This window comes from Labilithrix sp., assembly GCA_019637155.1.
In the GTDB taxonomy this organism is placed as follows: Bacteria; Myxococcota_A; Polyangia; order Polyangiales; family Polyangiaceae; genus Labilithrix.
This window is the reverse complement of sequence record JAHBWE010000001.1, coordinates 1-114,762: the sequence shown is the minus strand read 5'-3', so window position 1 is coordinate 114,762 and position 114,762 is coordinate 1. Positions and strand designations below refer to the sequence as shown.

Genomic DNA, 114,762 nt, shown 5'->3' with positions numbered 1-114,762 from the left:
GGCCGATCCCGCGTCGGCGGACCGCCGTTCAGGAGGTCGACCTTCGCGCCGCTCTCGAGCTGGGCCTCCGCCACGATCCAGCCGTCGTCGCGCGCCGGATCGGGAGAGAACATCGACCACCGCTGCGTGAGGCCGAGCGGGCGGAGCACCGCGCCGAGCGCAGGCGACGGCGCGCCGGAGAGCTCGCCCGCGTTCCAGGCGACGATCGCCGCGAGCGCGTCCCAGAACGGCGGCGGCAGGAAGAGCGCCCAGCACGCGAACATGATCCACGGGAAGAGATCGAGCCGCATCGTGAGGAGCATCCCGGCGTGGAGCGACGGCGGCCCCGGCAGGCTCGAGAGATCGAGCCCCGCGAGCGCGGCGCGCGGCAGACCGCGAGCGCGCGGACGTCGAGGGTGAACGTCCGCGCGAAGAGGCCGCTCAGGCGGCGCTACCGTTGGGATGGACGTAGTAGAAGACGGGCGGGAGGATGTCCTTGCTCGTGTGAGAGATCGGCTTCGGCTGGGCGACGCCGTACTGCATGTCCGTATGGTTGTAGTTGGCTTGGCGGTGGACGAGCTCGACCAAGATCGACTTCGGTGAGGTCTCGTTGAAGGTCATACGGAAGACGACCGGCTCTCCGTCGAGGACGTAGCTGACGGAGGCCACGCGGACCGAGGCGTACATCGAAGCGCTCGCGCTCACCCTCCTGAATCCGGCAGGGATCGTCCTGTCGACGAGCGCCCACCTGGACCCGGAGGGGGACGGCACGAGCGCCTTGTACGAGAAGGACGGGACGAAGAGCTCGCCGCTCACCTTCACGTTGATGAGGGTGGGCTGGCTCTGGTCACGCGTCAGGGTGACCCTGAAGCCGGGCGAGGTCATGCTCTGGGGGATGCCGCGGCTCGGCACCACGTGCTTCGCGACGCCGCCGTTGAACGCGAGGATGTCGGCGTCGGTGATGGGCGTGGGCACAGCCGATGCGTCCGACGCGACGGCCATCAGGGCCGCGACGCCGAGGCCGGCGAGGAGCGTACGGCGGGAGCAGGAGGTGCTGGTCTTCGTGGTCATGGTGTCGGTCCTTCCTCTACGTGCAATCGTCTTCGACGACGCGGGGAACGCTCGAGTCATCGCGCAAGGAAAGACGCCATCCATCGGCCGGCGGCGCGATGGCGCCTTTCCTTGCGCGATGGCGTGCGCGCGCTCACCCGCGGTAGACCTCGTCCTGCTCGATGCGGGAGAGGACCCAGTCGAAGTCGGCGGTCGTGACCTTGGCCTTGCAGAAGCCGCAGTGACCGCCCATCCCAACGTCGAGCGGAGCGCCGCAGCGCGGGCACTCCTTCGATCCCGCCGTCGCGGCGCGGCCGCGGATGACGGTCCAGTATTCGGTGTAGCGGCGAGGCACGGCGCGGTCGCCGCTCACGAGCGCGCCCGTCGCGTCGGACAGGGTGTAATCGAGGCTCGACGCGTGGACGCGGACCGTCACCGCGTCGTAGTACGCGTCCTCCGTCACGTCGCAGAGCTCGAGCTTCGAGATGCGCGCGCCCTCCGTGACGTTGCGGAGCCCCTGGCGACGGTACTCCTCGACCCAGAACGTCTGCGCCGCGAAGAGCGCGTCGCTCATGAGCGGGCGCATGCTCGCGAGATCGCGCGCCGCCCACGCCGTCTGGAACGTCGTGAAGATGGCGTGCACGCGCTGCGAGACGGCGTCCCAGCCCGCGGCGGGATCCGACGCCGACATCGCGGCGAGGCGATCGGCGGCGCCGTCCGCGACGACGGTCGCGAGATCGGTGCCTTGCTCGACGACGTCGCTCGTCAACATGGGGCCGCGCGCGCTCGTCTCGTGGACGACGACCTCCTCGACCGACCAGTCGAGCTCGCCCGACGTCACGTGGCTCCCGCAGTGCCCGCAGACGCCGGCCACGACGACGTCGAGCGGAGCGCCGCAGCTCGGGCAGCCGATGACGCGCGCCTTCGCCGGCGCACGGGAGCGCGCGTCGCGGCGTCGCCGGAGCGTCCACACCTCGCGCGCGTAGACGCCCTTCCCACCGGCGGTGTAGTTCGACTCGAAGCCCACCTTCACGCGGACGTGCGGCGACGACGGCTCGAGGCCCTCCACGTCGACGACGGACACCGCGCCGACGAGCACCGTCGCGATCGTGCCCTCGCTCGACGCGAGCGCCGCGCGCGCCGCCTCGCCGAGGTACGGCGCGTAGCGCGCGAGGGCGCCGCTCCCCTGCGCCATCTTGATCTCGGTGTAGAGCAGCACGAGGAAGTCGTCGAAGAGGACGAGCGAGAACGCCGGATCGCCCTCCCGCAGCCGGAGGAGCTCGCGGCGCGCGCCGGCCCTCGGCGCGACGGGCGGCGGCGCGCCGGCGCGCATCTGCTTCTCGAGCGCACGCCTCCGGTCCTCACGCCGCCCCATGAGGGTGCCGATGACGAAGAGCGAGACGAGCACGACGGCGAGGCCGGCGACGAGGATGGTCCCGTGCTCCTTGCTCACCGAGGCCGTGGGCCGATCGTCGTCCGCCGGCGCGGCAGGCTTCGGCGAAGGCGAAGGCGAAGGCGAGCGCGAGGGGCTTCTTGGCGACGCGGGCTCCGGCTTCGTCGGCTCGGGCGCCGAGCGCGGCGGCGGTCCCGAGAACGCGCCGCCTCCCCCCGGGCGCGCGTCGGCGCCGCCGGCCGCGGCGACGAAGACGAGCACGGTGAGCACGCGGAGGAGCTTCGCCGACGACATCACGAACGACGACGGTACGCGTCGCGATCGAGGCGCTCGAAGCGCGAAGTCATCGTGCAAGGAATTCCGCTACGAGGCCCTTCGCTCGCGATATACTGCCGGTGTTTGCGCGCACGCCGAGTCGCTCAGGTCATCGACGCCGTCGAGCGGATCTACGCCGGCGTCGAGACCGCGGCGCCCCACGTCTGGCTCGGCGACGCGCTGGAGGCGCTGGAGGCGCTCGGCGTCGAGAGCCGCGGCGGGTTCGCCTACGCCTACGACATCAGCGGCCCGGTGTCGTCGTGGCGCATCTCGCGCCCGATCGTGAAGGGAATGCCAGAGGCGATGGGCGACGCGATCCAGGCGAGCTTCGCCGCCGCGCCGCCGGAGTATCGCTCCACGCTCATGCGCCTCGGGCCGACCGGGACGCTCGCCGCCAGCGTCGGCGTGCGACTGAACGAGTCCCCGGGCCCTGGCCCGCAGGTCGCGCGGGCGCTCGAGGCGGCCGACGCGCTCTACGTCAACGCCGTCGATCCCGATCGACGCGGCATCTTCATCGGGTTCACGATCCAGGGTGAGCGGCGCCTCCACGTCGCCGAGCGGCGGCGGCTCGCGATGATCGCCGCGCACCTCGCGAGCGCGCGGCGGCTCCTCGTGTCGGGGCGGAGCGAGCCGGTCGCCGTCTTCGAGCGATCCGGAGCGGTGGCGCACGTGGGCCGCGATCACGTCGGGGCGCTCGACGCGCTGAAGACGCGGATGGACGAGATGAAGGGCCTCGACCGCCGGACGAGCGATCCCGACGAGGTCCTCGCGCGCTGGACGGCGCTCGTCTCCGGGCGCTACTCGATCGTCCGCCGCTTCGACTCGGACGGCCGCCGCTACGTCTTCGCCTACGAGAACCCGCCGAACGTGTCGGATCCGCGCGGGCTCGCGCCGCAAGAGGCCGCGATCGCGAACCTCCTCCTCTGCGGTCATTCGCAGAAGCTGATCGCCTACGAGCTCGGCCTCTCCGTCGGCACCATCGGTGGCCTCCTCGCGCGCATCTTCGAGAAGGTCCGCGTGCGCTCGACCGCGGCGCTCATCGAGCGGCTCGCGATCCCGACCCAGGTCGCGACGTCGACCGAGGCGGGGCGCGAGCTCCTCCTCTTCTCGGCGCCGACGGAGCCGTCCAGCGCGCCCCTCCCGCTCACCGGCGCGGAGCGTGAAGTCGCCCTCGCCGCCGCGCGCGGAGCGACGAACCACGAGATCGCGCGATCGCGCGCGACGAGCGCGAGCACGGTGCAGCACCAGCTCACGAGCGCCTATCGAAAGCTCGGCGTCGCCTCGCGGAGCGAGCTCGTCGCGCATCTCCTCTCCGCGCGCGCCGACGAATAGGAGCGCGCATCGTGCAAGGAAAGCCGCCATCGACGCGCGCGGCGCGCTCGATCGACGATGCGCGCCATGCGTTCCATCGCCATCTTGTTCGCCACCACCGTCCTCGCCACGAGCGCGTGCTCGAAGAAGGACGAAGGCACGGCCGGCGCAGCGGGCTCGGCGTCGGCGGCCTCGTCGACGACGGCGGCCGCGCCGGCGCAGCTCGACCCCACGCTCGTCGAGCACGTCAAGGCGCACGTCGAGAAGTGCACCGTGAACGTGGAGCAGGGGCAGGCCTACTCGTGCAAGGACAAGGTGACCGAGGCGATGGCGGCCTACGTCCGCGAGAAGAAGCCGGAGGGCTTCGCGTCGACGCTCATCGCGCTCGTCCAGAAGAAGGACGACGAGAAGACCTCCGCCGCCGCGGTCGCGCTCCTGTCGGAGCAGTTCGACAACCTCGGCGAAGAGGGCAAGCGAAAGAACGCGTCGGCCGCGGTGACGACGAGCGCGCTCGCGATGCTGAAGGAGAACGCCGGCAACCGCGCGACGCGCCTCGCGCCCGCCGTCGCGCAGCTCGCGACCTTGAGCGGCTCGTTCGACGACCTCTACGCCGCCGTCGACGCGCACCCGGTGAAGGAGGCGCGCGACAACGCCTACCGCAACCTCCTCGTCTTCGGGCGCCTCAAGACGCTCCCGAAGCTGAAGGAGGTGGCGGAGAAGAAGAGCGAGCACGCCGCCGCCGCGCTCGACGCACCCCGCAAGCCGATGACGAAGTGGACCGACGAGGAGCGCGGCGCGATCTGCGCGTGGGCGAAGGGCTACCTCGCCGACAAGAGCCTGACGACGGCGTCCGTCGCCGCCAACGACATGATCCTCTGCAAGGGCGAGTACATCGACGCGCTCCTCGCCGAGGCCGAGACGCGCCTCAAGAACAAGGAGTTCAAGGACCCCTTCGCGATCGTGATGCGCGAGCCGTGCTTCCAGATCGTCCAGGACCTCACCGCGAAGGCGGCGGGAGAGGCGCAGTGCGAGGCGGTCTACACCTTCCTCGAGAAGGTCGCGAACGACGCGTCGGCCGAAGACTCGGTGCGCGGGCTCGCGCTCTGGAACATCTACTACCAGCGGCGTGACGAGAAGACGCTGAAGCTGATGAGGAAATACGAGAAGCACCCGAACGCCGAGGTCGCGAAGCGCGCGAAGGAGGCGATCGCGTCGCTGACGACGACCTACAAGCTGAAGGGCTGATGGCGCGTTTCCTTGCACGATGACTCGATGCGACGCCCGCATCGTCGAAGACGACTGCACGAAGTGGGAAGGGAACAACGACCATGAACACGAACACGAACATCGCCTCCTGCACCCGTCGTACGGTCCTCGCCTGCCTCGGCGTCGCCGCGCTGATGGCCGTCGCGTCGGACGCCTCGGCCGCGCCGCTCACCGACGCCGAGCTCGGGGCGTTCAGCGCCGGAACGGCGAAGCACATACCGAACCACGCGCTCAACACCCGCATCCCGCAGAACGCGACCTCGCCCGGCTTCAAGCTCACGATGACGCGGCAGCAGGCGCTCATCCAGGTGCGGACGAACGGCCAGGTCTTCATCCCGCCGTTCTCGTACAAGGCGCTCGGGGGTTCGGCCGGCAAGTGGACGCTCGTCGACAAGCAGTACCCCGGCGGCTTCGTGAACGTGAACCAGACGGACTCGATGGTCCGCGACGCGACGACCATCGTGTATCGAAACGTCAACACTGGGACCGGACCGTTGGTCGATTTCTCGCTGACCTTCAACTCGGCGAGCACTCCGAAGACGGTGCTCGTCACGGTGACCTACCAGCAGCGCGAGTACGACTACTATGACCTGCATAAGGTCGTTACTCCGTTGCCGCGCAGCTACACCGCCAAGCAGCTCGGCGGCGCGTTCATCTACGCGATCCAGCCTCCCGCGGCCTCCGGCGGCGCCGCCTGAGCGGAACGCCGATCCAGCCCCGCTGCCTGAAGCCCTCAAACGTCATCCGTTGTCATCGGCGATTGGCGGCAGGAGCAAAACCGATCTCAAGAAGCAGGGGCGTCACGTTCACGCTCACGATCCCGCTCACCGCCCGCTCCGAGACGGTCTCGCGGGTCACGGCGGCGTGAGGACCCGGCCGCCGCCGCCGACCGTTGACCGATCGCGCGAAGCCGCGAATGCTCGTGCGGATGGCCGACGATGCACTCCTCTCGCGCGACGAGCTCGTCGCGCAGGTCGCCAAGGCACACCACGGCGCGTCGTACGCGGAGGCGTCCGCGACGGGCAAGGCGCTCGCGGCGTGCTCCAAGCTCCCGCGCGTCGTCGCGGAGAACGTCGGCGCGGGCTTCGGGCAATGGGACTTCTTTCCGGAGGCGACGGAGATCGTCGACTTTGCGCTCGCCTACGTCCCTCCCGCCGACGAGGCGGCGGCGATGGCGATGGCGAGGACCTGGGCGGCGGACGACGCGGGCGGCAAGCGGACGATGCTCGCGCTGATCGGGCGCGACGTCCTGAAGCACGAGGCGCGCCGTCTCGGTCTCACGACGCTCGTCGAGCTGTGCGAGGAGACGCGCGCGACGCGCGCGAACGAGCTGCGGAGGAGCCTCGGCCTCGAAGCAGCGGCGGTCGCGAAGCCGAAGCCGGGGCCGGACGCGCCGGCCAAGCCCGCCCGCAAGCGGGAGCGCGCCGCGCCGAAGGCGGAGTTCCAGGTGCCGGCGCGGATGCCGAAGCCGGCGTTCGTGCCGCCGAAGAAGGCCGCGCCGCCGCCGCCCGCGCGTCGCTTCAGCCATCCGAAGTTCGGCGAGGGCGTCCTCGAGCGAACGGAGGGCAACGGCGACGACGCGAAGCACACGGTCAAGTTCGCGAGCGGCACGAAGACCCTGCTCGCGCGTTTCCTCACCGAGATCGCGACGACCTCGGAGAGCGCGGCGTCCCAAGAGCAGGGCTGATCGCGTACGCTCGATCGATGCGCACCGCGCTCGTCCTGCTCTTCGGCGCCCTCGCCGCTTGCTCGTTCAGCACGAGCTCCAACGCTCCCGCGCCGGCGGCGCCTCCGCCGAACGGCGCGTGCATGAACGGACCGCCGATGTGCAGCCCCGATCGCCGCGCCGTCATCCAGTGCCAAGGCGGCGCGTGGCGGATGCTCCAGGCGTGCGGCGGCGCGCAAGGCTGCGCCGTCGTCGCGAACATGATCCGCTGCGATTCGAACGCCGCGCCGCCGGCAGCGGGACCGTGCGCGGAGGGCGGCTACGACTGCGCGCCGGATCGACGTTCGCTCCTCGTCTGCCGCGGCGGGCGTCAGGTCATCGCCTCGACCTGCCGCGGCGCGCGCGGCTGCACCGTCGCGAGCGCCGTCGACTGCGACCACTCCATCGCCGCGCTCGGCGACCCATGCGAGAGCACGACCGAGATCGCCTGCGCGACGGACGGCAAGCAGCTCCTCCGCTGCGCCGGCGGCACGTACCAGCTCGGCGAGCTGTGCCCGAACGCCTGCCTCTCCACGAGCGGCCGCGTCCTCTGCCAGTGAGCACGCGACGAGGTCATCAAGAAGATCGCGCCGGGTCTCGGGGCGGGCGGGCGCGCGCGGTCTTGGCCTGGCAGTCCGGGCACGAGCCGTACATCTCGTGCTTGTGGGACTTCAGGACGAAGCCGTAGCGGGCGGCGATGCGCTCCTGGAGCTCCTCGATCTTCGGCTCCTCGAACTCGACGATCTTTCCGCAGTCGACGCAGATGAGGTGATCGTGGTGGCTCGACTCGTCCGCGAGCTCGTAGCGCGTGAGGCCGTCGCCGAACTTGCGCTCGAAGGCGACGCCGCACTCCGTGAGGAGCTTGAGCGTGCGGTACACCGTCGCGTAGCCGACCCTCTTGTCGTGCTGGCGCACCTCCGCGAGCAGCTCCTCGATCGAAATGTGGTTCGGGACCTTGAAGAAGGTCTCCACGATCAGGCGCCGCTGATCGGTCGAGCGGAGGCCCCGCTTCTCCATGTGCTCGTGGAGGAGCGCGCGGAAATGCTCGAGGTTCGGCGGGGCGTGCCCGTCGTGCGTGACTGACTTCGCCGCCTTCGCGCCGCCACCCATCCGTCCTTGAGATGTCGCGCCGGGCCCGCGTCCCGTCAAGGCGGATCGGCTCGTCACGGGCGCTCGACCGGAAGACCTTCCGACTCCCAGGCCAAAATGCCGCCCTCGAGGAAGGCGACCGGCGTGCCCTGCTCCGTCATCTGCGCCGCCAGCTCCTTCACCTTGTCGCCCGCGCGATCGTAGAGCGCCGGCTGCCCCGGCAACATGTAGAGCTCCGCGAGCCGACCCTCGATCTCCTCGAACGGGAGGCTCTTCGCGCCCGGGAGGTGGGCTCGGCCGTAGGCCGCCGCGTCGCGAACGTCGACAGGGGTGACCACACCCTGCTTGATGAGCTCCGCGAGCTCCCGCGCCTTCAGCGCGCCCGCCGAGCGCGGGAGGAACGGCTCGACCATCGCCTTCAGCTGCTTCTTGCCGAGCGGGCCCACCTGCGCGTCCGCGAGCCGCTGCTCCGCGAAGAGCATGAACGTCGGCACCCCCTGGAGGCGGAGCTGCCGCGCGAGCCCCGGCGACTGATCGATGTCGAGGCGGACGACCTTGACCTTGCCCTCCATCTCCGCCGCGAACGCCTCGACCTCGGGCGCGATCTGCTTGCACGCCTGCGAGCGATCGCTCGTGAACTGAACGAGCACAGGCGTCTCCGCGAGGAGCACCACCTGCTCGAAGTCACGCTCCGTCACCGTCGCGATCGGCCCACCTCCACCAGCCGGCGCTGCCTTTCCCCTCGCTCCGCCTCCGCCGAAAATGTGCATCGACGCGGAGAGGTAACGCAGATGCCGAGCGACGCCAAGCGGGTTAGCGGCGGGGGTCGAGGAGGTCGCGGAGCGCCTCGCCCATCACGTTGTACGCGATGATGGTGACGACCAGGAGGAAGCCCGGGAACGCGAGGAGCCACCACGCCCCCGGCGCGTCGCGGAACTGGCTCATCGTCTCGCCCCAGGACGCCGCGCCGGGCGGCGTGCCGACGCGGAGGAAGTCGAGCGACGCCTCGGTGAGGACCACGCCGCTGACCCCCATCGCCGCGACGACGACGAGGGAGGCGCGCACGTTCGGGAGGATGTGGCGCCGCAGCACGCGGAGCGGGGTCGCGCCGAGCGCGCGCGCCGCCACGACGTAGTCGCGCGTCGTCGCGAGCAGCACCTCCCCGCGGACGAGGCGCGCGATCTCGGGCCACCGCGTGAGCGCGATCGCGAGGAAGAGCGTGAAGAGCGTGGCGCGCGGGACCGCGGCCTGGATGCCGAGGACGAGCACGAGCGGCGGGAACGCCGACACCGACTCGACGATGCGGCTCACGAGCGCGTCGAACGCCCCGCCGAAGAGGCCCGCGATCGCGCCGAAGAGGACGCCGAGCAGGAGCGAGGCCGCCACCGCGGCGAGCGCGAACACGAGGTAGCCCCGCGCCCCGTGGACGATGCGCGCGAACACGTCGTTGCCGTCGCGATCGGTGCCGAGCGGGTGCCCCTCGAGCGCGCCCGGTCGCGCGAGCGAGGTCGCGACCTCGCCCGGGCGGAGGCGCGGGCCGTGGAAGACGAGCGGGCGGAGCATGAAGCTCGCGCGCGCGTCGAGCTCCGCGCGCGAGAGCGGCGTGAGCGCGGCCGGCTGCGTGACGTTCGGGAAGGTGTAGAACGCGCCGTCGACGCGGCACATGATCGGCAGGTTGCTCGCGAAGAGGTCCGCGAACACCGCGACGAAGAGGAGCATCATCGAGAGGAGGAGGCCCGCCTTGCCGAGCCGCTCCGTCGTCTTCGCGTAGTTCGTCCAGTCGACGCCCGCGAGCGGCGGCGCGGCGGTCTTCGGCGCCGCGGGGGCGGGGCGCGGCGTCTCGACCGCCGGCGGCATGGAGGGACGCGAGAGCCGCGCGAGGAGGAGCGGCGTGCTCTCTCGATCGTCGGGGAGGTCCTCGGGCGAGCTCACGCGACGCGCCTCCGCCGGCCCTGCGACTCGCGCACGCGCGGATCGAGGAGGCCGTAGGCGATGTCGCTGCCGACGATGCACGCGGTCGTGACGACGGCGCACAGGAGCGTGACCGCGACGATCCACGCCGCGTCGTGCGACTCGATCGCGCGCAGCGTCTCCCAGCCGAGGCCGTGGACGTCGAAGACCTCCTCGACGACGAACGCGCCGCCGATCAGCGCGGGGAGCTGCACGCCCGCGATCGTCACGGTGGGCACGAGCGCGTTCCGCAGCGCGTGCACGATCGCGACGCGGAGCGTGCGCGCCCCCTTCGCGCGCGCGGTGCGGACGTAGTCCTGGCCGAGCGCCTCGAGCATCGACGCGCGCTGCTGCTGCCCCATCACCGACAACGACACCGTCGCGAGCGCGAGGATCGGGAGCCAGATCCCGTTCCTGCTCCACATCGCGAGGACCTCGGCGACGAGGAAGGTGGGGACGGAGTAGACGAGCAGGAGCGCGGCGCCGGCGGTGAGGTCGATCGCGTGGCCGCGCCGCCACGCCGCCGCGACGCCGAGCGGGACGCCGAGCGCAGAGCTCACGAGGAGCGCGAGGAGCGCCATCCCGAGCGTGACCGGCGCGCGCGTGAGGAGCTTGTCGAAGACGGGGAGGCCGTCCCGCGTCGAGAGGCCGAGCTGGCCCGTCGCGGCGCCGAGGACCCACTTCGCGTAGCGCGTCTGCGCGACGCTCGCGGTCACCTTCTCTCCGCCCTTGAGGACGATGAAGTCGGTCTCGTGGACGTACCACCACGAGAGCCACTCGGAGACGACCTGCCGCACGCGCAGCGGGGGCGCGTTCGGCTCGATCACCTCGATGCCGGAGCGACCGGTGACGTGCGCGGCGATGCGGGTGAGGCGATGGAGGACGGCGGGATCGCTCGTCGCCCGCATCGCGCCGATGAGCTCCTGCAGCGCGAACGTGTCGACGAGGCGGATCTCGCGCTCGATGAGGTCGTTCTCGCGCGCGGCGAGGCGCTGGACCGAGCGGCGCACCGCGGGCTCGGTGAAGTCGACGGAGCGATCGGCCCAGAAGCGGATCCAGAAGAGCGCGGCGCGGTCCGGGTTCGTGAGCTCGGCGTCCTCCCCGATCCCCATCCGCCGCGCGATCGGCGCGAGGGCGATCGCGAGGCGGCCGCGCGCGACGGGGGGGAGCGCGTCGAGGCGGGGGAGGAGGTGCGGGAGCGCGGCGCCGCCGATCCGCTCGAGGCGCTGCGCGCAGAACCGGGCGTCGGCGTCGTCCGCGCCGACGTGCGTGATGCAGTCGTCGACCGTGACGCGCACGTCGCGCGGCGCGACGTTCACGAGGCGGGGGAGATCGAGGAAGTGCGCGCGGCGGGCCTCGTCGCGGCGCACGCGACCGGCGACGTCCTCGGGCGCGACGACCTGGATCGCCTCCGGATCGGGGAGGAGCGTCGTGAGGAGGAAGACGACGAGGCTCACGCCGAAGAGCGTAGGGATCGTCCAGATCGCGCGGCGGAGCGCGAACGCCAGCATGCTCGCCGGAGGATATCGTGCGCGTCGGCGCGCATGCTATGTCCCGTCGTCAATCGACGTGATTTCGCTCAGCAACATCTCGAAGCAGTACGGCGGTCAGATCCTCTTCCTCGAGTCGAGCTTCTTCCTCGGGGACGGGGAGAAGGTCGGGCTCGTGGGTCCCAACGGCGCGGGGAAGAGCACCATCTTCCGCCTCATCACGGGGGAGGAGCAGCCGGACGACGGCGTCGTCGATCGCCCGAAGCGCACGACGGTGGGCTACTTCCGGCAGGACGTCGGCGACCTCAAGGGCCGCTCCGTCCTCGCGGAGACGCTCTCCGGCGCGGGCGAAGCGGGCAAGCTCGGCGAGGAGATGAAGGAGCTCGAGGCGCTCCTGAACGATCCCGAGCACCCGAAGTTCAACGAGGCGGTCGAGCGGTTCGGCGACGTGCAGACGCGCTTCCAGGAGCTCGGCGGCTACGACCTCGAGGCGCGCGCGCACGCGATCCTGGCGGGCCTCGGCTTCGCGCAGGAGCAGGTCGAGGACGACGTCGGCAAGCTGTCGGGCGGCTGGAAGATGCGCGTCGCGCTCGCGCAGATCCTCCTCGCGAAGCCGGACGCGCTCCTCCTCGACGAGCCGACCAACTACCTCGACATCGAGTCCATCCTCTGGCTCGAGCAGTTCCTCCGCGACTACAAGGGCTCGGTCCTCATGACCTGCCACGATCGCGACGTGATGAACCGCGTCGTGAAGAAGATCGTGGAGCTCGACGCAGGCAGCATCAACAGCTACTCCGGCGACTACGAGTTCTACGAGCAGCAGCGCGCGATCGCGCAGGCGCAGCAGCAGGCGCAGTTCGAGCGGCAGCAGGCGATGCTCGCGAAGGAGGAGGCGTTCATCGCGCGCTTCAAGGCCCGCGCGTCGCACGCGGCGCAGGTGCAGTCACGCGTGAAGAAGCTCGAGAAGATCGAGAAGGTGCAGCCGCCGAAGAAGATCATCGAGAAGACCTTCGACTTCAAGAAGGCGCCCCGCAGCGGCGACGACGTGATCAAGGTCGACGGCGTGACGAAGGGCTTCGGCGCCCGCGTCGTCCACAAGGACCTCTCGCTCCTGGTCCGCCGCACCGAGCGCTGGGCGGTGATGGGCGAGAACGGCTCCGGCAAGACGACCCTCCTCAAGATGATGGCGGGCGAGTCCCAGCCCGACGCCGGCAAGGTCACGATCGGCGCGTCGGTGACGATGGGCTACTTCGCGCAGCACCAGATGGAGCAGCTCAGCGCGGACCGCACCGTGATCGAGGAGCTCGTCGCGCACTCGCCGACGACGAACCTCGGCACGCTCCGCACCCTCGCCGGCGCGTTCGGCTTCCACGGCGACGACCACGACAAGCCGATCCGCATCCTCTCCGGCGGTGAGCGCGCCCGCCTCGCGCTCGCGAAGATCCTCTTCGACGCCCCGAACCTCCTCGTCCTCGACGAGCCGACCAACCACCTCGACATCGTGACGAAGCGCGCCCTCGTCAAGGCGCTCTCGGAGTACGAAGGCACGATCGTCTTCGTCAGCCACGACCGCGCCTTCCTCCGCGCGATCGCGACCCGCATCCTCGAGCTCACCCCCAAGGGCCCCCACGTCTACGGCGGCCCCTACGACGAGTACGTCGCCACCACCGGCCGCGAAGCCCCCGGCATGCGCCAGCTCGCGTGAAGTACGACCGTACGGTCATCGCCTACCATGGGTGCGACGCCTCGATCGCCGAGCGCATCCTCGCGGGCGCGCAGTTCAAGAAGAGCCAGAACAACTACGACTGGCTCGGCGAGGGCATCTACTTCTGGGAGTACGGTGCCGATCGCGCGCTCCGCTTCGCCGAGGAGCAGGTGGCACGGGGAAAGATCGAAAAGGCCGCGCTCGTCGGCGCACTCATTCAGCTCGGGAACTGTTTCGATCTCATGGACACCAAGTTCACGGACGAGCTGCCGGTTGCGTACGCCATGCTGGAGAAGCTCCACGCCGCCGCGGGGACCAAGCTGCCGGCGAACCGTGGGAACACGCCTGACAAGAAGCTCCGACGACTCGATTGCGCCGTGCTGAACCTCTACCTGCGGCACCTCGAAGAGAACGAGGACATCGTCTACGACACGGTCCGCTGCGGCTTCGTCGAAGGAGCGCCAGCATTCAAAGGCAGTGGGATCATGCATCAGAGTCACGTTCAACTCGCCGTTCGGACCCCCGCTTGCGTCGTGGGCGTGTTCAGGCCCACAATGAACGGGTGAGCATGAAGTCGAAGCGCCTCGATCCGAACGCGCCTGGTCTCGACGAGATGACCCGGCGCCGCCGTCGTGCACTCGCGGCGATGCAGAAGATGACGACCGAAGAGCTCTTCGGTCTCGCCGTTCGCGCCGGCATCTACACACGAAGCGGGAAGCTCGCGAAGCCGTACCGCGCGAGCAGCGAACCGAGCGCGTCGCGCCCGGCTGACTAGCCGCTACGCGACTGCGGAGCTAGCGGCTCGCGTCGACCGTCTCCATCCGCGTGATGCTCGGTCGCAGCTCGCGCCAGCTCGCCTTCGCGGCGCGTGGGTCCCACTTGCCGGCGCACGCGCACGACGCGAGGGCCTCGCCGAGCTCCTTCGCCGAGGCGAAGCGCTCGCTCCGCGTCTTCGCGAGGCACTTGAGGATCACCGCCTCGAGGTCCTTCGGCACCTCCTCGCCGAGGCGCACGCTCGGCGGCTCCGGCATCTTCTCGACGTGCGCGAGGACCGAGTCGTGGAAGCTCGAGCCGCGGAACACCGGGCTGCCCGTCACCATCCAGTAGAGCACCGCGCCCATCGAGTACACGTCGCTCGCGGGCGAGGGCACCTCCCCCTTGATGATCTCCGGCGGCATGAACGCCGGCGTCCCGCGCATCGCGTCGGTCGTGGAGTGCCCCGGCGCGGTGAGGAGGCGCGCGAGGCCGAAGTCGAGGACCTTCGCGTAGTCGTACTCGGCGCCGACCTTCGTGACGAAGAGGTTCGCCGGCTTGAGGTCGCAGTGGACGATCCCCGCCGCGTGCGCCTCCGCGAGCGAGTCGCAGATCTGACGCGCGAGGTACACCACGCGCGGCGCCGGCAGCGGCCCGAGCCGATCGACGAGCACCTCGAGGTCGAGCCCGTCGAGCAGCTCCATCGCGATGTAGAACACGCCGTCGTCGCTCGCGCCGAAGTCGAAGACGCGGATCGTGTGCGGGTGCTGGAGCCCCGACGCCGCCTCCGCCTCGCGCTTGAAGCGACGGAGCGCGGCCGGATCGCGGAGCGTCGACTCCTTCAGGATCTTCAGCGCGACGCGGCGGTTCAGCGGCATCTGCCGCGCGAGCCACACCTCCCCCATCCCGCCCGCGCCGATCCGCGCGACGAGGCGGTACGTGCCGAGGCGCCGCGCCTGATGCACCTGCTCGCGCGCCGCCCAGAGCAGCTGGCTCGCCCCCGCCGCGACGCCGCCGCCGAGCACGAGGAAGACCGAGGTCTGGACGAAGGTCCAGAGCGTGAGCGGGTCCTCGAGCTGCGCCTGGATCCCGGGGGCGAAGCGCGCCGCGACGAGCACCGTCACCGGGAACATGAGCGCGCACCCGACGCTCGCGGGGAGCGTCCGCTGCCACGGGCTCGGGAGGACGCCGCGCGTCACCGCGCAGAGCGCGACGCCGAGCGCGAGCGGGCTCGTCGCCCCGCCGCACGGCAGCGCCGCGAGCGAGACGAGGAGCCCGCCCATCGGCGGGGTGCCGCTCTCGAAGAACGTGACGACCCAGCCCGGCAGCTTCTCCGAGCCGGAGAGCAGGTACATCGCGAGGCCCATGCCCGTGCCGGCGAGGCGCAGCGCGACGAGGTACGCGATCGACGCGTCGTGCGCGCGCGCGGCGATGACGTCGGTGACGACGAACGCGGTCCACGCGAAGACCGACATCAAGATGAAGCGGCGGAACGAGAGGCGCCGCTCGTCGACCGTCAGCACGCGCCGAGCGTACCGAAGTGTGCTAGCCCCGGGGCATGGATCTCGACGCCGTTCTCGCTCGCGCCCGCGCCTGGGCCGACGCCGATCCCGATCCCGCCGCGCGCGCGGAGATCGAGGCCCTCCTCACGTCCGCCGATCCCGGCAAGACCGACCTCGCCGACCGCTTCGCGGCGGAGCTGGAGTTCGGGACCGCGGGCCTCCGCGGCGTCCTCGGCGCCGGCCCCAACCGCATGAACCGCGCGGTGGTCCTCCGCACGACGTGGGGTCTCGCGCGCCACGTCGTAGAGACCTTCGGCGACGACGGCAAGAAGGCCGGCGTCGTCATCGGCTACGACGGCCGCCGCATGTCGCGCGAGCTCGCGGAGGACACGGCGTGCGCCCTCGCCGCCGCCGGCGTGAAGGCGCACCTCTTCGCCGACCTCGTCCCGACGCCGCTCCTCGCCTACGCGGTCACGAAGCTCGGCTGCGCCGCCGGCGTGATGATCACGGCGAGCCACAACCCGCCCGAGTACAACGGCTACAAGGCCTACTGGAACAACGGCGCGCAGATCGTCCCGCCGATCGACGTCGCCATCGCGGCGCAGATCGCGAAGGCGCCGCCGGCGAAGGACGTCCCGCGCACGACCTTCGACGAGGGCAAGAGCTCCGGCCGCATCGCGATGGTGAGCGACGACGTCGAGCGCGACTACCTCGCGGCGGTGAAGAAGCTCGGCGTGCGCCCCGGCGAAGGCGATCGCGCGCTCTCGATCGTCTACACGCCGATGCACGGCGTCGGCGACAAGCTCACGCGCCTCGCCTTCGACGACGCCGGCTTCACGAACGTCGTCTCGGTCCCGGAGCAGCAGCAGCCCGACGGCGCGTTCCCGACGGTGGCGTTCCCGAACCCCGAAGAAAAAGGCGCGATGGACCTCGCCTTCGCGCTCGCCCGCGCGCGCAAGGCCGACCTCGTCCTCGCGAACGATCCCGACGCCGACCGCCTCGCCGTCGCGTTGCCCGACGGCAAGGACGGCTTCGTGCAGCTCACCGGCAACCAGGTCGGCGTGCTCCTCGGCCACTACCTCCTCACCGGCGGCCTCGCGAGCACGGACCACGCGCTCACGCCCGCCGGCGGCGGCGCCCCGCTCGTCATCGCGTCGATCGTGAGCTCGCCGATGCTCGGCGTCATCGCGGAGGCGCTCGGCGCGAAGTACGACGAGGTCCTCACCGGCTTCAAGTGGATCGCGAACCGCGCGATGGAGCGAAAGGCGAAGAACGGCGACACGTTCGTGTTCGGCTTCGAAGAGGCCCTCGGCTACACCGTCGGCGAGCTCGTCCGCGACAAGGACGGCGTCAGCGCGGCGGTGATCTTCGGCGAGCTCACGGCCGTCCTCCGCCAGCGCGGCACGACCGTCCTCGCGCACCTCGAGGGGCTCTATCGCCGCTACGGCCTCTTCGTGAGCTCGCAGGTCAACGTCACGCGCAAGGGCGCCGAGGGCCTCAAGGAGCTCCGCGCGATCATGCAGAAGCTCCGCGACGCCCCGCCGATGAAGATCGGCGACCACGACGTCGTGAGCGTCCGCGACTTCTTCCACCAGACGACGACCGCCGCCGACGGCACGAAGACCCCGCTCGATCTCCCCAAGAGCGACGTCCTCGCCTGGCAGCTCGCCTCCGGAAGCCGCGTCATCGCCCGCCCAAGCGGCACCGAGCCCAAAGCCAAATTCTACTTCGACGTCCGCGAGCCCATCCAGGGCAACGAGCCCCTCCCCACCGCCGAACACCGCGCCGCCGCCACGATGAAGTCCCTCTCCGACGCCTTCGTCGCCCTCGCCCTCTGACGCGCCCCCCGCCCGCCTCGCGGCGCGGCCCCCTCCCCGCCCTCAGCGCGGACGCCCTCGCCCGCTACCAGCGCGAACGCCCTCCCCCACCAGCACGACTTGCGCGGACGGCGCCCTCGCTCGCCCAGCGCTGCCCCGTCGCAAATACGACGAAAAACATATTTTTGACGTTGCACGGGCGTCTTCTCCACCGGGAAGCGTTTCGCGTGCGGCGTTGCGGGCGTCTTCTCACCGGGAAGGCTTGGCCGCTGCGCCGTGTCTCTCCCGGTCCTCGCCGCGTGGCCCCCACCCCCAGCGCTGCACCTGTCCCTGCGCCGCGCGTGCACGAGCTCGAAGAGCGCTCATGCTCGCCGGGCGCTTCGTGAACGCGGAGGTCCGGCGCCGCGGCGGTTATTTTTGAAGGCTTCTCGTGGCTCCGGCCAAGTAGGGGAGCGCGGCGCGACCGCCGCGTGAAAGGAAGCCATGATGCGTGGAAAGAGCCTCTTGTTTGGAGGCGCGCTCCTTCTTTGTCTTGCGGCGTGCTCCGACGATGACGGTCCCGACGTCCTGACCTCGACCGTGGAAGGAACGGTCGAGCTCGCGAGCTTCACCGCGGGCGCCCCGACCGGCGTCGACGCGATCGACGAAGCCGGCGTGCGGACGAACGCGCCGCTCGCGCCCGACGGAGCGTTCAAGCTGACGCTGCAGAAGAACCACACCTACGAGCTCGTCGTGCTCTTCCCCGGCGGCGAGCTGCCGATCGTGCACCCGCGCGGACCGGCCCGCATCGTGAAGACCTTCCACCTCGACGACGGCAACGTCGTCCTCGCGCTCGGCGTGGTGCGCCGCCTCGAGCGCGCCCCCGACGGCGGCTTCACCACCGCGATCGCGACCCCCACGTGCGCCCCCGGCGTCGCCGCCGATCCCGACGACGACGACGACGATCGCGGTCCCGCGGAGAAGGACGCCGATCCGGCTCAGCCGTTCGCGCTGCCGGACGCCGCGGCCCCGGCGATCGTCGGCGGCTGCGACGACTGAGCCGCCGAGGCGATCTAAGGTCTTTGCATGTGGCCGAGCCTCGCATGGATGCTCGCCATCACGATCTGCGCGGAGCCCGACGTGACGATGGAAGGACAGCCCGGAGACAAGTGGCGCGACGCCGTCGCGGTGGTCTGCGCCGACCTCGGCGCGCTGAAGGACCGCGACCCGACCGCGACGGTGCGCCTCGTGGCCGCGGGCGACGACCTCGTCGTGGAGGTCACGCTCGCGGACGGACGCACCGCGCTTCGCCGCGTCCGCGAGCCCCTCGCGCTGCGCCGCGTCCTCGAGGCGCTCCTCTCGCTGCCACCGACACCGACGCCGACGCCGACGCCAACGCAACCGGCGCCGGCTGACCTTGCAAAGCCACCTCCCGAGGTGCACGAAAATGAGAGCGGGAGCACGGCTCCCGTCCTTAGCGGTGACCGGCAGCCACCTCCCCCGCCCGTCGCCGAGAGACCCACGCCGCCGCCCGTCGCGAGGACGACCCCAACCGCGGAGCTCTCCGTCAGCACCGCGGGTCGCGCGGGCGGCGGCGCATGGTCCGTCGCGCCCACCGCCGAGGCGAGCCTCCTCTTCGGTCACTGGCAGCTCGGCCTCTCTGCGCGCTGGGACGTCGTCCAGCACATGAACGCACGGAGGGCGGAGGACTTCGAGATGGAGAGCCTCGCGGTCGGCCTCGCCGTCGCGCGGCGGATCGACCTCGGTCGCGTCGACCTCGACGTCGGCTTCTCGCCGCGCCTCGTCGTGGAGACGCAGAGCCACGAGATCGACGACGACGACGAGACCGAGTCCGCGACCGACGTACGCGCCGCCGCGTTCGGCCGCTTCTCGTTCGGCCGCGGCGCCCTCCGCCCCTTCCTCGCCGTCGACGCCGAGCTCTCCCCCGCCCGCGTCCGCCGCAAGATCCACCTCGCCCCCGAGCTCCCGCCCCTCCCCCCATGGAGCGCCGGCCTCGCGCTAGGCCTCACATGGTCGTCACCGTGAAGACGCCCCATCTCCCCGCTCGCAGCGCCGCGCTCGCGCTCACCTGGTGGTCGCCGTGAAGACGCTGAAGACGCCGGTGAGCCTCCGGGTCGTGCGGTCTGCGACCGAGATCTCGGACGGCGAGGCCTTCGCGCGTGTCGCGGCGGGGGAGCGTTCGGCGCTCGGCGTCGTCTTCGATCGTCACTCGCGGCCGCTGCTCCAGTTCGCCATGCGCGTCGCGGGACGCGCCGACGCGGAGGACGTGGTGCAGACGACCTTCGAGCGCGCGACGTCGCTCGCGGCGAGCTTCGATCGCGAGGCGACGAGCGCGCGGCCGTGGCTCTTCGCGATCGCGTCGCGCGTCGTGCTCGAGCGCCGGCGCGCGTTCGCCCGCTTCGCCGCCGCGCTCGCGCGCCTCGGATCGAGCGCGCCGCCGCCGTCGCAGCTCGACACCGCGCGCCTCGACGTCCTCGACGGGCTCGAGCGGCTCGCGCCGGCGAAGCGCGTTACGCTCGTCCTCGCCGAGATCGAGGGCTACCGCTGCGAGGAGATCGCGCGGATGCTCGACGTCCCGGTCGGGACGGTGTGGACACGCTTGCATCATGCACGCACCGAGATGCGCGCGTTCCTCGCGGAGGGGAAACCATGAGCTGCGCGCGGAAGCAGAGCGTCGAGGCGCTGCGCGACGGCCGCCTCCCCGCCGACGAGCAGCGCGAGCTCGAGCGCCACCTCCTCTCCTGCCCCGACTGCGCGGCGGAGGACCGCGCGCTCGACGTGCTGCAGGACCGCCTCCGCGCCGCGAAGCCGGAGCTCCCCGACGAGCTCGCGCTCCGCCGCCTGCGCCGCCGCGTGCTCGAGGACCCCGCGCCGGCACCTTCACGACGTTCGCGGCCGCGCCTCGTCCTCGCGGCCGCGCCTTCGCGACCGCGCTTCGTCCTCGCGTCCGCGGCGGCCGCGGCTGCTGCGGCCGTGGCGGTCGCGGCCCTGCTCGCGATGCGCTTCGCGCCATCGTCGTCGTCGTCGTCGTCGTCGCCGCCGGCGTCGCCGCCCGTCGAGCCCGTCGAGCCCGTCGCCACGCACGTCGAGGCGACGGACGAGGGCGGCGCGCGCTGGTCGGCGTTCGACGAAGGACCGCTCCGCCGGATCGATCTGCTCGAAGGCTCGCTCGCGCTCCGCGTGGATCGCCCGCCCGGCGGACGGCGCGTCGTCGTGCGCGTCCCCGACGGCGAGATCGAAGACGTCGGCACCGAGTTCCACGTGCAGGTCTCGGGCGGACGCACCACCGCGGTGCGGGTCGATCGAGGAAGCGTCGTGCTCCACCTCGACGGCATGCCCGCCCACACCCTCGGAGCGGGAGAGACCTGGAAGCGCCCGCCGCCGCCCCCGCCGCCCCCGCCGATCGCATCGTCGCCCGCGCCCGCGCCGTCGGCCGCCGCGCGGCCCGCGTCGAGCGACGACGGCGAAGAGGATCGCGCCTACGTCGAGATCGTGCGCCTGCTGCGCGAGGACCGAACCGCCGAGGCGCGCGCCGCCGCCCGCGCGTACATGCAGCGCTTCCCGAACGGCTTCCGCCGCGCCGAGGTCGAGCGCGTGATCGGTCGCTGAAGCTCACTGACGCGACGGCGGCCCCGCGACGCCGAAGCGAGGACGCTCAGAAGTCGGCGCCGCCGCGGGCGCCGAGGGCGCGGGGGACGAAGACCTTGGCCTTGGGCGGCGGGGCCTTCTTCTCGACCTCGAACTTCTGGTCGAGGAGGAAGACCTCGTCGTGGCTCGGGACCACGAACGTCCGCGACGGGTTGATCGGCTTGATGTCGTGGCGCTCGATCGTGTTGAGGACGACGCTGAAGTTCGTGCCGGGAGGCACCTCGAGCGCGAAGCTCGCCGCGCCGCCGACGTCGGTGCGCGTCACCGCCTTGTCGAGGTACATGACCGGCAGGTTCGGGCCGTTCTCCGCGCGCACCGCGACGACCACGCGCCGCATCGCGGGCGGGCACTGCTGCAGGTACTCCGGGATCTTCGTCTTGTCCGCGATGCGCGTGAGCTTCACGCTCACCGGCTTCGGCGGCATCTGGTAGCCCTCGGGGCACGTCACCGTCACGTCGGTGAACTCCCCCTCGACGCCTGCGATCTTGAGGTTCACCCGCCCCTCGGCGTTGGTGGTCCCGAGCAGCTTGTTCGCGCGCGAGATCGACGCCCCCGCCATCGGCTTGCCCGGATCGCTCTCCACCCGAATGGAGATCTGGAACGGCTCCGCGGGCGGCGGCTCCGTGCAGCCGGCGCCGACGAAGGCCAGGAGCGCGACGAGGGAGAAACGACTCATCTCCTCTCAGGGATAGCAAGGCCCTGACCATAGACGCGAGCGGGAGAGGCGCCGTGTCGCGCACGCAGCCGCTCGTCCCCGAGAGCCCTGTTGCCCACATTGCGCAATTTTGCGCGATCACCCTTGGATCCGGCGGCGTCCATGTTCTGCGACTGCATGCGATCCAGGAGACGCTGTAGGTGTTGCTCGCCTTGCAACATCGAACGCTGAGAAAACCCGGAGATACGTTGCTGCGCGAGCAACCGGCAATTTCAGGCTGCCATGGCACGGGACGAGCAGAGACGTTGTTCACGAAGCAACGAGCCGCGGCCCGGCGGTTCTAGACCTCCTGCGAGAAGAAGAAAGAGAGCCCTCCATGAACAAGATGATCAAGAAGGTCCGCGGCGCGTCGATGGTCGAGTACGCCCTCCTCCTCGTCGCCATCCTTCTCCTCGCCGCCGGCGCGTTCAAGGCGCTCGGTCCCAAGGTCGGCGCCGCAGCGAAGAACTCGGGCGGTCAGCTCTAATCGTCGCGTCGTCGCTACCCCCGAGCTCCAACCGAACCCCGCATCCCGAAGAGAGAGAATCACATGAACAAGATGATCAAGAAGGTCCGTGGCGCGTCGATGGTCGAGTACGCCCTCCTCCTCGTCGCCATCCTTCTCCTCGCCGCGGGTGCGTTCAAGGCGCTCGGCCCCAAGGTCGGCGCCGCAGCGAAGAACTCGGGCGGTCAGCTCTGATCGTCGCTTCCGGGCCTTTCGTCCGGGTGTCGCGTAGCATCGCGACACCCGGCTGAACGATGGGAGAACCGTACGAGCACGTCGTCTTCGTCGTCGCGATCGCGGTCGCCTTGGTCGCCGCCGTGCACGACTGGCAGAAGGGCGAGATCCCGAACTGGGTGACCCTCCCCTTCATCGTCGCCGCGCCCGTCCTCCACATCGTCCGTTACAAGCTCGCAAAAGAACCGATGGAGGCGGCCTTGTTCGAAGGCGCCTACTCCCTTGGCGGGGCCGCTCTCGCAGCGGTGGTCCCGCTTCTCTTGTTTCGGCAGTCCGCGATCGGCGGCGGCGACGTGAAGTTGTTCATCGCCCTCGGCGCGCTGCTCCAGCCTCGGTTCGGCGTCGAGGCTCAGATGTACGGGTTCTTCGCCGGAGCGATCCTTGCACCAGCTCGTCTCGCCTACGAAGGCAAGTTGATCAAGGCCATCAAGAACTCGCTCGCGATCCTCTCGAACTTCTTTCTTCCGAAGCCACGTCAACGCACGGTCGACGCGTCCGCGCTCACCTGGTTTCGCTTGGGCCCCGCCGTCTTTCTCGGAGTGGTCCTGACCGCGTACCTCCACTGGTAGGAGATCCCATGAAGCGAAGAAAGGGACAGCGTGGTGCGGTGCTCGTCGAGTACGCCCTGCTCCTCACGGCCTTCGCCATTCCCACGATGATGGGGATCGTCGCCGGCGGCGTCGTCATGATGAAGGAGTATCAGGACGCGCGTAACTACATGATGCGTCCGTTTCCGTGAGGGGAAGAACGATGTTCAAGCGGCTCATGCGAAACACGAAGGGCGCCGTCATGGCGGAGTTCGTAATCGCCATTGTCCCCGTGATGACGACGTTCTTCTCGTTCGTCCAGCTCTCGCGCATCGCCACCGCGCGCCTCGTCGTGAAGCACAGCGCCATCGTCGGCGCGCGCGCGGCGGCGGTCATGTCGAACGCGAACGACAACACGCCCGATCAGCCGGGCGGCAACCAGCAGGGCGAGGTCTCGAACGCGGTGAAGACGGCGATGGGCCCGTGGTTCACGAAGGCGGGCGGCTTCACGGTCGTGAACGTGAGCGTGACCGACTCGTCGTCGCGCAGCGACCCGTACGGCTGGGTCGAGGTGAAGGTGAACACGCTCTACGCGTGCAACGTGCCGATGGGCTTCATCGCCTGCGGCGGCAACACGAAGCGCCTCGAAGAGACCTTCCGCATGCCCCACCAGGGCGCCATCTACAAGCAGAAGTGAGGAGACGATGGATACCATGACCCTCGCCCTCTCTCTCGCATCGCTCCCCTCGCGCGGCCGCGACGGGGTCCCCAGAAGCGGCCGCGAAAGCGGGCGCGAAGCGCCCCGAGCGCTCCGCGCGAGGGGCGAAGCCCCGACGTTGAAAGAGCTCAAGGACGACAACCGCGGCGCGATCATGATGACAGGGCTCTTCATGTCCTGCTTCCTCGTCGGCTCGCTGTGGTTCGTCATCGGCATCGGCGACGCGATCGTCTTTCGCGATCGCATGCAGGAGGCGGCCGACCACGGCGCGTTCTCCTCCGCCGCGCTCCACGCGAAGGGGCTGAACTTCATCTCGCTCTGCAACCTGATCCTCCTCGTCGCGGTGACGATTCACATCATCCTCGGGATGCTGCACGACATCGCGCTCGCGGTCTGCATCATCACCCTCGGCTTCGGCTGCGGATTCTGGGGGACGATGAAGCGGATCTGGGACGGCTACTTCAAAGTCCTGAAGCCGGCCGCGCAGGCCATCGCCTTCGCCGAGAAGGCGGCCGCGATCGGGTATCCGGCGATGGGCGCGATTGACGGTTATCAAACCGGCACGAGCTACAGCTACAAAGAGACCAGCGTCACCGTATTGCCGCTCAGTCCATCGCTCATCCCAGGCGGCGGCAAATCGGGTTTGCCCGTCACGCCGCAGCCGATGAACTACCTCTGCGTGAAGCTGACGAGCATGCTCGATCAGCTGTTCCAGAAGGCGCTCGGCCGCGCGCCGAAGATCGTCGGCGGCGTCGTGAGCAAGGTCATGGGCTGGATCGGCAAGGCGCTCCAGTTCCGTTACTGCAACCCGATGAACGGGACGATGGGCGAGCTCGGCAACGCCGCCCTCCAGGAAGCGAACAACGAAGGCAACAAGACGATCGACAAGGTCAACGAGGACATCCGCAAGCAGAACGAGAATCGGCCGGAGGGCACGGCGGCGAAGGACGAGCTCAACCCGGTGAAGCCGAGCGGCGGCGGCGGCGGCGGCATCGACCCCGGCTTCGACGCCTTCTGGGGCAAAGACGGGCCGATGACGATCTTCTCGAAGGGCGCGAACGGCAGCGCCTGGTTCTCGGTCTACGCGATCAACGTCGCGCCCTCGATGAACGACACCTCCGAGAGCAAGGTCGGCCTCGCGCAGGGCACCTCCAACACGCAGGCGAAGGTCCAGAAGTACACCAAGACGAACCGCGCGCTCGGCTACTTCGCGCAGTCCGAGTTCTACTTCGACTGCGACTCGAACTGGGCCTCCGCCGCGTGCAACGAGGCCGACAACGCGACGTTCGCGATCAAGTGGCGCGCGCGCCTCAAGAAGTTCTCGATCGGCTCGACCGGCGACAACATCCTCAACATCGGCCTCACCGCGCTCAACAACCTCGGCAAGATCGATCAGATCAAGGGCGTCCTCGGGAACCTCGACAACCGCGGCCAGCAGATCATCAACGGCGTCACCGGCCAGGGCGATCTCCAGCGCGCGTTCGACGCGTTCAAGCAGGACAGCATCGACAGCGACATCGGCGACGTCCAGAAGGCGTTCGGCCTCAACCCCGGCGGGATGTACCACTGATGAAGACGCGCAACCGCAAGCGCTCCCGCGGCGCGGCCATGATCGAAGGCGTCATCGTCGTCTCGACGATGCTCGTCTTCATGGGGTTCATCAACTACTCGCGCCAGTCGTACGGCATGAAGCTGGACCTCCAGCAGCAGACCCGCTCGAACACGCTCTTCTTCGCGTCGCACGGCTGCGAGGGCGGCGGCGCTTCGAAGGGGGCCGGCGGCACCGTCCCGGGCGACAACCCCGCCGCGGGCGCGGCCGGCAAGTCGGGGCAGGACGGCGCGGCGGCCGCGTCGCGCAGCTACAACACCGCGAGCGCGAGCGCGCAGAAGACGGCGAGCTTCCAGGCGACCTGGGACGTCAACGCGAACGGCGGCGACAGCTCGATCAACCTCCAGAAGCAGACCGGCAGCCGCCAGATCAACGCGGCGTCGAAGGTGACCTGCAACGAGAAGCAGTACAAGAACCAGTGGACGGCGTGGGCGGAGTTCGGGATGGACTTCGCGATGAACCTCGGCGGCGCGAGCTCGCTGTTCAACTAGGAGCGAAGCGACCCTCATGAGCCTCTTCATCTGGCGAACGAAGCGAATGAAGCACGTGCGCGGGCTCTTCCGCGCGGCGGGGTACCTGTCCGTGACGGCGCTCGCGTTCAGCGCGTACTCGATCAAGGTCGCGCGCGCGGAGATGCAACAGGGCTCGATTCAGATGGGGCGCGAGATGCTCCAGATGATGCAGACGACCTCGCACCACGCGACGACGCCGATGGTCCTCAACGGCCAGAAGATGTTCGTCGGCAGCTCGGTGAGCGACGACGATCCGCACACCATCCTCGATCGCTACGAGGCCTCCTGCAAAGCCGACCCGGGCCAGCCCGCGGCGGGCTGGAAGGACCTCGCGAAGGGCAAGGACGGCGAGCTCGCGAAGGCGGGCAAGGAGGCGGAGATCGGCGCGACGGGCCTCTTCCGCGCGGGCTCCGAGCGGGAGGGCACCGTCCTCTGCTTCGTGCGCGGCGAGAACACGAAGGCGACGGCGCAGGAGGCGTTCGACAGCTTCATGCAGACCGGCGAGCTCGGCGCGCTCGGCCGCGTCCGCTACGTGTACGCGAAGAAGTCGAAGGAGAACCGCACCCTCGTCCTCACCGCGTGGACCGACTCGAAGTTCAACCTCGCGGAGATGCTCCCCGGCGAAGGCAAGGACGCGCCGGGCGAGGACTTCCCCGAGATCCCGCGCGTGCCGAACGGCTTCCGCGCCCTCTCCGCGCGCGCGGAGGGCCTGCCCTACGGGATGAACGTCTACAAGACGACCGACGCGCCCGCGGCGACGCTCAAGTTCTACGACAAGCAGATGACCGACGCGGGCTGGCGCGCGTTCGACCCCGAGCTCGACGAGGGCCACGACGGGACGCAGGGCGCGCGCAGCTACCTCAAGGACGGCATGGTCCTCACCGTCGGCGCCCGCGTCCAGCCCGAAGGCAACTTCGTCGCGCTCGGCCTCGCCGGCGTCGCCGCCGATCAGAACGGCGCGCCCGTCGTCTCGCGCTGACCGCGGAAAAGCCGCGCTCACCTCGACCGCGTTGCATGGCTGACAACGCGGGCGGTGAGCGCTTGGGTTTGCGAAATGCCACGCGAAAACGCGCGCGGTTCTGTACCATCCGATCGGGATGAACCGTCGCGCTCTCTTCATCGCGGTCCTCGTCGGCATGCTCGGGGCCTTCTTGCTCGTGCTGTATCAGCGTCGCTTCGAGCTCGAGGCGTCGGGCGGCGAGAAGGTGAAGCTCCTCATCGCCGTGAAGAAGATCGATCGCGGCAAGCCGATCACCGACGACATGATCTCGGTCCGCGAGATCCCCCTCGCCTACGTCGACGAGCGCGCGATCCGCGAGACCGAGAAGAACAAGATCCTCGGCCTCAAGACCGGGAACACGGTGAAGGAGCAGCAGCTGCTCCTGTGGGCCGACCTCACCGCCGCGGACGAGAAGCGCGACCTCTCGTCCCTCGTCCTCCCCGGCTACCGCGCGGTGTCGATCAAGGCCGCGCGCGACGACACGAGCATCGCGCTCATCAAGCCGGGCGACTACGTCGACGTCATCGCGGTGCTCGGGCCCGGCCAGCAAGCGGCGGTCGCGGAGGCGAAGAACGCGGTCGTCCTCCTCCAGCGCGTGCTCGTGCTCGCGACCGGGAGCGACACCTCGCCGGAGGCGGCGAAGGACACGAAGGAGGCGAACCCGTACCTCCAGGAGAACCTCCTCACCTTGAGCCTCACGCTCAACGAGGCGCAGGTCCTCGCCCTCGCCGCCGAGCGCGGGCGCCTCGCCGTCGCCGTGCGCCACCCCGACGACCAGGCGCGCACGAGCGGCATCGTCGACCTCAACTTCAACCAGATCCTCGACGAGAAGGAGCGCGCCAAGATCCGCAACGTGCGGACCGGCCCGCGCGACCTCACGGCTCCCGGACAATGACCAGGCTCACACGCGTCCTCGCGCTCGCCGCAGCTCTCGCCGCGGGCGGCGTCGTCCTCGCCGCGCCGGAGGCAGCGTGGGCGCAGAAGAACAAGGGAGAGCACGAAGACATCGCGCTCGCGATCGGCGAGACGCGCACGCTCCCCGCCACCGGCGTCCGCGAATACTCCGAAGGCGTGAAGGGCATCGTCGACGTCGTCCCGACGCCGGACGGCAAGACCTTCATCCTCACCGGCCGCCGCGAAGGCACCACCACGCTCCTCCTCATCGGCGCGGGCGGACAGCAGACCGTCTACGAGGTCAACGTCGCCAAGCGCAACGTCGGCGTCGTCGAGCGCGAGGTCCAGGAGCTGATCAAGGACATCAACGGCCCGCGCACGCGGCGCATCGGCGCGAAGGTCTTCATCGACGGCGCGGTCGCGACGCCGGCGGAGAAGGCGCGCGTCGATCAGATCGCGAGCCTCTACGGCGAGCAGGTGCAGTCGATCGTCACCGTCGGCCGCTTCGAGGAGCGGAAGCTCCTCGTCCGCCTCGACTTCTTCTTCGTCCAGTACGAGAGGAACTCGACCTACAACGTCGGCCTCGGCTGGCCGGCGACGATCGGCGGCCAGATCCCGGGCGGTCAGGAGCAGGTCTTCCAGAACCAGTACACGTTCGACCTGATCTCGCGCACGACGACGTCGGCGCAGGCGTCGATCGTGAACCAGCCGATGCCGCGCCTCGACATCCTGCAGACGCACGGCTGGGTGAAGATCGCGAAGCAGTCGAGCGTCATCACCGCCAACGGCAACGAGGCGACGTTCCAGAGCGGCGGTGAGCAGAACTTCATCATCTCCGGCGTCGGCGCGGCGCAGATCGTCCCGGTGAAGTTCGGCACGAACGTCACCGTGCTCCCGCGCTACGACTCCAACACGCGCGACGTCGAGATGAAGCTCTCCGCCGACGTCGCCGACCTCACGCCGCCGCTCGTCGCGAACGGCCCGCCGGGCCGCACGACGACGCGCCTCGAGACGCAGGTCGTCCTGAAGCTCGGTCAGGCGCTCATCCTCTCCGGCATCAAGACGGCGAACCAGCGCCACAACGTGGCGGGCCTCCCCGGCCTCTCCGAGATCCCCGTCCTCGGCCTCCTCTTCGGCACCCACTCGAACGCGAAGGACGAGACCGAAGGCGCGGTCTTCATCGTCCCCTCCGTCGTCGACACCGTGCCGAAGAGCGCGCTCGAGCTCATCAACAACGCCATGACCACGTACAAGGAGTACTCCGGCGAGATCGAGTACGTGGAGGCCTACCCGAAGACGCCCCCCAACGCGAAGTAGGCGCGCGAAGTAACCATGCATCTGCAAGTGGTCGTTCAATCAGACGCAGGCCAGCAGCGGACGGAGCTCTACCCCGCCAGCGGCCCGCTCACGATCGGACGCCACCCGCAGTGCTCGCTCCGCCTCGACAGCGACCTCGTCTCGCGCCAGCACGCCGTCGTCAGCGCGGGCCACGGCGCGCTGCGGGTGGAGGACGTCTCGACCAACGGCACGATCGCGGGCGACCTCTTGCTCCGCCGCGACATCGTCGACGTGCCGTACGGGACGCCGATCGTCGTCGGCGACTTCACCGTCTTCGTCTACGCCGTCGACGAGCAGGGCAACCCGATCGGCCCGCCCGCGCATCAGCCCTCGACCGAGACGCGCCAGCGCTACACGCAGGCCGGCCCCTCCGGCTCCGCCTCCGTCGCGGTGACGAACGGGCGCGCGCGCGCCCACGCGCCGACGACGGCGGGGGTGCCGATCCCGAACATGTCGGGGATGAACCCCGTCATCGCGCACGTCGGCGGGCAGCCCGGGCCGCGCGGCGTGCACCTCCCCTCGCGCGGCGAGGACGAGCGGAGGCAGAGCGAGGTCTCGCTCCGGCGCGAGATCCACAAGCAGCTCCTCGAGCACCTCGACCTCGCCACGATCGACGCGAAGAAGCTCGACGACCCGTCGATGCGCCCGAAGGTGCTCAACGCGCTCCGCCGCATCGTCGCCAACCTCGACGCGCGGATCCCGCCGGAGATGGACCGCGACGCGCTGATCGGCGAGCTCGCCGACGAGGCGCTCGGCCTCGGCCCGCTCGAGCGCTTCCTCTCCGACGGGACCATCACCGAGATCATGGTCGTCGATCCGAACACGATCTACATCGAGCAGAACGGCAAGATCACGCTCTCGCAGCAGCGGTTCACCGACGACGAGCGCGTGCGCGCCGTCATCGAGCGCATCGTCACGCCGCTCGGCCGCCGCATCGACGAGTCGTCGCCGCTCGTCGACGCGCGCCTCAAGGACGGCAGCCGCGTGAACGCCGTCATCCGCCCGATCGCGCTCCGCGGCTCGTGCATCACGATCCGTAAGTTCTCGAAGGTCCCGCTCACGCTCGAGAAGCTCGTCTCCTACGGCTCGATCACCGACCGCATGGGCCGCTTCCTCACCCGCTGCGTGCACGCGAAGAAGAACATCGTCATCTCCGGCGGCACCGGCTCCGGAAAGACGACGCTCCTCAACGTCCTTTCCGGCGCGATCCCGGAGGACGAGCGCATCGTCACGATCGAGGACGCGGCGGAGCTCCAGCTGAAGCAGCCGCACGTGGTGTCGCTCGAGACGCGCCCCGCCAACCTCGAGGGCCGCGGCGAGTACACGATCCGCGACCTCGTGAAGAACGCGCTCCGTATGCGCCCCGACCGCATCGTCGTCGGCGAGTGCCGCGGCGGCGAGGCGCTCGACATGCTCCAGGCGATGAACACCGGCCACGACGGCTCGCTCACGACGACGCACGCGAACTCGCCGGTCGAGGCGATCAGCCGCCTCGAGACGCTCGTCCTCATGGCCGGCGTCGACCTCCCGCTCCGCGCGATCCGCGATCAGATCTCGAACGCGGTCCACGTCATCGTGCAGCAGAGCCGCCTCTCCGACGGCACGCGCAAGGTCACCGCCATCAGCGAGGTGACGGGCATCGACTCGGACACGAGCGAGATCGAGCTCCGTCCCATCTTCGAGTTCATTCGCACCGGCACCGGCCCGAAGGGCGAGGTGCAGGGCGAATACCGTGCGACCGGTTATCTCCCGAGCTTCCTCCAGACCTTCATCGTCATGGGGCTCGTGAAGAAGGGGCAGCCGTACCTATGAGCGCCGATCAGCTCTCCGCCCAGACCATCCAGCTCAAGTGGGCCAGCCTCGGCGTGACGTCGTTCGCGCTGTTCGTCGGCACGTGGCTCGCCGCCGCCGACCAGTCGGGGCCCGTCTACCGCTACTCCGCGCGCTACACCGCGTCGCTCGAGCAGAAGCTCCGGCCGATGTTCATCTTCACGCCGGGGCGGCTCATCGCCTACGGCCAGTGCCTCGCCGCGTTCTTGCTCGTCACCGGGCACGTCCTCTTCACGATCGAGTTCTGGTGGGTCGGCCTCTTCTTCATCGCGATCGGCCCGACCGCGTACATCGAGTACATGCGGCGCGAGCGCGTGCTCAAGCTCGAGGAGCAGCTCGACAACTTCATCCTCGCGCTCGCGAACGCGCTCAAGACGACGCCGAGCATCGGCGCCGCGTTCAACTCCGTCGCCGCCGTCATCTCGAACCCGATGCAGCAGGAGGTCGACCTCGCGATCAAGGAGATGAAGGTCGGCTCCACCCTCGACCAGGCCCTCCTCCACATGGCCGCGCGCGTCGGCTCGCGCCAGCTCGACTCCGCGCTCTCGGCGATCCTGATCGGCCGCCAGGTCGGCGGCAACCTGCCCAAGGTGCTCGAGACCACCGCCGGAACGCTCCGCGAGATGCGGCGCCTCGAGGGCGTCGTCCGCACGAAGACCGCCGAAGGCAAGATGCAGCTCTGGGTCATCGCGATGATGCCCTTCGCGCTCCTGCTCGGCTTGAACTACCTCTGGCCCGGCTACTTCGCGCCCCTCACCGCCGGCTTCATCGGGTACCTCATCTGCATCATCTGCACGGCCTTCTGGGTCGCGAGCATCGTCCTCGCGCGCAAGGTCCTGAACGTGGATATCTGATGAACTTCACGCAGCTCTGGGAAACCAAGGACCTCTCCGTCCAGCTGCAGGGCATGCGCATCGGCGCGCTCGTCGCGATGGTGTGCGCGCTGATGCTGTTCTCGTACGGCGTCGCGAGCACGCCGACGCGCATCGCGTCGCGCCTCGGCCTCCGCGGCCTCAAGCGGCAGCGCGTGCTCCAGCAGAACGAGCTGTGGGCCGGCATCGAGCCGCTCATCCGCTGGCTCGGCGTGCGCGTGAGCGGGATCATGAGCGACTCACAGCGCGCGGAGCTCGATCGCCAGATCGGCCTCGCCGGCGACTACCTCGGCATCAGCGCCGACGAGTACCTCGCGATGACGCTGCTCTCCGGGTTCGCGGGCGGCATCGTCGGCGCGTTCGCCGGCTACGTCCTCGAGATGGGCGGCATCATCTTCATCGTCGGCATCATGCTCGGCGGCGCGATGCCGTACATGCAGATCAGCGGCGTCGCGCAGGAGCGGCTCAAGAACATCGGCCGCGGCCTCCCCTACGTCATCGACCTGATGGCGCTGTCGATGGGCGCCGGCCTCGACTTCCCCGGCGCCGTGCGCCAGGTCGTGGAGAAGAACTCGAACCCGAACGATCCCCTCGTCGAGGAGTTCACCCTCCTCCTCCAGAGCATGAACCTCGGCCGCACGCGAAAGGAGGGCCTCCTCGAGTTCGCGCGGCGCGCGCCGATCGAGACGGTCACCGAGTTCGTGAACTCCCTCGTCCAGGCCGAAGAGCGCGGCAACCCGGTCGCCGAGGTCCTCGCGATCCAGGCGACGGTGTCGCGTACCCGCCGCTCCGTGCGCGCCGAGGAGCTCGCGGCGAAGGCGGGCGTCCAGATGGTCGGACCCCTCATGCTCGTGTTCTTCTGCATCATGGGCTTGCTCATGGGCCCGGCATTGATGAACATCATGGCAGGCCTCTAAATGCGGACGCTTCGCTTCCAGACCCGGCTCCCGACCGGTCAGGTCGAACAGCTCAACATCGAGAGCGAGCGCGTCCTCATCGGCTCCGGCGCGCACTGCGAGATCCGCCTCCCCCAGGCCGAGGCGCGCGTCGAGCACGTCCTCATCGAGCTCGGGCCCGCCGGCGTGTTCGCGCGCGCGCTCAACTTCGAGCCGCCGCCGACGATCAACAACGTCCCGTTCACGCAGGCGCCGCTCCCGCCCGGCGCGATGCTCGGCATCACCGGCACGCAGATCTACATCGAGGTCCTCGAGGGCGCGAACCAGCCCGGCGCGCCGGGCGCGGAGGAGAAGAAGAAGAGCCCGGTCATGCTGATCGCGCTCCTCCTGATGCTCCCGGCCGGCGGCTACCTGTTCCTCGGCGGGGACGACGTCTCGGCGGAGAGGGAGGACAACCGCCCCCAGCCGCCCGAGCTCTGGGGGCCGCCGGTGAACCAGTGCGCGCGCGCGAAGGACCGGAACGAGGCTGTCGGCTACGCCCGCGAACGGATGGGCCTCGCCGACGCCAAGCGCGAGCGCCGGCCGTTCCACGTCCAGGACGGCATCGCCGCGGTCCCGCTCTACGAGGCGGCCGCCGCCTGCTTCCGGGCGGGGGCGGATCCGGCGTCGGGGCAGCTCGCCGAGGAGTCCGCGAAGTATCTGCGTCGGGAAATGACGGATGACTTCCGCATGCGGCGCGTCCGGCTCGACCATGCCCTTTCCATCGACGACTTCTCAAGTGCTCAGCGAGAGGTCCGAATTCTCCTACAATTCGTCGAGGGGAAGCAGGGCGAGTACGTCACATGGCTCTCGAATCTCGAACGCAAGTTGAAGCTCAAGATCGGCGAGCTCAAAGAGAACAAGTAGTAGGCGCGCGCCTCTTGCTCGGGGCGGCGCTCGCGCTCGGGGGCTGCGCGAGCCAGAAGGCGCAGGCCGAGCAGCAGATCCGCGCGATCGAGAAGGAGAGCGACGCGAAGACGCTCCTCGAGCGCGGGAAGGCGTTCGCGTTCGTCGGCGATCAGACGCGCGCCGAGGAGTACCTCGCCGCGGCGCTCAGCGCGGGGGCGGACCCGCGCGACGTCATGCCGCTGCTCATGGAGGTGTGCGTGCGGACGGGGCGCTATCGTTCTGCCATCCAGCACGGCGAGAACCACCTCCGGCAACACCCCGGCGACGTCCGGACGCGACTCATGGTCGGCGCGCTCTACGCGGCGATCAGCGAGCCCGATCGCGCGCGCACGCACCTCGAGCAGGTGATCGCGAAGCCGGTCCCGCCGCCGGAGAAGATCCACGGGGAGGCGCACTACCTCCTCGGCGTCGTCGCGCGCGACGAGCACGACGCGGTCGCGGCGGACAGGCACTTCCGCGAGTACCTGCGGATCGAACCGCACGGCTCGCACGTCGAGGAGGCCAGGGGCTCGCTCTTGCAGCAAGTGCCGGTGCCAAAAGAGGAGACCGAACAATGAGCGGCGGCGGTGGACACGATCAGATCCCGAAGGAGGTCTTCGAGGAGACCCTCCTCCAGTTCTTTGCCCCGATCCGGCCGTACCTGGACGATCCCGGTGTCAGCGACATCATGATCAACGGCCCGAACCAGATCTACGTCGAGAAGAAGGGGCAGCTCCACCTCGTCCCCGCGAAGTTCGAGACGCGCGAGCAGCTCGTCGCCGCGCTCCGGAACGCGGCGCAGTTCGTCGGCAAGCACATCGACGAGCTGAAGCCGATCCTCGAAGGCCGCCTCCCCGACGGCTCGCGCATCGAGGCGGTGCTCCCGCCCGCGGCGCCGGACGGTCCCTGCGTCTCGATCCGGCGCTTCTTCAAGGAGACCCTCACCGTCAAGCGCCTCATCCAGTTCGGCGCGATGACGGACGAGGTCGCGCAGGTCCTGCAAGCGCTCGTCGTCTCGAAGCTCAACGTGCTCGTCGCGGGCGGCACCGGCTCCGGCAAGACGTCGATGCTGAACGCGCTCTCGTCCTTCATCCCCGAAGGCGAGCGCGTCGTCATCATCGAGGACTCGCGCGAGCTCCAGCTCCAGCGCGAGCACGTCTGCCAGCTCGAGGCGCGCCCGCCCGATCCGAAGGGCCGCGGCGAGGTGACGATCCGCGATCTCTTCCGCGCGACGCTGCGCCTCCGCCCCGACCGCATCGTCGTCGGCGAGATCCGGAGCGGCGAGGCGCTCGACCTGATCCAGGCGATGACCTCGGGTCACGGCGGCTGCATGTCGACGCTCCACGCGACCTACCCGCGCGACACCGTCTCGCGCCTCGAGACGATGGCGATGATGAGCGACGTCGACATGCCGCTCACCGCGCTCCGCATCCAGCTCGCGAGCGCGGTCAACATCATCTGCCAGGTGTCGCGCCTCCAGGACGGGTCGCGAAAGATCACCCACATCACCGAGGTGTTGGGGTACGACACCGAGAAGAATCAGTACCAGATGCAGGACATCGTCGCGCGCAACTACCACGGCTTCGACGAGCGCGGCATGATCATCAGCGACATCGCTCCGACAGGGATCCTCCCGCGCTGCCTCCCTCAGCTGCACGAGCACGGCGTCGACCTCCCTCCTGGTTGCTACGAGGCCGCGAAGCGTCCTCCGAAGCGCAACGAGCACTACTGACGAGCGCCCATGTCGAAGCCGGGCACCACGCACGTGATCGAGATCGAGTCGGGCATCGGAGAGCCCGCCTTCATCCCGCTCACCGTGGGCCAGGAGCTCCAGCCGATCAGCGTCGGCAAGAAGGGCATGTGGCGGATCGAGTCCGCGCGCGTGATGGACGTCCACGCGTTCGTGTATTTCGACGGCACGTCGCTCTTCTTGCAGAGCGCGGACGAGTCGCAGGCCGCGTCGGTCGACGGCTACCGCGTCGGCAAGGCGTGGACCGAGCTCCACGCGCCTTGCCACATCGAGGTCGGCGCCGCGCGGCTCCGCTTCCGATCGCTCGCCGATCCCGCGGAGGCCCCGCCGCCGAGCGCCGCGTCGCGCCCCGCCGCCGGCGCGCCCCCGCCCGAGCCTTACGCGGGCGACGAGCCGCCGCCGTCGCGCAACACGCGCGTCGGTCCGGTCGACAGCCGTCCGCTCCCCGCGATCGCGGCGGAGCGCCTCGCGCACCACTCGAGCGGCGCGCCGGTGCAGGCGATCCCGATGAGCCAGCGCCCCGCGACGATGATGCATCAGCCGATGCTCGCGCCGCATCAGATGCCGCCGACGATGCCGCCGATGGTCCCGCTGACGAGCGGCTCCGTCCCGGCGATGGGGCCGGCGATGGGCCCGATGGGCCCGGGCTCCGGCAACTACGGCGCGCTCCCCTCCGGGTCGCTCTCGCTCGCGGCGAGCCGCATCGCGCCGACGGTGCAGACCGGCCAGGACGAAGGTCTCCTTGCAAAGTACAAGGAGCTCAATCCGCAGAAGCGGCTCCTCGTGATCATGGCGCCGTTCTGCCTGATCGCCTCCGCGTACTTGCTCCTGTTCGATGAAGACGACGCGCCGCCGGAGCAGACCGCGGCCGTCGTCGTCGACGCCGGCGCGCCCGCGGTGACGCAGCCCGTCCCCGTCCTCCCGCCGACCGCGCCGGTGAACTGCCCGCCCGGCTACGTGCCGTGGACGCGCGAGGTGAACGGCCAGATCCCGTGCGTGCCCTCGGGGACGCCGCTGCCGGCGCCGCTCCCCGCGCCCGCGGGGCCGAGCGTGATCGCGCCGACGGCACCGACCATGACGCAGCCCCCGCCGGAGCCCGCGCCCGCGCCGGCCCCCGCGCCCGCGCCGGCGCCTCCGGAGAGGACGTCCGCGAGGACGCTCGAGCGTCAGGCCGTCGACGCGGTCGCGATCAACGACTACGCGCGCGCGGCGGCGATCTACGACCAGCTCTACGCACAGTCGAACCCGAAAAATCCGGTCTACTCGGAAGCGGCCCGGATCCTGCGACACAAGCTGGACGCCGGCGTTCAGTAGCTCAGGCGAACGTGTTTCGCAGCTGTTGCATCGGAAACAACCTCGCGGACCGGTGGCGCGCGCCCCTACCCGTGTAGGCCGCTACCCCCATTCTGAAATTCGATCCAGGCTTCTCGTCGGGGTGTGAGGCCGGTGCTGTAGGCCGGCCGGCGACTTGAGCTGGCGCGAGACCTGCGAGATGATCGAGAAGATGCCCTCTTCTTGGCGAAGCTCCCGTGCACTTGCGCTGGGTTTTGCGCTATCGGCCGCGGTCCTCGCGGCTGCTTGCGACGACCAGGCGGACGCGCTCGGCAATCGCCGGCGGCCCGTCGGCTCGAGCTCCGGCGGCGATGACGGTGGTGTCGGCGGCCCCGGCGGCCCGGGTGCGGTCGAGAAGTCCGCCTTCGAGAAGGTCGAGCCGAACCTGCAGAAGAACTGCGGAAAGACCTGCCACGACACCGGGCAGTTCGTCGGCGCGCCCGCCTTCCTCGCGGGGCCGGACGTCTACGCGTCGATCAAGGCGCATCCGGGCATCGTCACGCGCGACGTCTTCGCGAGCTCGCTCCTCACGAAGGGACCGCACGCCGGTCCGTCGCTCGCCTCGCTGCCGGAGCTCGAGGCCGAGGTCATCACGTGGCTCGAGATCGAAGCGGTCGCGATCCAGAGCCAGCGGCTCCCGTCGACGCCGGCCTTCACCGTCGTCGCCGGCGACAACGTCGTCGACCTCACGCCCGCGGGCGTCGGCGTCTCGAACGTCCACCTCAAGTTCAAGGCGGAGCTCCTCGGCACGAGCCTCTCGCTGTCGCAGATCCGCGTGTCGGCCCCCGCTGGGCAAGACATCCACATCCTCCAGCCGAAGTTCGTGCGCGTCCTCGGGACGCCGCTCGAAGACGGCACGACCGACATCGAAGACCCGGCCGACAGCTTCTCGAACTCCGATCAGACGATCCCTGGCGGGCAGGAGGATCCCCTCGCGCCCGGCGCCGTGATCTTCTCGAACGAGAAGTGGCGTCCCTTCGATCTCGCGGCGGACAAGCTCCGCGTCGAGATGACGAAGCTCGAGCCCGGCAAGGTCTCCGTCGTCGTCGGCGCGGCGGAGTGCGCCGATCCCGGGGCGTTCGGCGCGAACGTCGTGCCGACCCTCCGGCAGACCCGCGGCGGCGGCGGCGGCGGCAACACCTGCCAGGGCTGCCACGGCAACGGGCTCGCCGGCCTCTCGCTCAACGACAACGACAACGTCGCGCTCTGCAAGCAAGTGCTGGCGAAGTTGAACAAGGCCGACCTCGCCAACAGCCTGATGGTGACCAAGGTCGCTCCCGGCGGGAACCACAACGGCGGCGCCGTCGCCGACATCGCCGCGTGGCGCGCGCTCTTCGTCAACAACGCCGCCGTCTTCTTCAAGCCCTGAGCCGCTGGCTCGTCTCGTGCAACGCCGTCCGACAGGAGACCTTCGATGAGACTCACTCACCTCCGCGCGCCCGCTCTCCTCGCCCTCCTCGTGGCGTGCGGCTCGGGCGACGACGACCCGAACGGCGGACGCTCGAGCGGCTCGGACGATCCGTCGCAGGACCCGGCCGGGCAGGTCCCCACCGCCGAAGAGCAGGTGAAGAAGATCCTCGATCAGCGGAAGACCGACTACGGCGAGGCGCTCCGCACCGCGAGCCTCAAGCTCCGCGATCGCCTCCCCGACCTCGCCGAGATCAAGCAGGTCGACGGCCCCGACGAGAACGCGAAGAAGGTCGCGTACGAGAAGCTCATCGACGAGATGCTCGACGGCCCCGAATTCGGCGGCGTGATGGTGAAGTTCTGGAAGGACACCTTCCGCACCGGGCAGGTCGGGCAGGTCCAGGAGAACGTGAACAAGGACGCGGCCGCGAACTTCGCGGCGCAGATCACGATCGAGAACCGGGCCTACACCGATCTCTTCACCGCGACCGAGAACACGTGCCCGACCTTCGACGGCGCGGCGAACACGTTCACCGCCGCCAACTGTCAGGTCCCGCAGGACGGCCAGCCGGGGCCCACCGTCGGCGTCCTCACCGACCCCGGCCTCATGGGGCAGTACTTCGCGAACATGGCCTTCCGCCGCGTGCGCTTCGTCCAGGAGACCTTCGTCTGCACGAAGTTCCCGGCCGAGTACGGCGCGGAGCCGAAGCCGATGGGCAACGGCGTCTACACCGCCGCGATCCCGTTCACGACGATCACCGGCCTCGAGAACACGCCGGCCGCGCGCGTCGACTTCCAGGACACGAAGGCCGTCGTCTGCGCGAACTGCCACGCGAACATGAACCACGTCGCGCCGCTGTTCCTGAACTACGCCGAGAACGGCGGGCTCCGGAACACGGTGCAGGTGAAGGTCCCGATCATGGGCGAGCCCGCCGCGACGCGCGACGACTACCTGCCGCCGGGCGAGGGCCTCCTGTGGCGCCTCGACAAGCCGCTCACCGACATGGCCTCGCTCGGCAAGGCGCTCGCGGAGGACCCCGACGTCGCGAAGTGCGCGGTCAACAGAATGTGGAACTTCGCGATGTCGCGCGGCGACATCGTGAACGACCTCGCGACCGTCCCCGATCAGGTCACCGCTCCGTACGTCGAGCAGTTCAAGGCGAGCGGCATGAAGCTCAAGGAAACCATCCGCGCGGTCTTCAAGAGCGAAGACTTCACGAAGTTCTGAGGACGACATGAAACGCACCATCCTCGGCCTCGTTGCCATCTCGACCCTCCTCCTCTCCGCCTGCGGCGAAGACCCCGATCAGCTCACCGGCGGCGCCGGAACGCGCGCGCCGAACCGCACGCCGTCGACGCAGATCCCCGACACGCCGGAGCAGACCTCGAAGGCGACCGCGGGAAGCGAGTCGTCGACGTTCGATCACTCGAACGATCCCGCCGGCGCGACGGCGGAGTTCGAGCCCACCGATCCGGCGCAGGTCCGCGCGGTCGGCTCGCCCGAGGTCACCTCGCGCCTCCACGGCTGCGGCAAGCTCTCGGTCGCGTCGATCGGCCAGCTCATCACGAGCCGCGGCATCGGCGGCGGCGGCCAGCGCCCGCAGAACACGCAGAGCGGCGCGGACATCTTCCGCCAGGGTCCGACCGCGGCCGCGCTCGGCGCCGCCAACTACAACGGCCGCGTCCCCGAGGCGCCGTTCGCGTCCACGTCGGCGATCTCGAAGATGTACGACATCTTCGCGATGGCCTCCTACGACGTCGTCGCCGACAACTGGGAGGCGCCGGCGTGCCCGGGCGTGAAGGTGCTCGAGGCCGGCAAGTTCACCAAGGACGGCATCTCCTGCCTCATCGGCAAGCCGGCCACCGACGAGTACGTCGCGATCGCGAACGACGCGATCGTGAAGAGCCCCAATGACGGCGCGAAGATCGCCATCGCCGCGATGCTCTCCGCAGCGCACACCTGCCAGTAAGGAAGACGCACCATGGTCGACGATCGTTTGAAGGAGCTCCGGGGTACGTCGCGCCGCAACTTCCTGCGGTGGAGCGCAACCGTCGCCGCGTGCCTCGGCGTCGAGCGCTCGCGCCTGCTCAACGTCCTGAACGACACGGCGGGCACCGCCGCGGCGGACACGGCGGCGTGCGCGACGACGAACCGCCACATCCACGTCGTCGACGGCAACGGCGGCCTCGCGAACTGGACGCTCCCCTTCCCCGTGCCCGCGGTCGCGAAGGGGAACAACCAGCAGTTCTCGCATCACATGGTCGGGCAGGGCGTCGACGCGCAGGGCTACGACAAGCCGTGGGTCTTCACCCCCGACTCGCCCTTCCAGAAGGACACGACCTGGAAGATGACCGCCTTCGTCGGCGGTCAGAACGAGACGCACACCGCGACGCCGAACAGCGTGATCACGCTCGGCGGCAACACGATGATGGCGTCGGCCGCCGCGATCCAGCAGGCGAACCCGACCCTGCTCCCCGTCCTCGCGGTCGGCGGCATCCAGTTCGGCGCGGCGCCGGGCGCGCCGCAGGTCGCCGCCGTCGGCGCGGCCGATCAGCTCGTCGGCCTCTTCAACAGCCAGGCCTCGCGCGCGCTCCTCGCCGGCGACACGAACGGCCCCCTCGCGGAGTCGTACTACAAGGCGTTCCTCGGCCTCAACGCCGCCGCGGGCCGCACCACGATCGCGAAGCCGTACGCGACCGGCAAGGTGAGCATGAACCTCCTCGCGAAGAACCTCGCGTCGCAGCTCACGCCGACGCAGGACGACCTCACCGCGATGGGGATCGGTCAGGGCACGCCGGGCGCGGTCGCGAACATGGGCCGCGCGATGATCACGACGCTGAAGGCGTTCTCGCTCGGCCTCACGTCGATGCTCCTCATGCGCGGCTTCAACAACGACCCGCACGGCATGTTCGCGGGCGGCAACGGCAACGCGACGACGACGAGCGCCGCGATCGCGCGGATGATGGACGGCCTCTACACGATCGGCAAGTCGCTCCAGGACCCCGCCTGCTCGGCGAAGACGCTCGCCGACGCGCTCGTGTTCTCCGTCAGCGGCGACACGTTCAAGCAGCCCTTCGACCGCAACAACTGGGGCGACGGCACGCCCGGCGGCTCGAACCTCCTCTACGTGATGGGCGCGGGTCGCATCAAGACGGGCTGGTTCGGCGAGCTCGCGAACGGGAACACCGCGCGCAGCTTCGACGTCGGGACCGGCAACGTGAGCCAGGCGGCGTACAACACGTTGCGCGGGCCCGCCGGCGCGGCCGCAAGCGCGGCGGTGCTCTTCGCGGTCGCGAAGGGCGACATGCGCCGCGTCAGCGACTTCTACAACGGCCCCGCGATCGACGCGCTCGTGAACCTCAACGTCACGGGCTGACTCACCGCGCGGCTTCACGGGTCCGCGCGCTTCGCCCAGCGGCGCGCGAGGACGGTGCAGACCATCAGCTGGAACTGGTGGAAGACGAGCAGCGGCAGGACGATGATGCCGATCGGCTGGCCGGCGAAGATGACGTTCGCCATCGCGATGCCGCTCGTGAGGCTCTTCTTCGATCCGCCGAAGACGATCGTGATCTCGTCGGCGCGGTCGAAGCCGAGGAGGCGCGCGCCGCGCTGGGAGACGACGAGCATGATCGCGAGGATGAGCGCGCTCACGACGAAGATGCCGGCGAACGACGCGGGCGGGACGAGGTGCCAGAGGTCCTTGTTCACGGCGTCGCTGAAGGCGACGTACGCGATGAGGACGATGACGCTCTGATCGACCCACTTGATGACGCCGCGGAGGCGCTCGATCTGGCGGAGCCAGAGCGGCCGTGAGAGGTGGCCGATCACGAACGGGAGCAAGAGCTGGAGCGCGATGTCGCGCACGGAGGTGAGCGTCGTCTTCCCGCCGGGACCGTGCACGGCGTCGGCGATGAGGAGGCGGACGAGGAGCGGGGTGAGGAAGATGCCGAGGATGCTCGAGGCGGAGGCGGAGCACACCGCCGCCGCGATGTTGCCGCGCGCGATCGCGGTGACGACGAGCGCGGACTGCACGGTGGCGGGGAGGGCGGAGAGGAAGAGGAAGCCTTGGTAGAGGGTCGGGCCGACGAGCGGCCGCGCGATCGGCCCGACCGCGAGCCCCACGAGCGGGAAGACCACGAACGTGAGCGTGAACACGAACGCGTGGAGGCGGACGTGTCCGATGCCGGCCTTGATCGCCTCGCGCGACAGCTTCGCGCCGTGAAGGAAGAACAGCAGCGCGACGGCGATCGCGGTCGCGCGCTCGAGCACCTCCGCGACGCCGCCGCGCGCCGGCAGCACCGACGCCAATGCGACCGCCCCGAGGAGCATCCCGAGGAAAGGGTCTCTTGTCATCGTCAGGGGCTTCGCCCCCGACACCCCCACCCCAGACACGGCCCTCGCGCTTCGCGCTCGGGGCGCTTCGCGCCCGCATCCGCGGCCGCTTCTGGGGCCCCGGCGGGCTGGTGGTGGGGGCTGCTGTCAGGAAGGGGATGGGGGGCGCGTCTTATTGGCATCGAGCCTGGAGAATGACTCTGGGCGAACCTGAAAGGAATCGAGTTTTCATCATGTTTCGTCGTTTCGTCTCCGCCGTCGTCGTTGCTGCTGCCCTCGCCGTGCCGAGCATGGCCCTCGCCGGGAACACGGCCGGTCCTTCCATTCGCACCACGACGGTGGGCGCGCACCAGACCGACGTGTACGCGGTGACGCTGCGCGGCGGTGAGGCGGTGAGCGTCCTCGTGAAGGGCGACGGCGACACGGACCTCGACTGCTTCCTGCGCGACGAGAACGGCAACGTGGTCGCGCGCGACGTCGACAGCACGGACACGTGCCTCCTCACGATGACCCCGCGCTGGACCGGCGCCTTCCGCATCGAGGTCCGCAACAACGGCGGCGTCTACAACCGCTACACGATCCGCACGAACTGACCGTGACTAGTGATCCCGCGCGTGCTCGAGGCAGAGCTCGCGCGGGCCGCCGCACTTCTCGCAGGAGCAGACGCGGATGTCGGCGCCCTCGTCCTGGCGCTTGCCGCAGATCGCGCACGCGCGGCTGTCGCTCTTCGCGCCGCGGTCGTCGTCGTCGTCGCGGGCGGGGCGGCGGAACGACGCGCGGCGGGCGGCCTGCTTCATCTGGAGCTGCTGGCCGCGCGCGAGCGCGAGGAGGTGACCGCCGAAGAAGAGGAGGTAGTTCGCGAACGCGACGACGATGGCCGCGCGCGTGCCGTTGTCGCCGTCGATGACGAACCAGCCGAGGAGCGCGGCGGTGGCGAACGCCAGCCACTTCACCCGGATCGGCACGATGAAGAAGAGGAGGATCTCGTAGCTGGGAAAGATCGTCGCGAAGGCGAAGAAGAGCGACGTGTTGAGCCAGAAGTTGCCTTGCGGCTGGCCCGTGATCCACGCCGCCGCCGTCGTCCCGAGGATGCCGATCACGTAGTAGACGTTCAGCTTGAACGCGCCCCACTCGCTCTCGAGGTTCGTGCCGACGAGCCAGGTCCAGTAGAGCGAGAAGAGGATCCAGAAGAGGCTCTCGCTCCGCGGGATGAACAGGTACGTGATGAAGCGCCACGGCTGCTTCAGCGCGAGGCGCTGATCGAGGACGAGGTACTCGATGAGCTCGGGCTTCGTGTAGAGCAGCATGAACGTGAACGCCATGCCGCCGACGACGATCATCGTCAGGTTGGGGATCGCGAAGCGTCCGAGTCGACGCTCCAGCAGGGCTAGGAGTCGCTCCATTTCGTCAGTTGTTCGGCGAGCCGCACTGGAGCCATTCCCGGACCTTCGGGATGGCGGCGACGAGCCCCGAGCCGGGCGGCATCACCGTGCCGCGGTCGGCCGCCGGCGCGGCGGGGTCGAGGTTGTCGTCGATCACCGAGAGGGCGGGATCGATCGAGCAAGGGTTGATGTACGGCTTGCCGCTGCGCGGCGGGAACGCGGCCATCGACGCGTACGAGCCCGGCAGGTCGGCCGGATCGATCTTCGGCTGGTTCGCCGGCTCCGCGCCGCCGTGACACGCCGCGGTGGAGCAGCTGCCGGCCGCGAGCGCCTGCATCACGTCGGTCGAGAACTTCACGTTGCACGCCGGCGGCGTCGCGAGGAGCGCGCCGCCGAGCTTCACGCACAGCGGCTGGTTCGCGCCGCCTCCGCTCGAGCCTTCGTCGGTCGCCTCGACCGTGGGCCCGGGCGGCTTCTGCCCTTTCAGCGCGGAAGGTCCGCCGTAGTTCGGGTCCTCGAGGCCCTGCTGGTAGTCCGTCGTGCACGCGAGCGCAGCCACGCCGGCGGAGCCGACGACGACCAACCTTGCCCAGCGCGCGCGCATGACGCAATTCTGGCCCTCCCGGCGCGATCGAACAAGAGTGGATCGCAAGAGATCCGCGCGTAATCGAGAGGTGCAGCGCCCTCGAGGCGAGCTAAGATCGAGGCATGAGCGCGCCGGTCAAGCTGCTAGCCCTCGTCGCCGTCGGCCTCTTCCTGGGCGCCTGCACGAAGGTCGCGCCGTACGAGCGCGGAATGCTCGCGCACCCGACGATGACGCCGGAAGAGATCTCGATCGGCCTCGACTCGCACGTTCGGGCCGTCTCCGAAGGCGCCGCCGGCGGCCTCGGCGGCGGCGGCGGCGGCTGCGGCTGCAACTAGCGGGCTCGCCTACCGTCGGTGCGTCAAGCGACGGAGCTCGAGTACGTCGACGTCTCGGACGATCCGTCCGCGCGCGAGGCGTCGCGGCTGTCGTCCGAGGCGCTCGCCGCGCCGCGCGCGCTCGGCTTCACCGAGCTCGGGTGGATCATGACGGCGAGGAACGGCGCGCTCGTGTTCGTGAGCCACGTGTCGATCGGCGCGGACGGCGTCACCGTGCTCGCGCTCACGCACGTCGACTTCACCGCGCCGGCGGACATGGCGGTGGCGAAGACGCTCCTCGAGGACGGGACGATCGTCTCGACGGAGCAGTCGAAGGGCGCGGAGCCCACGTCGATCGTCGGCGTCACGCGCCGCGCCGCCGATCCGGCGCACCGCTACCGGTACCACGCGTCGCGCGCGGGCGACGTCGCGGGGCTGATCGCGGAGCACGAGGCGCGGATCGCGAGCCTCGCGACGGCCGACAATCCACCGGTCCCGCTCGACATGCGCGCGTACGTGGCGATGCGGAGGCGCTGGCGCGAGATCGCCGATCCGGACGACGCCGCGCGCTTCGTGTGGTGCATGCGCGCGCGCGACGCCGCCACGCTCGGCGGGCTCGTCGCGGCGCTGATCGCCGCGTGGAACGTCCATCCGCTCGTGCTCGCGCGCCACGGGGCCGAGACCGCCGCGGTCGCCGCGGTCGCGATCGTCGTGCTGGGCGCCCTCGCCGGCGCCGCCCTCGGCTCGGCGCTGGTCTCGACGATCCTGTTCGTCTGGGCCCGCGTCGCGACGCGCGCGGCGGCTCTCGCGCCTGCGCGTCCGGCGCGCGAGCTCCTCGCGCTCGGGGATCGCATCGAGCGCGGCCGCGTGCCCTCCGCCGACGTCGAGGCGCGCCCGCGCCCCATCCGCGTCGCGACGTCCGATCTCGACGCGCTCCTCCGCGCCGATCGGGCGGCCACCGTCGGCGCGTCGCTCCTGTTCCCGCTCTTGGGCCTCGCGCTGAACGTGGCGCTCGGCGTGGGCGGCGCGCTCGCCGCGTTCGGCGTCTGGCTCGCCGCCGACGGCGCGCTCCTGCTCACGAAGGGCCACCCCGCGCGCGACCTCGTTCGCCGCGCGATCGCGCCGGCGATCGTCGACGCCGAGATCGCGGCCGAGGACGACGAGGCGCGCTCCCTGCTCCTCCCGCTCGCGCTCCTGCGGTGCCTCCTCGGCGCGATCGTCCTCGCCGTCGCGCGCGCGTTCCTCGTCGGGCGATCGCCGGCCGATCCGTCGCCTCACCAGGACGTCGTCGTCCTCTGGCTCGCCTTCGCCGCCGTCATGACGACCCGCGCCTGGCTCGCCGCGCGAAAGCGCCACCGCCGCGTCGTCTGCGTGGAGTGAGCCGCTGATTCGCATACCGGGACGCCCGTAATTCTCGTACGGTAGAGCCGTGCCTTCGTGGCAGAAATGCCGGCTCCTGGCGGTGCTCGTCGGGATCTGCCTCGTCCTCGTCGCCCCATCGGCGCGAGCGCAAGGCAAGGGTGACGCCAAGGCGGGCGGAGGCGGCGACGACGAGGGAGGCCTCGCCGCCACCATCCACCTCATCAAGGAGGCGCTCAAGGCCGATCAGGAGGGGCGCCTCGACGACTGCATCGCGGCGGACAAGAAGGCGATCGCGATCGACGACTCGCCGCGGACGCGCCTCCACCTCGCGTCGTGCGAGGCGCGCGCGGGCAAGCTCGTCGACGGGCTCCGCGACGCGCAGAAGGCGCTCGAGGTCGGCCTCGAGAAGCAGGACAAGAGCGTCACCCAGATCGCGTTCAAGCGCGTGCAGGAGCTCCTGAAGCGGATCCCGCACGTCACGTTCGAGCCGCCGTCCGGCGTGAAGGACCTCAAGGTCACGTTCGACGACCGCACCGTGCCGAACGACGCGCTCACGAAGAAGTTCTCGGTCGATCCGGGCAAGCACAAGGTCGTCGCGGAGGGCACCGTCAACGGCTTCACCTCGAAGTACGAAGACGAGATCGAGATCAAGGACCGCGAGGCGGCGCCGAGCCAGCCCGATCCCGTCGTCATCAAGATCACGCTCCGCCCGCCGTCGAACGACTTCATCACGCCGAGCCAGATCAAGTGCATGCTCCAGGCGAAGAGCCAGGAGGAGGTGCAGAAGTGTCTGCCGCAGAACCAGAAGAGCCTGGTCGTGCGCGTCGCCGGCGACTTCTCGGCGTACTCCGACACGAACGCGGTCGGCGTCTACACGCCCGCGCTCAACGCGTCGCTCGTCTCGCCGACGAACGGCTGGAACCTCGGCGGCAACTTCGCGGTGGACGCGGTGAGCGCGGCGTCCCCCGACATCGTGTCGTCGGCGTCGCCGCCGTTCACCGAGTACCGCTACGTCGGCGGCATCACCGGCGGGTACAAGCCGGGCCTCTTCGGCGCGCAAGCGTCCGCGAACACCTCGAGCTCGCCCGACTACGTCTCGTACACCGTCGGCGGGCGCATCCTCGCCGAGCTCAACGACAAGCTCATCACGCCGACGCTCGGCTACCAGTACAGCTACGACCGCGTCGGCCGCGGTCCGAACAACTGGCTGAACGACTTCATCCCGACGAAGGGCTACATCCATACGCACGAGTTCGAGGCGGGCGTCACGTTCGTCGTCTCGCCCACGTCGATCGCCGTGATCGGCGGCACCTTCGCGATGGAGCGCGGCGACGGCTCGCAGCCGTACCGCTACATCCCCACCTTCGACGAGATCAACGTCGCGCCCTTCGTCCCGGTCGGCGCGACGGTCGACCTCGTCAACCGGACGCGCCTCCCGGTGAAGCCGCTCGAGCAGCTGCCGACCGAGCGCGATCGCATCGCGGTGGGCGCTCGCTTCAACAAGCGCCTCCAGGACGCGACGCTGCGCCTCGAGCAACGCTTCTACTTCGACACCTGGGGCATGAAGGCGAGCTCGAGCGACTCGCGCTACATGATGGACATCTCGCGCCACCTGCGCGTCTGGCCGCACGGCCGGCTCCATTTCCAGACCTCGACCAACTTCTACTCCCGCGCCTACACCGCGAACCTCGGCGGGGACGGCACCTTCGTCGTGCCGCTCTACCGCACCGGCGATCGCGAGCTCTCGCCCCTCGTCACCCTGACCGCGGGCGGCGGCGCACGTCTGGGCATCGGCGAGCCCGAAGGCGATGTAAAATTCGGGATCACCTTCGTCGGCGACGTCATGTACACGCGCTTCTTCAACTCCCTCTATGTCACGTCGCGGACCGCGATCTACGGTTCGATCGGCTTCGACGTGGAGTTCTGAGATGAGCGCCGGACGTCTCTTCGCCGCCGCCGGTCTCCTCGCCCTCGTGGCGATCGGGAGCTCGTGCAACTTCGACCCGGTCCATCGCTCCGCCGTGAACCAGCTCGGCGACGAGCGGGAGGAGGACTACCCGATCGAGAGCGAGTACCACCGTCCCGGCGAGCCGTGCGCGCTCTGCCACTCCGAGAAGGGGCCTGCCGACAGCGTGTTCGCGCTCGGCGGCACCGTGTTCTGGGGCCCCGACAGCTACGGGAACCGCGTCGACAAGGCGTACGTCCGCATCATCGACGCGAACAACGCGCGCCGCTGCTTCGTCACGAACTGCAACGGCAACTTCTACGTGCTGAAGTCCGACTTCGCGCGCCTCACGTTCCCGATCCTCACGTCGGTCGAGCGCACGGTGGACCCGGGGGTCAAAGAGGACACGCTGCAGCTTCGTCGCATGTCGAGCCACATCGGTCGCGAGGCCTCCTGCGCGACGTGCCACATCCAGGGCCTTCGCGACTTCGCCTCGCCGGGGCAGATCCGCCTCTACAACTCCGAGAACGACTTCAAGGAGACCGGCATCAAGATCACGCCGTGCCCGCCGCCCGAGAGCTACCAGACCATCGTGTGTCCGGAGGATCGGCAGCAATGAGCCGAACCGCGAGCCGGCTCGCGAAGCTCCTCGTGAGCGGGGTGCTCCTCGCGGGGGCGGGGGCGCTCCTCACCGGCGGCGCCACCTCGTGCGCCGCGACGCCGGACCGGAGCCGCGCGACCTTCATCCTTTTACCCGATTACATCGCTTATCGCGACAACGTCGATCCATACCTGCAGCGCCGCTGCGGCACGCTCGACTGTCACGGCCAGCCGGGGCGCGCGTACCGGCTCTACGGCTTCTCCGGCTTCCGCCTCTACAACGAGGACGCGGGGCTCGTGTCGGGCCAGCAGCCGACGACGGAGGCGGAGATCACGGCGAACTTCCAGGCGACGGTCGCGCTCGAGCCGGAGGAGATGAGCCGCCTCATCGCGCGCCAGGGCGTCGATCCCGAGAAGCTCATCTTCCTACGCAAACCGCTGCGCCTCGAGCGCCACAAGGGTGGCCGCTCGATGGAGATCGACGATCCCGGCTACCGCTGCGTGACGGCATGGCTGCGCCTCCGCACCGTCCGCGCAGCGCAGGACGAGACCGGCGAGATCGAGACGATCCCCCCGGAGGACCGCGAGCCATTCCCGCTCCGCGCCCGCCAGGAGTGCGCGCTCGCAGCGAGCATTCCCTGAGGGCTCACTCCGCCGACGCAAAGTCGGCCGCGATGGCGAGGCGTACTGCTTCACGCACGCGGGGGTCGAGCGTCATCGCGCCGAGTCGCTCGTCGAGGACCGAGCGCTGGACGAGGCGGTGCGCGATCGCCGCGCGATTGAAGCGATGGTCCTTCTCGCGATTCGCCACATACTTCGAGAGCACGAGGTCGTGGACCTCGAGGCAGAGACCGCGCGCGCCACGCGTCAGTGGCCCCTCGACGATGACGAGCCGCGCCTCCCACCCGGACGGCAGCGTCGCCGTGTCGGGGCCGACCCCCTGCGCGTAGTAGCCCCACATGTCGTGGAACGGCGACAGCTCACCGATCGAGCCGTCGACGACGTCGGCGCGCTCGGGATGGTTCTTCGGAAAGAGATCCGCTTCGTTCGAGATGGTGAGCTCGGGCGGAGGCTCCGGAAACTGACCCAGGATCGCCTGGCTGCCGACGACGACGATCTCGTCGTCGGCGGCGATCGTGGCGGCTGCGCCGATGAGGTGCTCGAGCTGAGGCCTCCGCATGGTGGATGCAGTCTACATCGAGCGGAGGATCTGCCAGCGTTCGCGCGCATCGAGCGCACCGGCGAACGGGCTCGCCTGGCGGAGCGCGCGGGCGTGTTCGTCGTCGCGCTCGAGGAAGGCCGCGACCTCGGCGGGGGAGCCAGTGAGGACGTGCTCCCACTCGGCGCAGTAGCGTGGGTGGACCCCGCCTTCGCGCCGCCACGTCGCGACGCGCGAGCGTGCCCGCTCGAGCACGCGCTCGTCGACCAGCAGCCGCGCCGCGACCGCGCGGTGCAACGCGAGGCTCCGCGACTCCACGATGGCATGTGAGGACACGACGCGATCGTAGCGCAGATCGTGCACGCTCGGCGCCACCGCGCCTCGCCGAGCGTATTGTCACTGCTCGATGGTCGAGTTGGTGACGGTGGGGGTGCCTTTGGCCTTGATGAACATGCCGGGGAAGCCGGCGGTTTGGAACTTTCCCTTTGGGTTGTTCTTGAAGAAGGAGTCCTTGATGAAGAGCGAGCCGGTCTGATCGTTGCTCACGAAGAAGATCGCGCTGCCGCCTTCGTTCGCCTTGTTGCCTTCGATCTTCGTGCCGCACACGTTGAGGTCGAACGTGTTGCCGTCGTTGTAGATCGCGCCGCCGTTGCCGCCCTGGCCCGAGTTCGCGCCGGTGCCGATCGCCTCGTTGCCGGTGAACACGCTGTTCAGGATCGTGTACGAGGTGCCGATGCTCGAGAGCGCGCCGCCGTTCGCGCAGACGTTGTTCTCGAAGGTAGAGCCCTCGATGTAGACCGGCTTGCTCACGCTCCCGCCCGCGCGATGGTTGAGCACGCGGACCGCCCCGCCGCCGAGGTCGGGGCCGAGGTCGGCGCAGCGGTTGTTCACGAAGCGTGACTTCAGGATCCGCACGAGGCCGCCGCGGATCCACACCGCCCCGCCGCCGGCCTTCTCGCCCTCCGGCATCGAGCGCGTGTCGCCCTCGGTGAAGACGAGGTTCTGGAGCGTGAGGATGGGCAGATCCTGATCGTTGCAGATCGGGCCCGGGAGCCAGACGAGGTCCTTGTCGCAGACGTTCATGTAGAGGATGCGCGTCGTGCCTCCTCCCGACAGCGTGACCTTGTTGCCGCCGTCGATGACGATCTTCGGGCCGGTGTCGTTGTAGATCTTCGCCGGCTGCGTCAGCGTGATCTTCACCGGCTCGGGGCCGCAGTCGAACGTGATGACGCCGCCCTTCGCGACGGCGGCGACGAAGGCGTCGGCGGTGCAGCTCGCGGGCGTGCCGTCGCCGATCACGGTCCGCGGGTTCGACACGTCCTCGAGCGCGGCGGCGGGCTCGACACACTTGCCGTCGGGGTTGCCCGGCGGCGGGAGCGCGCCGGGCGTCACCGTCGTGTCGATCGGCGTCGCGGGCGCTCCCCCTCCCCCGCCCGACGACGACGTCGAGGACGACGAAGCGCCGCCGTCGGGGCCGGCTGCGGCCGTCGTGTCGTCGGAGCTGCAACCGAGTATCCCGACCGAGACGCAGAGGAAGAGGGCGCCGCGCATTCGGTGATCGTACGCTTGTCCTCGGCATGACACGACTCGGTTTCGCGCTCGTCCTCGCGACGGCGGTCCTCGGCGCGTGCAGCGATCTCCGTTCTCCGTTCGCCCCCACCATCGCCGCGCTCGTCGAGGCGATCATCGACGAGCAGCTCGCGTTCGTCCCCGCCCGCGGGCGCGAGGCGGGGCTGCACGAGTACGACGCGCGCCTCGCGGACTACTCGCGGGCGGGCATCACGCGGCGCATCGCGCGGCTCGAGGCGCAGCGCGCGGCGCTCGCGGGAGAGCACCCGCACCTGCCGCACGAGGTCCACGACGTGGCGCTCCTCAAGTGGCAGATCGACGAGCAGCTCTTCTGGCTGACGGAGCGGAGGGACTGGGAGCACGACCCTGCGTTTTACGAGGAGCTCTTCTCCGTCAACGTGTACCTCGATCGCGAGTACGCGCCGGCGGAGGAGCGGCTCCGGCGGCTCGTGGAGCACGAGGAGGCGGCGCTGCTCCAGGTCCCTTTCCTGCGCGCGAACCTGAAGCCGCCGATCGCGAAGCCGCTCGCGGACGTCGCGATCCAGATCTACGAGGGCCGCGCCGAGTTCTTGCGGAAGGACGTCGCCGCGCGCGTCGCGGGCATGACGAAGAGCGACGAGCTCGCGGCGCGGTTCGGGCGCGCGAACGAGGCGCTCGCGGCGGAGGCGGCGAGCTTCGCGGCGTGGCTGAAGACGGTGCCGACCGACGAGAGCCACGCGCTCGGGCCGGCGCTGTTCGCGCGCCTCGTCGAGGTGTATGCGGGCGAGCGCATCTCGCTCGCGGACTTCGAGCGGATGGGCGAGGCCGACCTCGCGCGGAACCGAGCGCTCCACGATCGGCTCGTGAAGGAGGTCCCTTCACCCGCGCGCCCCGACGACGTGCTCGCGGAGGCGCGGAAGCTCGTCGACGAAGCGCGCGATTTCCTGGAGGAGCGCGCCATCGTCACGCTCCCGAACCAGCCGAAGGCGGCGGTGAACGAGACGCCGCCGTACCTCCGCTACAACTCGGCGTGGCTCGACGTGGCGGGCCCGTTCGACCTCGCGCTCGGCGGCTCCTACTACATCACGCCGCCCGACCCGTCCTGGCCGGAGGAGCAGCGCGCGGCGTACGTGCCGACGCTGAGCGAGCTCCGTTCGACGACGGTGCACGAGGTCTATCCCGGTCACTACGTGCAGTCCGGTTTCCTCCGCCACGCGCCGACGCGCGCGCAGAAGCTCGTCGGCAGCGTGACGTTCATCGAGGGCTGGGCACACTACGCCGAGCAGATGATGGCGGACGAGGGCTTCGGCGGCGGCACCGCGGACGCGAAGCTCGGGATGGTGAAGCAGGCGCTGCTCCGCGACTGCCGCTACCTCGTGGCGCTCGGCATTCACACGAAGGGGATGACGCTCGCGCAGGCGGAGAAGCGGATGATCGAGGACTGCCATCAGCGTCCCCCCGTCGCGAAGCAGCAGGCGCTCCGCGGAGCCTTCCATCCCTGGTACTTCGCGTACACGCTGGGCAAGCTCCAGATCCAGGCGCTCCGCGCGGAGGCGCAGCAGGCGGTGGGGCGGCGCTTTCAGCTGAAGCTCTTCCACGACGCGCTGCTCTCGCACGGCCAGGGCCCGGTGGGGCTCTTGCGCGCGCGCGTGCTGTCCGACGTGCGCTCCGGCGGGCCCTACAAGGCGCCCTGAGGTTTCGCGTCCGCGTTCGTGCTCGCGCTCGCGACGAGGCGCACGCCCGCGGGGCTCTCGGGCGTCGCGCGGGCGCGGAGCATCGGGGCGAAGGACGCGCGGTAGCTCCAGGCGAGGAAGAGCTCGAGCGAGAGGAGGAGCACGACCATCGGCAGCCCTGGAACGAGGAAGATGTGGAAAGCGGCGATGTTGACGACGATCGGCGCGAGGACGGCGAGGGCGAGGGGGACGAAGCGGTTCGAGAGCAGCGCGACGCCGGCGAGGACCTCGATCCCCTTCAGGAGCGGGAAGAAGTAGCCGCTCGAGGCGAGGCCGGTCACGAAGGGGGCGGCGGCGGGCGGGAGCGGAGGTTGCGGGAGGAACTGGAGGAACCCGTTGAGCCCGAACACGAGGAAGACGAGGCCGAGCACGACGCGCGCGGCGATGGTGGCCTTGGGGGTGAGCTGGTTCATGGCGTCCACTTTGGATCGTTGCTGGCTTGCGAATTAGAGCGATTGGATCGAACCTTGGGTTCGTAGTTTGCGAACGATGGACCTCAACCGAATCACCGCGTTCGTGCGCGTCGTCGAGGAGGGCAGCTTCACGAAGGCGGCGGCGGTGCTCGATCTCCCGAAGTCGTCCGTCAGCCGCAGCGTCGCGTTGCTCGAGGAGGACCTCGGCGCGAAGCTCCTCCAGCGCTCGTCGCGCAAGGTCACGCTCACCGAGATCGGCACCGCCTACTACGCGCGCGTGGGTCGTGCGCTCGTGGCGATCGAGGAGGCCAACACCGCGACGGCGGACGAGCGCGTCGTCCCGCGCGGGACCATTCGCGTCGCGGTGCCGCCGTCCGACGCGGGGACGGATCTCTTCATGCCGCTCATCGCGCGCTTCGTGGCGCAGCATCCGCACATCCACGTCGAGGTGTCGGTGAGCGCGCGTCACGTCGACATCGCGGGCGAGGGCTTCGACTTCGCGATCCGCGCCGGCTTCGTGCGTGACCCGTCGCTGATCGCGCGCAAGATCACGACGACGAGCTTCGCGCTCTACGCGTCGCCTTCGTACCTCGCCGCGCGCGGCACGCCGCGGTCGCTCGGCGATCTGCGGGCGCACGACTGCATCCTCTTCCACGGCGAGCGGCGGCGCGTGAAGTGGACCCTGACGAACGGCGAGCGCACGGAGAGCGTCGACGTGACCGGCCGCCTCAACGTCGACGCGCTCGCGGAGGTCCGCTCCGCCGCGCGCGCGGGCGCGGGCATCGGCGTGCTCGTCCCGCCGATCGTCAGCGACGAGCTCGAGACGGGCGAGCTCGTCCGCGTCCTCCCAGAGTGGTACGGCCCCCCGATGCCGCTCTCGATCGTCTACCCCTCGGCGCGCTTCGTCCCACACCGCGTCGCGCTGCTCCGCGACCACCTGCTCACCGAGCTCACCAAGCTCGACTGGTCCTGCCACGGCCACCCGCGCCCACCTCCACGCCCGCGCCCACGCAAGAAGCGGTAGCCACCTCCGCGGACGCACCGGGAGCGGCGTGGTCAAGGGGTGAGGATGATCTTGCCGAAGGTGGTGTTGGAGGCCATGGCGGTGAGGGCGGCGGTGGCTTGTTCGAGGGGGAGGACGCGGTCGACGATGGGGACGAGGTGGCCGGCGGCGACGAGAGGGGTGATGTTGCGGCGGAGGACCTGGCCGAGGGCGATTTTTTGTTCGAGGGGGCGGGCGCGCATCACGGTGCCGATGACGGTGAGGCGGCGGTGGAGCATCGGGCCGAGCGAGAGCTCGGCGGTCGCGCCGCCCATGAGGCCGACGAGCACGACCCTCCCGCGCTCCGCGCACGCGGCGAGGCTCTCCGGCAGGTAGGCGCCACCGACGAGCTCGAGGACCACGTCGGCGCCGCGGCCGCTCGTGTGCCTCTTCACCTCGTCCGCGAACTTCGCGTCCGCGGCGAGGATGCCGTGCTTCATGCCGAGCGCGGCCGCGCGATCGAGCTTGTCCTGCGTGCGCGCGGTGCCGATCGCGGTCGCGCCGATCGCGCGCGCGATCTGGACCGCGGCGGTGCCGACGCCGCTCCCTACCGCGTGCACGAGGACGTCGTCGCCGGCGGAGAGGCCGGCCTGGAGGACCATCGCGTCGTAGGCGGTGAGGAACGCCTCCGGGATCGCGGCCGCGTGCGTGAAGTCGAGGCCCTCCGGGATCGGCGCGAGCGTCCGCGCGGGCACGACGACGTGCTCCGCGTACGCGCCGCCGCCGACGATCGTGAAGACGCGCTCGCCCACCGCGACCTCGCGGACGCCGGCGCCGACCGCGTCGACCTCGCCCGCGATCTCGAGCCCCGGGATGTCGGGCGGCGCGTCGGGCGGCGCGGGGTACATGCCGCGGAGCTGCATCAGGTCGGCGCGGTTCACGCCCGCGGCGCGGACGCGGACCCGCGCCTGTCCCGGCCCGGGCCCGGGGGTGGGGACTTCGCGGAGATGGAGAGACCCGTTGTCGATGACGACCGCTCGCATCGCTCCATGATAGAAGCTCCGGTCCATGGCCGTGGCAGTCACTCCGAAATATCGTCCCATCGTTCGCCAGTTCGACGTGAAGCACGTCAAGAACGCCGCCGCGCACGTGCGCGCGGGGGGGCACGCGTTCGTGTGGGAAGGCAAGCGGCGCGTCACGTTCGTCTTCGGCGAGCCCGAGGACGACAACCCGGACGACTTCGGTCTCTGGGGCATCTACGACATGGGCAAGTGGCGCTGGAAGCTCGAGACGAGCGGTCCGCTGAAAGGCCTCGCGACGAGCCAGGTCCCGCGCGACTGCTTCTGGATCGCGCGCCGCCGCGCCGAGCGCGACTCGATCCACGAAGGCACGAAGCGCAAGATCGCGATCGACTGCACGGAGTGCGCGGCCTGCTGCCGCGACAACGAGGTGCTCCTCCAGCCGGAGGACATCGATCGCATGGTGAAGGGCGGCCGCCCCGAGCTGACGAAGGCGCCCTACGCGAAGCGCCACAAGGACGGCCGCATCATCCTCACGCTCCTCCCGAACAAGCGCTGCCGCCACCTCCAGCCGAGCAACATGTGCGGCATCTACGAGATCCGGCCGCACTCGTGCAGCGAGTTCCCGATGGGCAGCGAGTGCTGCCTCTTCGCGCGCGAGGACATCCTCCAGCTCCACGACGGCCTGAAGCCGAGCGAAGAGAACAGCTGATCTAGATCGCTTACTTCTTGTCCGCCGGCTTCGCGTCGCCGCCGCCGCTCGCGGAGAGGAGCTGCTCGAGCTTCGCGCGCGGGGCCTCCTTCGTCATCGCGTCCTTCGCGGCGGCCTCGATGATGGGGCGGGAGCCCTTCGGATCGAGGCGCAGCATCGCCTCCGCGACGCTGCCGACCGCGACGCCGACCTCGTCGCTCGCGGCCGTTCCGCGGTACATCGCGAAGAACTGCTTGAGCTGCGGCAGCTCCTTCGGCGTCGCGATCACCGCGAGCGCGGCGGCCGCGCGCTTCACGTCGTCGTCGGTGATGGCGGGATCGAAGAGGTGCGCTGCGATGAGCGGCGCGGCGTTGGGGTCCTTCATCGCCGCGAGCGCGTCCGCGATCGGGCCGACCGGCGGCGAGCGGAGGACGTCGTGCAGGTAGTCGTAGTGCTTCGAGAGCGCGGCCACCATGTGGCTCTGGCCGTTGCGGCGCGCCGCGAGCGCCGTGCGCGCGTCCTCGACGAGGACCGGGACCGAGCGCGGATCGGACGCGATGTCGATCAGCGTCTTCGTCGCCGAGTCGTCCGGGATCGTCGCGAGCTCGCGGATGAGGAGGCGCTGCGCGGTCGCGAGCGTGGCCTCGCGCACGGTCACCGCGTCCGTGATCTGCTGGCCGAGCGACGGGCCCGCCGCCGACGCGCGCGGCGTCCGGAAGTGATCGGCGCGGACGGTGCAGCTCTTGATCGGCTGGCCGATCTGCTTCTCGAGCGCGACCTGCCCGCTCTTCGCGTCGAGGACGGTGATCTTGCCCTCCTCGTCGCAGAGGATGACGCCGCCCTGCGCGGCGCGGCCGCCGATGACGTCGCTCGGGACGTGGCGGACCCACGCGAGCTGGTTGCCCTCCGTCGCGAACCCGAAGATGAGGCGGTAGTACGTCGCGTAGAAGCGCCCCGAGTCGAGCGCGAGCTTCTCGCTGTCCGGCCGCGCGTAGAGGCGATCGCGATCGCGCGCGTTCGCGACGACCGGGGTCTTCTCCGTGCCGGCGCTGAAGGCGCGCGGCGTGCCGGGGAGCTCACGGGTCGGGATCGGGATCTTGTTCGCCTGCCCGCGCGACGCGAGGCTGATCTTCTCGTCGAAGCGGACGAAGCCGTGCTCCGCGAAGTAGAGCTGCTCGCCGATCATGAGCGCGCGCGAGACCTTGTCGCGCAGCGTGACGCGCCCGATCTCGTCGCCGCTCGCGGCGTCGATCGCGCTGACGTACTGGTTCGCCCACGGGACGAAGACGACGCCGCCGAGCACCGCCGGCGCGCCGATCTGCTTGTCGGTCTCGATCTGCCGCTTCACCGAGCCGTCGCGACCCACGATGAGGAGCGTGGAGCCGCCGCCGCGCTGGAGCGTGACGGCGGTGATCGCGCCGTCGTCGCCGGCGCCGAGGAGCGGGAGGCCGCCGGTGGGGCGGGCCCACAGCTTCTTGCCGCTCTGCGCGTCGAAGCAGGCGACCTCGTTGCCGCCGGACAGCACGACGACGCTGCCCGCGATGACGGGCCGCGAGTCGAGCGCGTGGCTCACCGTCCACTGCTCGCCGTCGCCGAGCGGCGTTCCGACGATCTTGTTGCCCTGCGTCACCGCGACCGCGATGTCCGAGCCGGGGCCGGGCTTCGCCTCTCGCAGCTTCGAGTACACCTCGCCGATGCTCTTGCCCTGGTCGTCGACCCAGTCGGTCGAGAACGTCTTCGGGTTGAGCTGATCGCCGCCGCAAGCGACGAGGCCGACGATGAAGGCGGCGGACAGCCACTTCGACGCGTTCATTGGGAACCTCCCGACGTCGCCTTCACTGCCTGGTCGACCGCTTGTTTGATGCGCGCCGAGGCCTCCTTCGGGAGCCGGCTCTGCACGTCCTTCAGGTAGCGGTTCGCCTCGCCGGTGCCGAGCTCGCGGATGCGACCGAGGACCTTGATCTTGGCGTCGTCCGAGATGTCGTTCGCAGGGCGGAAGAGCACCTGATCGAGGCCGCCGGTCACGACGTCGAACGGGAGCTTGCCGATCTTGGCCGCGAGCTGCTCGCACTGCTCGGGGCTACAGAGCTGACCGATCGAGGCCGCGGCCTCCACCACTTTGTGATCGAGCGCGGTGAAGAGATCGCCCACCGCGTCCTTCGCCTTCAGCCCGCCGAGCCCGGAGGCGGCGACGCCGCGCACCTGCGCGTCCTGATCGCCGAGCGCCTTCCGCAGCGCGGTCGCGGCGGCGGCCCCCTTCGTCCGCGTGAGCGCCTTCACCGCGGCGCGACGGAGCGACACGTTGCGGTGCGACGCGTAGAGCGCGAGGACGGCGCTGCCGTCGGGCGACTCGATGTCGCCGAGGGTGTCGATCGCCTGCTGCGTCAGGACGTCGTTCAGGCCCTTGTTGAGCAGGTTCGAGACCTCGCCCGCGCCCGCGCCCGCGGCGGGCCCGAGGATGCGGAGGTCGTCGAGCCCGGCTCGAATCTGGTTCTCGTCCCCGGATTTGAGCTTGGTGACCGCGGCGCCGACGTCGCCCTTCGGCGCGGGCTTGGGAGGGGCGGCGAAGCTCGACGACGCAGCAAGGACAGCCGCGAGGACGAGGGCTCGTGAAAGGAGAGGAGCGCGCATGTCGGCAGCCCGGATTACCACGAAACCGCCGCGTATCGGACGAGTATCCGACGTGCTATGGCCTTGTTCGATGTCGTCGATTCCTCCGCCCGCGCGGGACTCGGACGCGCCGCCGAAGGCCGACCCCGGCCCGCGTCGCCCGAAGTACCTCGTCGTGGCGCTCGTCATGGCGCTCGCGTTCGGCGCCGGCTGCTGGACGGAGGGGTGCGGGCGCCTCGCGTTCTACCGCGGCGAAGTCGACTACGGCGCGCAGCTGAACCAGCAGATCAAGGACGAGCAGGACCGCGAGCGCGTGGAGTCGCTCTACCAGCGCTACCTCGACGCGGCGGACTCCGGGCGCGGGCGCGCGATCCCGATCGCGGCCGCGATCTTCGTGCTCGGCGCCGCGCTCCTCGCGCTCACCGCGCGGGGGCTCGCCGGCAAGTCGAACACGCGGAGCGCGCTCGTCCAGGTCGTCGCCGCGCAGGCGATCGTCGTCGCGGGCTCCTACTTCGCGCTGAAGCCGATGCGCGAGGCCGAGCTCGAATGGCAGAGCGAGCACACGCTCGCGATGAAGCGCGAGACGATGACGACCGACCAGTTCGAGCAGGTGGCGCCGATGATGCACAAGCTCCGGCGGTGGACGCCGCCGGCGTGGCTCGTCTTCCGCACGTTCGCGAGCGCACTCATCCTCGTCGCGCTCACGCGCCAGCGCTCGCGCGAATTCTTCGAGGCGGCGGGTGGGGCGGATCCACAAGCTTCCTGACGAGCTCGCCAACCAGATCGCCGCCGGTGAGGTCGTCGAACGACCCGCCAGCGTGGTGAAGGAGCTCCTCGAGAACGCCCTCGACGCGGGCGCGACGCGCGTCACGGTCGACGTCGAGAGCGGCGGCACCGCGCTCGTCCGCGTCGTCGACGATGGCGACGGGATGACGCCCGCCGACGCCGCGCTCGCGCTCGAGCGCCACGCGACGAGCAAGATCCACGCGCTCGCGGACCTCTTCCGCCTCGGCACCTTCGGCTTCCGCGGCGAGGCGCTGCCGAGCATCGGGTCCGTCTCGAAGCTCACGCTGCGGACGCGCCCCAAGGACGCGAGCGAGGCCCACGAGATCGTGGTCGAGGGCGGGCGCACCGTCGCGACGCGGCCCGCCGGCGGCGCGACCGGCACGACGATCGAGGTGCGCGAGCTCTTCTTCAACGTCCCCGCGCGGCGCAAGTTCCTCAAGGCGACCGCGACCGAGAGCGCGCACGTGGGCGAGGTCGTCCTCGGCGCGGCGCTCGCGCGGCCCGACGTCACGTTCACCCTCTCGCGCGACGGCCGCATCGTGCGCGAGTACCTGCGCGCTCCTTCCCGCGCCGAGCGCGCGCGCGCGGCGAGCTCCGGCGAGAACCTCGCCCACGTCACGGCGGAGCGCGGACCGATCCGGATCGAGGCGATGCTCGCCGCGCCCGAACGCGCGCGCTCGGGCGCGACCGGCCTCGCGCTGCTCGTGAACGGGAGGCCGGTGCGCGATCGCCAGCTCGCGCGCGCGGTCGCGCACGCTTACGGGTCGGTCCTCGACAGCGGTCGCTACCCCGTCGGCGTCGTGTGGATCGATCTCCCGCCCGAGCTCGTCGACGTGAACGTGCATCCGCAGAAGGCGGAGGTCCGCTTCACCGACGCGCGCGGCGTGTTCGACGCGGTCACGCGCGAGCTCCACGCCGTCCTCGCGCACACCTTCCAGCTCCCCGACGCCGGCGGCAGCCCCTACGCGCACCTCGGCGCCCGCGCGCGCGAGGCCCGCTTCGAGCTGCCGACGCTGCAAGCGCTCGGACAGATCGCGCAGCGCGTGCTCGACGACCAGAGCGCGGCCGGCGCCACGGTGGCGCCGCCGACGACGCTGCCGCGGCCGGAGCCGATCCCGATCCCGGTGCCGGCCGAGAACCTCTTCCTCGCGGAGCGAACGAGCACGGGCGCCGGCGCGGGCCTCTACGCGACGCTCCGCTTCGTGGGGCAGGTGCACGGGACGTACCTGCTCTGCGAGGGAGAAGATGGACTCTACATCCTCGACCAACACGCCGCCGCGGAGCGCGTCACCTTCGATCGGCTGCGGCGCGCGCACGCGAGCCGCGCGCTGCCGACGCAGCGGCTCCTCGTCGCCGAGATCGTCGAGCTGCCGCCGGCCGACGTCGCCGCGCTCGAGGAGAACGCGGACGAGGTGCTGCGCCTCGGCGTCGAGCTGCGCGCGGTCGGCGACGGCGCGGTCGCGGTGCACGCGCTGCCCGCGCTGCTCAAGAAGCCCGATCCCGCGCGGGTGGTGCGTGACCTCGCGAGCGAGCTCGGCAAGAGCGGCGGGCGCGCGTTCGGCGACGCGCTCGATCTCGTCCTCGCGACGATGGCGTGCCACGGCTCGATCCGCGCCGGCGACGCGATCGCGCCCGAGGAGGTGAAGGCGCTCCTCTTCGCGCTCGACGCGGTCGACTTCGGCGGACACTGCCCGCACGGACGTCCCGTCGTCATGCGCCTCCCGTGGAACGAGCTGGAGCGACGTGTCGGCCGCTGAGCGCGCGATCGCGATCGCCGAGAGCGCCGAGCTCCTCTGCATCGTCGGACCGACCGGGAGCGGCAAGACCGACCTCGCGATCGAGGTCTGCGCGGCCGTGGGCGGCGAGGTGGTCTCCGCCGACAGCGTGCAGGTCTACCGCGGCTTCGACGTCGGCTCCGGCAAGCCCAGTCTCGCCGAGCGCGCGGCGACGCCGCATCACCTCGTCGACACACACGCGCCCGACGACGCGATCGACGCGACCACGTTCGCCGAGCTCGCCGACGCCGCGATCGCGGACGTGCGCGCGCGCGGGAAGACGCCGATCGTCGTCGGCGGCACGTTCTTCTGGGTACGCGCGCTCGTGCTCGGCCTCGTCGACGCGCCGCGCGCCGATCCCGAGGTGCGCGCGCGCCACCAGGCGATCGCGGACGAGCGCGGCCGCGCGGCGCTCCACGCGGAGCTCGCGAAGGTCGACCCCGCCTCGGCGGCGCGGCTGCACGAGAACGACCTCGTGCGCGTGAGCCGCGCGCTCGAGGTCTTCGAGCTGTCGGGTCGAACGATGTCGTCGCTGCAGGCAGAGCACGGCTTCAAGAACAAGCGCATCGACGCGCGGCTCGTGGGCTTGCTGCACACGCCGGAGGAGCTCACCGATCGCATCGCACGCCGCGTCGACGCGTGGCTCGCCGGGGGCTGGATCGAGGAGGTCCGCGCCCTCGTCGCGGCGGGCCACGAGCGCTCCCGCGCGATGGGCTCGGTCGGCTACGCCGAGGTCGCCGCCCACCTCCGCGGCGAGCTCTCACGCGAAGAGCTACGCGACGCGATCGTCCGCTCCACCCGCGTGTTCGCGCGCAAGCAGCGGACATGGCTGAACCACGCCGACGTCGAGTGGTTGGAAGGATGACGTCGCGCTAAAGCGAGAGCGACATCGTCGCGTCGAGGAGGTCGCCGAACGACGAGCCTGTCACGGCGGGGAGCGCGCCCTCGATCGCGGCGACTTGCGCCTCGGCGGGGAGGACCGGGCGCGTGACCTCGCCCGCGGCGGAGAAGTCGATCGGCGCGGCCGGCTCTTCGTCGTGGACCTCTTCGAGCTCCATCGCGAGCTCGGGCTCCGCGGGAGGAGGAGGGGGCGGCGGAGGCGCGACGACAAGGTCGGCCGGAGGCGGCGGAGGAGGTGGCGGCGCAGCGACCGGCTCCGGAGGCGGCGGGGGTGGAGGCGGCGGCGCGGCGACGATCTCCGGCGGAGGCGGAGGCGGGGGTGGCGGCGGAGGCGGCGGCGGCGCGGGGGCGACGCGGACGACCGGGCCGCGAACGGGCTCGCCGGTGCGGGCGACGGGCTCGGTCCAGCCGCCGATCATCGTGTGGCCTTCGGCGGAGGAGGGCGGCGAGGCTTCTTCGATCTCGGGGGTGCGGAGCGGCTCCGGCTTCACCGAAGCGATCGCGACCTGCTTGCCCGACTCGGGCGGCGGCGTGTGGCGCGGGCCGCTCTCGTCGGGGCCGGGCGACGCGTCGGCGGCCGCGATCGGACGCGGCGACGAGCTCGGCGTGGGCTCGACCACCTCGTTCGCGAGCGGCGCCGGCGGAGGCGGCGGCTCGGGCTCGACCGGCGCGGGCGCGGGCGTGGCCTCGGCCACCACCTCGAGCTCCGCTTGCGGCGCCGCCGCCTCGTTCGCGGCGTGATCCGCGACCGGCTGCGCGCCGCTCTCTGCCGGAAGACCGGCGGGCATCGCCTCGACGAGGTCCGGCTCGTCGACGTCGATGTCCATCTCGACGACCTCGCTCGAGACCTCGACGTCCATCGTGTCCGGATCGAAGTCGATCTCGGAGGTCGTGACCTCGGTCTCCGGCTCGGGCGGCGGAGGAGGCTCCGACCACCCCGACGTGACCGCCGCGGGCGGCGCCGACGACACACGCTTCTCCGCCGGTGCGGGCTCGGCCTGCGTCGCCGGCGGCTCGCTCACCCGCGGCGGCACCGACGGCTGCCTCGCTTCCACGGGCGGCGGGGGCGCCGTCGGAAGCGCGACCTCGACCGGAGGCGGCGGCGCCGTCGGCAGCTTCGCGACCACCGGCGGCGCGGGGCTCGGCTCCGCGACCACGCGCGCTTGTGCGGGCGCGGCGGCGGCGAGCGCGGGCGCGATCGCGGCGGTGGCGGCGGGGCGCGGCGCCTCTGCGCGTTCCTTCACGCGCGCGAGCAGGCGCTCGAGCTTCGCGATTCTCTCCTTCGGCGAGGTCACGTCGACACCTTGGGCTGGAGCGCAGAGAGGATCTCCATCCAGGTCTTGCCCGAGGAGACCAGAGACCGGCATCGGATCATCGTCTGCGACGTGCCGATGAGGAACCGCAAGACGTTTCCTTCCCGGCCGATCGGGATCATGCAGACGTCTCGCCCCGCCGCGAAGCCGACCGCTCCCGCGAGCGCGGCGGCGAGGAAGCCGTCGCTGTTCACGTTCGGGTTGGTGAGCACGACGACGAGCGCCCTCCCCCATCGCTCGACCGTGACCGAGCCGAGCCCCGCGATCGCGAGCTCGCCCGCGAGGTGCGTCACCACCACCTCGAGCGTCGACGCTCGAACGCCCCCGTCGCCGCCGAGCGAGGCCGCGACGCGGGCCCCGCACGCGCGCCCCACCTCCGCGCCGAGGTGCGCGAGCGCGCCCGGCGTCGTCCGGTCGAGCGCCTCGAGCGCGGCCGCCGGCACGAGCAGGAAGCGCGTCCCGCGCGAGTCCGACGTCGCGCCGTTCGTCATGTCGAAGCGAACTGCGCCGTTGGGATCGAACGCGGGACCAGGCATGATTGACCACGTAGGGTACGGGCCCGCGGGAGACCGAGTCAAATGCGTCACGGCGTCGGCTCCATGTTCTTTTGGCTCGCAGCGGCGGCGTCGCCGGACGCCCCCACCCAGGCTGGCCAGGCTGCCCCCACCGGGAGCGAGATCCGTTACGCCGCGCGCCCCGCCCTCCCCCGCGCCGCCAAGGCGTGCTCGCCGCGCGTCCCCGTCTGCGTCCACTTCGCCCCCCGCGACGCCCCCGCCGCCCCCGCCGCGCTCGCCGCCTTCGAGCGGACCTGGCCGGTCCTCACCGGCGCGCTCGCCCTCCCCCGCCCCGAGCTCGATCCGATGACGCTCGCCCACGACGTGTTCCTCGTCGACGGCGAGAACGAGACGCTGCTCGAGGCGCGCGACGTCCGGTCGAACGTCGATCGCGGTCGCGGCTTCACGCTCCTCGACCGCCGAATGCGTGCAGGATGCAACCTCGACGCCGCCGCCGCGACCGCGGTCGCGCGCGCGAGCCTCCTCGGCGTCGCGCCCGCGACCGAGGAGCCCACCGCGCGCGCGCAGGCGCGCTACTTCGCGCAGCTCGCGGTCCCCTGCGCGGTGGCGTACGACGCCGACGCGTTCGCGACGTTCCAGTCCCAGCCCGAGCGGCCGTTCGCGGACGCCGGCGCCGACGCGCGCTTCGCGGACGGCGCGGCCGCGTTCTGGTCGCGCGTCGACTGGGCCTACGGCCGCACGCCCGGCGCGATCCCGCGCGCGACGTGGGCGCTCCATCCGACGACGACGCCGGTCGGCGCGCGGCGATGGATGAACGAGCCCGACACGTTCGACGTCCTCCGCCTCTCCTTCAAGAACGCGCTCTCCACCGGCAGCACGGTGAACGATCTCTGGCTCGACTTCGGCGTCGCGCGCGCGTTCCTCGGCGCGGCCGACGACGGCCTCCACCAGCCCGAGCTCAGGACGCTCGGGGAGGCGGGGCGCGTGCCGGTCGCGTGGGACATCCCCTGGCCGAACGAACCTCGCCGCCTCGCGCCGCGCGTGCCGGTCGCCCCCACCGGCGCGGCGTACCTCGTCGTCCGGCGCGCCGGCGCGAAGCCCGGCGCGCGCCTCCGCGCCGAGATCGAGTGGGAGGAGCACGCGCTCTTTCGCTGGGCGTTCGTGAAGCTCGACGAACGCGGACGCGAGCTCGGGCGCGTCGTGATCCCGACGCAGGAGCGCGCGACGGAGGCGCAGATGACGCTGGTCGATCTCGACGCCGTCGATCGCGTCATGCTCGTCGGCGTGAACGTCGGCGATCCCGCCTACGCCTTCGATCCCGACGACGGCCCGCTCGAGCCGCACGGCTGGCTCGTCACGATCGCCGAAGAACGATGAGCGCCAGTAAGGCGAGCGCGAGCGCCGCGCCCCACGGCGGCGCGCCGTACGCTCCGCGCGCGACCCCACACCCCGAGCCGCTCGCCTGGCTCGGGTACATCGCGCTCCAGCGATCGGTCCCGATCGGCAGCGCCTTCGGCGCGACGATCGCGGCGCCGTCGAAGCTCGCGCCGAACGACGCGCGCGAGCCGCCGAGGCCCGGCGGCGGCGTCCACGAATAGATCCACACCCCGGGACCACGCCGCGTGATCGCCGGCGCCGGCGTGACCGGCTTGCCGTCGACGAGCACCGACGCCTGGAGGCGCGTCGAGTCGAAGAAGTCTCCGCGGTGCTCGCCGTCGGCGGTGCGCAGCTCCACGATCGCCGAGAGCGGCGTCGAGCCGTCGGCCGCGACCCAGTCGGAGGAGAGCGCGATCCAGCTCTGCTCGAGCGCGGGCATAATCGAAGCCGGATCCCGCATCCGATCGAGCGCGTCGAGCGAGCCCATCGCGTCGACCTCCCCCGGCCCCGCGTAGTCGTCGAACGCGGTGCGCGTGCGGTAGCGATGCGCGCCGGCCTGGAGCAGCGCGAGGATCTTGTCCTGCGTCAGCGTGGGATCGACCTCGAGGAGGAGCGCCACGACGCCGGCGACGATCGGCGAGGACATCGAGGTGCCCTCCGCGATGCCGTGGTTTTCGTCGATCTGGAGGCACTTGCGATCGTCGGCGCCGTCCTTGTTCTTCGGACAGACCGACGTCGAGAACACGCTCCCCGGGCGGCCGGGCTGCGCGTCGCGGCTCATCGCGGAGACGATGACCGCGCCCGGCGCCGCGATCTCCGGCTTCGGCACGCCCGCCGCGTTGGGGCCGCTGCTCGAGAACCAGCACACCTCGCCGTCGTAGAGCTCGCGCAGCGCCGCCGACGGCGCCTGGTCCGTGATCGCGCGCCGGATCGGGAGCCCGCCCTCGCGATCGAGCACCGGCTGGCGCAGCGCGACCTCCGCGCCCGAGATCGACGTCCAGCTCGGACGGTTCACCGTGCAGCCGACGCCGATGATCGACGGGTGCGTCGCGGGCAGGTTGATCGTCCCTTCGCGGACCGCGCTCGTGAACGTCGCCTGCCGCTCGGTCCCGAGCGCGACGTCGCCGATGCCCTCCATGTAGAGCTCGGCGACGCCCTTGCCCTCGAGCCGGATGTTGTAGTCACCGGCGGGCCACTTGCCCGCCCACACCACGACCGCGCCGTTCGAGTCGGGGCCGATCGGGCTGTTCGGCAGGTTCGAGCCGTAGATGATCCCAGCGTTGTAGTCGGCCGTGTTCTTCGCGTCCTGGCGGCCGCGCTCCACCGGAGGGATCCACGTCCCGTCGGGTCCGTCGAGGCCGATCGTCATGTTCGCGCCGGGGCGCAGCGTGATCCACACCTGCACCTGACCGTTCGCCGCGCCGCGCGTGCGGATCGGGACGAGCATCGGCGTGCCCTCGGACACGTAGACGCTCTGGTGGATCGGCATCTCCGCGATCGTCCCGGAGTTGCCGGCCGCGACGATGATGGAGTGCCCCGGGTGCTCGGGGCCGACGTACGACGCGATCGCCTTCTCCCAGAGGAACGAGCCGTCGTGCGGGCCGAAGTCGCTCCCGAGCGAGATGTTCACGACCATCGGCTTCTTCTCGAAGTCGGCGCGGTCGAACATGAACTCTACGGCGGTGACGAGGAGGTCCTCCTGGATCGAGTCCGAGGACGAGACGCGCACCGAGACGATGTCGGCGCGCTGCGCGATGCCGCCGTATGGCGTGCCGTCGATCGAGCGCGCGACGGCGGTGCCGGTCACGTGCGTGCCGTGACCGACGTCGTCGGTCGGGACGCAGAGGACCCCCTTCGACTCGTCGCACACGTTGAGCCGCATCGCCTCGAGGCCGAGGTTCAGCTCGCGCTCGCTGAAGACCGCGCCGCGGATGATGACGCCGTCGTCGTCCTGGATCCCGTACCGCTCCTCGAGCGCGCGGTGGGTGCCGCGCGGCGGGAGCGAGAGATCGAGGAGCCACTTCACGCGCGTGGTCCCGTCTTCGTTGCGGAAGTCCGGATGCGCGACGTCGAGCCCCGTGTCGGCGACGCCGACCATCACGCCGGCGCCGGTCGCGCCGCGCGTGCTCCGCGCCTGGTTCGCGCGCACGAAGAGGTTCGCGCGATCGTTCAAGGTGTGGAGCGGCGGCGCCATCTCGAGGAGGAGATCGGGGTGTCGATCCGAGAACGCGCGAATGCGCTCCGGGCTCCCGCGGAGGCGACCGATGCCGGTGGCGACGTGCTCGAGCCCGAGGTCCTTCGCGTTCGTCCCCTGCGGGAGGCCGACGAGCGCGCCGATCCGACCGTTCTCCGGCGCGAGGCCGCTCCGCGCGTGCCGGCCGAGCGCGTCGAGCAGGCCGACGCCGACCGGCGAGCCGCGCACGACGCGCGGCGCCGAAGGGACGACGGGAGCTTTGTCCTCGGAGCGCGCGGGTCCGCGGTCGAGCACGAGGACGGCGGCGCAGGCGAGAGCGGCGGCCAGCGCCTTCTTCCCAAGCAAAGGCATCGGAGCGATACGGTATTACGGATCGGAGTCGACGAGGGCGGGGTCGTTCACGGTCGGCGTCTCCGGCACGACGCGGAGACGGATCCGCTCGACGCCGACGACCTCGTCCCACTCGTCGCCGTAACCCGTGTAGTGCACCATGAAGCGCCCCGAGCCGCGGCGCTCCATGATCGTCGCGGGCCACCAGCGCCCGCGCCACTCCACCTCGATCTCGTCGCGCGACGTGTACGCCGGCGTATCGGGATCGTCGGCGGCGGGCGAGCCGAGCTCGGCGTCGCTCGCGTGGACGGCGCCGACGACGACGTCGAGCGGCGCCGTGACGCTCGCGCTGTTCTTCAAACATCCAGTGGCGAGAAGCGAAGCTACCCCCACGGCAACGACCCGCAGGATCATACGTTGAGTCTGGCAGCTCCGCGGCGATGTGCCAGGTCGCTAACGAACGCGCGCGAGCGCGAGCTCGACCTTCGCGTCGTCGTCCGCGGCCTCGACGAGCTCGAGCAGCGCGGCCCGCATCTTCGGCTCCGCGCAGGCCTCCGCCGCGACGCGGACGGTCACGCGGTGCGCGGCGTCGCCGAGGCGGAGGAGCGCCGCCGCGGCGCCGACGCGCGTGTCCGTGCTCGCCTCCGTGCTCCGCGTCACGTCGGCGAGGACCTCGGGCGTGACCGCGGCGATCCGGTAGCTCTGCGCTCCGCCGCGGATGAGCTGGTCGATCCCGGCGAGCCACTCGCTCGCGCTGCGGTGGCCGCGGCCGAGATGGGTGCCGAGCTCCGCGATCTCGGGGGCGCGCTGCCATCGCTCGAAGGCCTCCTCCATCGTGTCGGCGCAAGCGCGCGTCTCGGCCCCGCGCTGCGCGTGCGTGTCGGGCGCGTCGAGGATCGAGATCGCGATGCGCTTCTGCGAGTGGAGCACGACGACGGTGTCGACGACGGCGGCGCCGAAGCCCTTCGTCTTCCGCGTGACGTGCTCGACGTCGGCGAAGCGGTACGTACGGCTGAGCCCGTACCAGCGCGTGGTGAAGCCCTCCGCGCCGATCACGACCTTGCCGCGGATGAAGCCCACGATCGCGGCGATGAGGGCGCAGACAGGGAGGATGCCGAACGGGACGACGAAGAACATCGGGACGAGGTTCTTCCCCGACGTCGCGAGGAGGATCAAGAACCAGGGGAACCCGACGAGGCCGCAGGTCCACGCGAAGCGGGCGCCGAACGGCAGGATCCGCGTGAACGTCGCGCGCCGCTCGCCCGCCCCCGCGCCGAGCGTGTCGAGGAGCCGCTTCGCGTCGGAGCCCGGGAGCGAGAGCTCGACGCGGCGGCGGCCCTTGCACATGAGCTCGACCACGTCCTCGTCACGACGCACCGCGCGCGGGACGACGCGCGCCTCCGCGATGTCCTCGACCGGGATCCGCTCGCCGTCGATCGTCAGCGCGCGCGGCGTCGCCTCGACGCGGGCAGGCCGCGCGAGCGGAAACGAGTTGCGGAGGAACGTGAGCGGCGCGATCCAACTCCCGATCCAGACGAGGAACATCCCGGCGATCCGGTACTCGAGGACGCGGACGTAACAGAGCGCGATGCCGAGGACCGCGGCCAGCAGCGCGCCCCCCGACACGAACCAGTTCCGCCGAAGCCGATACGCGCTCGAAAACCTCTCGACGCGCTCCTCGCTCACCTCTCAAGCATAGAGGCTCACACGGGGGGGACGAGATGCTTCTTTGCCGGGCGCGGCTCGCGCTTCGCGGCGTAGCGCGCGAAGCGGGAAGAGAGCTCTGCCCTGAGGCGATCGCCGGGGATCACCGCGTCGATGACGAGCTCGCCCGCGAGCTTCATCAGGTCGATGTCGGCTCTGTACTCGTCGCGGAGCTTCGCGACGTAGGCGTCGCGCTCCGGTCCGGCCGGGACCTCCTGGATCTTGTTGTAATAGACCGCATTGACGGCGGCCTGCGGTCCCATCACTGCGATCGACGCCGACCCGAGCGCGAGGCACGCGTCGGGCTCGAACGCAGGCCCGCACATCGCGTAGAGCCCGGCGCCGTACGCCTTGCGCACGACGACGCTGATCTTCGGGACCGACGCCTCGCTCACCGCCGCGATCATCTTCGCGCCGGCGCGGATGATCCCTTGCCGCTCGACCTTCGTGCCGATCATGAAGCCAGGGACGTCGGCGAGGTAGAGCAGCGGCACGTTGAACGCGTCGCAGAGCCAGATGAAGCGCGCGGCCTTGTCGGCGGAGTCGACGAAGAGGACGCCGCCGAGCCACTTCGGCTGGTTCGCGACGACGCCGACGACGCGCCCTTCGATCCGCGCGAAGCCGGTGAGGATCTCGCGCGCGAAGAGCTGCTTGATCTCGCACCACGAGCCTTCGTCGATGATCTCGTGGATGACGGCCATCATGTCGAAGGCCTTGTTCTCGTCGGCGGGGACGATCTCCTCGATCCTCTTCCCGCTCGCCTTCGGCGCCTTCGCCTCGACCTTGGGCGGCTCTTCGCCGGCGCGGAGCGGCAGGTAGCCGACGTAGCGCTTCGCCCACGCGATCGCCTCGTCCTCGCTCTTCGCGAGCACGTCGCCGCAGCCGGACACCGAGCAGTGCATCTTCGCGCCGCCCATCTCCTCGAGCGTCACCTTCTCGCCGATGACCATCTCGGCCATGCGCGGCGAGCCGAGGTACATGCTCGCGTTGCCCTCGACCATGATGACGACGTCGCAGAACGCGGGGATGTACGCGCCGCCCGCGGCCGACGGCCCGAAGAGGATGCAGACCTGCGGGATCTGCCCGCTGAGCTGGACCTGGTTGTAGAAGATGCGGCCCGCGCCACGGCGGCCGGGGAACATCTCGATCTGATCGGTGATGCGCGCGCCGGCGGAGTCGACGAGGTAGAAGAGCGGCACCTCGAGGTCGCGCGCGGTCTCCTGGATGCGGAGGATCTTCTCGACCGTGCGGCGGCCCCACGAGCCGGCCTTCACCGTGGAGTCGTTCGCCATGATGCACACGGTGCGGCCGTCGACCGTCGCGGTGCCGGTGACGACGCCGTCGGCGGGGAGCTCGGCGTCAAGGTTGTTCGCGAGCGCCGCGTCCTCGACGAACGATCCCGCGTCGACGAGCTTCGCGATGCGCTCGCGCGCGAAGAGCTTCCCGCTCTCCGCGTTCTTCGCGTGGTACTTGGGGGCGCCACCCTTCTCGACGCGCGAGAGGGTCTCCTTGAGCTTTTCGTCTTGCGGCATGGCCGCCTGCATTTAGGCCGCGGAGCCGAACGGCCGCAAGGCCTCTGCGACGTCGCGCGCGGTCTGAAAGCGCGCCGTGACGTCGCGCGTCAGACAGCGCTTGATGACCTCCTCGAGCCCGGGCGGCGCCGCCGGCACCAGCGCGCAGAGCTTCTGCGGCTCCGCGGTGAGCACCGCGATGCTCGCCTCGACGTTGGTGGTGGCGACGAAGGCGTGCTGGCCGGTGATGATCTGGAACAGGACCGCCCCCACCGACCAGAGGTCCGCGCGCGCGTCGACGTCCTTCGAGTTCCGGACCTGCTCCGGCGCCATGTAGCGCGGCGACCCCAGCATCGTGAACGCGCTCGTCATCTCCGGCGGCTTGCCGTCCTCGCCGAGGAGCCGCTTGTCGAGGAACTTCGAGATGCCGAAGTCGACGAGCTTGGCGTGGACCTTCCCGTCCTGGGACGACTCGAGCAGCACGTTCGCCGGCTTGAGGTCGCGATGGACGATCCCGGAGGCGTGCACCGCCGCGAGCGCGCGACATACTTGCATCATACAATCCACCGCCTGCGGGATCGGGAGCGGACCGTCCTCCTTCAGGATGCGCGCGAGGTCGCGTCCTTCGAGGTGCTCCATCACCATGAACGCGGCGCCGTCCTCGAGCGTGCCGACCTCGAGCACCGACACGATGTGCTCGCTCGTGATCTGCGTGATCGCGCGCGCCTCGCGCTCGAAGCGGGTGCGGAGCTCGCTCGTCTCGAGCGCGCGGCGGAGGAACTTGATCGCGACGGGCTTGCCGTCCGCGATCTGCGTCGCCGCGACGACGACCCCGGTGCCCCCTTCGCCGATGAGGCGGCCGACGCGATAGCGATCGCGCACGACGTCACCTTCGGAGATGGAGATGCCGTTCAGCCGGCCCATGGAAGGTCCCAGACTACCATCAGCGGCCGGCGAAGCGCGGCTTCCGCTTCTCGGCGAAGGCGGCGAGCGCCTCGCGCCGGTCCTCGCTGACGAGGACCTTGTCGTAGCTCACCTTCTCGAGCTCGAGCCCCACCTCGAGCCCGACGTCGAAGGAGCGGTCGATCGCCTCGAGCGCCGCGGCCTGCGCGATGGGGGCGCCGTTCGCGATCGGCTCGATCCACTCGATCGTGTCGTCGACGACGTTCTTGCCCTCCGGGGTGACGCGGTTGACGAGCCCCCACGCGAGCGCCTCCGCCGCCGAGAGCCGGCGGCCGAGGAGGATCATCTCCTTCGCGCGCGCCTCCCCGACGATGCGGCCGAGCCGCTGGGTCCCGCCGGCCCCGGGGATGATGCCGAGCGTCGTCTCCGGCAGTGCCACTGACACATGTGCCGCCGCGACACGGAGATCACACACCAGTGCCAGCTCGAGGCCTCCGCCGAAGGCGACGCCGTTGAGCGCGGCGACGACGGGCTTCGGTGACCGGTCGAGCGGACCAAGCTCGGAGCGGTACAGCTCGACCTGCACGCGCACGTCGTTCTCGCTCATGCCCTGCCGCTCTTTCAGATCGGCGCCGGCGCAGAACGCCTTCTCGCCGCGGCCGGTGATGACGATCGCCCGCACCGACGCGTTCGACACGGCCTCGCGCGCGAGCTTGCCGAACGCCTGGAGCGTGGCGCGCGAGAGCGAGTTGGAGCGCGCCTCGCGATCGATCGTCCAGACGACGACGTTGCCGCGTTGCTCGACCTCGATCGGGAATGCTTCGTCCGCCATGGCGCGCGGAGTTAGCACGTCACGGGACGAAGGTCTCGGGCCCCTTCTTCCTCTTCGAACCGCGCCTCGACTTCACGGGGGGCTTGGGCTTCGCCACGATGGGCGGCCCGTCGTCGAGCTCGATCGGCTTTTCGTTGAGCTTGTCGTTCGCGTTCGCCTGCGGAACGACGGGTGCGGGCTCGTTCTTCGCGGGCTCGGTCTTCGCGGGCTCGGTCTTCGTCTCGGGCGGCGGCGGCGCGACGTCGGGCGGCGCCTCGAGCTTGTTCGCGGTCGCGGAGCGGGTGGGCTTCAGGTCGTCGGTGAGCTCGGCGACGGTGAAGACGACGAACCCGAAGAGGAGGATCGAGCCGAAGGCGATCGCGGCGCGGACGCCGATCTTCTTCCACGGCAGCTGCCGCAGCGCGGCGGCGAGGTCCGCGCGGAGCGTCATCAGCGGGACGCGGCAGACGTCCATCATCTGCGGTCGCGGCCGCGCGCAGACGTAGTAGGCCCACCACGCGCGGGCGACGGCCTTGGCGGAGCGCCAGGCGTCGGGCCAGCGCGACGGCACGGGCGCCGGCATCGGCGGCGGCATCGAGGAGCGCGGGCGCGCGTCGAGGTCGTTGACGGAGTAGACCGTGTACGTGAGCGGCCGCGCGTCGGGACCGCGGATGCCGGACGTCGGATCGTCGTCGTCCGTGTCGTACGAGAGCTCTTGCTGCTTCCAAGGAGGAGCGGCCTTCGCGCGCTTGTTCTCCGCGACGCGCTGCTCCATCTCTTTCCACGGAACGATCTTGCGGAGGGTCCGGGCGTCGTCGGACGTGCGCTGAAGACGTTCTTGGACGCGGCCGACTTCGGCAGCGAGAACCCTCAGGCTGGCAGACGTACGACCCATGCGCCGTCCTCCTACCTGCACCTGACGTTCCATCGATCCATCCGAGACCATCAGGCCGCGCACCACATATTTTCAGCCGTGCTGCTGACGATCGTCATCGTACATGCGGATCCACTGTAGGGCGAGCTGGTGTCTCCTTGATCCAGATCTGCTGCCATCAGGCCGCTTGTGGAAAGCCGCAGCCTTGCGCACGCCCTTGCGCGACGAGGCCGCAGTTCAGTGCATACTGCAAATAATTTACAAGCTAGCGTTTGCGCTTGGCAGGCTTCGTTGCGGGCTTCGGCGATGCAGTGTGCGACGGCTTCGCCTCGAGCTTCGCGAGGCGGGCGCGGAGGTCCTTCGTCTCGTTCTCGAGCCGCTCGATCGCGTCCTCGAGCGACTTCTGGTTCTTGCGATCGCCGCCGAGGTCGCGCACCGCTTCGCGGATGCGACGGCGCACGCGCGGGTCGAGCTCGATCTCCGCGCGCGCACGGAGCGGCCCGCGCGCGCGCGCGTCGCCGAGATCGAGGAGCGCGCGCGCGACGTCGAGGCGCAGGATCGAGTCGGCGTCGTCGAGCAGCTCCTCGAGGTGCTCGCGCGCGCGACGATCGCTCGCGAGCTTCGGGATCGCGAGCGCCGCCGCGCGGCGGACGCGCGAAGGATGACCGTAGCGCGTGCGCGTGAAGAGATGAGGGAGCGCGCGATCGTCGCGCAGCGCCGCCAGCCCGTCGATCGCGCCCGCGGCGATGACGTCGGCCCACGAGGGACGCCCGACGACGTCGAGGAGCGTGTCGTACGCCGCGACCTGCCGCGTCTTGCCGAGCGCGCGCGCCGCCTCGGCCTCGACGAGGTAGCTCTCGTCGCGGAGCGCCTTCGGGGCGAGCGCCTTCACCGCGTCCGCCGTCTTGAAGCGCCCGAGCGCGTCGCAAACCGCGCGCCGAACCTTCGGGTGCTTCGCCTCGAGCGCGCGCACGAGGACGTCGAAGCCCTCGCGCGCGCGGATCTTCCCGAGCGACTCGGCCGCCTCGACGCGGACCATCCACGCCTCGTCCTCGTCGAGCACCCGCTCGCCGAGCGCCGCGATCGTGGGAGGATCGTCGATCTTCGCGAGCGCCGACGCGGCGAGCCAGCGGCCGCGCGCGGTCGGCGCGGCGGCGAGCTGGTTCCGCAACATGTCGGCGGGGGCCTTGAGCGAGACCTCGCCGAGGATCTGCATCTTCGGATCGACGACGACGAAGCGCGGCCGCGCCGGGCACGGGATCGCGAAGGTGTCCGCGCGCGAGGTGAGCCGCAGCTTCACCGGCTCGTTCTGCCCCGCGATCGCGAGGACGATCGGGACCTCGAAGACGCTCGGCACGCCGTCGGTCGCGGACTGCGTCTGCTTCGCCGCGCACATGAGCACGCCGTCGCTCCACGACAGCTCGAGCTCGACCTCGGGGTGGCCTGGTTTGTAGACGAGCTCCTCGAAGCGCCGCCCGAGGCTGCGCCCCGAGACCTCCTCGAGCGCACGCATCAGATCGCGCGTCTCCACCACCCCGCGCGCGTGGCGCTGCAGGTACGTCGTGACGCCCTTCCAGAACAGCGCGTCCCCGAGCTCGGTCCGGAGGACGTGGAGGACGAGGCCGCCCTTCTCGTAGAGGTGGCGATCGAAGAGGTCGAGCGGCGCGTCGTAGTCCTGGCACACGATCGGGCGCCGGTAGCGCCCCGTCGCCTCGCCGAGGTACGCGGCGAGGTCGTTCCGCACGCCGTAGTCGTACTCGTCCTTGCCGAGCACCTCCTCGCGCCACACGTGCTCCATGAAGGTCGCGAAGCCCTCGTTGAGCCAGCCCTCCGACCAGTCGCGGCAGGTCACGAGGTCGCCGAACCACTGATGCGCGAGCTCGTGGGCGATCAGGTCCTCGCTCGTGACGTCGATCGTCGCCCGCTCGTCGAGCAAGATGTGCTCGTACATCGTCGTCGCGGTCGTGTTCTCCATCCCGCCGAAGATGAAGTCGCTCACCACGACCTGCGCGTACTTGTTCCACGGGTACGGCACCTTCAGGAGCGCGGAGAAATGCGCGATCATCTGCGGCGTCCGTCCGAACGTGCGCTTGCCGTCGGCCTCGCGCCCCTTCGGCACGAGGTAGGTCACCGGCACGTCGCGATCGCCGGCGCGCACGGTGTCCGCGATCTCGGTGAACTCCCCCGCGACGATCGTGACGAGGTAGCTCGGGTGCGGCTCGTTCATCTTCCAGTGGAAGACCTCGTGTTTGCCCTCCATCTTCCGCGCGGCGAGCTCGCCGTTGGAGAGCACGTAGAAGCCGGCCGGCACGCGGACCTTCGCCTCCGTCGTCATCTTCACGTGCGGCTTGTCGTGGCACGGGAACAGGTGCCGCGCGTCCTCCTCCTGCAGCTGCGTCCACGCCTGCTTCGGGCGGCCCGGCACGTGCTCGTCGGCGTCGAGGAAGTAGAGGCCCTTCCGCGGCGTCGCGGCGTACGTGACGACGACGGAGGCCGCGTCCACCGCCGGGATGCTCACGCCGAGGAGACGCCCGTCGTACGTGTATTTTGCATCTTTTCCGTCGACCTCGACCGACGTGACGTCGAAGCCGATCGCGTCGAGCTCCACCGCCGTCGCCTCGGGGTCGACGCGGCGGAGCCGCAGCGTGGCGGCGCCGCGCACGCTCTTCTTCTCGAAGTCGAGCGTGAGGTCGAGGCCGATGTGCTCGATCGCGAACGGCCGCGGCCGCTCGAAGTGACGCGGGCTGTTCGGGAACGGAAACGGACGCGCCGCCGCCAGCGCGCCGTGCTCGTGGCCACAGCTCCCTGCGCAGCGCGCGTGAAGACGATGCTCGATGCCCATACGGGCGCGCAGTCTAATGGAGAAACGCTAGAACGTGCCTGCCAGACCGTTCGGCGCGAGCAGCTCGACCTCGACCCCGCGCCTCGTCACGACGACGAACGACGCCGGGGCGACCATCCCGTTCGGCGGTATCGACGCGCTCGCGGTCGGGCTCACGCACGCGTGCGTGAGCCACGACGCGAAGAAGCGCCTCTCGTGCTGGGGCAGCAACGGCGACGGACAGCTCGGGACGAGCGGCAGCTCACGTTCGACCCCGGCGGAGGTGCCGCTCCCGGCCAACCCGCTGGAGGTCGTCCGAGCCTCGTCGACCTCGGCGACAAGAAGGCGACCGCGCTCGCGCTCGGCGACGATCACACCTGCGCGATCGTCGACGACGAGACGGTGCGCTGCTGGGGCGCGAACGCGCTCGGCCAGCTCGGCAACGGCACGCGCGCCGAGTCGAGCACGCCGGTGCCGGTCCAGGGGATCACCGGCGCCACCGCCATCGCGTCCGACGCGAGCCACACCTGCGCCGTCACGAGGGCGGGCACCTTCTGCTGACGACCTCCCGGTGAGCCCTCTGCGGGAGAGCTCGAGAGGGCAGCGCCCTCTCGAACCAGCAAGACTCAGCGCCCGAGCGCTTCGGCGCGGTTGACGATGCGCGGCGTGATGAAGATGACCAACTCGTTGCGAGTGTCGCTCGCGCGGCGGCGCTGGAAGAGGATGCCGAGGATCGGGATGTCCCCGAAGAACGGGATCTGATCGAGGTTGCGGCCGGTGTTGCGCGTGAAGATGCCGCCGATGACCGCGGTGTGACCGTCCATCACGAGGAGGTCGGTCTCCGCCTCACGCTTGAGGATCGTCGGATCGCCGCGGGCCGAGGTCTGGTTGAAGTCGGGCTCGTCGCGGTTGATCTTCACGTGCATCGCGACGGAGCCGTCGGCGGTCACGTGCGGCTTCACGAGGAGCTGCAGCTTCGCCTCTTGGAACGTGGTCTGAACACCCTGCGCGCTGATCTGCGAGAACGGGATGAGCGTGCCCTGGCTGATGCGGGCGTCGCGGTTGTCGAGGGTGAGGATGCGCGGGCTCGACACGATGCGGAGGAGACCGCTCGCCTCGGCGGCGGAGAGGCGGAGACCGATGTTGAGGTTCCGGTCGATCGAGCCGAGCGAGAAGCCGATCGCGCCGCCCTGTCCGGTACCGACCGCGGCGGGGAGGTTCACCGCGAAGTTCGGCTGCGCGACGTTGCCCTGGAAGGGCGAGAGGCCGCGGGAGTTCGTGAGGTTGTCGTACGCGCCGCCGGCGCTCGTGACGTTCGCCGGGAACGCGAGGCCGGTCGGGTTGCCGGTCGCGGTCGAGAACGTGACGTCGCCGCCCCACTGGATACCGATGTCGCGGATGTAGCGGCTCGTCGCTTCGACGATGCGCGCCTCGACGAGCACCTGCGGGGTCTGCGTGTCGAGCGAGCGGACGAGCTCCTCGATGTTGTTCAGGTTGCCCGAGATGTCGCGCGTGATGAGGACGTTCGTGCGCTCGTCGACCGCGATCGATCCGCGCGGAGAGAGGAGGTCCTTCGCGCGCGCCTGCAGCTCGTCGGCCTGCGCGTAGCTGACCGGGATGAGGCGCGTCTCGAGCGGGGTGAGCTCGTACTCCTGCTTCGCGGCGGCGAGGCGGAGGTCGCGCTCCTTCTGCAGCGTCGCGAGCGGCGCGACGCGAATGAGGTTGCCGGCGCGGACCATGCCGAGGCCCTTCGCCTGGAGGACGACGTCGAGCGCCTGATCCCACGGCACGTTGCGCATGCGGATCGTGACGTTGCCGGAGACGTCGTCGGCGGTGACGATGTTCACGCGGCCGACGTCGGCGAGGAGGCGGAGGATGTTGTGGATGTCCGCGTCCTTGAGGTCGAGGTCGATGCGGCGGCCGGTGAAGCCGCGCGCCTGCCCGTTGAGCGTCGCGGTGAAGCCCGCCGCCTCGGCGCCGTCCTTCAGCTCGACCTTCGCGCCCTCGCCGTTGATCGAGGTCTCGATCTTCGGCCCCGCGTCGCCCTCACGCTCGCGCGCGACCGTGATCGACTTGCGGATCGGCGCCTTCGCCGTCTTCGCCGGCGCGTCGAACGCCCAGACGAGCTCCTTGCCCTCGACCGCGATCGAGCCCTGTCCCGCCGCGCCGTCGCGATCGATCTCGACGTACGTGACGTCGGTCTTCTCGTCGTACGACGTCGTTACGCTCTTGATCGCGCCCTTGCCCTCACCGACGTCGAGCGTCTTCGCGAGCGACTTCGGCAGCTGCATCTTCCGCAGCTCGAGCCGCGCGCGGCCGTTCGGCGCGACGCCGAGCGAGTAGCCGGCGATCTCCGTCGCCGACACGACGACCTTCTCGCACGACGACGAGCAGGGCGCCTTCGCGCTCTCGTAGCGGACGTCGACGAGCTCCGGGCCGACCGACTCGGTCTTGTTGTCGCTGTCCTTGATCCCGCCCGTCGCGGCGGCGGTCGAGGCCGCCGGCGTCAGCACGAGCCGAAGCGTGCTCCCCTCCGCGCGCACGCGGTAGAGGACCGGCTTCGTCAGGCTGATGCTGAGGCGGGTCATCTTCCCCGCCTGCGACGTGAAGGACTGGGTCATCACTCCGCCGACGACGCCGGTCGCGGTGGTGATCGCCTCCTTCACTCCCTGGACGTCCGCGTCCGAGATGTCGACGACGAGGCGCCGTCCGTTGGCCTCGACGCGAAGGTTGTAGATCGGAGCCGACGTGCCCACGACCTCGATCTCCGCCGCCCCCGTCGTCGTATCCGTCGCGCGAACCTTCACGTCGTGCACGTGGTTCGGCGTCCCGTCCGCCCAGGCCACCGCGGCCGAGAGGAGGATCGCCTGTGCGCCGACGAGGCTCAGCAGACGCTTGTGAATCGATCCGAAGTTACGCATGGCTACTCCGCGAACCCACCGTCGCACGCGCGGATCGGAACATCCCAATTTGTGGCGGACTTTCTTCAACGCAGGGGCTGCGCCCCTGCACCCCGCTCGCACGATGCAGAAAAACGTCAGAACGTTTTTCTGCCGCGTGCTCGCCTTCGACGCAGGAGTGCTGCCGGAGCCTCCCGACCATCATGCGCGCGGAGTGGGAGCGACTCGAGCGTGCGCTGACGGACGCGCAGCGAGAGCTCCTGCTCGCGGAGCCGGGGCCGGCGCCGGTGAGCTGGCCGCTCCTCAACGCAGGGGCTGCGCCCCTGCACCCCGCTCGCGCGATGCAGAAAAACGTCAGAACGTTTTTCTGCCGCGCGCTCGCCGATTTAACGCGACGTTCGCGCTACGTGTGAAGCGCCGAGGTCGTAGACGGGGCCCCAGAACGCGGCCGCCACAGCGGTTGCGAAGCAACCCGCGTCGGCGCGGGCCGTGTTCTGGGGTGGGGGTGTCGGGGGCGAAGCCCCTGACGTTGAGAACCCTTAGAGCTTCTCGCGCGCGTTGTCGCCGTCGGGGCGGAGCGCGATGACGCGGGAGGCCGGCGGGATGCCCGGCTGGGCGGGGTCTTCGCGCGTGAACACGATGTCGCCGTCGCGGACTTTGTCGACGCGCCAGTTGATCTGGTAGTCGGCGCCGTTCGCGCCGCCGATGTGCACGACCTCGGGGCGGCCGACCCAGTCGCCGCGCTTGATGACCCAGCCCTTGCCGCCCGGATCGACCATCATCGCGCGCGGGTACTCGCCGCCGGTGACGATCGCGACGAGCTTGAGCTCGTCGATCGAGTACTGCGGGAGGATCACCTCACGCTGGATCTTCCGCACCGCGTCCTTCTTCTGCTCCGGCGCGAGGACGTTCAAGTACGTGCGGAACGGATCGCGGTTGCGATCGCTCTCCGCGAAGTCGTTCTCGGCGAACTCCATCTTCGGCAGCGGGGCGACGCCGGCGTCGCCGCTCGCGGTGGCGCCCGCGTCCGCGGCGGCGGCGGCGGGCTTGGACGCCGGCGCGGTCGTCACCGGTGTGTCGCCGCAGGCGACGAGGAGCACCGCGACGGCCGCGGCGGAGAGGAGAGCGAGCGCCTTCACTTCTTGCCTCCGGGCGGGGGAGCGGCGGACTTCTTGAGCAGGTGGAACGTCGTCGCGACGCAGGTCGCCTTCATGATGACGTCCTCACCTTCGACCTTCGGGTCGCCGAGCTCGAGGTTCTCCATGTTGATGATGCGGTCCTGGCGGCCGATCTCGTACGCGAACTTCGCGATCTGGTGGAAGCGTCCGGTGATCTGGAGGCGCATCGGGACCTTCGCGTAGAAGGTCTGCGGGACCTCCTCTTGCGGCGTCCACGCCTTGAGGTCGATGCCGCTGATGTTCGACACGGTCTGGATCGCGGAGAGGAACGTCGCCGCTTCGGTGTCGGTCGGCAGGACCTTGTTCAGCTCGCGCTGCTTCTGCTGCCGCATCGCGAGCTCGTCGCGATCGGCGAAGTAGCTCGCCTGCGCCTGCTTCGTCTTCGCGAGCTCGGTCTCGAGCTCGCTCGTCCGCGCGCGCTCGCGGTCGGTGCGGGCGGCGACGTCGGTGTGGAGCAGGACGTAGTAGGCGATGCCGAGCAGCGCCACGAGGAGGCCACCGACGCCGATCTTCCCGACGATGGGGAGGCGGTTCAGGCTGAGAGCCATGGCTAGTACCTCACCTTCGCGCTCATCTCGAACTTGACGAGCTCGAGCTTGGTGGTGCTGTCGACCGCCTTCGACGCGGGCAAGAGGCGCACCTCGTAGAAGTAGTCACTGAGCGAGAGGCGGCGGAGGAACTCGGAGACGTCCTCGCCGTCGCGCGCGAAGCCGGTGAGCTTCACCTGGCGATCCTTCTCGTTGAAGCTCGCGAGCCAGAGGCGGCGCGGGTCCCAGCCCGGGTTCGGCACCGAGCCGGGGTTGTCGCGCTTCAGCTGCTCGAGCTTGTCGCGATCCACGGTGGGGCCGCGTCCCGGCGTCAGGATGTGCGAGAGCTCCAGCATCGTCGCGGTCGGGCCGGTCCGTGCAGACTGCAGCTTCTGGATCGCCTCCTCGCGATCGCGCAGCTCCTTGAGCTGGTCCTTGATCGACTGGTGCTGGGTGATGTCCCGCTTGATGTTCTCGATGTTCCCCTGGAGCTCGGTGTTGTGCTTCTGCACCTGCGCGAGCTTGTCCTGCTGCGTCTTGTAGACGAAGAGGAGGACGATGACCTCGAGGAGGATCGCGCCGAGGACGAACGCGAGCCAGATCTGGCTCTCGCCGTCTCCGCCGCCGCCGCCGACCTCCGGCGCGCCCGCTTCGCCGCGGCGCCGGAGCTGTTTCTTCTGCGGCAGTAGGTTGATGCGGATCATGAGCGGCGCTCCTTGTCGCAACGAAGCGAGAGGCCCAGCGCGACGACGAGCTGGGCCGCGCGCATGCGCATCTCTTGTTCGTTCACGTACTTCGGATCGACGCCGAGCGTCGACATCGGGTCGAAGACCTGGACCGGCACGTGGGCGCGCTTCTCGATCGACTGGCAGAGCGGCGCGAGGTACGCGCTGCCGCCGGAGACGTAGATGCGGCTGATCTCGGTCTCGCCGCTCGTGGCGAGGTAGAAGTCGAGGGAGCGCTGGATCTCGCCGGCGAGCCCGTCACACGCCGACTGGATGATCTGGTGCACTTCCTGCGGGACGATGTCGGTCGGCCCGCCGCCGCACTTGTACGCCTCCGCCTGCTCGAAGGGCACGTTGCACTGCTTCTGGATCTCTTCCGTGATCGAGTTCCCGGCGTTCGTGATCTCGCGCGTGAACGCGGACACGCCGCGCGACACGATGTTGAGCGACGACACCGCGGCGCCGACGTTGAGGAGCGCGATCGTGCCGTCCTCCGGCAGGCCGTGCTGGTACTCGAAGATGTTCTGGATCGTGAACGCGTTGATGTCGACGATGACGGGCTTCAGCTTCGCCTCGCGCACGATCGCGGCGTAGTCGTTGATCTCGTCCTTCTTCGCCGCGACGAGGAGGAGATCCATCTGCGCGGCCTCGGGCCGGCGCCGCAGCACCTCGTAGTCGATCGACATGACCTTGATGTCGAACGGGATGTGCTGCTCGGCCTCCCAGCCGATCTGCTCTTCGAGCTCCTCGTTCGTCATCATCGGCACCGTGATCTTACGCACGATGACGGACTGGCCGTAGACGCCGATCGCGACGTCCTTCTGCGTGATCTTCTGGTCGTGGAAGATCTTCAGCAGCGACTCGACGACGGCGCCGGAGTTCATGACGTGTCCGTCGATGATCGCCTGTGGCGGCAGGGGCGCGAACCCGTAGCGCACGACCGAGAGCTTCTTGCGCGACTCCTTGAGCTGCACGACCTTCACCGCGCTGGCTCCGATGTCGACGCCGACCAAGTTTTTGCCTTCGCCGAGCATATGCTTCGGCACAAAGTCTGACAGGCCACGCCTCCCGCCGTCAAAAACTCGGCGGCCTGCGCCGCACATTTAACGAGGAGCCGCCCCCACATCTCTCTCTCGTCCTCCCCTCCGGCTCCCCTTCCGGCTCCCCTCCGGCTCAGCTCTTCCCGGCGCGGAGGTCGACGCGGAGGATCGGGAGCTCGGCCCGCATGGCCCGGACGGCGTCGGCGGCGCGGGCCCCGTCGGCGACCGCAAGCACGAGAGATCCTTCGTGATGCACGCGCATCATGAGGGTGGCGGCCTCTTCCGGCGACTTGTCGAAGTGCCGCTCGAGCGCGCCGGTCACGTCTTCCTGCGTCGTGAAATCGTCGTTGTGGAAGACCACCTGCACCGGGCCGGGGACGGCGACGACGTCGGCGGGAGCGGCGCCGTGGACGTAGGAGAAGAGGAGATCGTTCCGGGATACCCCGGCGAGCTCCAGCGCGAGGTTGATCTCCGGCGCGCGGAGCATCTCGACGACGAGGAAGTCGATCCCGAGCTCGGTCCGCCGCGAGGCGTTCGAGCAGACGATCGCGTGCGCGATGCAATCTTCGAGGGACGCGAGACCGGCCGCGACGGCGGGGGCGATGCGGGCGCGAAGCTGATCGCGAACCGCCTCCGGATCGTGTCCGAGGCGCGCGAGCGCGTCGGCGAAGCGCCCATCGTCGGCCTCACGTCCGGCGAGCGCGACGAGCGCATGGTCGAGGAGGAGCCGCTCGTGCCCGCGCGCCGCCATGACCGCGAGCGCAGCGCCGACGAAGGCCTGAACACGCGCGACGTCCCACCGAAACGGCGCGAGGTCGACACGCGCGACGAGCCGCTCGAACACGTCGACCGCCCGCACCTGCTGGAGGAGCGCGGCCACGCCGCCCGCACGAGCCCGCTCGAGCAGCGCGCCCACGCGGGTGGGGCGCCCCGGCTCGATCGCGGCACGGAGGCCCTCGTCGATCGCGGGCGGCTCGCCGTCGCGATACCCACGAACCTCGGCGTCGCGCTCGAACGGCGCGAGGAGCCCTTCCGCGAAGCGTGCAATGCACACGTTCTCGCCCGTGAGGAGCTCGACGACGCCATCATGCTCGAGGAGCGCAACGAGCACATGCGCCTCCCCAACGCGCCGATGCCGCCGCGCCACCGCGATCGCCATCGCCTCCACGAGCAGCTCTTCCGCGAGCACCCCCACCTGCGTCATCCCCACGCGCCGACGCGCTCCCTCACACTTGGCATTCTGACGAACAAACGGCGAACGCGCCGGTGGTGAGCCGGCGCGTTCGTGCATGCGGGCGTCGTTCGCGCGCGTCAGTGCGTGACGGTGACGGCCGGGCAGTTGCCGTAGAACTCGGGGCCGGGGAGGCAGCCGAGCTCCTTCACGACCGTGATCGCCTTCGACGGCGGGACCGCCGGAATGCTCGGCTCGCCCTCGGGGAGGCCGAGCGTCCCCGGCGGGGCGTCCTCGAGGTTCGTCGACGGCGCGTTCGCGTTTGCGTTCGCGGGCGTCGGCGTCGCGGTGACGATCGCCTCGGCCTGGAGCGTGAGGCCCGCGGCGAGGCGCGTGCGGATGGTGTTGGTGCCGCCCTGGATCGTGACGGCGGTGCCGTTCTCGAGCGCGGTGGCGTCGAGGAACGAGTTCTCCGGGAGCTTCACCGAGACGACGTGATCGAAGCTCGGCGACTTGTCGATCACGTGAACGAGGTACGCGCTGCTCGGCGTGCCGACCGCGACGTAGTCGAGCGTCGGGCTCGCCGGCGTCGTCGGGCCCATCGGGCGGTTCAGGATGCTGCGCTTCACGGAGAACGTGACGTTCGAGTAGACGGGGCGACCGCCGGACTCGAAGTTGCCGAAGTAGATCGTGCCCCGAACCGTCTGGAGCGTGCCCGCGCCGAGGTCGTAGAGGGAGAACGCGGACGGACGAAGCGTGAAGTTGTTCGTGCTGAACGTGTTGAGGGCTTCGGCCGGAACGCCGGAGACGATCGCCACCTCGACGAGGACCTGCTTGTTGTGCGGGGCGGAGTACAGCGGGATGTGCTCGAGGTAGAGCTTCTCGCTGTTGCCGAAGAGGGTCATGCCGTGAACGCCGACGTGGCTGCCCGGCTGGCCGTCGGCGCCGACGGCCGATTCGGAGGTCCCTTCGTCGTTCGCGTCCTTCGCGTCCGAAGCGGCATTGCACGAGAACGTGAGACCGGCGACGGCGAGAACGGCAAGAATAGAGGAACGGCGGAGGAGGCTGGTCGACATGTCGGTCTCTCTAGTCCGTCGTGTGCCACTGTCCAGGTCGATTGATCCACCCCCACGCCCTCCCATCTCCCCTTGCGCAATTTTATCCATCAAATTCAGTCAGTTCGATTCTCCACACGGCGTTCATTCAACATGCGCAGACGCTTTTGAGACGCGCCAGCACCTCCGCGCGAACGTCACCCTTCGCTCACAAATCCCGACCTATACCGATACCGCCACACGAACAGGCCAAGCCCCTCGGACCCCCGGCGAACCCCGGAAAGCGATCCCACGAGCCTCGGAGGCGGATCAAGTCACCCGACGGGTGGCCCCATGACCCTGGCGAAAAGGTGGCCCCATGAGGGTGGCGATTTCCGCCAAATCCGGCCCCATGAGCGCGGCGATCGGCACGGAGCCCCACGAACACCCCGGAGGCGAAGACCCCTCGAACACCCCGGAGGCGAAGACCCCTCGAACAACCCGGAGGCGAAAGCACCGAAACCGCTTCCGATCGCTTCCGCCGCGCGCAAGCCGGGTCCGATCACCGGTTTCGTTCCCCGAACAACGCTCTAATAAATCGACAATTTCTACTTTAACATAAATATCGTCATAATCGGCACTAGTAACCGAGCTACTCTCTGAACTGCGTTCCCTTCTTGCGACCGCGCCGACGAGGTTGCCGCCGCCGCGTAGATTCGGCTCGTGGTGAGAGCCCATAGCTCGCTGATTGAGCGTGTCCTGCGACCGGCATCGCCGAACAGACACGACGATGCCATCGCCGAACGCGTGACTCCACGCACGACACAGATCGCCGCACTCGGCATCGACTCGAGAATGCACGCCACACACGATGCCCTTCGAAGGCGGATCCCCGCGCTCGAGAGCGCCGCCCCACTCCAGAGTGGGACAGAGCTACGATCTTGTCGGTAATCACGGTACGTGCGCGCGTCCGAGCGGCCGTCTTGTCGTCGACGAGGCGATGGACCTCCCTGACGGAATCGAGATCGACCTCGTCGGCGACGAGCTGGCCGCCTGGCTTCGAGCGGCGCCTGCGGGGCGTGGAGCCGCCGTGCGTCAGTGCGTGGAGTCGCCGCCTGGGGGCGCCATGGCGATCGGGGCGCGGACCGTCGGCGTGATCGGGAGCGGGAACGGGTTCTCCGGGCGCGGGAAGAGGGCGCGGGCGTCGGCTTGGCGGTCGGTCCAGCGCTGGGCGAGGGTCTCGAGGCCCGCGGCGGAGTCGAGCTGCTCGATCTCCTTGGCCAGGCGCGCCGTGATGTCGTCGAGGTACGCCAGCTCCGCCGCGTCGCGGGCGTCGGAGCTGACGTTCGGGGCGATGAGGGCGCGGATGAACGCGCGCTGCTCTGCCGTCGTCGTCGTCTCGTCGGCGTCGAGCGCGGCGAGGATGGCCGCGCGGATCGCGCCATCGACCGTTACGCCGGGGGCGAGACGCGAGGTCGCGTCGGCGTGGAGGGCGCAGCGGCGCGCCGAGAAGATCTCGTGCGTGTCGTCGAACACGCGCGTCGCGAGGACCGTGTCCGGCGTGAGGATGCCCTTCTTCTGCAGGAAGATCTCGACGCGCTTGTCGACCTCGGAGCGGACCGGGAGGAGCGTCCAGCTCGCGCCCGAGATCGGCGGGAGCGGCGGCTCGAAGCCGGCGTAGCCCGCGATGTGCTTGTCCATGAAGAGAGACATCGGCACGGTGTTGAACACCTGCTCGTAGTTCAGCGTGGTCTCGCAGAAGACCGAGCGGAGGAGGAGCGGGAGGCCGCCCGCGTCCTTGCCGTCGAGGACGCGCTGGCCGAAGCCCGAGCCGGGTACGCCCGGAATGCCCTCGACCCACATCGAGATCGAGGCCTTCGTGACCTGCTCGAGCTGGTTCGCGAGCGACGAGCGAGCGTGCTCGCCCGCGAACGGACGCGACTCGCTCACGAGCGCGCCGGTGAAGCCCGACAACCGCCGCGACATCGTCTTGTGGGAGCTGACCCAGTTGGTCCACGGCTCCGCGAGCTCGTTCATGACCGGCTCGCCGTTGATGTGGCAGTTGAAGCACTTGCGCTGCGGGAAGTCCTCCTTCGTCGCCGGCTGGCCGTCGACCTTCGTCCACTTCTGGACCGTGTCGTCCGCGAGCTTCACGAAGCGCACGACCGTCGCGTTGGACGTCGGCGTCGGGCCCGGCTCGAGCACGTAGAAGTTGAACTGACCGGTCGTGTTGTCGAGCGCCATGACCTCGACCGGGACGTCCGGGATCGAGTCGGCGAGCGGGAGCGACTTGTCGCTGACGAGCGCGACCGTCATCTCGAAGCTCTGGCGAAGGTTGCCCGGCTCCTGCTCGCAGCCGCCGATGACGAGGCGCGGAAGGAGGTCGTTCGCCTCCTCCTGCGCGCCCGTGATGCGGGTGCTCTTCTCCTCGACCGTCCAGATCTCGCGCGAGTCGCGGCGGTTGCACTTCCGGCCGACCTTGAACACCTCCTCGAAGTCGCCGAAGCGGCCCGGGATGTTGTTCGGCTGGGCGCGGAGGACCTTGCCGACGCGATCGTCACCGAGGATCGAGTCGAGCTCGCGCGCCTCGTCGAGCGGAGGCGCGATCACCGCGCCTTCCGCGGCGCCGGTCTCGCTGCCGACGGAGCAACCCGCCGCGCAAACGACCCCCCCCAGAACGGCGACGACAAGTCCGAGCGAGCTCGCGAGCTTCATCATCGACCTCAGTGCGTGCTACCGCCCGCGGGCTCCGTGACCGGCGGCGGCGGCGCGCCCTCGACGCGCGGCGACGTCGTGCCCTCGGTGCCCGGCTCGACGCCCGGCTCGCCGCCCGCGTTCGGCGACTCCTCGTCGCCCATGTAGCGGTCGCAGAACTCCGCCGTCGTCTGGCAGGTGCTCGGGCGCTGAAGCGCGCGGAGCGGGAGCTTCATGACGAGGTCGACGCCGAAGCGATCGCGGCAGAAGGTCTGGACCGAGCGGTTGTACGTCGGGTTGAGCGGGAGGTCGGCGACCTCCTGCTCCGTCACGTCGCAGATCGCGATGAAGGGATAGTCCGCGTTGTCGACCTTCGCGAGACGGCAGCTCGACGGGATGTTGTCGTCGACCCAGCCCGTCAAGGGGAAGCCGTTGAGCGACGAGGGCACCGACTGGAACTTGCACGAGCACTCGTTCGCCGCGCGCGACGTACGCGAGCAGATCATCGGATCCGAGTTGCGCCAGCTGGCGCCGCCCTGCGTGACGGCCATGCAGCTCGCGATGTCCTGCTGCGGCTCGTACTCGGGGTGACCCGCCTCCTTGACCGAGACGCCGAGCGCCTGGGCCTCGGCCCACTTCGACGCGTCGTTCAGGTTCGCCTTGCAGATCGTCGTGAGCTGCGCCGCGTTCGGACCGCCCTTCGCGGCCTCGAGGAAACACGCCGCCGTGCGGGCGCGCGTGGTCGCGGTCGTCGCCGCGGGGGCGCGCGAGCAATCGGCGAGGAGCTGCGTGGCGGCGCCGCGCGTGTTGAAGCCGAACTGCATGCGGACGACCGAAGCGGTCGAGGTCGCGCCGAGGTTCTCCGGCTTCGCCATCTCGCTCAGGAGCTTCGCGTCGACGCCCGACGCGTCCTTGAAGACGCTCGTGAAGACGCAGGAGAGCTTGCCGGCGCCCGCGACCATGTCGCTCGGCTTCTTGATGATCTTCCCGGCCTGGACCGCCTTGTACTCGCAGTACTCCTGGCCGAGGTCCGGATCGGTGACGCCCGGGACGTCGGCCACACCCCAGCGGATGGTGCCGAGCTCGAGGTCGACGTCGTGCACCGCCGCGTGACGCTTGAAGAGGCGGGAGCAGGACTCGGCGAGCGCGTAGTTGCCGGAGGGGCTCGGCGGCGTCGCCGCACCGTAGGCCGTCTCGAGGTCTTCCTCCGCCGGCGCGGAGCAGCCGGATGCCGCCACGATGACGGTCGAGAAGAAGGCAAGGGCAGCCGAAGCGGCGAGGTAACGGTTCATCAGTCTCTCCTCCAGTGTCGCGTCCGAGACGACCATGTGGGCGTCTTCGAGGGAGGGTGGAGTACTCACGCACCAGGTGGTGCGCAAAGAGATTCCGAGTTGAGACGCGAATTGGTTGGCGCTCCAAGTACCTACTTCTCTCACATTTCCGGGCAATGCAGCGCGTCAACCGGGTCAACCAACGGCAATCGATCGCAGATCCCGGTCGTCGCTGATCCAGCCAACGCCTGGAAATTGCCGGGCTTAGTGTGGCAACCTACAACGGCTCTTTCGTGGTCCATGAGCGGAGGAATCCATGCACGTCGGTGATGCACATACCTTGTCCTACACCTAGGTATGTATCTCACTGTTTTCGCCGCATCGTGCCGCATGAAGGGTGCGTGAAGACCTTTTCGCACTGGAGACGACATCGTCCTTGTTCCCGCTTCGTTTTGAAGTAAGAGGGGCGCCACATGCGGATCGGACTCTTCCTCGCGGCGGTGGGCGTGGCGTCTCTCTCCTCGAGCGCGGCCAGCGCGGACGTGCAGCACGTCATCGGCAAAGGGCACACGCTCCAGGCGATCGCGAACCGCTACCGGGTCTCCGTGAAGTCGATCGTGGAGGCGAACCACGTCAAGGATCCGAGGCACCTCAAGATCGGCGACATCCTCACGGTACCGAAGGCCGAGACGCCGAAGAAGGACGCCGCGAAGGACGAGAAGAGCGGCCTCGCCGCCAACGTCGCCGCGCCGGCGAAGGACGCCGCGAAGGACAAGAGGGACACGACGAAGGACAAGAAAGACGAGAAGGCGAAGGCCAAGTCCGCCAAGGACGACAAATCGGGCGACAAGGCGGAGAAGCCGAAGACGCCGGGGGTCATCCACATCAAGCGGCTGGGCACGACCGAGGAGGCGGACCTCCGCCTGGCCGATCGCGGCAACAAGATCTCCGCCTCCACCTCGAAGGCGATGGAGAAGATGCTCCGCTACCCCGGCGGCGCGAGCCACCCGATCGAGCCGCGCCTCATCTCGCTCCTCGGCGTCATGTCGAACCACTTCGGCAGCCGCAAGATCGAGGTCATCAGCGGCTTCCGGCCGTACACGCCGACGCAGTACACGCAGCACTCGAACCACAACCACGGCAAGGCGATCGACTTCCGGATCATCGGCGTCCCGAACGAGCAGGTGCGCGACTTCTGCCGCACGCTCAAGAACGTGGGCTGCGGCTACTACCCGAACAGCACCTTCGTGCACATGGACGTGCGCGACACGTCGGCCTTCTGGATCGACTACTCGAAGCCGGGCGAGCCGCCGCGCTACAACGCCGCCAACGTCGACGCCGACGAGGGCACGAGCGACGTCCACGGCGACGCCCACCCCGCCGCGAACACGCCACCGCCGGCGCCGGTCGAGGAGTCGACGCCCCCCTCCAGCCCGAGCGAGAGCGATCCGCCGCCGGCGACCAAACCCGCCGACGATTAGGCCTCTCGGCGGCGCATCACGGCGCGCACGACGCGGTGCCCGAGCTGGAGGACTCGCCCAACTCGCATACGCGGCTCTGCATCCTGGCATCGCGGTCGCCGGCGGAGCGTCGACGACCAACATCCGGAGTGGCGCGACAGCGCGATTGCGCTGCCCGGTGGCACATGGGGGCACGACGACGGAGACGCGTCGGTCGCTGAGCACGGCGCTGATCGAGTCACTTCTTCTTCGGCGCCGGAGGTTCGACGGGGTTCGTCGGCTCGAAGCGGAAGCCGCGTGGCAGGAGCGGCTTGCCCATCGCGTAGAGCGTCGTGTCGTCGTAGTGGGAGCGCGGCGGGGTGGGGGTGCCCGCGCGGAAGATCGAGCCGCGATCGCCCGCGCCGCGGTCGAGCGCGACGGCGCGCGTGCAGCCGGCGCTCGCGAGCGCCGCCGCGACGTCGCCGTTACGTGCAACATACACGCGCCCGGCCGCCGTCACCCCCAACGCCACCGCGGCCTCGCGGCCGGTCGGCTTGCCGTCGTCGAGCACGAGCGGGAGCTCCACCGCGTCGCCCTTCACGCCGAGCTGGAAGTCCTTCGCCGGCGCGATCGCGAGCGCCCCGTCCTCCGAGACCGAGAGCATCGCGGTCCCCTCCCCCTTCGTCTTCGCGAGGACCTGACCGTCCGCGCCGAGACCGCCGCCCGTCTTCGAGATGCCGAGCGTGAGCGCGAAGAGGACGCGGTGCGCGTCGTCGTCGGAGAGCTGGGTGCCGCGCGGCGGCGAGGCCTTCGCCGCCGGCGCCGCAGGGTCGTCGTCGCGCCGCCTCTTCTTCGACGCCGGCGTCGCGGTGGGCGAGTCCGAGTCCGAGGAGCCGAGCGGCTCCTTCGTCCCCGCGCGCACGCGGAACGACGCGCGCCCCGGCTCGATCGCGAGGAGCTGCGTGCTCCCCGCGAGGCCGCGCCACAGCCCCGGCATGTACGCCGGCGCGGGCTGCGCGCCCGGATCCGCCTCCCACGTGACGCCCTCGAGCGCGGGCGGCCGCGGGTCGTGGAGCGACATGAAGAAGAAGTCCTTGGGTGCGTAGAGGAGGTAGCGATCGGTGTCGATCCCCATCTTCGAATTCAAGAGCTCGCTCTTGTAGTCGCGACCCTTGAACGCGTTGATGTTCGTGTAGATGAACCCGGTGTGGTGCGGGTTCATGTCGAGGTGCATGCCGTAGACGCAGCCCGCCGCCTTCATCGCCTTGCCGAGGCTCGTCGCGCTCGTGTCGTCGCCCCACGCGTAGATCATGTGCCCCGCGTTCGTGACGCAGAGGCCCGTCCGCTCCGTCTGCATGCTCGTGCCCGGCAGCACGAAGCCCCACTGCCCGCGGTTCTGCGGGTTGACCTTGTCGTTGTCGACCAGCGGATCGAGGTTTTGGCGAAAGCTGACTATTTCGTCTTTTTCAACATCGTGGATGTGGCCGACCTCGGGCTTGCTGCCCCAAGACCCCATCCCGACGCGGCCGTCCTTCGTGAGGATGACCGACGCCGCGCCCGGCTGCGGCGGGAGCAACACGCGCTTGTTCAGCATCATGCCGTAGTTGCCGTGCTCGGTCTTGAAGCCGCCGTTGAAGCACGCGGCGATGCGCGGGACGAGGTTCGGATCGCGCGGGACGCGGCCGGTGCCGGGCGGGCCGGTGAGCGGCTTCGGGTCCTCGCTCCCCGCCTCCATCCCGAGATCGAGCTGCCGCATGTCCATCGCGACGAGGACGACCTTCGCGTACGGGCGGTCCTCGTCCGGGCGCACGAACGTCTCGTAGAACGGCGACGGCGGCTCCTCCTTCGCGCCGTGCGCCGGCATGCGCTTCACCCACGGCTGCTTCGGCGGACGCCACTCGCCCTCGCCCGGCTCGGGCGTCTTCCACATCGACTTGATCGCCGGCGGCGGCCAGTGCCCGAGATCGAGCGAGGCCTCGGACGTGTCGAGGATCGCGGCCGGCTGCGGCACCTCCGGCTCCATCGCGAGCGCGTCGCCGTCGCTCTTCATCTTGAAGAGCGCCTGCTTCGCCTCGTCGCGGAGGGCGAACGTCTTCTCTTCGAGCCACGCGATCGGCGCGGGGCCGATCCACGGCACCGCGCGCACGGTGTCGACCGCCCAGTGCACGAGCGCCTTCGGCAGGTGCTTGCCCGCCTCCGCGCGCAGCCCCGGCACGTCCACCAGCTCGCCGGTCGCGAGGTCGAGCCGCGCCCGCCGCGAGACCGCCGGAGAGCGCGCGTCGTCGGCGAGCTCGATCGCGAGCGCGCGATCGTCGATCGCGAGCCCCACCCGCTCCGCCGGCTGCTCGAACGTCACGTCGATGCGGCCGATGCCCGCGCCGCTGCCGGTCTGCTGCACGTTCGTGACCCAGCCCATCGCGCGATCGGAGAGCTTCGTCGCCGAGCTCTGCACGCCCTCGCCGGCGAGATCGAGCATCGTCACGCTCTGCTCCTTGCCGTAGGCCCACGTCGCGTAGGCCGCGCGCGAGCCGCTCACGACGAGCGCGTGATCGTCGCCGATCGTCGTCGACGTGAGGTTGTAGATCGCGCCGACCCCGACGACCTTGCCCTCCGGCGAGACACGGACCCGCGCGCGGTACACGTCACGCGGACCCGCGCGCTCGGCGCTCCCGAGGAACAGCACCCAACGGCCGAGGAAGAGATCGCCGAGCGCGCCCTCGGACGGCTGCCAGCGGAGATCGTCCGCGTTCACCGTGATGCCGCCCGCGTTCGCAGCGAGCAGCGCGGCGAGCGACTTCGGATCGGCGGCGCTCCCGTCGTAGAGCGAGACGAGGACCGCGACGACGCCGACGCCGCCGAGCAGCGCGCCGCGGCGCAGGAGCCCATCTCTCAACGTCGGTGCTGCTTGGCGAAGAGTGGACACGTGCGGCTCGTCGGAAACGCGGGCTCAACGTTTTCCAAGTCTCGCTCGGGATGTCAAGGTTACGGCTTAAGCGCCGCTTACCGCGGCCGTAGGATAGATCGGGGTCGAGGCGAAGGGGCCGTCGCGCTATAGTCGGCGCGGGATCGGGGGTTTGGGGGATGCTCGTTTTTGGAAGTGGGATGAGCGCGGCCGCGACCGCGCGTGAGGCCGCAACGCAAGCTGCGCTCGAGGCGAGGAGAGCGTTCGAGGCTCCTCGAACGCCCAAGCTCGCGATCGTATTCGCGTCCGTGAGCTACGACGACACCGACGTCGCGGCCCGCGCGGTGCGCGACGTGGTGGGAGACATTCCCATCGTAGGTGGGACGTCGGGCGCCTGCGTCATCGGTGCCTCGAGCATCGCGTCGCGCGGCGTCTCGGTCGTGCTCCTCGGCGGGGAGGACATCGAGGTCGCGACCCGCGCGGCCGCGCTCGAGTCGCCCGAGCTCATGGACGTGGTCCCCGCCGCGCGCGGCGTCGCGGAGGCGGCGGACGAAGCGGCGAAGCGCGGGCTCGACCACTACTCGTGCCTCGTCTTCGCGCCCGGCATCGGCGTCGACGGCGAGGCGCTCGTCGCGGCGGTGCGCAAGGGCCTCGGCGCGCGCGCGCAGCTCGCCGGCGGCTTCACCGGCGACGACCTGACGATGGATCGCCCGCGCGTGTTCGTGCGCGACGAGCTCCGGCGCGGCGAGGTCGTCCTCGCCGGCCTCTTCACGAAGAAACACGTCGGCATCTCCGCGCGCCACGGCTGGCGCGCGGTCGGACCGAAGCGCACGGTGACGCGCGCCGACGGACCGCGCCTCCTCGAGCTCGACGGTCGCCCCGCGCTCGAGGTCTGGCTCGAAGACGCGCTCAAGGCGGGCGCGGTGCTCCCGCCTTCGCCGAAGGACCTCCTCCTCTATCTCGCGAACCACTACGAGATCGGGATCACCGACGCGACGACGACGACGTCGGCCGAGGTCGTCGCGCGCGCGCCGTGGGCGCTCCACCCCGACGGCTCGGTCACGCTCTCCGGCTCGGTCGGCGAAGGACGGCACATCCGCCTCGTGCACGCGAGCCGCAAGGACCTGCTCCGCGCGTCCACCAACGCGGCGTCGGACGCCGTGCTCCGCGCGGGGAGCCAGATCGCCGGCGCGCTCGTGTTCGCGTGCGCCGGTCGCCTCGCCGCCCTCGGCGACGACTTCGCGGAGGAGCCGCGCAGCATTCGCGAGCGCGTCGCGGCGCCGATCGGCGGCGCGTGCGTGTTCGGCGAGATCGCGAAGACGGAGCGCGACGTCGACGCGTTCTTCAACACGACCGCGGTCGTGGTCGCCTTCGCGGCCTGAGCGCTCGTGGTAGGCATCGGCGGAGCGGCGCGCTATCTACGGCGGCGTGTCCGATTCGACGCGCGCCTTCGGTGCGCTCCGCCTGCCGGCGTTCCGCGTCTTCGTCGTCACCTTCATGCTGACGATGATGGCCGACAACATCGAGCACGTGATTAGCTACTGGGTCGCGTTCCAGCAGTTCCACTCCGCCGCGCTCGGCGGGTTCGCGGTCGTCTCGCACTGGCTCCCGTACCTGCTCTTCTCGGTCGCCGTCGGCGCGCTGAACGATCGCTTCGACTCGCGCCGCCTCATCCAGATCGGCGCGGTCCTCTTCGCGCTCGTGTCGCTCGGCTGGGGCTGGTTCTTCCTCACCGGCACGCTCCAGATCTGGCACGCGATGGTGCTCCTCGTGCTCCACGGCTGCGCGGGCGTGTTCTGGATCACCTCGAGCCAGGTCCTCCTCTACGACATCGTCGGGCCGGAGATGCTCCCGAGCGCGGTGCGCCTCAACGCGACCGCGCGTTACCTCGGCGTCCTCGTCGGCCCCGGCATCGGCAGCTTGATGCTCCGCACGCTCGGCCCGACGAAGGGGATCTTCCTCAACGCGGCCTTCTATTTGCCGCTCATCCTCTGGCTCGTCCGCGCGCCGTACGGCCGCCACTTCCGCGGTGAGAGCGGCCCGCCGCGCCCGGTCCGCGGCATCAGCGACGTCGTCGCGACCGTCAAGGACGTGCGACCGATCCCGATCCTCGTCTCGATGATCGTGCTCGCGGGGGCCGCCTCCTTCTTCATCGGCAACAGCTACCAGGCGCAGATGCCGAGCTTCGCGACCGACCTCGGCCACGGCGATCCGGGCGTGACGTACACGATGCTGCTCGCCGCCGACGCCGCGGGCGCGCTCGTCGCCGGCGTCCTCCTCGAGAGCGGCCGCCGGCTCGCGGCGGTGAAGGTGTCCTCCGCGCTCGTCCTCGCCGCGGGCTGGGGCGCGTCGCTCGGCGCGTTCGCCCTCACGCGATCGTACCCCGTCGCGCTCGCGTTCCTGTTCGCGGCGGGCTTCTTCGAGCTCTCCTTCAGCAGCATGACGCAGACGATCGTGCAGATGAACGCGCCGAACGCGATCCGCGGCCGCGTGCTCGGCCTCTTCAACATGTCGTCCGCCGGCCTCCGCACGTTCAGCGGCGTGACGGTCGGCCTCCTCGGCAGCCTCGCCACCGTGCACACGTCGCTCGCCCTCGCTTCCGCCGTCTTCGTCGCGACCGCGCTTTTCCTGCTCTTCCGCCTGCGGTCCGCGCCGAGACCGGTCTGAGACGGGCGCAAGTCCGCGCCGCGACTACGGAAGACGCGGTGCTCCGCCTCCGCTCCGTCCTGTTCGCGCTCGTCGCCGCCGCCGCGTGCAGCGCGCCGGTGGAGGAGGCCGCGACGACGACGATCGACGAGGTCCGCCTCGGCGACGCGACCGATCCGATCGAGCACCTGCGCGTCATCGCCGGACCGCAAGCGAACGGGCGCGCGACGCCGTCGCCCGGGCTCGACTTCGCGAAGGCGTACGTGATCGCGGAGTGCAAGCGCGCGCAGCTCGCCGGCGGCCTCGGCGACGACGCGTTCGAGCAGCCCTTCGCGCTCCCCGACGGCGCGCGCACGAGCAACGTCCTCGCGCTCCTCCCCGGCGCGGGACCCCACGCGAGCGAGACGATCATCGTCTCCGCGCACCTCGATCACCTCGGCCCCGGCTTCCCCGGCGCGGACGACAACGGCTCCGGCTCCGCCGCGATGGTCGCCCTCGCGCATCGTCTCCCGAAGACGCTCGACCGCACCGTCGCGCTCCTCTGGACCACCGGCGAAGAGAAGGGCCTCCGCGGCTCGGCGTATTTCGTCGACCACCCGCTCCCGACCCTGCCGCTCGCGCGCCTCGTGCAGGACATCAACCTCGACGCGATCGGTGCGTTGCAAGATACACGTTTCTCGCTCCTCCCCGACGGCACCGCGCGCTCCGCCCTCACCGTCGATCTGTTCCGCGAGGCGGCGGCGGAGATGGAGCGCCCGTTCACGCGCGTGAACCACGACCTCGACGCGTACCGCACGCGCACCGACGCGTACTCGTTCGTCCGCCGCGGCGTCCCCGCGATCTGGGTCTCCGAGGGCCTCACGAACCCGAACGGCGGCGGCTCCCTCATGCCGCGCTACCACAAGCCCACCGACACGGTCGAGAACATGCTCGCCGAGAACGGCGGCAGCAAGCTGCGGCGCATGACGGAGCTCCTCGCGCGCACGATCGAGAAGCTCGCGGCGGCGGACCTCGCAACCGAGTAGCGCGAGCGTGCATCGGAGCCGCCATGGCAAAGACGATCCTCGTGGTGGGGTACGGTCCCGGCATCTCGTCGGCGGTCGCGCAGAAGTTCGGGGCAGAGGGCTTCCAGGTCGCGCTCGTCGCGCGGAACAAGGAGCGGCTCGACGCCGGCGTGAAGGCGCTCGAAGCGAAGGGCGTGAAGGCGGCCGCGTTCGTGGCCGACGCGGGAGACCCCGCCGCGATCGCGGGCCTCGTCGAGAAGGTGCGCGCCGCGCTCGGGCCGGTCACCGCGCTCCACTGGAACGCCTACGGCGGCGGGCCGAAGCCGCTCGCCGAGGTCAAGCCGGCGGACTTCGACGCCGCGCTCACCGTCGCGACGAAGAGCCTCGTCGCCGCGGTGCAGGCGACGCTCCCGGACCTCGAGGCGAACAAGGGCGCCGTCCTCGTCACGAACGGCGGCTTCGGCTTCTTCGATCCGAACGTCGACAAGTTCGCCGCGAGCGCCGGCTTCGGCCTCCTCGCCGCCGCGAACTCCGCGAAGCACAAGCTCGTCGGCGTCCTCCATCACGAGCTCGCGCCGAAGGGCGTCTACGTGGCGGACGTCGTCGTCACCGGCTCGGTGAAGGGCACGGCGTGGGATCAGGGGGACGCCACGCTCGAGCCGAGCGCGATCGCGGACCGCTTCTGGGCGCTCTCCCTCGAGCGCAAGGACGCGACCACGACGATCTAAGGCAGGAGCGCCTGCATGTCGGCGGGCAGGTCGGAGCTCACGTCGAAGCGGAGCTCCGGCTGGCCCTCGCCTTCGAACGCGACGCGGGACGCGTGGAGCGCGTGACGCGGGAGCGACTCGTCGATCCCGTAGAGGCGATCGCCGGCGAGGGCGTGCTCGATCGACGAGAAGTGCGCGCGGAGCTGGTGGCGCACCGCGCGCGGCGCGGTCGCGCGGACGAGCGCCCAATCGCCGGCGCGACGCACGACCGTGAACTTCGTGAGCGCCGGGCGCGGCGCGTAGCGCATCACGTCGCGCGGGTGGACGCACGGGTAGACGCGCTTCTTGTCCTTCGGGTGGTTCGCGATCGGATGCTCGATCATCCCGTCGTCGGGCAGCCCTTCGCTCGCGCAAATGAGGAGGTACTCCTTCTGGAGCTTGTCGGACTGCAGCGCCTCGCGCAGCACCTCGAACGCCGCCGCCGTCCGCGCGACGACGACGAGGCCGGAGGTGTCCGTGTCGAGGCGGTGCACGATGCCCGGCTCGAGCGGCGAGTAGCCCACGCCCGCGAGCTCGGGGTAACGGCCGACGAGCGCGCCGGCGAGCGAGCCCTTCTCGTCGCCGCGGAGCGGAGCGGTCGGCTGGCCGGCCGGCTTCTCGACGACGAGGAGCGCGGACGTCTCGTGGCGCACGGCGAGCGGCGCGTCGGGCTCGGGGAGACACGCCTCGTCGGCGCTGCGCGCGATCGAGCCGTCGAGCGTGATGACGTCGCCGGCGTTGACGACCGCGCCCTTCGGCGCGCGCCTGCCGTTGAGGCGCACCTCGCCGTCCTCGACCGCGCGCTTCACCCGCGCGCGCGAGGCGCCGTCGACGAGCGCGACGATCGCCTTGTCGAGACGCGAACCGCCGAGCGACTCCGTGACAGTGACTTCGATGGTGGCCATGAGCGGCCGGAACCTTACACCATCGCGCTCGACGAAGGCGGAGGCTCCGACATCGGCGGATCGAGGACGGCGCAGGCGGCGCGGAGCGCGCGGCGCATCGAGACCGCGTCTTGCCACCGCGCCGCAGGGTCGAACGCGAGCGCGCGGTCGACGACGGCGACGAGCTCGGGCGGAGCCCACGGCGCCGCGACCGCGAGCGAGCGCGCCGGCTTCATCGCGGCGGCGAGGAGGCGCTTGTGCGGATCGCGTGCAATATGCACGTATTCGCCGGACAGGAGCGTGAACAGCGTCGCGCCGAGCGACCAGAGGTCCGATCGCGCGTCGATCGCGCCGCGCGCTCCCCGCGCCTGCTCCGGCGACATGAACGACGGGCTCCCCACGACGAGCCCCTCGATGCTCTTCGTCTTCGGCGCGCACGGGCCCGGCTCGAAGATGCGCGCGGTCCCGAAATCGAGGAGCTTGAGCTCGCCGTGCGTGGTCGCGAACACGTTCTGAGGCTTGAGGTCGCGGTGCACGACGCCCGCCGCGTGCACCGCGCGGAGCGCGGAGAGGAGCTCCTCCGCGATGAGGACGACCGCGTCGAGCGGGAGCTTCCCGCCCATGTGGAGGCGGCGCTCCTCGAGCGTCTCGCCTTCGAGGAGATCGAGGACGAGGTAGATCGATCCGTCGCAGACGCCGTCGCCGTGCACGCCGACGATCGCGCGGTGGCGGATCGAGCCCGCGACGTAGGCCTCGTGGAGGAAGCGCTCGACGACGAAGGGATCGTCCGAGAGCGGCCGGTGGAGGATCTTCACCGCGCGATGGGCGCCTTCACGGCCGACCGCCTCGTACACCGCCGAGGTCGCGCCCCAGCCGAGGAGCTGCTCGAGCCGCCACTGTCCGCCGAGGAGAGAGCCGACGCGAGCGAGATAACGCGCTCGAGATTCGGCGGCGGGGCCCATCACTCTCTATAGTAGGAGAAGGTTCTCCGTTGGCCACCTGCGTCCAGTGCCAGACCGCGCTCGAGGACGGCACGCCGGTGTGCCCGGTCTGCCGGAGCCTCCAGCCGTCGCGGTCCGGACGCGGACAGCTGTCGAAGGGGGTCCAGATCGACCGCGGCTACGGGAAGATCGTGGTCGAGGACAAGGTCGGCTCCGGCGCGATGGGCACGGTGTACCGCGGCTGGCTCTTCTACGATCCGCGCGGTCCCCACTACGACAAGAGGCCCGTCCTCCTCGCGCTGAAGCAGCTCAACCCGCGCGCGATGGTGCAGCCCGAGCTCCGCGCGTTCTTCCAGAACGAGGCGGAGGCGCTCCGGCTCCTCGATCATCCGAACGTCGTCCGCTTCCACGACCTCTTCTCGTGGACGCCGACCGCGGTCGGGATGCAGACGCCCTCGCAGGCGATCGTGCCGCCCATCCTCGCGATGGAGTTCGTCGAGGGCGACACGCTCGAGGACGTGATCGCCCGCAACGTCGCGCGCGCGCAGCTCTCCTACGGCGCGCCGCCCGGTCTCCGCTTCGATCGCGCCTGGTACTACATGCAGCAGGCGCTCGGCGCGCTCGCGGCGGGGCACGCGCTCGGCATCGTGCACCGCGACGTGAAGCCGTCGAACATCCTCATCCGCCGCGACGGCGTCGTGAAGATGACGGACTACGGCATCGCGCACCTCGCGGAGCCGAAGCACGGCGAGCGCCCGCCTTCACCGCAGGAGCTCGCGCCCGGCACCGGCGCGTACATGTCGCCGGAGCAGGTGCTCGGCCGCCAGCTCGACGGGCGGAGCGATCTCTACTCCGCCGGTCTCGTGCTCTACGAGGCGGTCGCCGGCCGCCCGCCGTTCTTGCCGAGCGAGAAGAGCGAGTTCGCGCTGCGGATGGATCAGGTCGAGACGATACCTCCGCCGATCCGCGCGTTCGTCCCGCAAGCCGACGTCGCGGTCGAGCACTGCTTCTGGCGCGCGCTGCAGAAGGACCCCGCCCAGCGCTTCCAGAGCGCGATCGAGATGGGCGACGCCTTCCGCAGCGCGTTCGGCATCCCGAGCACGCCGGAGTGGCGCGCGCTCGGCGAGTACGCCGCCGTCGCGCGAGAGGGCTCCGCGCTCGAGCCCGAGCGCGCGCAGAAGCTCGCGACGCTCCGCCAGATCGTCGCCCAGGCCTACCGGACGCAGCCGCTCCCCGCGCGCCCCGCGCATCCGCCGCGCTGAACGAGCGGCACCGCGCTTGCTTCGCTCGCGAGCGTCATGTCCTCACGCCTCGTCATGGTCGTGCTCGCCGGCGCGCTCTTCGCGTGCGGCGGGACGGACGCCGACGTCAACCGGCGCGTATCGATCCGCCTGAATCGCGAGCCCACGCCCGCGGAGCAGCTCACCGTCACCACGCACAAGCGCGTCGTGCGCCTGAAGGGGGTCGTCCACAGCCAGGCCGAGCGCGAGCGGCTCGAACGTGCGGCGCGCGAAGTCGACGGTGTGGCAGGCGTGGAGAACCAGCTCGTCGTCGAGGCGCCGGTCGAGCTCACGGCCGGGACCTACCTCACGCACGATCCGGTCGACGCGCTCCTCCGCGACAACGTCCGCGCGCGGCTCGACGCGCAGGCGCTCGACGACATCGCGGTCGAGGTGAAGGACCACGTCATCACGTTGAAGGGGAAGGTCCCGCGCACCGTCCACGACGCGGCGCTGAAGATCGCGACCGAGGCGACGCAGGGCAGCGACGCGCGGGTGGAGGACGAGCTCGAGGTCCTCGAAGAGCCTTGAGGCCCCGAGCGTCCGCGTTCCCGTCGCGTCATGTTCGTTCTGCCCGGTCGTAGCGTCGACTCCCCGTCATTCGCTGCGCCGACGCGTCGCCGCCGGACGAGCAGGACGGGGGAGGCTCATCGCGCATCCGCAAGCGCGTAACGAAGACGCGATCGGCACGGTCGACGTCGTCCGCCGCCCGACCGGCTTCGATCTCACCTGACGTTCGACGTTCAACCCTTTGAGTCTCAGTGGGGCGTCGGCGCAAGTTTACCAGAGCTACCCCTTGACCGGTTTTCCCCGTTATGATTAGTTGGACGCTTCACATCTGGGGGGGGCAAAATGACGACGCGAGCTTCTCGCACGCATTGGTGGCAGATTCTATCGGCGCTGGCGACATTGCTTCTCGTTGTCGCGGCATGCTCGACGCCGGAAGCGGCTCCTTCGGAGCCTAGCGAGCCCGCCGTCCGGAGTTCCCTCACGACAGTGAGGCGCGACTTCACCATGCGGCTCCCGAAAGGAGCGGCAATCGTCGATCACGCTCTCGTCGCCACCGAGTTGCTCAGTCTCGGTGTCGAATCCACTGTAAAGGATCACGTGGGCGCCCCGGCGGGGATCGCGAACACCGGCAGTGCTAAAACGGAGCTCGGGGTTCGGGCGCTGGCCGGTACGCTCTCGAGCGTGGGGCAAGTTAGACTGGGAGTAAACTCGAGAATCCAGGGTGACCTGCTGACTAGAGTAGCTCCTCGTCTCGACGTCGGTGCGACAGTGAGCGGCTCTGTGAACACGCAGGCCGACATCGAACCGTTTCGTTCGATTGGCTGGTCGCTTCAAGCTGTGGTCGGTGGCGTCGATCAAAAAATACAGGGGAACACCTTTCTCGCTCCTGGGGCATACGGGGCTGTCGACGTCAAGCCTGGAGCTACGCTTCGCTTGAGCGCCGGAACCTACTTCGTTCGCACTCTACGGGTTGGACCCGGCGCGCGCCTCAGCGTTGACACGACGGCTGCTCCGGTCCTCGTCTACGCGACCAACGCGATCGATTGGAAAGGCGTACTCGATTTGACGGGAGCATCGAACCGTCTCCTCTTCGGACTTCTCGAGTCCGGCACGGTGGATGTCGGTTCGGCCGCTGCAGCGACAATCATCGCGCCACTCGGTCGCATCACCTTTGCTCCCGGTGCGACCTACCGGGGCTCGTTTTTCGCTCGTGAGATCGTGACACAGCCGCGCTCCAATCTGGTCTTCGAGCCTTTCGGCGCATGGGAGTACGTTTTCCCCCCCCACACCGATTCTCGACTGTGTCACTCGATTCACATCGAGTCACGCAAATGCACTATGGAGCTACGACAACCCGCTCAGCAGCTCGGTTTCGATCCCGGTAGGTGACCGAAATCACCTCGTTAATGCGGATGGCGCTCCGATAACACTCTTCGAGCCGGGCCTTAGAAAGCATGCGTTGCTGACGGTATTTCACGGCGCTTCGACATCGTGGACCCTCGGCGGCGTCACGGTAACTGCCGACGTGAATACTCGACGTTGCACTTCGGCCGACCTCCCGACCCCAGAAGTAGCCTTCGACTCTAGCTCCAACACGCGTGGTGGGGCTGGCCGTCCATGGCCTGGTCTCGCAGAAGCCTTCCCAACGGATAGAGTCTCTGGTGTTACGACGGCGCCGCTTCCACCAATATCCGCTACGTTCCCAGAACGCGCTCCCCCGGACGAGCGCAACACATTCCAGTTTACGATTACCGAGGCAAGCACCGACTACAGTCCGTCTTGTGAGTTCACATCCATCTTCGTCGAGGACGTCACAATCGGTGGGCGGAGCGCCGGAAGCAGTGAAGTGCTCAACTGTGCAACGGGAACTTGCACTGGTGACAACTGCAACTGCCATCGCAATTTCCCGTACTCGTTTAGCGAGGAAGTCGACCCGTCGTTGGATTCCGTCCGCGTGACTTTTACTTTCAGAAAGAGCGCACCTAGCTCGTGCGACCAGGATCCCCCACTTGCGGTCGATCTACTCTTCGACAACTACACTGGCGAATCGAACGGAAGCGTCACGACGCCGGATGGTACTCGGAACTTCACGAACGGGTTGAGCTGCATCGACCGCAATGGGAACCGTATTTGCTGGCATGTGCTACCAACCGGAAAGCCGCGGATCTGCACTGCGTTCAATGCTCAGTACGTCGATGGAATGACATCTTCCGCGCCAGGTACAACCGAGGACCTTGCTGTCACCGACGCGGTTCAACAGATACCCGCTAGTTTTGCGGTTGCGCAGCTGACCGCCTACCGGACAGCACGGCTCTCTTCGCAAGATTCGACGGAGCGCATTGTCGTCCTCGACCGTGAGGGTTGCGTTTCTCCGGAATTCACTCCGCCGCGACGATTCTGGACTCCAGCGAGCGGGATTGGAATAGGTCTTATTCTTAAATTGCGTACGACGCACTGTCTCGACCGAACAGGCGCGGATTGCGATATCGCGCCCGACGGATCCATGACGTCCGGACCGAGATTCCACGTTCAGGATCGCCAAGCGAATCCACCGTGGCTCTGCACGGCGCTCACGAATGCCGATTCCGGATCGTCGGTTTTTGACAATTGCGAAGTAAGCAATAGTTTTACAGGCTGGACTGGCGAAGTTCCTCCTCGCGTCGTTCGAATGGTGAATACGAGTCACTTTGCTGCCACACGTGTGGCGGGCATTGTAAGCACGATATTGAGACAAGAGGCAGATGCGCTGGACGGCAATGCCAGCGACTTGGGTATTGTGAGCTCGCTGACGGCGTCGACCCCGGTGACAATCAGGACGAATTCCGTCTGCTGCTTTGTTAGCATCCAGGAGGAAGAGGCCTGCCGTGTGAGTGATGCAACGCTCGAGGACTGCATCAACAGGGGGCTGTGCGACACGTGTACGACTTCAGCTGCTGGCGAAGTGCGCCTGCGCCCATCAACTCCCACGGCGCTCGACGATTCTGCGTGGAAATTTTCGGTGGCACACGAGATCGGCCATGCAGTCCAGTATCGTGGCATGGGGAGGATTGATCGTCCGTTTACCATCGGAGACCCGCCAAACCTCGTTCCGCCACCGGAATGCGCCTGCGATCACGTAGTTGGCACAAACTCCCTTCATTGTCTGCAATCGCTGGAAGACCCCAGTGCAGCTCAGAGCGAGGGGTTCCCGCAGTATTTTGCAAGTCGCGCCTTCAATCGCCCAAACGAGAGCGATTGCACATTCAAGTATTATAAGGATTTTCTCGACCGTACTTGTATGCCGGGTGTTCCCGCAGCCGCGTGCGAAGCGTATGGTGCGGGTCTATTTCGTACTGCTCCGCCATTTTCGGTCAGCTGTCTTGAACCTGCTCTTTGGCGAAACACGCATTGCTTCGACGATAGCGTGGGTGCCGATGACGTGGTTACCCGACTGAGTGTCGAGTACGACTGGATGAGCTTCTTCTATCGCGGATCCACACAAGAGACGGTAAAATTCTCAACCACAGATCTATTCCGGATCTACTTGTTGACTTGCGGAAGCAGTAGCTGCAACGGCAAGAATGTTGGCTGGGATTCGTGTGCGAATTGTGGGGCGGGCGGTGTTCCGTCGGGCGGTCTCGTGCAGGGGGCTCAGACATATTTCGATACGATTTTGCGTATTCCCGCGTTGACGACGACATTCAGTATCAACGGTGATATTCACGGCGTGAGCAGGTCGACTCAGCGATGAGTCGACCTGCTCTGGTACTGTTGGCCGTAGCGGGGGTCGGGTTTTGTGGCTTTGTCGTGCATGCATGCGCAGAGGCCAACGAGAGCGGTCCAGAACGGGCGCCCAGTTCTAGCTCGGCGCCGGTCGATGTCACGAGCGCGAGGCCAGTGGTGGACGCGGCAGACGATCGAGCCGCAACCTCGACGAGCACCTGTGCGAGCTCGCCTAGCTTGGGAGCGTGGACGCCCCCCACCTCGATTGGCGCTCAGGATCGAACTCTCGATGGGTTTCAGTGTCGCCACCCTGCAGTTGCGGCCGCGTGCTCGGGGGGCTGGTGCCGCATACCGGCGGGCTGCTTCGTGATGGGCTCACCGGCGAGCGAGTGGGGGCGCGGGGCTTACAGCGAAGACGAAGTGGCGATGATCCTCACGCACGACTTCTTGATTGGACAGAACGAGCTGACGCAACGCGAATGGGTCGCGCTTGGGTATCCCAACCCGAGCGGTCCATACTTCGACGCGGGGATCGGCGATTGCACGGACAATTTCGACTGTCCGGTCGGAGGTGTCACCTGGTATGAAGCGCTGGCCTACGCTAACGCGCTGTCGGACAGGGATGCATTGCCGCGTTGCTACGAGCTTGCGAGTTGTACCGGGAAGGTTGGCGAAGGCTTCCGCTGCGAGAGTGCGACGCTGACCGCGACCTCACTCTACGAATGTCGCGGGTACCGCCTGCCTACCGAGGTCGAGTGGGAGTACGCCGCGAGGGCAGGTACCCGGACGGCCTTCTTCTCCGGCGAGATCACTTCGCAAGGGCAGCAGTACAATGAATGCTGTCGGGACGAGGCGCTCGAGCCGGTGGCCTGGTACTGCGCGAACTCCGGCGGGCACACGCATCCCGTCGGTTCAAAGGCGCCGAACGCGTGGGGACTCTTCGACGTCCTCGGCAACGTCTCGGAATGGGTGAACGATCCCCCGACGGGAGGCACCGTGCCGGGTCCGCTCACCGACTACGGTGGCGACCTACCGGCGCGTCCGTCCAGCCTGACGCGTGGCGGGAACTTCATGCAATGGGCGGTCGCTCTTCGACTCGCCAGCGGCGCGCTCTCCTACCCGCGTGGAGAACGGCGGACCGGGCTTGGGGTGGGGTTTCGCCTCGTCCGTAGCTTGCCCATCCGCGACGAGTAGACGAGAAGCCATCGCGAAGGTACCTTGCCACTGTGTCGCGAAAGACGACACAGTGGCGAGGCTCGTAACCGTCCGAGAATGGAGCCCGTTGGGGGGATCTCGCTCATGCTGAATACGTTCGACTGACCGCCCTCGCGCTGCCGGACATGATGCTCTCGCTCTGCGATACCTTCGTCGTGCAGCCGTGGATTTCGAGACGAGCTAGCCGTCGTTCGGCGGCGGAAGACTATCGCGACGACGAGGACGACGACGGCCACCATGTTCCACGGCGCATCGCTCGTGCCGCCCCCTCGACGAGCAGCCTGCCGCCGGCGTCTTGGCCGGCTGCGCGCCCTCCCTCGTCTCCGCCGGAGAGACCACCTTGGCCTCGACCACGTCCTCGTCCCCTGCCGTCGTCGGTGAAGGCGCCGAGGGAGCGGGCAAGATCCGCGGCGGCTCCGCGGCGAGGTCGACCTCGGGATCGAGGAGGCGCGCGGACGGGCGGCCGTTGAGCGTCACGAAGACGTCGGCGGTGACGCGCGGTCTCCGCTCGCCGCGGCGCTCGGCCTCGTCCGCGATCGTCCGCGCGAAGCTCGCGACGAGGTCCGGCTGCGTCGACATCATCTTCACCTGGAGCGGCGTGAGGTAGTCGCGCGCGCGGACCTCGCGCTTCGCGCCGCTCACGGGATCGTGCGCGGTGAGCTCGGCGAGGCCGGCCTTCTCGATGAGCATCACGCGCCACGAGAAGCGATAGCCCTCCTCCGTCCACAGCACGTTGCCGGGATAGAGGTGGCTCCGGAGCGGGTAGAGAAACTGGAACGCGGCGTAGGCGGCCGCGAGCGGGAGCGACCAGCGAGGAACCTGCGCGACGCCGCCGCGGAGGCGCACGAAGCGGCGCGGCCACGACGGCTCGAAGAACACGAGCGTCAGCGCGATCATCACCCACGGGAACATCCCGATCTGGAAGAGGCGCGACGTGACGAGGTGGAAGACGATGACGGCGCCGTACGCGAACGGCCGCGTGCGCTTCACGAGGAGCAGGAACGGGATCGACAGGTCGAACGCCGCGCCGAGCCAGCTCATGATCCACGCCGTCTCGTCGACGCGAAGGAGCGGCCCCAGCACCGGGAAGTCGCCCGCGCCGGCGAGCCAGATCCGGAGCGGCATCGCGCGGACGAGCCAGTCCGCTTGGAGCTTCCCGACCCCGCCGTAGAAGTAGACGAGCCCGATCTGGAAGCGCACGAGCCAGAGCATCCAGCGCGGGAGCTTCGCGTGACCGGCCCCGAGCGGGAGCACCGTCGCGATCCCGAGCAAGAGGCTCACGAGGTAGTAGTGGTTCAGGTAGTTCGTGACGTCGCACGCGTGCGCGTACGTGAAGGCGAGGAACGCGATCGCGCCGCTGACGCGGGTGCGCACGCCGAGCGCGAGGCCGGCGCCGGCGAGCGCGAGGACGATGTAGACTGCATACATCCCGTCCCCGGGGAGCGGGCGGACGAACGAGAGGCCGTCGTACGGAAAGAAGTGGGTCGGGACGACGAACTGATCGTGGATCGCGCCCTTGGCCCACTGCCGGATCGCGGAGGCGGCGACGAGCGCGCCGAGGAGGAACCGGAACGCGACGAGCGACGCGGCGTCGACGGGCTCCCACGCGCGCGCGAGCACGCGTGTCCTCGCGACGGCGCCGAGCGGCGCGGGACGCGAGAGCGCCGCCGCCATCTCAGTCGCCGTCCGTCACCGCGAAGCCGACGCTGGTCCCGAGCGCGCCCGCGACGTCGATCGCGAGCGCGCGCTTCACCTCGCGGCACGCGACGTGCGCGGCGATGACGGGATCGCGCCGGTCGACGACGGCGGTGCGGAGCGGGCCCGGCACCGCGGTCACCGCCGCCTTTGCCTGCACGAGCGCGTCGCGCAAGCGCGCGTCGGCGCTCGGGTTGCGATCGGCGACCGCGTCCGCGAGCGGCAGCCCTTGCGCGGCGCCGCGGCGGCCGAAGTACACCGCCTCGATCCCGGCGAGCGCGGCGAGGATGTCGTCGAGCGACGCGTCCGCGCGCGGCGACTCGATCAGCTCCGGCCGCGCCACGTTGGGCGTGACGTCGAGGCCGAGCGGCTTCGCGAGCCGGAGCGCGATGATGATCTCCGCGGCGGAGACGAGCGCGTTCACGACCGCGTCGATCCCCTGGTGCTCGGCGGTGTAGATCGTGCTCCCGCGTCCGGCCTTCGCGAGCTGATCGCCGAAGCCGGCCGGGGACCACGCGTCGCGCACGGCGGTGACCTTCGCCGTGAGGTCGGCGGCGACGACGGTGGCGAGGGTCCCGCGCCGGCTCCCGGCGTCGCCGAACGCGCCGAGCATCACGACGTCGTCGCGCGCCGGATCGAAGAGGAGCACCTCGACCGCGCCGAAGCCGCGCTCGTTCGCGCCGAGCTTCGCGATCGTGGCCGCGTCGATCGTGGAGCCGTCGCTGATCCGCTTCTCGAGCTTCACCGCGTCGCCGGCGGTGTCGATCGCCCCCGCCGTGATCGCGAGGTCGTCGGCGGGGCCGAAGAGGAACGCGTCGGTGAACTTCCACGTCGCGCGCGCCTTGCGCCACGCCGCGCGCGCGGCCGCGAGCGACTCCGCGGTCGGAGCGTCCCGGAGCGCGATCGCCCTAGCCTCGAGCGCCCTCACGTCGGTGACGGCGTCGTCGTACGCGGGGCGGACTATGTTGGTCGTCAGATCGGAGAGGATCTTCCCGCGATCGGGCGGCTCGGGCCCGCTGTCCTTACGGCAGCCGAGGAGCGAGAGACCGAGGAGAGCGACGACGTGACGGCGAGAGAGGTGCATCATCAAAGGGATCCGAGGAAGGCGACGAGCGCGTCGCGGTCGGTCTTGGGCATGGCGACGAAGGCGTCGCGCGCCGCCGCCGCCTCGCCGCCGTGCCAGAGGATCGCCTCCGCGAAGCCGCGCGCGCGCCCGTCGTGGAGGAAGAACGTGTGTCGGTTCACGTGCTCGACGAGCCCGATACCCCAGAGCGGAGGGGTGCGCCACTCGACGCCGCTCGCCTCGAAGTCGGGGCGGCCGTCGGCGAGGTCGGGCCCCATGTCGTGGAGGAGGAGGTCGCTGAACGGATGGAGCTCCTGGCGCGCGAGCTCGGGGATCTCGAACGCGTCGCCGGTGCGGATCGTCGGGAGGTGGCACGTGGAGCAGCGCGCGGCGTCGAACATGGCGCGCCCGCGCCGGACCGCGTCGGCCATCGGCTTGCGGCGCGCGGGCACGCCGAGCGTGCGGACGTAGAAGTCGACCTGCGCGCGGAGGTCCTCGCGCAGCTGCGGGAAGGGTCCGGTCGGAGCGGCGGCGCACGCGGACTGCGCGCCGCTGCAGATCTCCGCCGCGAACACGGTCGACGTGATCCCCATGTCGTTCACGAACGCGGCCGCGTCCTGCTGCGGGATCGTCGCCGCGTTCGCCTTCCAGCCGAAGCGGCCGATCGTGGCGCGCTGCGCGATCGGGTCCCAGACGTGGTTGGCGCGCCCCGAGATCCCGTCGCGATCGCGATCGTCGGGATCGGCGAGCGCCTCGAGCGTGGCCGCGGGGATCGCCTCGAGGAGCCCCATCCCGACGATGCTCGGCGCGGTGCGCGGCGAGAGCATCACGCCGGGGGCGAGGGCTCCGTAGCCGAGCTCCTCGATCGTGTACGTCGGGACGCGCAGCGAGTACGCCTCGCCGTCCGCGTACGCGCCGGCGCGCTCGACGTAGGTGACGCGGGGCTTCCCTTCCTTCGCGACGCCGTGGACCGCGTCCTGCTGGAGCTGCTCGCCATAGACGGGATCGGGGATCGGCTCGCCGTGCGGGCCCGCGCCGGGGACGGAGAGGCGGACGAGGATCGACACGAAGTCCTCGTCCGGCTTCGTCGGCGGGCGGCCGCGACCGTCCTTGAAGTGGCAGGACGAGCAGTTGCCGGCGTTGAAGAGCGGACCGAGCCCGTCGAAGTCGGAGACGGACGCGGGGGCGGTGACCCAGCTCCGGCTGAAGATGGCGTTGCCGAGGAAGAACTCGTCGCGCCCGGGACCGTCGAGGTTGCCGACGGGGCGGCTGAACGCGTCGCGCGTGGTGTCGAAGACGGTGCCCGCCCCAGCGCTGAGCTCGGTGTCGGGGGTGAGCTGAGCCGGCTCCGCGTCGTCGGCGCCGCTGCACGCTGCTGCGAGCAGGGCGACCGAGAGGACGCGGGCCGCAGGGCTCACAGCTCGGCGTCCGGCCCGGACGGTTCCTCGATGTCGTCGCCGGTGAACGAGATGCCGAGCTTCGCGCCGACCTCGGGGATGTCCTTCGCGATCGTCTTCGTCGCCTCGATCGCCGTGAGCACGGCCTTGCGCGCGGGGGCGTCGTCGTCGGACATGATCGCGGAGTCGAAGGGCTCGGCCTGGATCGCGTCGAAGGCGGCCTCGGCCGCGGCGAGGTCGCTCTTCACCTTCGTGTCGAGGGCGGCGTCCACTGCGGCGACGAGCGTAGTGATGCCCGGGCCCGAGCGCGAGGCGTACGTGCCGAGGTACACGTTCTTGATGCCGAGGAAGTTGCCGCGGAGGTCGGCGGCGGTGGTGTCGCTGAAGCAGGAGTGCTCGTCCTCCTGGCTCTTGAGCTTGTAGGCCACGGTCATGCGCTCGCCGGCGAGCTCGCCGTTCGCCATCGAGCCGATGCCGCGGAGCATGTCCTTGATCGCGACCTTCGGGTCGGCGGCGAAGGTCTTGGCGTAGTTCTCGGCGCCGGGGGCCCACGCGTCGACGAGGGACTGGAGGTCGTCGATGAGGAGGTCGGTGACGAGCGTGAGGTACGTCTTCCGGCGCTCGGCGTTCTTCTCGGTCGTGTAGTCGGTGAACGGCCGCGCGCCCGGCTTCTTCTCGGAGGGCTCGGTGGTGTCCTGGCCCCAGAGCAGGAACTCGATCGCGTGGTATCCGGTCGCGACGTTCGCCTCGTTGTCGCCCTCGGAGTTCTTGCCGATGATCGACTCACGCGTGAGCTCGAACGCGGCGTCGTTGATGATGCCCGAGTCCGGCGTCTCGACCGTGTAGTCGATGAAGCTCTCGTCGAGCGGCCACGCGTTGAGCTGCCCCTCGGGCCCGTCTTCTTCGTTGTCGATCGGCCCGGAGTAGAAGCGGTACGCCTCGCTCGGCCCGTAGGGCAGGCGCGCGGCGATCCACGCCTTCTTCGCCGCCTCGAGCGTCTCCTCCGACGGCGCCGCGACGAACGCATCGATCGCGGTCTTCATCGCCTTCGCGCTCTCGAGGCAATCCGTGTAGTTCGCATGCACGTTGCCGGCGTAGTTGGCGACGACGGGCGCCGCGTCCTTCAGCGGATCGCCGACGACCCCACCCGGCGGGGGCGTCGTGCTGGTGTCGTCATCACCGCACGCTCCCAGACACACCACCACCGCCCCGAGAACCAAGAGAGATCGTCCAAAGCTTCGCATCATCGTCCTCGCCTTCTAGCATTTTTGAAAATGGTTTTCAATTTCACTAACCATGCACCCGCGCGCAGGTTTCGGCGGCCGTCGCGGCCCCGCGAGCGCCAAAGCGCTGCCATCACCGCCAATCCCTTGTCCGCCGTGATGCTCGCGCATGGAGGCGGGCGCAACGACGCGCTCACGCGTGCGCGTGGAAGACGATGCGGCATTCATAGGTGCGTGGTGCGATCACGCATGCGCGCGGGCGGTGACGAGGCCGTGGACGAACGTGGACTCGACCCATGCGACTTCGGCGGCGGAGGGGAGCTTCACGTCGTGCTCGGCGGCGAGCGCGAGGGCGAGCGAGCTCCAGGTCTCGCGGCGGGCCTTCCATGTCTGGAGCGGGAAGGCCTCCCACGCCCCCATCGTCAGCCGCGACGGGGTGAGGATCGAGATGCGCGTCTCTGGATGCCAGAGCTGGACATGCCAGAGGCCACGCGGGACGAAGTACTCGAACATGCGGCCGGTCGCGACGCGGACCTGCCACTCGCCGAGGGCATAGGCCTCCTCTCGATCGCGCGGATCATGAGGAGGAGGCGGCCACGCAGACACGGCGGCCGAAGCAGACGAGCACGGGACCACGGACGACAGCGCCGACGAGGACGCAGGGAACGACACGGACATCGCTTGACAACACCTCCTCCTTGTTCTTTATTGAAAACGACTTTCAATATCAACCAGAGACTTCAACCCCACGAATCGACCCAAGCCGGGCCGGAGACACCAAGACTCAACCGCACCACCACCCCAATGGGGTCGAGCGACGACAGGCCAACGCGACGACCAAGCCGACGCGACGACCAAGGCCGAAGCAACGAGGCTCGAAGCAACGACCCGCAAGAAAGGCCGGGGCGCGTGAGTGCGAATTTGCAGCAGAAGGAGGTCGTCATGGCGAGGACTGCACGAGGGATACGAGCGCGGACGAATGGGCGCGGGGATGGGCGGGTGTCGGCGCGGGCGTCGGTGGCGCTCGGGGTCGTTGGGCTCGTTGCGTTTCCGCTGACCGGGGCCGCGCTCGTCGCGCGCCTCGTGGAACCCCTCGTCTTCGTGGCGCTGTCCATGCTTGCGCTCGTGCTGTTCGGCGGGGCGACGCTCGCGCTCCATGGCCAGGACCACGACCGCGGACCTGACGACTTCTTGACCCGTCATTGAACCTCCATATCTTCTGAGGGCGTGGGTACCCCGCCACTTCAGGAGCTCGCTCACGACCATCGCGAGCTTTCGGGTCTCCTCGTCGCCGTGCATGAGGCCCTCACGCGCGTCGAACGAGGGGCGTCGCGCCTCGACGACGAGCTGCACGAGCTCACCGACGGCATCGAGGCCTTCCGCGAAGCCCTCCTCGACCACTTCGCGCGCGAACAAGAAGGCGTCCTCCCCTGGATCGCGAGCCGCTCCGCCGCCTCGAGCGCGCGCGTCGACGAGCTCATCGCCCAGCACGACCGCATCGCCGAGACCCTCACCGCCGTCGTGAAAGACCTCGGCAGCTTCGAGCTCGCGACCTGGAGCGCCGCCCTCGCCCGCTTCGAAACCCTCTACGCCGAGCACACCCAGTCCGAAACGGCCTTCTTCGCCGAGGTCGCTGCCTCCCTCGCCGACGATCCCGCCGCGACCTCACAGCTCCGCGAGCTCCTCGCCGAGCGATGAGGACGGAAGCGACGGAAGCGACAGAAGCAACGAGCAACCGAAGCGAGCGAAGAGTCAGCCGTGGTCCGCGAGCGCCGCGACGCCCGCGGCGGTGATGCGGTACACGAGCGCCGTCGCCCCCATCGCCCGCTCGTCCTCCTCGCCGTCCGGCGCTTCGCCGTACTCGCCCAGCGCCTCCACCAGACCGAGCTCGCAGAGGCGCGTCATCGGCTCGAGATCGTCGCCGGTCAGCTCGCCGCCCGCGAGGCCGCCGTGGTCCTCGTCGGAGAGCCGCACCTCGCGCAGGAGCGCGACCTCCGCCGACGAGAGCGCGCTCAAATCGGCGGGAGCTTCGCGCGGAGCTCGCCCGCCTCGCGCTGCGCTTCGGCGTGGTCCGGGTTCGACGAGAGGAGCTCCTCGAAGTCGTGCATCGCGTCGTGGAGGCGGTTCTTCCGCACGAGGAGCTTCGCGCGATAGAACAACGCGCGCTCGTTCGAGTCCTCGATGAGGACCTTCGACATCACGCGGATCGCGTCGTCGATCGCCTGCGCCGCCCCGCTCTGCGCGCGGATCCACGCGAGGAGCGTGCGGTAGTTCGCCTCCGCCGGATCGCCCGCGACCGCCTTCGCCGCGCTCGCCTCCGCGGCGGCGAGGTCGCCGCGCGCGAGGGCGTCCTCCGCGGTCTGGAAGTGCGTCATCGCCTCGAGCGCCGCCTCCGCGTCGGCGAGCCCCGCCTCGCCGATGTCGACCGCGCGCTGGGTCATCTCGTCCGGCTCTTCCCCGATCGCGATGCGACCGGTCGCGGCCTGCTCCGCGTCCTCCTCGACCCGGATCGAGGGCACGAGATCGGGCGGCGCCGGCGCGACCCCCTTCATCGTCTGCGGCGCCTTCACCGTCCCCGCGCGCGGGTTCGCGCCCGTCGCGCGCTTCTGGCTGCTCGTCGGGTTCGGCGTCGGCGCCGGCTGCGGGGCCGAGCCAGGCTTCGGCGTCGGCACCGGAGGCGCAACCTGCTGGTTGCCCACGCTCCCGCGCGAGGGTTTGGGCGGCGGGAGGTTTCCGGGGTTGGTCTTGCGGAGCGCGGGCGGCGGCATCGGCGGCGGAACGCCCGGCCGCTTGCCCGCCATCAGCTCCTTGATCGCCTGCGGCGAGGTCTTGGCGATCATCGTCTTCGCGTCGTCGCTCGCTGGCGCGGCCGAGAGCCGCTCGGACGGCGGCATCGTCTCACCCTCGTGCGGGTTCGGACCGACCTGACGCACCGCCGGCATCTTGCGCTGCGACGGCGGCGGAGGCGGCGGCGCGCCGGGCGCCTGGTTCGGGCCCACCCCCGTCATCGTCTTCTTCTGGACCTGACGGATCTGCGGGGCGTTGCGCGCGGACGGAGCCCCGCCG

At 69.9% G+C, this 114,762-nt stretch carries 108 protein-coding genes and 1 pseudogene (1 of these 109 only partly in view); 61 read left to right on the top strand and 48 right to left on the bottom strand.

Going from position 1 to position 114,762, the window contains the following annotated elements; all coding sequences use genetic code 11:
* From KF837_00545 to KF837_00535, 3 genes are all read right to left on the bottom strand, one after another.
* Positions 1-290, bottom strand: partial view of a hypothetical protein gene (locus KF837_00545; GenBank protein MBX3225761.1) — the 5' portion only. The gene continues 91 nt to the left of window position 1, outside the view; only the first 290 of its 381 coding nucleotides appear in the window; the start codon lies at positions 288-290; its stop codon lies beyond the left edge, outside the window.
* A 130-nt stretch (positions 291-420) separates the two neighbouring features.
* A complete protein-coding gene (locus KF837_00540) occupies positions 421-1,050 on the bottom strand; it encodes a hypothetical protein (GenBank protein MBX3225760.1) in 630 nt (209 codons plus the stop codon).
* A 133-nt stretch (positions 1,051-1,183) separates the two neighbouring features.
* A complete protein-coding gene (locus KF837_00535) occupies positions 1,184-2,716 on the bottom strand; it encodes a Tim44 domain-containing protein (protein MBX3225759.1) in 1,533 nt (510 codons plus the stop codon).
* A 105-nt stretch (positions 2,717-2,821) separates the two neighbouring features.
* On the opposite strand from KF837_00535, the gene KF837_00530 reads away from it, so the two are divergent.
* The 5 genes from KF837_00530 (at position 2,822) to KF837_00510 (ending at position 7,579) form a co-directional block, all read left to right on the top strand.
* Positions 2,822-4,069 (top strand): helix-turn-helix transcriptional regulator, encoded by a 1,248-nt coding sequence (locus tag KF837_00530; protein ID MBX3225758.1) that lies wholly within the window; start codon positions 2,822-2,824, stop codon positions 4,067-4,069.
* A 66-nt stretch (positions 4,070-4,135) separates the two neighbouring features.
* The gene (locus KF837_00525; protein MBX3225757.1) at positions 4,136-5,293 is read left to right on the top strand and encodes a hypothetical protein; all 1,158 of its coding nucleotides are present in this window, start codon (positions 4,136-4,138) and stop codon (positions 5,291-5,293) included.
* Between the two features lie 83 nt (positions 5,294-5,376).
* Positions 5,377-6,012, top strand: a complete 636-nt coding sequence (locus tag KF837_00520) for a hypothetical protein (protein ID MBX3225756.1) — start codon at positions 5,377-5,379, stop codon at positions 6,010-6,012.
* Between the two features lie 230 nt (positions 6,013-6,242).
* Complete coding sequence (locus tag KF837_00515; protein MBX3225755.1) at positions 6,243-7,001, top strand: hypothetical protein; 759 nt, start codon at positions 6,243-6,245, stop codon at positions 6,999-7,001.
* A 17-nt stretch (positions 7,002-7,018) separates the two neighbouring features.
* Positions 7,019-7,579 (top strand): hypothetical protein, encoded by a 561-nt coding sequence (locus tag KF837_00510; GenBank protein MBX3225754.1) that lies wholly within the window; start codon positions 7,019-7,021, stop codon positions 7,577-7,579.
* A gap of 16 nt (positions 7,580-7,595) precedes the next feature.
* On the opposite strand, the gene KF837_00505 is transcribed toward KF837_00510, so the two are convergent.
* The 4 genes from KF837_00505 to KF837_00490 form a co-directional block, all read right to left on the bottom strand.
* A complete protein-coding gene (locus KF837_00505) occupies positions 7,596-8,036 on the bottom strand; it encodes a transcriptional repressor (GenBank protein ID MBX3225753.1) in 441 nt (146 codons plus the stop codon).
* A gap of 146 nt (positions 8,037-8,182) precedes the next feature.
* Positions 8,183-8,878 (bottom strand): conjugal transfer protein TraF, encoded by a 696-nt coding sequence (gene traF, locus KF837_00500; protein ID MBX3225752.1) that lies wholly within the window; start codon positions 8,876-8,878, stop codon positions 8,183-8,185.
* A 43-nt stretch (positions 8,879-8,921) separates the two neighbouring features.
* Positions 8,922-10,040: an ABC transporter permease gene (locus KF837_00495; GenBank protein ID MBX3225751.1), complete on the bottom strand. Its 1,119-nt coding sequence runs from the start codon at positions 10,038-10,040 to the stop codon at positions 8,922-8,924.
* Positions 10,037-11,569 carry an ABC transporter permease gene (locus tag KF837_00490; GenBank protein ID MBX3225750.1) on the bottom strand — a complete coding sequence of 511 codons (1,533 nt, stop codon included), beginning with the start codon at positions 11,567-11,569 and terminating at the stop codon, positions 10,037-10,039. The genes KF837_00495 and KF837_00490 overlap by 4 nt, the downstream gene beginning before the upstream one ends.
* A 58-nt stretch (positions 11,570-11,627) precedes the next feature.
* Between KF837_00490 and KF837_00485 the strand changes: the two genes are divergently transcribed.
* From KF837_00485 to KF837_00475, 3 genes are read left to right on the top strand one after another with little or no spacing between them, the layout of a single operon-like run.
* Positions 11,628-13,253 carry an ABC-F family ATP-binding cassette domain-containing protein gene (locus tag KF837_00485; protein ID MBX3225749.1) on the top strand — a complete coding sequence of 542 codons (1,626 nt, stop codon included), beginning with the start codon at positions 11,628-11,630 and terminating at the stop codon, positions 13,251-13,253.
* Positions 13,250-13,819: a hypothetical protein gene (locus KF837_00480; GenBank protein ID MBX3225748.1), complete on the top strand. Its 570-nt coding sequence runs from the start codon at positions 13,250-13,252 to the stop codon at positions 13,817-13,819. Before KF837_00485 ends, KF837_00480 begins: the two co-directional genes overlap by 4 nt.
* 2 nt (positions 13,820-13,821) lie before the next feature.
* Positions 13,822-14,028, top strand: a complete 207-nt coding sequence (locus tag KF837_00475; protein ID MBX3225747.1) for a hypothetical protein — start codon at positions 13,822-13,824, stop codon at positions 14,026-14,028.
* A gap of 19 nt (positions 14,029-14,047) precedes the next feature.
* Here KF837_00475 and KF837_00470 read toward each other — a convergent pair whose 3' ends face one another.
* Positions 14,048-15,529, bottom strand: coding sequence for a serine/threonine protein kinase (locus tag KF837_00470; GenBank protein MBX3225746.1), 1,482 nt, complete (start codon positions 15,527-15,529; stop codon positions 14,048-14,050).
* Between the two features lie 35 nt (positions 15,530-15,564).
* On the opposite strand from KF837_00470, the gene KF837_00465 reads away from it, so the two are divergent.
* The 5 genes from KF837_00465 (at position 15,565) to KF837_00445 (ending at position 20,934) form a co-directional block, all read left to right on the top strand.
* Positions 15,565-17,346, top strand: a complete 1,782-nt coding sequence (locus KF837_00465; GenBank protein ID MBX3225745.1) for a phospho-sugar mutase — start codon at positions 15,565-15,567, stop codon at positions 17,344-17,346.
* Positions 17,347-17,808: 462 nt separating this feature from the next.
* Entirely contained in the window at positions 17,809-18,363 is a 555-nt protein-coding gene (locus KF837_00460) for a hypothetical protein (GenBank protein MBX3225744.1), read from the top strand.
* Positions 18,364-18,390: 27 nt separating this feature from the next.
* A complete protein-coding gene (locus tag KF837_00455) occupies positions 18,391-19,350 on the top strand; it encodes a hypothetical protein (GenBank protein ID MBX3225743.1) in 960 nt (319 codons plus the stop codon).
* 55 nt (positions 19,351-19,405) lie between these two features.
* On the top strand, positions 19,406-19,978 hold the full coding sequence (locus KF837_00450) for an RNA polymerase sigma factor (GenBank protein ID MBX3225742.1): 573 nt from the start codon (positions 19,406-19,408) through the stop codon (positions 19,976-19,978).
* Positions 19,975-20,934, top strand: a complete 960-nt coding sequence (locus KF837_00445) for a zf-HC2 domain-containing protein (protein ID MBX3225741.1) — start codon at positions 19,975-19,977, stop codon at positions 20,932-20,934. The genes KF837_00450 and KF837_00445 overlap by 4 nt, the downstream gene beginning before the upstream one ends.
* A 46-nt stretch (positions 20,935-20,980) precedes the next feature.
* On the opposite strand, the gene KF837_00440 is transcribed toward KF837_00445, so the two are convergent.
* Positions 20,981-21,649 carry a hypothetical protein gene (locus tag KF837_00440; protein MBX3225740.1) on the bottom strand — a complete coding sequence of 223 codons (669 nt, stop codon included), beginning with the start codon at positions 21,647-21,649 and terminating at the stop codon, positions 20,981-20,983.
* A gap of 355 nt (positions 21,650-22,004) precedes the next feature.
* On the opposite strand from KF837_00440, the gene KF837_00435 reads away from it, so the two are divergent.
* From KF837_00435 to KF837_00335, 21 genes are all read left to right on the top strand, one after another.
* Positions 22,005-22,154: a hypothetical protein gene (locus KF837_00435; protein ID MBX3225739.1), complete on the top strand. Its 150-nt coding sequence runs from the start codon at positions 22,005-22,007 to the stop codon at positions 22,152-22,154.
* A 63-nt stretch (positions 22,155-22,217) separates the two neighbouring features.
* Positions 22,218-22,367: a hypothetical protein gene (locus KF837_00430; protein ID MBX3225738.1), complete on the top strand. Its 150-nt coding sequence runs from the start codon at positions 22,218-22,220 to the stop codon at positions 22,365-22,367.
* 59 nt (positions 22,368-22,426) lie between these two features.
* Positions 22,427-22,975 carry a prepilin peptidase gene (locus KF837_00425; protein ID MBX3225737.1) on the top strand — a complete coding sequence of 183 codons (549 nt, stop codon included), beginning with the start codon at positions 22,427-22,429 and terminating at the stop codon, positions 22,973-22,975.
* Positions 22,976-22,983: 8 nt separating this feature from the next.
* Complete coding sequence (locus KF837_00420) at positions 22,984-23,145, top strand: hypothetical protein (GenBank protein ID MBX3225736.1); 162 nt, start codon at positions 22,984-22,986, stop codon at positions 23,143-23,145.
* Positions 23,146-23,156: 11 nt separating this feature from the next.
* A complete protein-coding gene (locus KF837_00415; protein MBX3225735.1) occupies positions 23,157-23,630 on the top strand; it encodes a pilus assembly protein in 474 nt (157 codons plus the stop codon).
* A gap of 139 nt (positions 23,631-23,769) precedes the next feature.
* The gene (locus KF837_00410; GenBank protein ID MBX3225734.1) at positions 23,770-25,221 is read left to right on the top strand and encodes a hypothetical protein; all 1,452 of its coding nucleotides are present in this window, start codon (positions 23,770-23,772) and stop codon (positions 25,219-25,221) included.
* Complete coding sequence (locus KF837_00405) at positions 25,221-25,751, top strand: hypothetical protein (GenBank protein MBX3225733.1); 531 nt, start codon at positions 25,221-25,223, stop codon at positions 25,749-25,751. The genes KF837_00410 and KF837_00405 overlap by 1 nt, the downstream gene beginning before the upstream one ends.
* A 16-nt stretch (positions 25,752-25,767) precedes the next feature.
* Positions 25,768-26,751 carry a hypothetical protein gene (locus tag KF837_00400; GenBank protein MBX3225732.1) on the top strand — a complete coding sequence of 328 codons (984 nt, stop codon included), beginning with the start codon at positions 25,768-25,770 and terminating at the stop codon, positions 26,749-26,751.
* Positions 26,752-26,869: 118 nt separating this feature from the next.
* Complete coding sequence (gene cpaB / locus KF837_00395; protein MBX3225731.1) at positions 26,870-27,667, top strand: Flp pilus assembly protein CpaB; 798 nt, start codon at positions 26,870-26,872, stop codon at positions 27,665-27,667.
* Complete coding sequence (locus tag KF837_00390; protein MBX3225730.1) at positions 27,664-28,983, top strand: pilus assembly protein N-terminal domain-containing protein; 1,320 nt, start codon at positions 27,664-27,666, stop codon at positions 28,981-28,983. Before cpaB ends, KF837_00390 begins: the two co-directional genes overlap by 4 nt.
* A 27-nt stretch (positions 28,984-29,010) precedes the next feature.
* Positions 29,011-30,816 carry a Flp pilus assembly complex ATPase component TadA gene (tadA, locus tag KF837_00385; protein MBX3225729.1) on the top strand — a complete coding sequence of 602 codons (1,806 nt, stop codon included), beginning with the start codon at positions 29,011-29,013 and terminating at the stop codon, positions 30,814-30,816.
* Positions 30,813-31,688, top strand: a complete 876-nt coding sequence (locus KF837_00380; GenBank protein ID MBX3225728.1) for a type II secretion system F family protein — start codon at positions 30,813-30,815, stop codon at positions 31,686-31,688. Before tadA ends, KF837_00380 begins: the two co-directional genes overlap by 4 nt.
* On the top strand, positions 31,688-32,623 hold the full coding sequence (locus tag KF837_00375; GenBank protein MBX3225727.1) for a type II secretion system F family protein: 936 nt from the start codon (positions 31,688-31,690) through the stop codon (positions 32,621-32,623). The genes KF837_00380 and KF837_00375 overlap by 1 nt, the downstream gene beginning before the upstream one ends.
* Positions 32,624-33,508: a hypothetical protein gene (locus tag KF837_00370; GenBank protein ID MBX3225726.1), complete on the top strand. Its 885-nt coding sequence runs from the start codon at positions 32,624-32,626 to the stop codon at positions 33,506-33,508.
* 14 nt (positions 33,509-33,522) lie between these two features.
* Positions 33,523-34,107, top strand: coding sequence for a tetratricopeptide repeat protein (locus KF837_00365; protein ID MBX3225725.1), 585 nt, complete (start codon positions 33,523-33,525; stop codon positions 34,105-34,107).
* A complete protein-coding gene (locus tag KF837_00360) occupies positions 34,104-35,261 on the top strand; it encodes a CpaF family protein (protein MBX3225724.1) in 1,158 nt (385 codons plus the stop codon). Before KF837_00365 ends, KF837_00360 begins: the two co-directional genes overlap by 4 nt.
* A 9-nt stretch (positions 35,262-35,270) precedes the next feature.
* The gene (locus KF837_00355; protein ID MBX3225723.1) at positions 35,271-36,593 is read left to right on the top strand and encodes a hypothetical protein; all 1,323 of its coding nucleotides are present in this window, start codon (positions 35,271-35,273) and stop codon (positions 36,591-36,593) included.
* A 154-nt stretch (positions 36,594-36,747) separates the two neighbouring features.
* Positions 36,748-37,980, top strand: coding sequence for a hypothetical protein (locus KF837_00350; protein MBX3225722.1), 1,233 nt, complete (start codon positions 36,748-36,750; stop codon positions 37,978-37,980).
* Between the two features lie 45 nt (positions 37,981-38,025).
* Positions 38,026-39,246 (top strand): DUF1549 domain-containing protein, encoded by a 1,221-nt coding sequence (locus KF837_00345; GenBank protein MBX3225721.1) that lies wholly within the window; start codon positions 38,026-38,028, stop codon positions 39,244-39,246.
* Positions 39,247-39,253: 7 nt separating this feature from the next.
* A complete protein-coding gene (locus KF837_00340) occupies positions 39,254-39,988 on the top strand; it encodes a hypothetical protein (GenBank protein ID MBX3225720.1) in 735 nt (244 codons plus the stop codon).
* Between the two features lie 12 nt (positions 39,989-40,000).
* Positions 40,001-41,395 (top strand): hypothetical protein, encoded by a 1,395-nt coding sequence (locus KF837_00335; GenBank protein MBX3225719.1) that lies wholly within the window; start codon positions 40,001-40,003, stop codon positions 41,393-41,395.
* A gap of 14 nt (positions 41,396-41,409) precedes the next feature.
* Here the strand turns inward: KF837_00335 and KF837_00330 are convergent, their stop codons facing one another.
* A complete protein-coding gene (locus KF837_00330) occupies positions 41,410-42,372 on the bottom strand; it encodes a bile acid:sodium symporter (GenBank protein ID MBX3225718.1) in 963 nt (320 codons plus the stop codon).
* 212 nt (positions 42,373-42,584) lie between these two features.
* Here KF837_00330 and KF837_00325 point away from each other — a divergent pair, with 212 nt between their 5' ends.
* Positions 42,585-42,944 (top strand): hypothetical protein, encoded by a 360-nt coding sequence (locus KF837_00325; GenBank protein ID MBX3225717.1) that lies wholly within the window; start codon positions 42,585-42,587, stop codon positions 42,942-42,944.
* A 6-nt stretch (positions 42,945-42,950) separates the two neighbouring features.
* Here KF837_00325 and KF837_00320 read toward each other — a convergent pair whose 3' ends face one another.
* On the bottom strand, positions 42,951-43,754 hold the full coding sequence (locus KF837_00320; GenBank protein ID MBX3225716.1) for a rhomboid family intramembrane serine protease: 804 nt from the start codon (positions 43,752-43,754) through the stop codon (positions 42,951-42,953).
* A 4-nt stretch (positions 43,755-43,758) separates the two neighbouring features.
* On the bottom strand, positions 43,759-44,337 hold the full coding sequence (locus KF837_00315; GenBank protein ID MBX3225715.1) for a hypothetical protein: 579 nt from the start codon (positions 44,335-44,337) through the stop codon (positions 43,759-43,761).
* A 104-nt stretch (positions 44,338-44,441) separates the two neighbouring features.
* Here KF837_00315 and KF837_00310 point away from each other — a divergent pair, with 104 nt between their 5' ends.
* Genes KF837_00310 through KF837_00290 form a run of 5 tightly spaced genes read left to right on the top strand, consistent with a single transcriptional unit; the run spans position 44,442 to position 49,182 of the window.
* Entirely contained in the window at positions 44,442-44,654 is a 213-nt protein-coding gene (locus KF837_00310; protein ID MBX3225714.1) for a DUF4266 domain-containing protein, read from the top strand.
* A gap of 18 nt (positions 44,655-44,672) precedes the next feature.
* A complete protein-coding gene (locus tag KF837_00305) occupies positions 44,673-46,013 on the top strand; it encodes a hypothetical protein (protein MBX3225713.1) in 1,341 nt (446 codons plus the stop codon).
* A gap of 49 nt (positions 46,014-46,062) precedes the next feature.
* Positions 46,063-47,922 carry a DUF3570 domain-containing protein gene (locus tag KF837_00300; protein MBX3225712.1) on the top strand — a complete coding sequence of 620 codons (1,860 nt, stop codon included), beginning with the start codon at positions 46,063-46,065 and terminating at the stop codon, positions 47,920-47,922.
* Between the two features lies 1 nt (position 47,923).
* Complete coding sequence (locus KF837_00295) at positions 47,924-48,559, top strand: hypothetical protein (protein MBX3225711.1); 636 nt, start codon at positions 47,924-47,926, stop codon at positions 48,557-48,559.
* Positions 48,556-49,182: a hypothetical protein gene (locus KF837_00290; GenBank protein MBX3225710.1), complete on the top strand. Its 627-nt coding sequence runs from the start codon at positions 48,556-48,558 to the stop codon at positions 49,180-49,182. The genes KF837_00295 and KF837_00290 overlap by 4 nt, the downstream gene beginning before the upstream one ends.
* 4 nt (positions 49,183-49,186) lie before the next feature.
* Here KF837_00290 and KF837_00285 read toward each other — a convergent pair whose 3' ends face one another.
* Genes KF837_00285 through KF837_00275 form a run of 3 tightly spaced genes read right to left on the bottom strand, consistent with a single transcriptional unit; the run spans position 49,187 to position 51,250 of the window.
* A complete protein-coding gene (locus tag KF837_00285; GenBank protein ID MBX3225709.1) occupies positions 49,187-49,720 on the bottom strand; it encodes a hypothetical protein in 534 nt (177 codons plus the stop codon).
* 12 nt (positions 49,721-49,732) lie between these two features.
* Positions 49,733-50,035, bottom strand: coding sequence for a hypothetical protein (locus tag KF837_00280; protein MBX3225708.1), 303 nt, complete (start codon positions 50,033-50,035; stop codon positions 49,733-49,735).
* Between the two features lie 60 nt (positions 50,036-50,095).
* Positions 50,096-51,250 (bottom strand): hypothetical protein, encoded by a 1,155-nt coding sequence (locus tag KF837_00275; protein ID MBX3225707.1) that lies wholly within the window; start codon positions 51,248-51,250, stop codon positions 50,096-50,098.
* Positions 51,251-51,276: 26 nt separating this feature from the next.
* Between KF837_00275 and KF837_00270 the strand changes: the two genes are divergently transcribed.
* Positions 51,277-52,941: a DUF885 domain-containing protein gene (locus KF837_00270; protein MBX3225706.1), complete on the top strand. Its 1,665-nt coding sequence runs from the start codon at positions 51,277-51,279 to the stop codon at positions 52,939-52,941.
* Here the strand turns inward: KF837_00270 and KF837_00265 are convergent.
* On the bottom strand, positions 52,926-53,393 hold the full coding sequence (locus tag KF837_00265; GenBank protein ID MBX3225705.1) for a DoxX family protein: 468 nt from the start codon (positions 53,391-53,393) through the stop codon (positions 52,926-52,928). The two genes, KF837_00270 and KF837_00265, sit on opposite strands and share 16 nt — an antisense overlap.
* A gap of 76 nt (positions 53,394-53,469) precedes the next feature.
* Here KF837_00265 and KF837_00260 point away from each other — a divergent pair, with 76 nt between their 5' ends.
* Complete coding sequence (locus tag KF837_00260; GenBank protein ID MBX3225704.1) at positions 53,470-54,417, top strand: LysR family transcriptional regulator; 948 nt, start codon at positions 53,470-53,472, stop codon at positions 54,415-54,417.
* 32 nt (positions 54,418-54,449) lie between these two features.
* On the opposite strand, the gene KF837_00255 is transcribed toward KF837_00260, so the two are convergent.
* Positions 54,450-55,418: an NAD(P)H-quinone oxidoreductase gene (locus KF837_00255; protein MBX3225703.1), complete on the bottom strand. Its 969-nt coding sequence runs from the start codon at positions 55,416-55,418 to the stop codon at positions 54,450-54,452.
* Positions 55,419-55,443: 25 nt separating this feature from the next.
* On the opposite strand from KF837_00255, the gene KF837_00250 reads away from it, so the two are divergent.
* Positions 55,444-56,106 (top strand): YkgJ family cysteine cluster protein, encoded by a 663-nt coding sequence (locus KF837_00250; GenBank protein MBX3225702.1) that lies wholly within the window; start codon positions 55,444-55,446, stop codon positions 56,104-56,106.
* 10 nt (positions 56,107-56,116) lie between these two features.
* Here KF837_00250 and KF837_00245 read toward each other — a convergent pair whose 3' ends face one another.
* Both KF837_00245 and KF837_00240 read right to left on the bottom strand, forming a co-directional pair.
* Positions 56,117-57,898, bottom strand: a complete 1,782-nt coding sequence (locus KF837_00245; GenBank protein ID MBX3225701.1) for a PQQ-binding-like beta-propeller repeat protein — start codon at positions 57,896-57,898, stop codon at positions 56,117-56,119.
* Positions 57,895-58,716 (bottom strand): HEAT repeat domain-containing protein, encoded by an 822-nt coding sequence (locus tag KF837_00240; GenBank protein MBX3225700.1) that lies wholly within the window; start codon positions 58,714-58,716, stop codon positions 57,895-57,897. The genes KF837_00245 and KF837_00240 overlap by 4 nt, the downstream gene beginning before the upstream one ends.
* Before the next feature lie 70 nt (positions 58,717-58,786).
* On the opposite strand from KF837_00240, the gene KF837_00235 reads away from it, so the two are divergent.
* The 3 genes from KF837_00235 to miaA are packed head-to-tail and all read left to right on the top strand — an operon-like array spanning position 58,787 to position 62,121.
* Complete coding sequence (locus KF837_00235) at positions 58,787-59,461, top strand: hypothetical protein (GenBank protein ID MBX3225699.1); 675 nt, start codon at positions 58,787-58,789, stop codon at positions 59,459-59,461.
* Positions 59,436-61,238 (top strand): DNA mismatch repair endonuclease MutL, encoded by a 1,803-nt coding sequence (gene mutL / locus KF837_00230; GenBank protein MBX3225698.1) that lies wholly within the window; start codon positions 59,436-59,438, stop codon positions 61,236-61,238. Before KF837_00235 ends, mutL begins: the two co-directional genes overlap by 26 nt.
* Positions 61,225-62,121 carry a tRNA (adenosine(37)-N6)-dimethylallyltransferase MiaA gene (gene miaA / locus KF837_00225; protein MBX3225697.1) on the top strand — a complete coding sequence of 299 codons (897 nt, stop codon included), beginning with the start codon at positions 61,225-61,227 and terminating at the stop codon, positions 62,119-62,121. Before mutL ends, miaA begins: the two co-directional genes overlap by 14 nt.
* Positions 62,122-62,128: 7 nt before the next feature.
* On the opposite strand, the gene KF837_00220 is transcribed toward miaA, so the two are convergent.
* Positions 62,129-63,451 (bottom strand): hypothetical protein, encoded by a 1,323-nt coding sequence (locus KF837_00220; GenBank protein MBX3225696.1) that lies wholly within the window; start codon positions 63,449-63,451, stop codon positions 62,129-62,131.
* Positions 63,448-64,005 (bottom strand): hypothetical protein, encoded by a 558-nt coding sequence (locus KF837_00215; protein ID MBX3225695.1) that lies wholly within the window; start codon positions 64,003-64,005, stop codon positions 63,448-63,450. The genes KF837_00220 and KF837_00215 overlap by 4 nt, the downstream gene beginning before the upstream one ends.
* Positions 64,006-64,068: 63 nt before the next feature.
* Between KF837_00215 and KF837_00210 the strand changes: the two genes are divergently transcribed.
* The gene (locus KF837_00210; protein ID MBX3225694.1) at positions 64,069-65,361 is read left to right on the top strand and encodes a hypothetical protein; all 1,293 of its coding nucleotides are present in this window, start codon (positions 64,069-64,071) and stop codon (positions 65,359-65,361) included.
* Here KF837_00210 and KF837_00205 read toward each other — a convergent pair.
* The 8 genes from KF837_00205 to KF837_00170 all read right to left on the bottom strand — a co-directional run bounded on the left by KF837_00205 (position 65,339) and on the right by KF837_00170 (position 76,530).
* Positions 65,339-67,906, bottom strand: coding sequence for a S8 family serine peptidase (locus KF837_00205; GenBank protein ID MBX3225693.1), 2,568 nt, complete (start codon positions 67,904-67,906; stop codon positions 65,339-65,341). The two genes, KF837_00210 and KF837_00205, sit on opposite strands and share 23 nt — an antisense overlap.
* A gap of 15 nt (positions 67,907-67,921) precedes the next feature.
* Complete coding sequence (locus tag KF837_00200) at positions 67,922-68,245, bottom strand: hypothetical protein (protein ID MBX3225692.1); 324 nt, start codon at positions 68,243-68,245, stop codon at positions 67,922-67,924.
* A gap of 93 nt (positions 68,246-68,338) precedes the next feature.
* Positions 68,339-69,571: a hypothetical protein gene (locus KF837_00195; protein ID MBX3225691.1), complete on the bottom strand. Its 1,233-nt coding sequence runs from the start codon at positions 69,569-69,571 to the stop codon at positions 68,339-68,341.
* 17 nt (positions 69,572-69,588) lie between these two features.
* Positions 69,589-71,121 (bottom strand): acyl-CoA carboxylase subunit beta, encoded by a 1,533-nt coding sequence (locus tag KF837_00190; GenBank protein ID MBX3225690.1) that lies wholly within the window; start codon positions 71,119-71,121, stop codon positions 69,589-69,591.
* 12 nt (positions 71,122-71,133) lie between these two features.
* A complete protein-coding gene (locus KF837_00185; GenBank protein MBX3225689.1) occupies positions 71,134-72,024 on the bottom strand; it encodes a serine/threonine protein kinase in 891 nt (296 codons plus the stop codon).
* Between the two features lie 19 nt (positions 72,025-72,043).
* On the bottom strand, positions 72,044-72,835 hold the full coding sequence (locus tag KF837_00180; protein ID MBX3225688.1) for an enoyl-CoA hydratase/isomerase family protein: 792 nt from the start codon (positions 72,833-72,835) through the stop codon (positions 72,044-72,046).
* 19 nt (positions 72,836-72,854) lie between these two features.
* Positions 72,855-73,589, bottom strand: a complete 735-nt coding sequence (locus KF837_00175; protein ID MBX3225687.1) for a hypothetical protein — start codon at positions 73,587-73,589, stop codon at positions 72,855-72,857.
* A gap of 364 nt (positions 73,590-73,953) precedes the next feature.
* The gene (locus KF837_00170) at positions 73,954-76,530 is read right to left on the bottom strand and encodes a HEAT repeat domain-containing protein (protein MBX3225686.1); all 2,577 of its coding nucleotides are present in this window, start codon (positions 76,528-76,530) and stop codon (positions 73,954-73,956) included.
* Positions 76,531-76,564: 34 nt separating this feature from the next.
* On the opposite strand from KF837_00170, the pseudogene KF837_00165 reads away from it, so the two are divergent.
* Together KF837_00165 and KF837_00160 are read left to right on the top strand one after the other, a co-directional pair.
* Positions 76,565-76,753 (top strand): annotated as a pseudogene (locus tag KF837_00165) (hypothetical protein).
* Positions 76,726-77,070, top strand: a complete 345-nt coding sequence (locus tag KF837_00160; GenBank protein MBX3225685.1) for a hypothetical protein — start codon at positions 76,726-76,728, stop codon at positions 77,068-77,070. The pseudogene KF837_00165 and the gene KF837_00160 overlap by 28 nt, the downstream one beginning before the upstream one ends.
* Before the next feature lie 65 nt (positions 77,071-77,135).
* Here KF837_00160 and pilQ read toward each other — a convergent pair whose 3' ends face one another.
* The 9 genes from pilQ to KF837_00115 form a co-directional block, all read right to left on the bottom strand.
* The gene (gene pilQ / locus KF837_00155; protein ID MBX3225684.1) at positions 77,136-79,430 is read right to left on the bottom strand and encodes a type IV pilus secretin PilQ; all 2,295 of its coding nucleotides are present in this window, start codon (positions 79,428-79,430) and stop codon (positions 77,136-77,138) included.
* Between the two features lie 518 nt (positions 79,431-79,948).
* Complete coding sequence (locus KF837_00150; GenBank protein ID MBX3225683.1) at positions 79,949-80,548, bottom strand: pilus assembly protein PilP; 600 nt, start codon at positions 80,546-80,548, stop codon at positions 79,949-79,951.
* Positions 80,545-81,135 (bottom strand): type 4a pilus biogenesis protein PilO, encoded by a 591-nt coding sequence (gene pilO, locus KF837_00145; GenBank protein ID MBX3225682.1) that lies wholly within the window; start codon positions 81,133-81,135, stop codon positions 80,545-80,547. The genes KF837_00150 and pilO overlap by 4 nt, the downstream gene beginning before the upstream one ends.
* A 2-nt stretch (positions 81,136-81,137) precedes the next feature.
* On the bottom strand, positions 81,138-81,818 hold the full coding sequence (locus KF837_00140) for a PilN domain-containing protein (GenBank protein ID MBX3225681.1): 681 nt from the start codon (positions 81,816-81,818) through the stop codon (positions 81,138-81,140).
* Positions 81,815-82,873, bottom strand: coding sequence for a type IV pilus assembly protein PilM (gene pilM, locus KF837_00135; protein MBX3225680.1), 1,059 nt, complete (start codon positions 82,871-82,873; stop codon positions 81,815-81,817). Before pilM ends, KF837_00140 begins: the two co-directional genes overlap by 4 nt.
* A gap of 139 nt (positions 82,874-83,012) precedes the next feature.
* Positions 83,013-84,083 (bottom strand): ATP-dependent Clp protease adaptor ClpS, encoded by a 1,071-nt coding sequence (locus KF837_00130; protein ID MBX3225679.1) that lies wholly within the window; start codon positions 84,081-84,083, stop codon positions 83,013-83,015.
* A gap of 107 nt (positions 84,084-84,190) precedes the next feature.
* Positions 84,191-85,126: a hypothetical protein gene (locus tag KF837_00125; GenBank protein ID MBX3225678.1), complete on the bottom strand. Its 936-nt coding sequence runs from the start codon at positions 85,124-85,126 to the stop codon at positions 84,191-84,193.
* Positions 85,127-86,179: 1,053 nt separating this feature from the next.
* Positions 86,180-87,802 carry a hypothetical protein gene (locus tag KF837_00120; protein ID MBX3225677.1) on the bottom strand — a complete coding sequence of 541 codons (1,623 nt, stop codon included), beginning with the start codon at positions 87,800-87,802 and terminating at the stop codon, positions 86,180-86,182.
* 5 nt (positions 87,803-87,807) lie between these two features.
* Positions 87,808-89,070: a hypothetical protein gene (locus KF837_00115; GenBank protein ID MBX3225676.1), complete on the bottom strand. Its 1,263-nt coding sequence runs from the start codon at positions 89,068-89,070 to the stop codon at positions 87,808-87,810.
* 452 nt (positions 89,071-89,522) lie between these two features.
* Between KF837_00115 and KF837_00110 the strand changes: the two genes are divergently transcribed.
* Entirely contained in the window at positions 89,523-90,530 is a 1,008-nt protein-coding gene (locus KF837_00110) for a DUF882 domain-containing protein (protein ID MBX3225675.1), read from the top strand.
* A gap of 217 nt (positions 90,531-90,747) precedes the next feature.
* Here the strand turns inward: KF837_00110 and KF837_00105 are convergent, their stop codons facing one another.
* Positions 90,748-93,381 (bottom strand): hypothetical protein, encoded by a 2,634-nt coding sequence (locus KF837_00105; GenBank protein MBX3225674.1) that lies wholly within the window; start codon positions 93,379-93,381, stop codon positions 90,748-90,750.
* Positions 93,382-93,698: 317 nt separating this feature from the next.
* Between KF837_00105 and KF837_00100 the strand changes: the two genes are divergently transcribed.
* The 4 genes from KF837_00100 to KF837_00085 are packed head-to-tail and all read left to right on the top strand — an operon-like array spanning position 93,699 to position 97,768.
* On the top strand, positions 93,699-94,772 hold the full coding sequence (locus KF837_00100; GenBank protein ID MBX3225673.1) for an FIST C-terminal domain-containing protein: 1,074 nt from the start codon (positions 93,699-93,701) through the stop codon (positions 94,770-94,772).
* A 46-nt stretch (positions 94,773-94,818) separates the two neighbouring features.
* Entirely contained in the window at positions 94,819-96,057 is a 1,239-nt protein-coding gene (locus KF837_00095) for an MFS transporter (GenBank protein ID MBX3225672.1), read from the top strand.
* Positions 96,058-96,095: 38 nt separating this feature from the next.
* Positions 96,096-97,061 (top strand): M28 family peptidase, encoded by a 966-nt coding sequence (locus KF837_00090; GenBank protein MBX3225671.1) that lies wholly within the window; start codon positions 96,096-96,098, stop codon positions 97,059-97,061.
* A gap of 23 nt (positions 97,062-97,084) precedes the next feature.
* Positions 97,085-97,768 carry an SDR family NAD(P)-dependent oxidoreductase gene (locus KF837_00085; protein ID MBX3225670.1) on the top strand — a complete coding sequence of 228 codons (684 nt, stop codon included), beginning with the start codon at positions 97,085-97,087 and terminating at the stop codon, positions 97,766-97,768.
* On the opposite strand, the gene KF837_00080 is transcribed toward KF837_00085, so the two are convergent.
* Both KF837_00080 and KF837_00075 read right to left on the bottom strand, forming a co-directional pair.
* Positions 97,765-98,682: an RluA family pseudouridine synthase gene (locus KF837_00080; GenBank protein ID MBX3225669.1), complete on the bottom strand. Its 918-nt coding sequence runs from the start codon at positions 98,680-98,682 to the stop codon at positions 97,765-97,767. The genes KF837_00085 and KF837_00080 overlap by 4 nt on opposite strands.
* 23 nt (positions 98,683-98,705) lie before the next feature.
* Positions 98,706-99,632 carry a serine/threonine protein kinase gene (locus KF837_00075; protein ID MBX3225668.1) on the bottom strand — a complete coding sequence of 309 codons (927 nt, stop codon included), beginning with the start codon at positions 99,630-99,632 and terminating at the stop codon, positions 98,706-98,708.
* A gap of 29 nt (positions 99,633-99,661) precedes the next feature.
* Between KF837_00075 and KF837_00070 the strand changes: the two genes are divergently transcribed.
* The 5 genes from KF837_00070 to KF837_00050 all read left to right on the top strand — a co-directional run bounded on the left by KF837_00070 (position 99,662) and on the right by KF837_00050 (position 106,297).
* Positions 99,662-100,873: a serine/threonine protein kinase gene (locus KF837_00070; protein MBX3225667.1), complete on the top strand. Its 1,212-nt coding sequence runs from the start codon at positions 99,662-99,664 to the stop codon at positions 100,871-100,873.
* 36 nt (positions 100,874-100,909) lie between these two features.
* Entirely contained in the window at positions 100,910-101,422 is a 513-nt protein-coding gene (locus KF837_00065) for a BON domain-containing protein (GenBank protein MBX3225666.1), read from the top strand.
* 483 nt (positions 101,423-101,905) lie between these two features.
* Positions 101,906-102,790, top strand: coding sequence for a hypothetical protein (locus KF837_00060; protein ID MBX3225665.1), 885 nt, complete (start codon positions 101,906-101,908; stop codon positions 102,788-102,790).
* A 565-nt stretch (positions 102,791-103,355) separates the two neighbouring features.
* Positions 103,356-105,131, top strand: coding sequence for a hypothetical protein (locus tag KF837_00055; protein MBX3225664.1), 1,776 nt, complete (start codon positions 103,356-103,358; stop codon positions 105,129-105,131).
* A gap of 341 nt (positions 105,132-105,472) precedes the next feature.
* Positions 105,473-106,297, top strand: coding sequence for an SUMF1/EgtB/PvdO family nonheme iron enzyme (locus tag KF837_00050; protein ID MBX3225663.1), 825 nt, complete (start codon positions 105,473-105,475; stop codon positions 106,295-106,297).
* Positions 106,298-106,498: 201 nt separating this feature from the next.
* Here the strand turns inward: KF837_00050 and KF837_00045 are convergent, their stop codons facing one another.
* From KF837_00045 to KF837_00025, 5 genes are all read right to left on the bottom strand, one after another.
* On the bottom strand, positions 106,499-107,992 hold the full coding sequence (locus tag KF837_00045; protein ID MBX3225662.1) for an HTTM domain-containing protein: 1,494 nt from the start codon (positions 107,990-107,992) through the stop codon (positions 106,499-106,501).
* A gap of 1 nt (position 107,993) precedes the next feature.
* The gene (locus KF837_00040) at positions 107,994-109,100 is read right to left on the bottom strand and encodes an imelysin family protein (GenBank protein MBX3225661.1); all 1,107 of its coding nucleotides are present in this window, start codon (positions 109,098-109,100) and stop codon (positions 107,994-107,996) included.
* A complete protein-coding gene (locus KF837_00035; protein MBX3225660.1) occupies positions 109,100-110,494 on the bottom strand; it encodes a thiol oxidoreductase in 1,395 nt (464 codons plus the stop codon). Before KF837_00035 ends, KF837_00040 begins: the two co-directional genes overlap by 1 nt.
* On the bottom strand, positions 110,491-111,693 hold the full coding sequence (locus tag KF837_00030) for an iron-regulated protein (GenBank protein ID MBX3225659.1): 1,203 nt from the start codon (positions 111,691-111,693) through the stop codon (positions 110,491-110,493). Before KF837_00030 ends, KF837_00035 begins: the two co-directional genes overlap by 4 nt.
* Positions 111,694-111,939: 246 nt before the next feature.
* Complete coding sequence (locus KF837_00025) at positions 111,940-112,302, bottom strand: hypothetical protein (protein ID MBX3225658.1); 363 nt, start codon at positions 112,300-112,302, stop codon at positions 111,940-111,942.
* 393 nt (positions 112,303-112,695) lie between these two features.
* Between KF837_00025 and KF837_00020 the strand changes: the two genes are divergently transcribed.
* Positions 112,696-112,902: a hypothetical protein gene (locus tag KF837_00020; protein MBX3225657.1), complete on the top strand. Its 207-nt coding sequence runs from the start codon at positions 112,696-112,698 to the stop codon at positions 112,900-112,902.
* Between the two features lie 21 nt (positions 112,903-112,923).
* The gene (locus KF837_00015; GenBank protein MBX3225656.1) at positions 112,924-113,394 is read left to right on the top strand and encodes a hemerythrin domain-containing protein; all 471 of its coding nucleotides are present in this window, start codon (positions 112,924-112,926) and stop codon (positions 113,392-113,394) included.
* Positions 113,395-113,448: 54 nt separating this feature from the next.
* Here KF837_00015 and KF837_00010 read toward each other — a convergent pair whose 3' ends face one another.
* Both KF837_00010 and KF837_00005 read right to left on the bottom strand, forming a co-directional pair.
* On the bottom strand, positions 113,449-113,712 hold the full coding sequence (locus tag KF837_00010; GenBank protein ID MBX3225655.1) for a hypothetical protein: 264 nt from the start codon (positions 113,710-113,712) through the stop codon (positions 113,449-113,451).
* Positions 113,709-114,762: hypothetical protein (locus KF837_00005; protein ID MBX3225654.1), on the bottom strand; the 1,054-nt coding region annotated here is incomplete at its 5' end. The genes KF837_00005 and KF837_00010, both read right to left, overlap by 4 nt.

Excerpts from the sequence above, each read along its gene's own strand:
- KF837_00130 (MBX3225679.1), bottom strand. The coding sequence starts at position 84,083 with ATGACGCAGGTGGGGGTGCTCGCGGAAGAGCTGCTCGTGGAGGCGATG.
- KF837_00125 (MBX3225678.1), bottom strand. The coding sequence starts at position 85,126 with ATGTCGACCAGCCTCCTCCGCCGTTCCTCTATTCTTGCCGTTCTCGCC.
- KF837_00325 (MBX3225717.1), top strand. The coding sequence starts at position 42,585 with ATGTTTCGTCGTTTCGTCTCCGCCGTCGTCGTTGCTGCTGCCCTCGCC.
- KF837_00170 (MBX3225686.1), bottom strand. The coding sequence starts at position 76,530 with ATGGGCATCGAGCATCGTCTTCACGCGCGCTGCGCAGGGAGCTGTGGC.
- KF837_00435 (MBX3225739.1), top strand. The coding sequence starts at position 22,005 with ATGAACAAGATGATCAAGAAGGTCCGCGGCGCGTCGATGGTCGAGTAC.
- KF837_00040 (MBX3225661.1), bottom strand. The coding sequence starts at position 109,100 with ATGATGCACCTCTCTCGCCGTCACGTCGTCGCTCTCCTCGGTCTCTCG.
- KF837_00540 (MBX3225760.1), bottom strand. The coding sequence starts at position 1,050 with ATGACCACGAAGACCAGCACCTCCTGCTCCCGCCGTACGCTCCTCGCC.
- KF837_00455 (MBX3225743.1), top strand. The coding sequence starts at position 18,391 with ATGTGGCCGAGCCTCGCATGGATGCTCGCCATCACGATCTGCGCGGAG.
- pilO (MBX3225682.1), bottom strand. The coding sequence starts at position 81,135 with ATGGCTCTCAGCCTGAACCGCCTCCCCATCGTCGGGAAGATCGGCGTC.
- pilQ (MBX3225684.1), bottom strand. The coding sequence starts at position 79,430 with ATGCGTAACTTCGGATCGATTCACAAGCGTCTGCTGAGCCTCGTCGGC.
- KF837_00520 (MBX3225756.1), top strand. The coding sequence starts at position 5,377 with ATGAACACGAACACGAACATCGCCTCCTGCACCCGTCGTACGGTCCTC.
- KF837_00505 (MBX3225753.1), bottom strand. The coding sequence starts at position 8,036 with ATGGAGAAGCGGGGCCTCCGCTCGACCGATCAGCGGCGCCTGATCGTG.
- KF837_00180 (MBX3225688.1), bottom strand. The coding sequence starts at position 72,835 with ATGGCGGACGAAGCATTCCCGATCGAGGTCGAGCAACGCGGCAACGTC.
- KF837_00510 (MBX3225754.1), top strand. The coding sequence starts at position 7,019 with ATGCGCACCGCGCTCGTCCTGCTCTTCGGCGCCCTCGCCGCTTGCTCG.
- KF837_00065 (MBX3225666.1), top strand. The coding sequence starts at position 100,910 with ATGTCCTCACGCCTCGTCATGGTCGTGCTCGCCGGCGCGCTCTTCGCG.
- KF837_00525 (MBX3225757.1), top strand. The coding sequence starts at position 4,136 with ATGCGTTCCATCGCCATCTTGTTCGCCACCACCGTCCTCGCCACGAGC.
- KF837_00245 (MBX3225701.1), bottom strand. The coding sequence starts at position 57,898 with ATGAACGCGTCGAAGTGGCTGTCCGCCGCCTTCATCGTCGGCCTCGTC.
- pilM (MBX3225680.1), bottom strand. The coding sequence starts at position 82,873 with ATGCTCGGCGAAGGCAAAAACTTGGTCGGCGTCGACATCGGAGCCAGC.
- KF837_00380 (MBX3225728.1), top strand. The coding sequence starts at position 30,813 with ATGAGCGCCGATCAGCTCTCCGCCCAGACCATCCAGCTCAAGTGGGCC.
- KF837_00175 (MBX3225687.1), bottom strand. The coding sequence starts at position 73,589 with ATGGAGCAGCGCGTCGCGGAGAACAAGCGCGCGAAGGCCGCTCCTCCT.
- KF837_00045 (MBX3225662.1), bottom strand. The coding sequence starts at position 107,992 with ATGGCGGCGGCGCTCTCGCGTCCCGCGCCGCTCGGCGCCGTCGCGAGG.
- KF837_00475 (MBX3225747.1), top strand. The coding sequence starts at position 13,822 with ATGAAGTCGAAGCGCCTCGATCCGAACGCGCCTGGTCTCGACGAGATG.
- KF837_00465 (MBX3225745.1), top strand. The coding sequence starts at position 15,565 with ATGGATCTCGACGCCGTTCTCGCTCGCGCCCGCGCCTGGGCCGACGCC.
- KF837_00405 (MBX3225733.1), top strand. The coding sequence starts at position 25,221 with ATGAAGACGCGCAACCGCAAGCGCTCCCGCGGCGCGGCCATGATCGAA.
- KF837_00295 (MBX3225711.1), top strand. The coding sequence starts at position 47,924 with ATGAGCGCCGGACGTCTCTTCGCCGCCGCCGGTCTCCTCGCCCTCGTG.
- KF837_00330 (MBX3225718.1), bottom strand. The coding sequence starts at position 42,372 with ATGACAAGAGACCCTTTCCTCGGGATGCTCCTCGGGGCGGTCGCATTG.
- KF837_00430 (MBX3225738.1), top strand. The coding sequence starts at position 22,218 with ATGAACAAGATGATCAAGAAGGTCCGTGGCGCGTCGATGGTCGAGTAC.
- KF837_00310 (MBX3225714.1), top strand. The coding sequence starts at position 44,442 with ATGAGCGCGCCGGTCAAGCTGCTAGCCCTCGTCGCCGTCGGCCTCTTC.
- KF837_00270 (MBX3225706.1), top strand. The coding sequence starts at position 51,277 with ATGACACGACTCGGTTTCGCGCTCGTCCTCGCGACGGCGGTCCTCGGC.
- KF837_00535 (MBX3225759.1), bottom strand. The coding sequence starts at position 2,716 with ATGTCGTCGGCGAAGCTCCTCCGCGTGCTCACCGTGCTCGTCTTCGTC.
- KF837_00375 (MBX3225727.1), top strand. The coding sequence starts at position 31,688 with ATGAACTTCACGCAGCTCTGGGAAACCAAGGACCTCTCCGTCCAGCTG.
- KF837_00075 (MBX3225668.1), bottom strand. The coding sequence starts at position 99,632 with ATGGGCCCCGCCGCCGAATCTCGAGCGCGTTATCTCGCTCGCGTCGGC.
- KF837_00370 (MBX3225726.1), top strand. The coding sequence starts at position 32,624 with ATGCGGACGCTTCGCTTCCAGACCCGGCTCCCGACCGGTCAGGTCGAA.
- KF837_00440 (MBX3225740.1), bottom strand. The coding sequence starts at position 21,649 with ATGAGTCGTTTCTCCCTCGTCGCGCTCCTGGCCTTCGTCGGCGCCGGC.
- KF837_00315 (MBX3225715.1), bottom strand. The coding sequence starts at position 44,337 with ATGCGCGCGCGCTGGGCAAGGTTGGTCGTCGTCGGCTCCGCCGGCGTG.
- KF837_00340 (MBX3225720.1), top strand. The coding sequence starts at position 39,254 with ATGAAACGCACCATCCTCGGCCTCGTTGCCATCTCGACCCTCCTCCTC.
- KF837_00265 (MBX3225705.1), bottom strand. The coding sequence starts at position 53,393 with ATGAACCAGCTCACCCCCAAGGCCACCATCGCCGCGCGCGTCGTGCTC.
- KF837_00235 (MBX3225699.1), top strand. The coding sequence starts at position 58,787 with ATGTCGTCGATTCCTCCGCCCGCGCGGGACTCGGACGCGCCGCCGAAG.
- KF837_00490 (MBX3225750.1), bottom strand. The coding sequence starts at position 11,569 with ATGCTGGCGTTCGCGCTCCGCCGCGCGATCTGGACGATCCCTACGCTC.
- KF837_00215 (MBX3225695.1), bottom strand. The coding sequence starts at position 64,005 with ATGCCTGGTCCCGCGTTCGATCCCAACGGCGCAGTTCGCTTCGACATG.
- KF837_00240 (MBX3225700.1), bottom strand. The coding sequence starts at position 58,716 with ATGCGCGCTCCTCTCCTTTCACGAGCCCTCGTCCTCGCGGCTGTCCTT.
- KF837_00185 (MBX3225689.1), bottom strand. The coding sequence starts at position 72,024 with ATGGGCCGGCTGAACGGCATCTCCATCTCCGAAGGTGACGTCGTGCGC.
- KF837_00060 (MBX3225665.1), top strand. The coding sequence starts at position 101,906 with ATGCGGCTCCCGAAAGGAGCGGCAATCGTCGATCACGCTCTCGTCGCC.
- KF837_00250 (MBX3225702.1), top strand. The coding sequence starts at position 55,444 with ATGGCCGTGGCAGTCACTCCGAAATATCGTCCCATCGTTCGCCAGTTC.
- KF837_00190 (MBX3225690.1), bottom strand. The coding sequence starts at position 71,121 with ATGCCGCAAGACGAAAAGCTCAAGGAGACCCTCTCGCGCGTCGAGAAG.
- KF837_00420 (MBX3225736.1), top strand. The coding sequence starts at position 22,984 with ATGAAGCGAAGAAAGGGACAGCGTGGTGCGGTGCTCGTCGAGTACGCC.
- KF837_00355 (MBX3225723.1), top strand. The coding sequence starts at position 35,271 with ATGTCGAAGCCGGGCACCACGCACGTGATCGAGATCGAGTCGGGCATC.
- KF837_00290 (MBX3225710.1), top strand. The coding sequence starts at position 48,556 with ATGAGCCGAACCGCGAGCCGGCTCGCGAAGCTCCTCGTGAGCGGGGTG.
- KF837_00515 (MBX3225755.1), top strand. The coding sequence starts at position 6,243 with ATGGCCGACGATGCACTCCTCTCGCGCGACGAGCTCGTCGCGCAGGTC.
- KF837_00400 (MBX3225732.1), top strand. The coding sequence starts at position 25,768 with ATGAGCCTCTTCATCTGGCGAACGAAGCGAATGAAGCACGTGCGCGGG.
- KF837_00275 (MBX3225707.1), bottom strand. The coding sequence starts at position 51,250 with ATGCGCGGCGCCCTCTTCCTCTGCGTCTCGGTCGGGATACTCGGTTGC.
- KF837_00085 (MBX3225670.1), top strand. The coding sequence starts at position 97,085 with ATGGCAAAGACGATCCTCGTGGTGGGGTACGGTCCCGGCATCTCGTCG.
- KF837_00415 (MBX3225735.1), top strand. The coding sequence starts at position 23,157 with ATGTTCAAGCGGCTCATGCGAAACACGAAGGGCGCCGTCATGGCGGAG.
- KF837_00360 (MBX3225724.1), top strand. The coding sequence starts at position 34,104 with ATGAGCGGCGGCGGTGGACACGATCAGATCCCGAAGGAGGTCTTCGAG.
- KF837_00110 (MBX3225675.1), top strand. The coding sequence starts at position 89,523 with ATGCGGATCGGACTCTTCCTCGCGGCGGTGGGCGTGGCGTCTCTCTCC.
- KF837_00390 (MBX3225730.1), top strand. The coding sequence starts at position 27,664 with ATGACCAGGCTCACACGCGTCCTCGCGCTCGCCGCAGCTCTCGCCGCG.
- traF (MBX3225752.1), bottom strand. The coding sequence starts at position 8,878 with ATGCACATTTTCGGCGGAGGCGGAGCGAGGGGAAAGGCAGCGCCGGCT.
- KF837_00335 (MBX3225719.1), top strand. The coding sequence starts at position 40,001 with ATGGTCGACGATCGTTTGAAGGAGCTCCGGGGTACGTCGCGCCGCAAC.
- KF837_00320 (MBX3225716.1), bottom strand. The coding sequence starts at position 43,754 with ATGGAGCGACTCCTAGCCCTGCTGGAGCGTCGACTCGGACGCTTCGCG.
- KF837_00260 (MBX3225704.1), top strand. The coding sequence starts at position 53,470 with ATGGACCTCAACCGAATCACCGCGTTCGTGCGCGTCGTCGAGGAGGGC.
- KF837_00115 (MBX3225676.1), bottom strand. The coding sequence starts at position 89,070 with ATGAACCGTTACCTCGCCGCTTCGGCTGCCCTTGCCTTCTTCTCGACC.
- KF837_00120 (MBX3225677.1), bottom strand. The coding sequence starts at position 87,802 with ATGATGAAGCTCGCGAGCTCGCTCGGACTTGTCGTCGCCGTTCTGGGG.
- KF837_00050 (MBX3225663.1), top strand. The coding sequence starts at position 105,473 with ATGGGCTCACCGGCGAGCGAGTGGGGGCGCGGGGCTTACAGCGAAGAC.
- KF837_00445 (MBX3225741.1), top strand. The coding sequence starts at position 19,975 with ATGAGCTGCGCGCGGAAGCAGAGCGTCGAGGCGCTGCGCGACGGCCGC.
- KF837_00345 (MBX3225721.1), top strand. The coding sequence starts at position 38,026 with ATGAGACTCACTCACCTCCGCGCGCCCGCTCTCCTCGCCCTCCTCGTG.
- KF837_00285 (MBX3225709.1), bottom strand. The coding sequence starts at position 49,720 with ATGCGGAGGCCTCAGCTCGAGCACCTCATCGGCGCAGCCGCCACGATC.
- KF837_00255 (MBX3225703.1), bottom strand. The coding sequence starts at position 55,418 with ATGCGAGCGGTCGTCATCGACAACGGGTCTCTCCATCTCCGCGAAGTC.
- KF837_00425 (MBX3225737.1), top strand. The coding sequence starts at position 22,427 with ATGGGAGAACCGTACGAGCACGTCGTCTTCGTCGTCGCGATCGCGGTC.
- KF837_00205 (MBX3225693.1), bottom strand. The coding sequence starts at position 67,906 with ATGCCTTTGCTTGGGAAGAAGGCGCTGGCCGCCGCTCTCGCCTGCGCC.
- cpaB (MBX3225731.1), top strand. The coding sequence starts at position 26,870 with ATGAACCGTCGCGCTCTCTTCATCGCGGTCCTCGTCGGCATGCTCGGG.
- KF837_00460 (MBX3225744.1), top strand. The coding sequence starts at position 17,809 with ATGATGCGTGGAAAGAGCCTCTTGTTTGGAGGCGCGCTCCTTCTTTGT.
- KF837_00210 (MBX3225694.1), top strand. The coding sequence starts at position 64,069 with ATGTTCTTTTGGCTCGCAGCGGCGGCGTCGCCGGACGCCCCCACCCAG.
- KF837_00140 (MBX3225681.1), bottom strand. The coding sequence starts at position 81,818 with ATGATCCGCATCAACCTACTGCCGCAGAAGAAACAGCTCCGGCGCCGC.